Consider the following 115,343-nt stretch of genomic DNA (forward strand, 5'->3'; position numbering starts at 1 on the left):
CATGGACTCGCCGTCGGCACCGATGTGGTGGAACACGACGGCGAGCACGAACTCACCGGGCTCGACCGCCCAGAGGCGCGTCCGGAACGGCCACTCCTCGGTGACGTCGAATCCCCTTGTCACCGCGGCGAAGATGTCGTCCTCGGACCCGACGACCTCCCAGTCGAGCCGGTCGGCGACCGATTCCGGCGGATACACGAGCTGGAAGGGCACGCCTTCGGCACTCGGGAACGTCGTGCGCAGGACCTCATGCCTGCGGACGACGTCGCCCAGCGCGGTGTGCAGTGCCTCGACGTCGAGGTCGCCCGACAGCCGCAGCACGATCGTCATGTTGTGCGTGGGCGCAGCGGGATGCAGGCGGTTGAGGAACCACATCCGGGTCTGCGCGAAGGACAGCGGAATCCGTTCGGGCCGTGGCGACACCGCCACCACGGGCGCGAGCCGGGAGCCGCGACCGGTCAGGGCGGCCACCAGCTCGCGCACCGACGGCGCCTCGAAGACGTCGCGGACCGAGACCTCGACACCCAGGGCGTCACCGACGCGGGCACTGACCCGCATCGCCGACAGCGAGTTGCCGCCCAGCTCGAAGAAGCTGTCGGTGGCACCCACCCGTTCGACCTGGAGGAGCTCCGCGAAGACCTCGGCGACCGCGGTCTCCTCCGGCGTCTCGGGAGCCACGTAGTCACCGGTGGCGAACTCGGGGCGGGGCAGCGCCCGTCGGTCCACCTTGCCCGAGGTGGTCCGTGGCATCTCGGGAAGCGCCATCCAGACCGTGGGTCGCATGAACTCCGGCAGACCGCGCACGGACGCTCCGCGCACGAGGTCGAGATCGACCTCCTCGCCGGGACGTCCGGCGACGTAGGCGACGAGTTGCTCGCCGCCGCTCGGGGCGGTGGCCACGACGACGGCCACATGCACGACACCCGGCGCCGAGGACAGCACGGACTCGATCTCGCCGAGCTCGATGCGCTGCCCGCGCAGCTTCACCTGGAAGTCGGCGCGGCCCAGGTATTCCAGCACGCCGTCGGTGTTCCACCGGGCGCGGTCACCGGTGCGGTACAACCGGCCACCGCGTGGATCGAAGGGATCGGCGACGAAGGTCTCGGCGGTGAGCCCCGACCGCGAGGCGTAACCGCGGGCCAGCTGGGGTCCGCCGAGGTACATCTCACCGGGGACGCCCGGCGGGACCGGTCGCAGCCGATCGTCGAGGACACGGACCGTCGAGTTCCACACCGGTGCCCCGATGGGGATGTTCGGCGTCGGCCGGTCCACGCGTCCATAGGTGATGTCGACGGTCGCCTCGGTCGGACCGTACTGGTTGTAGAGCCCGAGTTCGGGGAGCAGTCGGAGCAGACCACCGGCGAGGGCGGGGCTCAGAGCCTCACCACCGGAGAAGATCCGGCGCATCGACGAGAGGTCGGCGTCCCCGGCGCCGGTGGCGCCGTCGAGGAACGCCGCGAGCATCGAGGGCACGAACTTGGCGGTCGTGACCCGATGGCGTTCGATGAGGCGTGCCAGGTAGACCGGGTCCCGATGTCCGCCGGGTTCGGCGACGACGACCGGCGACGCGGCGAAGATGCCGCCGAAGTAGTCCCACACGGACGCGTCGAACGTGTAGGGCGTCTTCAGGAAGAAGACGTGCTCCCCCGGACCGTTCGACTCGGTGAACCACTCGAGGGTGTTTCGCAGCGCACCGTGGGTGACGGTCACGCCCTTGGGGCGTCCGGTCGATCCGGACGTGAAGATCGTGTAGACGGCGTGGTCCGGCAACACCCGGACGGGTCGATCGGCGTCGGACACCGAGGGGACGGCGGTGTCGACGGGCGCGGACGCGTCGACGACGACCACCGGGAGATCCACACCCGCGAGCGCTTCCGGACGCTCGGTACCGATGAGCACCATCGCGACGTCCGCGGTGTCGATCATGTATTGCGTGCGCTCGACCGGGGATTCGGTGTCGATCGGCACGTACTGGCCGCCGGCCGCCACGATGGCGTGCACGGCGACCATCACCTCGACCGAGCGGTCGATGCAGACGCCGACGGCGACATCGGGTCCCACACCCAGCGAGATCAGCTCTCGCGCAAGGATGCTCACCCGGGCCGCGAACTCGTCGTAGTGCACCACGCGGTCGTCGAAGAGCACGGCGGGCCGATCCGCCGCGCGTGCGCGTGCATCGGCGACGAGGTCGACGACGGTGTGCTCGCCCGGGATCTGGACCTCGTGTCCGCGAGACCACTCGGCGACGTCGAGACCGTCCACCGTGGAGACCAGCGGGATGTCGGACGTCCGCTCGTGGGGAGTGCGGGCCACCGTCTCCAGGATGTGCACCAGGATCTCGCCGAAGACCCGGATCTGGTCGTCGCCGAAAGCGGCGGGCAGGTACTTCAGCTGCAACGACACCCGGCCACCCGCGGCCGCGGTGATCAGGTTGATCGGGTAGTGGGTGGTGCTCCTGGAGTCGACGTCGGCGACGACGAGACCGTCGGCCAGTCCTTCGGTCGCGTCCTGCGACGACAGGGCCTCGGTGTCGATCGGGAACGACTCGTGGACGGTCAGCGTGTCGAACAGCTGGGCCGAGCCGGCCAGGGCCGTCAGGTCGGACAGACCGAGGTGCTGGTGATCCATGACCGCGACCTTGGCGGCCTGCAGCCTGCGGAGCACCTCGACGATGGTCGCGGCCGGATCGACATCGACGACGCTGGGCAGCGTGTTGATGAAGAGCCCGACCATCGTCTCCACGCCCGGCAGGTCCGCGGGCCGGCCCGAGACGGTCTCGCCGAACACCACGACCCGGTTGCCGGTCATCCGCGACAGCAGAACAGACCAGGCGAACTGCATGACCGTGGCGGTGGTGACGCCCTCGGTTCGGGTGAGCTCCTCGAGCCCCGCGGTCGTCTCCTCGTCGAGCATGACCCGGTGCTGCCGAGGCAGTTCGTCGTCGGTGGCCTCGAGTCCGGGCGCCACGAGAGTCGGACCCTCGATCGGCGCGAGCACCTGTCGCCATGCCGCCAGACCGGCGTCGCGGTCGGCGGCGGCGAGCCGCCGGACGTGGTCGGCGAAGTCCGATCGCTGCGATCCCTCACCGCCGGCAACCTGGCCGGTGTAGGTCTCCCCCGTGGCGTACAGGGCGAGCAGGTCGGCCAGGACCAGCGGACCGGACCAGCCGTCCATCAGGATGTGGTGGTTGGTCACCACGAGGTGCGCCTGGTCGTCGTGCCAGACGAGCACGAACCGCACCAGGGGCGGTCGGCCGAGGTCGAACCGGGCCAGCCGCTCGCCCTCGACGATCCGCCGGATCTCGGCATCCGCGTCCTCGGCGGTCACCCCGGAGTCCAGCCGAACCACTCGCCACGGGATCTCGACGCGCTCGGGGATCACCGCGACGACCGCGCCGCTGCCGGTCCGGAGGTAGGCCGACCGCATCACGCGGTGTCGGGCGAACAGCTGCTCGGCCGAACCGCGCAGCCGATCTCCGTCGACACGGCCGCCCAGCGTGAGGACCACCTGGGTGACGTAGACGTCCACGGCGCCGGACTCCTGGCCGGACGCGGCGAGCTGCGCCTGGAAGTACAGACCCTGTTGCAGCGGCGTCAGCGGCCACACCGCCGCGCCCGGATACGTGCGGGCCAGGTCGTCGAGGTCGCGCTGGGTGACGCCGGTGCCCGGGACGTCCGACGGGGACAGACCGACGCGGGTGCCCGAACCGATCGCCTGGGTCAGCGCAGCCAGTTCGGCCGCCCACATGTCGAGGAGATCGGTGACCTCGTCGTCGGCGAACAGTGAGCCGGGGAAGCTGGCACCGGCGACGAGCTTGCGATTGCCCTGCTCGTCGAGTGAGGTGGTCACGCTCACGCCCAAGGTGCTCAGAGCCACCATCCGACCCGACGCGGACGATCCCAGGATCGGCGCGTCCGGAGCGTGGGTGAACGGGAGCACCTCGGCGTCCGGCGCGCCTGCGCCTCCGCCGGCACCGAAGTAGTTGAAGGAGATGCTCGGGAGCGGACGCGTGGCCAGTTCCCGGGTGTCGGAATCGGGGTCGGCGGTCCCGGAGCCGTAGCGCAGCCACCCGAATCCGATGCCGTTGTCCGGCTGGGCCAGACGCGCTTCCTTCGCAGCCTTCACCGCGTGCACCACGTCGGTACCGGGATCGAGGCGCACGGGGACGATGGTGGTGAACCAGCCGACCGACCGGGACAGGTCCGCGCGACGCGGCGACTCGCCGGCGGCGAGGACCTCCTCGTACCGGCCGTGACCCTCGGTGAGGACCGTGACGGGTGCGCTGTCGGTGATCTCGCGACGTGACTGCCAGGATCGGACCGCACGGGCGAAAGCACCGAGCAGGACGTCGCTGACGTTGCCGCCGAAGGCCTCCGGCACCGCGGTCAGCACGGATCGGGTCACCGGGGCGCCGATCTCGAGGGAGACGTGGCGCTCGGTGGACATCAGGTCGCGGGTGCGGTCGAGCGTGACGCCGAGCGGCGTGGGCCGCGGCGGCAACTGCGCGAGCCAGTGGTCGCGCTGCTCGTGCCACGAATCAGTCCGGGCCGCAAGGGCATCCGTCCACGCCCGGGCGCTCGTCTGTTCGGCGCGCAGCTCGATGTCCCGACCGTCGGAGAGCTGCGCCCATCCGGTGATCAGGTCTTCGATGAGGATCGGCCAGGACACGGCGTCCACGCCGAGGTGATGGATGACCAGGAGCACCCGTCCCACGCCGCCGCGGTCGCGGATCAGTGCGGCCCGCACCAGCTGCCCGGCCTCGGGGTCGAGAGTGGCCGACACCGCACCGAACGCGGTACGGACGTCGGAGTCGAACTCGTCGGTACCGACCGCGGCGACACTCGACACCTCGATGACCGCGGACGCGCCGTCGAATGCGTTTCCGACGGTCGACCGCCATCCGTCCTCGGTCTGCGCGAGGGTCGCGGTGAGCATGGGATGCGCGTCGACGACCGCCGCGAGGAGCCCGATCAGCCGCTCGACGTCGAGTCCGTCCGGTGCCCGGAGCACCGCAGCCTGCACGAAGTCGGCGAAATCCGATGGAGCCGAGGCGTGTTCGATCATCCAGTGCACGACCGGGGACACCGTGACCGGTCCGGTGCCCGCAGAGGACTCCTCGAGCATCGGCAGGCGGGCGGCGTCGTCATCGGCCGCGGCGGCCATGCCGCGGATCGTGCGGTGCTCGAAGATCTCGCGCGGGGACAGGTCGACGCCCGCGGCGCGCGCCGCGGACGCGAGCTGGATCGACATGATCGAGTCCCCGCCGAGGGCGAAGAACGACTCGGTCACCGACACCCGCGGGATACCGATGAGGTGCGCGACGATGGAGGCGAGTACTTCCTCGGTCGTCGTGGCCGGCGCCACGAACATCTCGGTGTGTACCCCGAACTCCGGCTCCGGCAGCGCCTTTCGATCGATCTTGCCGGCACTGTTGAGGGTGATGTACGGCAGCGTCATCCACACCGTCGGACGCATGTACTCCGGCAGCTCGGCGGCCACCGTCGACTTGACGAGGTCGAGGTCGACCCCTTCCGGCGCGACGTAACCGACGAGGTGGTCGGCGCCCGTCGGGGCCTTGGCCACCGTGACGGCGGTGTGCACGACACCCTCGACGGTCGCGATCACGGACTCGATCTCACCGAGCTCGATGCGCTGGCCGCGCAGCTTGACCTGGAAGTCGGTGCGGCCCAGGTACTCCAGGGTTCCGTCTGCGCGCCAGCGCACGAGGTCGCCGGTGCGGTAGAGACGCGAACCCGGTTCGCCGAACGGATCGGCGACGAACCGTTCCGCGGACAGGTCGGCGCGCGCGGCATAACCGCGGGCGAGCTGGACGCCGCCGAGGTACAACTCACCCGGCACCCCGGCCGGAACCGGTCGCAGCCGCGCGTCGAGGACCCATGTCGACGTGTTCGCGACGGGCACGCCGATCGGGATGATCGCCGGGGCGGTGGACACGTCGGCGACGGCGACCTCCACGGCCGCCTCCGTGGGCCCGAAGAGATTGACGATGGAGACCTGCGGCAGCAGGGCGTGCAGCTTGGCCACGACGGCCGGCGGCAGCGCCTCACCGGAGGCGAAAACCCATCGCAGCGACGACATCTCGGCGAATCGTCCGGCCGGGACGAGATCGAGGAAGATCGACATCATCGACGGGACGAAGTGCACCGACGTGGCCCGTGTCGAGGAGATCAGGTCCACGAGATAGTCGGGGTCGGTGTGACCGCCGGGCCGGGCGACGATCATCGTCGCGCCGGAGATCAACGGGCCGAACAACTCCGGCACGGAGACGTCGAAGGTGTAGGGAGTCTTCTGCACGATGCGGTCGCCGACGGTCCACGGGAATTCCCCGAGTCCCCACCACAACCGGTTCATGACGGAGGCGTGCGACACCGTGACGCCCTTGGGGCGGCCGGTGGAGCCGGAGGTGAACAGCGTGTAGGCGGCGTGGTCGCCCCGCAGCGGCGCGAGGCGGTCCGCGTCGGTGACGGGCGCGGTGTCGGCGACGGCGCTCGTCGCGTCCACCTGCACCAGCGTGATCCCGTCGTCGAGTCCGTCGATCGCCTCCGGACGAGCGTCACCGGCGGACAGCACGACGGCGACCCGGGCGGTCTCGATCATGTACTGGACCCGATCGGCCGGTGCGGCGGTGTCGATCGGCACGTACTGACCACCCGCGGCGAGCACGGCGTGCACGGCGACGACCATCTCGACCGAACGGTCGATGCAGACGCCGACGGCGACCTCGGGACCGATCCCGAGCCCGATCAGGGTCCGCGCGAGATCGGCCACGCGCGAGCCGAATTCACCGTAGGTGAGTCGACGACCTTCGAAGTCGATGGCCACCTGCGTCGGGTCCTCGGCGATACGTGTGGCCACCGCGTCGGCGATCACCGGACTTCCGAAGACCGTGGTCTCACCGACCGACCAGCCGTCGACGCGGGCACGGTCGTCGGCCGAGACGAGCGCGAGATCGCCCACGGCGACGGTGTCGCGACCGGCGCCGGTCATGTCGCGCAGCAGCGAGACCAGGCGGTCGGCGAATCCGGCCACGGTGCCGGCCTCGAACAGGTCGAGCGCGTAGATCACACTCCCCGACCATGCCTGTCCGGCCTCGCCGACCGAGACGGCCACGGCGAGGTCGAGCTGGGCAGAGACCTCAGGCGGTTCCACGGGGGTGATCGCCAGTCCGGGCAGCTCGGCCGCGCCGGCGGCGGCGTCCTCGCCGAGCACCCCGGGTCCGGCGGGCAGCGCCTCACCCAAGGTCAGCAGGACCTGCGCGAGGGGCGCGAACGCCTCGGAACGGATGGGGTCCAGGTGTTCGACGAGCGTCTCGAAGGGGATGTCGGCGTTGGTGAACGCGTCGAGGTCGGTCCCGCGCACCTGTGCCAGCAGCTCGTCCACGCTCATCTCCGGCGCGATGCGCGACCGCAGGACGAGGGTGTTGACGAACATGCCGACCAGCGGGTCGAGGACGCGTGAACCACGTCCGGCGACAGGGGTCGCGATCGCGATGTCGTCGGTGGCCGACAACCGCGCGAGCAGCACCGCGAGCGCGGCGTGCACGACCATGAAGGGGGTGACGCCGTGCGTGCGCGCGGTGGCGGCCACCGCGTCGGCGACCTCGGCGGGGATCTCGAAGCCGAGTCGTCCGCCCCTGGCCGAGGCGACCGCGGGCCGGGCGTGGTCGGTCGGGAGCTCGAGGACGTCGGGAAGTCCGGTCAGACGTTCGGTCCAGTGCGCGAGCTGACGGCCCAGGACCGACTCGGGATCGTCGGCGGAACCGAGAACCTCGTGCTGCCAGATCGCGAAGTCGGCGAACTGGACGTCGAGCGGCGCGAGAGCCGGGACCTCCCCGGCGCTGCGAGCGACATAGGCCGCCACCAGGTCGGCGACGAGCGGCTTGCGCGACTCACCGTCGAAGGCGATGTGGTGGGCGATCAGACCCAGGATGTGGGTGTCGCCCTCGGCCCGCCACAGGCAGGCTCGCACCGGCCATTCCGCCGACACGTCGAAGCCGCGGGTGATCGTCCGCTCGAATTCCTCGGCCGTCGAGACGATCGAGAAGTCGAGGCGGGAGGCGACCTCCGAAGCATCCGAGATCAGCTGGTACGGACCCTGTTCGTCCTGCGGGAACGTCGTGTGCAGCACGTCGTGGCGAGCCACCACGTCGGCGATCGCCGCCTGCAGCGCCGGTACGTCGAGATCTCCGGCCAGCCGCACGACGGTCGGGATGTTGTAGGTGGGCAGCGTCGGGTCGAACTGGTTGATGAACCACATCCGCTGCTGCGCGAACGACAACGGGATACGTTGCGGGCGTGGCGATACCGCGACGACCGGCGGCAGCGCGCGGTCGCGCTCGGTGGTCCCGGCCACGAGTTCCCGAACCGTCGGGGCGTCGAAGATGTCGCGGACCGACACCTCGACCCCGAGGACGTCGGAGACACGAGCGGCCAGGCGCATCGCCGAGAGAGACGTGCCGCCGATGTCGAAGAAGCTCTCGGTGACACCGATGTCGTCCACCCCGAGCAGGCCCGAGAACGCCTCGGCCACTGCGGCTTCGATGTCGTTCGCGGGCGCAACCACCTCGCGCTGACTGACATCGGGTGTGGGCAGCGCGCGACGATCGACCTTTCCCGACGTCGTCAGCGGCATCTGGTCGAGGACCATCCAGGTCGTGGGCACCATGAACTGCGGCAGGCCGCGACGCGCGAGGTCCTTGACCGTGTCGAGGTCGGGCGTCACGCCCGGGCCGCCGGCGAGGTAGGCGACCAGTTGTTCGCCTCCACCCGCCGGGGCGGAGACGACGACGGCGGTGTGCACGACGCCGGGCGCCGAACCCAGGATCGACTCGATCTCCCCGAGTTCGATGCGCTGGCCACGCAGCTTCACCTGGAAGTCGTTGCGGCCCAGATACTCCAGTTCACCGTTGGCGTTCCACCGCCCCCGGTCGCCGGTGCGGTACAACCGGGCACCGGCCGGTCCGAACGGATCGGCCACGAAGGTCTCGGCGGTCAGTCCCGAGCGCGAGGCATAACCGCGGGCAAGCTGGACGCCGCCCAGATACAGCTCTCCCGCGACACCGACGGGCACGGGCCGCAAGCGGGCGTCGAGGACATGCACGGACGAGTTCCAGACCGGTGTGCCGATCGGGATGTTCTGCGCCGACGGGTCGGTGACCGCACCGTAGGTGATGTCGACGACGGCCTCGGTGGGACCGTACTGGTTCACCAGGAGCGCGTCGGGCAGTTCGGTGGCCAGCCCGGTGGCCAGCCCGGGCAGCAGGGCCTCGCCGCCGGAGAAGATGCGGCGCAGGGTCGCGAGCTTCTCGATGCCCGCCCCGGTCGCGCCGTCCAGGAAGGCGGCCAGCATCGAGGGGACGAACTTGACCGACGTCACGCCGTGACGCTCGATGAGTCCCGCGAGATACCGGGGATCACGGTGCCCGCCGGGCTCGGCCACGACGACCGCACTCCGGTTGAACACCGGTCCGAAGAACTCCCACACCGACGCGTCGAAGGTATAGGGCGTCTTCATCAGGAAGCGATGTGCGCCTTCGCCGTTCGAGTCACTGAACCAGGCCAGGGTGTTCCGCAGGGCGCCGTGGGTGACGGTCACGCCCTTGGGTCGGCCGGTGGAGCCGGACGTGAAGATCGTGTACACGGCATTGTCCGGATGGACGACGCCGAGGCGTTCGGCCCCTGTCACCGGCGGCACCGGTGCGTCGGGCAGTGGCACCGTACTGTCGGCACGCACGATGCGGCCCGCGAATTCGGCGAGCGCCTCCGGCGTGTCGCCGGGTCCGGTCACGACGGTCGCGACCCGAGCCGTCTCCAGGATGTACCGGCTTCGCTCGACGGGGCTCTCCGGGTCGATGGGCACGTACTGCCCGCCGGCCGCGACGATCGCGTGCACCGCGACCATGATCTCGACCGACCGGTCGAGGCAGACCCCGACCGCAGCATCGGGTCCGACGCCCGCATCGATGAGTTCGCGGGCGAGCAGTGACACACGCGCGGCGAACTCCGCCGCGTCGACGACCCGGTCGTCGTAGATGACCGCGGGCACATCGGGGGTGGCTGCCGCCCAGGCCGACACCAGGTCGGCGACGGTGTCCGGCGCACCCACCTCGGCTCGGGGCCCCGCCTCGAAGTCCTGCAGGCGGACCGCCTCGGCGGGCAGAACGAGATCGACATCGCCGACCGGTCGCGACGGTGCCGCCAGGACGGACTGCAGCACGGCGACGAGTCGCTGCGTCAGTGCATCGATGGTCGACTCGTCGAAGAGATCGGTCGCGTAGATGACCGAACCGGCCCAGCGCCGACCGTCGTCTCCCCTGTCGATGGCGAAGTTCAGGTCCACCTTGGCGCCCGGAGCCGCCGGCGGGAGAGGCTCGAAATCCAGGTCACCGATCGACCCGCTCTGTTCGGCGTCGATGGCGAAGTCCGCCGACGCGGACTGGTCGAAGGTCAGATTGACCTGCGCCAGTGGTGCGAACGATTCCGTCCGCACCGGGTTGAGGGCCTCCACGAGGGTCTCGAAGGGGACGTCGGCGTTGGCGAACGCATCCAGATCGATCGTGCGCACCCGGTCCAGCAGTGCCTCGAAGGTCTCCTCGCCTGTCACCGGGACGCGCAGCACGAGGGTGTTCACGAACATGCCGACGAGCGCGTCGAGTGCGGCCTTCCCGCGCCCCGCGATGGGGGTGCCGACGACGATGTCGTCGGTCGCCGAGAGACGTGCGAGCAGCACGGTGAGCGCCGCGTGGACGACCATGAACGGGGTCACCCCGCGTTCGGATGCGACCCGTTCGATCGCATCGCCGACCGGGGCCGGGATGTCGAAGTCGAAGCGGGCGCCGCGCTGCGACGCCACCGGCGGGCGCGGGCGGTCAGTGGGCAGTTCGAGGACGTCCGGCGTGCCGGCGAGCCGGCTCGTCCAGTGGTCGAGCTGGGCCGCGATGAGCGAGTCCGGGTCGCCGGCCGAGCCGAAGACGTCGTGCTGCCACAGTGCGTAGTCGGCGAACTCGACCTCGAGCTCGGCGTACTCGGGCTCCTGACCCGACACGCGCGCACCGTAGGCGGTGATCAGATCCGCGAGCATGGGTTTCATCGATTCGCCGTCGGCGGCGATGTGGTGCACGACCACGACGAAGACGAACTCGTCGGCGGCGACCGGCCACAACCGCGCACGGATCGGCCAGTCGGCGGTGACGTCGAAGCCGGAGGTGATCGCGGTCTCGAGGTGCTCCTCGGAGTCCACGATCGCCCAGTCGAGGCGGTCGACCTCGTCGCGTCCGTGGATCCGCTGATACGGGACCCCCTCGACGTCGGGGAACGTCGTCCGCAGCACGGCCTGGCGGACGACGAGGTCCTCGACCGCGGCGTGCAGGGCCTCGGCATCGACCGGACCACGCAGGCGCAGCCCGATCGGGATGTTGTAGGTCGACGACGCGGGTTCGAACCGGTTGATGAACCAGAGGCGTTGTTGGGCGAAGGACAGCGGGATCCGGTCCGGCCGCGGCGAGACCGCGACCACGGGCGGCAGGCTCGCGCCGCGCCCGGACACCGCCGCGACGAGATCGCGGACGGACGGCGCCTCGAACACGTCCCGCACCGACACCTCGGTACCGAGTGCGTCGGCGACGCGGGAGGCGAGGCGGGTCGCCGACAGCGAGTTGCCGCCGAGGTCGAAGAAGCTTGTCGCGACCCCGATCTCGTCGACACCGAGCACCTCGGCGAAGACCTCCGCGACCGCGGTCTCCTGCGGGCCCGCAGGGGCGACGACATCCTCGACGACGGTGGCCGAGTCCGGTACGGGCAGGGCCCCGCGATCGAGCTTCCCGTTCGCCGTCAGCGGCAGGGTCTCGAGATCGACGATCTGGTCGGGGATCATGTACGACGGCACCGCGCGCCCGGCGATGCGCCGGACCTCGGCGGTGTCGACCGCGTTCTCCGCGGCGCGGACGAGGTAGCCGATGAGTTGCTCACCGCGGCCGGGGATGTCGACGACACGTGCCGCCGCCGCACTCACACCCGGCACCGCCAGGAGCGCCGCCTCGATCTCACCGAACTCGATCCGGTAGCCGCGCAACTGGACCTGTGCGTCCCCGCGGCCGAGGTACTCGATGTCATCGCCCACCCGGCGGGCCAGATCGCCCGTGCGGTACATCCGGGCTCCGGGCCCGCCGTAGGGCGACGCCACGAAACGCGTCGACGACAGCCCGGCACGCTTGAGGTAGCCCTGCGCGAGTTGCCCACCGGTGACGTACATCTCGCCGACGATGCCCTCGGGCACCGGGCGAAGACGGTCGTCGAGCACGTGGATGGCCAACGAGCTCAACGGGCGGCCGATGAAGCTCGCGTCGTCGGCCGTCACCGACTGCGGGTCGAGCGGCCGGAAGCTGACGTGCACGGTCGTCTCGGTGATGCCGTACATGTTGACCAGCGACGTGGACTCGCCCGGGTGGTCGTCGAACCAGCGGCGGACCTGCTCGAAACTGAGCGCCTCGCCGCCGAACACGATGTAGCGCAACGACAGTGCGGCCTCACGGCGCCGGCGGGTCTCGGCGAGCTGATAGAACGCCGACGGTGTCTGGCTCAGCACGGTGACGCGTTCGCGCGCCAGCAGGTCGAGGAATTCCTCCGGTGCACGCGCCAGGTCCCGGTCCACCAGCACGAGACGGCCACCGGTCAGCAGCGGCCCCCACAGCTCCCAGACCGAGAAGTCGAACGCGTACGAGTGGAACATGGTCCAGACGTCGGTCTCGTCGACATCGAAATCATCTGCGGCCGTGTCCATCAGGGTGACCACGTCGCGGTGGGTGACCTCCACGCCCTTGGGTCGGCCGGTGGACCCCGACGTGTAGATCACGTAGGCGCGCGAGTCGGGGTGGATCGCGACCGGTCGTGCATCCGCACCGGCACCGTCGGCCACCAGCTGCGCGACCGGCACCACCGGCGTCGACCCCAGCTCCGACCACAGCTCGACGTCCGCGGTCGTGTCATCGATGATCACCGCGCTCGGCGCGGCATCGGAGACGATGAAACGCAGACGGTCGATCGGATTGGTGGTGTCCAGCGGCAGATAGCCGGCGCCGGAACGCAACACACCCAGGATCGAGGAAACGAGATCGACGCCGCGGGAGGTCGCCACGGCGACGAGATCGCCGGCGGAGACACCGCGCGCCTGCAACGCGGCGGCGACCGCTGCGGAGCGCTCGCCGAGTTCGCGGTAGTCCACCGTCGTCGCGGTGTCGGTGACGGCCGGGCGCCCTGCGTGCGCGAGCACCGAGCGGCCGAACAGCTCCACCAGCGACGAGTCCGTGTTCGCCGTGCGGGCGACCGGCGGCGTGATCGCGCGTCGGTACTCCGCGTCGTCGCGCAGGGAGATCGCCCCGATCTCGACGGTCGGATCCGCGACGACACCGGTCAGGATGCGGATCAGCGCATCCGAATACACCTGCACCTGCCGGTCGTCGAAGGCCGCGGGCAGGTACTTCAGCTTCAGCTCGATCCGGTCGCCGACCACGCCGGTCACCAGGTTCAGCGGGTAATGGGTCGAGTCCGTCGCATCGAGATCCTCGATCCCGATGCCACCGGCATCGGCGCCCTGCTTCAGCGACTGGGCGTCGACCGGATACGACTCGTGCACGGCAAGGGTGTCGAAGAGCTGCCCGCGACCGACGAGAGCGGTCAGTTCGGGCAGTCCGAGGTGCTGGTGGTCGAGGACCGCGACCTTCGAGGCCTGCAGCGCGTCGAGAACGTCGGCGGCGCGGGCGTTCGGATCGACGTCGGCGACGGCGGGCAGCGTGTTGATGAAGAGGCCGACCATCGTCTCGACGCCGTCCAGATCGGCCGGACGACCGGAGACGGTCTCGCCGAAGACGACGGTCCGCTGACCGGTGATGCGCGACAACAGAACCGCCCAGGCGAACTGCATCACCGTCGAGACGGTGACTCCTCGTGCGCGCGTGAGGTCGTCGACGGCGGAGGTGATCTCGGGCGGCAGCAACACGCTGTGGTCGCGCGGCAGCTGATCGGAGGTCGCCTCGCGGCCGGAGCCGACCAGCGTCGGTTCGTCGACGGCGGACAGCACCGAACGCCACGCCGCCAGCCCCGCCTCGGTGTCGGACGCGGCGATGTAGCGCAGGTAGTCGAGATAGTCTCCCCGCGCGCCGGACTCGGCGGCGACGGTGCCGGTGTAGGTCTGACCGGTCGCGTACAGCGCGAACAGATCCGCCATGATGAGCGGGCTCGACCAGCCGTCGATCAGGATGTGGTGGCTGGTGACGACCAGCGTCGAACGCGCGCCACTGCGGACGAGGACGAACCGCATGAGCGGGCCGGACTCCAGATCGAACGGCGTCGCGCGCTCGACCTGCGCGACGTCGGCGACCCCGCGGTCACCGTCCGGTCCGGCAGCCGACACGGCATCGAGATCGACTGTCCGCCAGGGGATGTCGACCGTCTCGGGGACCACCGCGACGACCTCGCCGCTGGGCACCCGGACGAAACTCGAGCGCAGCACGCGATGGCGGGCGAAGACCTCGCGCACGGCGTCGGCGAGTCGGTCGGCGTCGACCTGCCCCTTCAGGGTCACCACCGCCTGCGCGGTGTAGACGTCGACCGCGCCGGCCGCACGGCCCGCGGCGGCGAGTTCGGCCTGGAACTGCAGGCCGCGCTGCAACGGCGACAGCGGCCACACGTCCGCGCCCGGATACCTCCGGGCGAGATGATCGAGATCGTCCTGGGTGACGCGTGCCCCGAGGACGTCCGACGGGGAGAGCCCCGGGTCGCCGATGCGGGCGACCTCCTCGACGATCGTCGCCAGTTCGGCGTCCCATCGCCGCGCGAGGTCGTCGACGTCCGCTGCGGAGAGTGCGCCGCGGGGGAAGGTGAACTCCGCGACGAACTCGCGACCGGCGTCGCCGACGGCGGTTCCGGCGTTGATGCTCAACAGGTTCGGCGCGACCATCGCACCGGTCACGGTGCCGGGCAGGCGCGGCGCCGCGGGGTCGGGCAGGAACGGCATCCCCGCCTCACCGGCGGTGGTGTTCTCGCCGGCCGCCCCGGTTCCGGTGACGTTGCCGAGGTAGTTGAATCCGATGCTCGGCATCGGCCGTCGGGACAACTCGGTACCGCCGTAGCGGAGCAGGCCATAGCCGATCCCGTTGTCGGGCGCACCGGCCCGCTCTTCCTTGGCGACCTTGACCGTGTGGACGGAGTCGCCGCGCACATCGATGGCCATCGGCGCGATCGTGGTGAACCACCCGACGGTCCGGGACAGGTCCACGGCCCGCGGATCGGGCCCGTGCAGGAGGGCTTCCTCATACCGCCCGTGGCCCTCGAGCAGGAGGGTCACCGGCCGGTCGTCGACGATCCCCCGGTCCTGCTGCCAGGTCCGGACGGCGCGCGCGAGCGCCGCGACGAGGGCGTCGTTGACGTTGCCGCGGAACGCCGTCGGCACCGTCGTGAGCAGCGCCTCGGTGACCGGCGAGGCGACCCTGTGCACGACGGTGTCGGTGGTGGACATCCGATCGCGTTCCCGGTCGAGCCGCGCGCCGAGGTCGGTGACGTGTTCGGGTGAGCGTTCGAGCCAGTAGCGCAGTTCGCCGGCCCGCTCGGCGCGCCGTGCGTCGAGGGCCGCGGTGAAGGCGCGGGCCGAGGTCGTCTCCGGTCGCAGCGAATACGCCTGCCCCCCTTGGTGCTGCGCCCAGGCGGTCAGCAGGTCCTCGATGATCACCCGCCACGAGACGGCATCGACGCCGAGGTGGTGGATGACGACCACGAGACGCGCGTCGTCGTCGGGATCGGTGACCAGCACGGCCGCGACGAGCCGCCCGGCGGTCGGGTCGAGACGACGCGAGGCGTCTTCGAAGGCCGCGACGACGGTGTCGGCGAAACCCGGCTCGCCGGTCCGTGCCGGACTCGCGAGGGCGGTGACCGCACCGGAATCCAGCGGGACGACGCCGGTGCGCATGTGCCATTCGCCGTCCGGTCCGGACTCGACGGCTGCGGCGAGCATCGGATGCACGGCGACGACCTGCGCGAGGAGTTCCTGCGCGATCTCCACGGTGAGTCCGGCCGGAGCGCCGAGCACCATCGACTGGGAGAAGTCGCCGAAGTCGGTGACCTCGTCGGTGTGGTCGAGAATCCACGAGACCACCGGCGGCACGGCCATCGGGCCGATCCCACCGCCGGGCAGCTCCGCCAGCGCGGGCACCCGCTCGCCCCGGGCGCCGACCGCTCGGGCGATCGCACGAACGGTCTTGTGCTCGAAGATGTCCCGGGGCGACACGTCGATCCCGGCGGCACGGGCGGCCGACGCCACCTGGATGGACATGATGGAGTCGCCACCGAGCGCGAAGAAGGAGTCGCCGACGCTGACCCGCTCGAGTCCGAGCAGACCGCCGATGATCGAGGCGAGCTGCTGTTCGACCGGCGTCTCCGCCGCGACGTGATCGGATTCGATCTCGATCGTCGGTGCGGGCAGTGCCCGCCGGTCGAGTTTGCCCACCGGGGTGAGCGGCAACGCGTCGAGCGCGACGATGCTCGCGGGCACCATGAACAGCGGCAGCCGATCGGCGAGATGCTCGCGGAGAGCGGCGATGTCGACGTCCGCACGCAGCACCACGTAGGCGGCGAGTGCCGAGACCACCGACTGTCCGCTCGCGGCGAGCGCACCGTCGGAATCGACCCCGGTGACGACCGCGGACGCCACGGCGGGGTGATCGCCGAGCGCGCTCTCGATCTCGCCGAGTTCGATGCGCAGACCGCGGAGCTTGATCTGGTCGTCACTGCGGCCGACGTAGTCCACCGACAGGGACCCGTCGCGGTCTCGCGACCACCGGACGACGTCGCCGGTGCGATAGATCCGGTCTCCCGGCTCACCGAAGGGGTTGGCGACGAACCGTTCGGCGGTCAGCCCACGGCGGTCGAGGTAACCACGCGCCAGGGCGGGACCGCTGACGTACAGCTCGCCCGCCACCCCGACCGGAACCGGACGCAGCCGGCCGTCGAGCACCAGCAGGTCGACGCCGTCGATCGGAGGGCCGATGTGGAGTCGTTCCCCCGGTTCGGTCGGCGGGGCGACGGTGATCACGATGGTGGTCTCGGTCGGACCGTAGACATTGCGGAAGGCGACGAATCGACTCCAGCGGTCGCGCAACGACTCCGGCACGGCCTCGCCACCCGCCCAGACGGACTCCAGGTGCGGGAGCTCGGCGGGATCGAGGGATGCCAGCACCGTCGGGGTCAGGAACGTATGGGTGACCCGGTGTGCGCGCATGAAGTCCGCGAGCGGCGCCCCGGCAACCGCGTCACGATCGCGGTAGACGACCGCTGCGCCCGCGGTGAAGGTCAGCAGATACTCGAGGACGAAGGCGTCGAAGCTCGGCGATGCGAAGCCCAGGACGCGCGAGTCGCGGGTGATCCCGGACCTCCTGACCGCCTCGACACCGAAATTGCGCAGACCACCCGCGGTGACCTCGACCCCCTTCGGCAGACCCGTCGAGCCGGAGGTGTAGATCACGTAGGCGGTGTCGCCGGTTCGGACGGGCGCGGGGCGATCGGAGTCGGTGACGGGCGCATCGCTGAGCCCCGCGACCGCTTCGGCCGATTCCGACGAATCCAGGTGCACCCACTGCCCGCCGAAAGCGGCGACGTCGGCGACGCCGGTCAGTGTGAGCCCGATGGTCGCACCGGAGTCGGACATCATGTGGGCGACGCGGTCGGCCGGGTAGTCGGGGTCGATCGGGACGTATCCGGCGCCGGTCTTGGCGACCGCCCAGATGGCGACCATGAGGTCGACCGAACGCGGGATGACGAGGGCCACCAGCGTTTCGCGGTCGATGCCCTGAGCAAGCAGGTGGCGGGCCAGCCGGTTCGACGCGGAGTCGAGTTCACCATAGGTGAGCGTGCGTTCGGGGTCGACGACCGCGATGCGGTCGGTCCCGGCGTTCTCGACCGCGCCGGCGAACAGCTCTGCCAGCGGCACGGCCGGCGTCGCGGGCCGGCGGCCGACCGGGGTGAGCATGTCACGCTCGGTGGCGTCGAGCAGGTCGGCATCCCCGACCGGCACGGTCGAATCGGTGACCAGCTCGTGCAGCAGCCGGGCGAACCGATCCATCATCTGTGCGACCGTCGCCTCGTCGAACAGGTCGGTGGCGTAGTTGACGCGACCGATCCAGGACCCGCCGCGTCCGCCGCGCAGTCCGACCGTCAGGTCCACCTTGGCCGAGTTCTCCTCGGTCTCCACCACTTCCACCGCCAGGTCGTCGATGTCGGCGACGAGCGTGGACGGATCCGCGGGGGTGGGGTCGACGGTCAGCAGGATCTGGGTGAGCGGCGCGAACGCCTCGGATCGCGACGGCGCCAGTGCATCGACGACTGCCTCGAACGGCGCGTCGGCGTGCGCGAAGGCGTCGAGATCGGTGCCCCGCACCGCGTCGAGCAGGTCGGCGAACCGCTGCGCCGGGTCGACGACGGTCCGCAGGACGAGCGTGTTGACGAACATGCCGACCAGCGGATCCAGGGCGGCATCGCCGCGGCCGGCGATCGGGGTGCCGATCGCGATGTCGTCGGTCGCCGACAGCCGCGACAGCAGCACCGCGAGCGCGGCGTGGATGATCATGAACTCGGTCACGCCACGTTCGGCAGCGAGTCCGCGGACGAGATCTGCTGTTGCCGAGTCGATCTCGAACCCGACCTCGGCACCGGCCATCGACGCGACCGTGGGGCGCGGCCGGTCGGCGGGCAGTTCGAGCACCTCGGGCAGTCCGGCCAGCGCGGAGCGCCAGTAATCGACCTGAGCCGACACCCGCGAGTCCGGATCGTCGATCGACCCGAGTTCACGACGCTGCCAGAGCGCGACGTCGGCGAACTGCACCTCGAGTGCCGCGAACTCCGGCGATCGTCCCTGTGAGCGTGCGACATACGCCGTGACGACGTCGGTGACCAGCGGACGCATCGACTCGCCGTCGCCGGCGATGTGGTGGATCACGATGAGGACGATGTGTTCGAGATCGTCGACGCGATGGACCCGAATCCGGATCGGTCGCTGCACCGTGACGTCGAAACCACCGGCGGCGGCCGCGAAGAGCTCGGACTCGTCGTCGACGACGTCCCAATCGAGTTCGGCCGCAACCCCGGCCGCGTCCCCGATGACCTGTCGCGGTCCACCGTCGATCGACGGGAACACCGTCCGGAGCACTTCCTGACGCTCGACGACGTCGACCATCGCGGCACGCAGCGCCGCGAGATCGAGCTTGCCCCGCAACCGCAGGGCGATCGGGATGTTGTAGGCGGCCGACGTGGTGTCGAACTGGTTGATGAACCAGATCCGTTGCTGCGCATAGGACAGCGGGATCTGATCCGGCCGTGGGAAGACCGCCGTCACCGGGGGGAGGCCGGGCACGCGATCGGCGACACGCCGGGCCAGTTCGCGCACGCTGGGTGCATCGAACAGGTCGCGGACGCTGACCTCGACGCCGAGTGCTGCACCGGCACGAGCCGCCACCCGCATCGCGGCCAGCGAGTTGCCGCCGAGGTCGAAGAAGGAGTCGACCACCGAGACCCGCTCGACGCCGAGTACCTCCGCGACGACTCCCGCGAGGATGCGTTCGGCGGGGGTCGCGGGTTCGACGACCTCGGACTCGGTCACGGCGGGCGCGGGCAGCGCCCGGCGATCGACCTTGCCGGAGGCGTTGCGCGGCATCTCGTCCAGGACGACCCACAGCGTGGGACGCAGGTGCGCGAGCAGTCTCTCGGCGGCGAAGGCACGGACCGCGTCGACGTCCACGGTGTCGCCCGGATGGCCGGTGAGGTAGGCCACGAGCGCGTCGCCCGCGGGGGTCGTGGAAACCGCCGCGGCCGCTGAGACCACGCCCGGCGCCGCGGCCAGCACGGCCTCGGTCTCGCCGAGTTCGATGCGCTGGCCGTGGATCTTGACCTGGAAGTCGGTGCGGCCGAGGTATTCGATGTCGCCGTCGGCGCGCCAGCGGGCGAGGTCGCCGGTCCGGTACAGCCGCGCGCCGGCGGGCCCGGCGGGGTCCGCGACGAACGACTGGGCGGTCAGGGCGGGTGCGGCCGCATAACCCCGGGCCATCTGTGCGCCACCGAGATACAGCTCTCCCGGCACACCCGGTGCGACGGGGCGCAGGCGACGATCGAGGATTCGGGCGGTGAGTCCGGGTGCGGGGCGACCGACGGGCACCACGTCCACGGGCTCGGTCAGGGCGGCGATCGTGGCGTCGACGGTCATCTCGGTGGGGCCGTACTGGTTCACGATCACCGCGTGCGGAGCTGCCGCGAGCGTCTGCTGGGTCACCGCGGGTGTGAGTGCCTCACCGCCGGTGAAGATCTGGCGCACCGAGGACAGACCGGTGGCGGGATCGAAGGCCTCGTCGAGGAACACTGCGAGCAGCGACGGGACGAACTGCACGGAGGTGACCCGCTCGTCGGCGATGACCCGGGCCAGGTGGGCCGGGTCCCGGTGCCCGTCGGGTGCAGCGACCACGGCGGTCGCGCCGGCGACGAAGGGCCAGAACAGCTCCCAGACCGACGCGTCGAAGGTGTACGGCGTCTTCACCAGCACCCGTTCGTCCGCCGCATCGCCGGTGTAGGCCCCGAACCAGGACAGCATGTCGTGCAGACCGCGATGCGTGATCGTCACGCCCTTGGGCTGTCCGGTCGAGCCGGATGTGAAGAGCGTGTACACCGGGTGCCCGCCGCGCAACGACGCCGACCGGTCCGCGTCGGTCACGGGCGCGGGCTCCGCGGTGGCGAGCGCGTCGAGATCGACCGTGATCAGGGTGCCCGACCCGGCTCCGCCGGGGGCAATCGACTCAGCCCAGCCCGGGACCGCGCCGGCGACGACGACCGTCGACGCACCGGACAGCGCGAGTTGTCGGCGGACGACATCCGCCGGCGCCTCCGGATCGAGCGGCACGTACGTTCCACCGGCGAGCACGATCCCGTGGATCGCGACCAGCATCTCGACCGATCGCGGCACGCCGACCGCGACGGGCACGTCCGGCCCGACTCCCCGCCGCAGGAGGGTCTGCGCGAACGCATGGACCAGTGCTCCGTACTCGGCGTAGTCCAGGGTGCGACCGTCGGCGCGAATCGCCGCCCGGGATGCGTTGCGCGCGAACGACTCTGCCAGCGCATCGGCGACCGTCACGGCTGGCTCGGGCAGCGCGGCGGCGCCGCCCCACCGGTCGAGTACCGCGTGTTCGGCCGCGGTCATCAGATCGGCATCGCCGACGGGCGCCGCCGGGTCTGCCGTCAGGGTGTCGAGGAGTCGGACGAACCGGTCGGCAAAAAGACGTACCGTCTCTGCGTCGTACAGGTCGGTGGCGTAGAGCACCGATCCCTGCCAGTTGTCCCCGTTGTCGGCGATCCCGACGGTCAGGTCGACCCGAGCGGACAGGTCATGCGGTTCGACCGGTGTGACGGCCAGACCGCCGCCCTCCCCGATCGTCAGCGTCTGGGATGCCAGATCGGCGATGGCCGACTGGTCGAAGGCGAGCCACACCTGCGCCAGCGGGGCGTAGGCCTCGGTGCGCATCGGGTTCACCCGTTCGACGACCGCCTCGAACGGGATGTCCGCGTTGGCAAAAGCCTCGAGATCGGTGCGACGGACGTCGTCGAGCAACCGGTCGAAACCGGCCGACAGGTCGACGCCGGTGCGGAGGACCAGGGTGTTGACGAACATGCCGACCATCGGGTCGAGGATCGACTGCCCGCGCCCGGCGATCGGCGTGCCGACGGTGATGTCCTCGGTCGCCGACAGGCGCGACAGCAGCACCGCGAGGGCCCCATGCGCCACCATGAACGGGGTGAGTCCGCGATCGCGGGCCAGCCGCGCGACACGCTCGGAGACATGCTGCGGCACAGCGAACTCGACGCGTGCTCCGCGCTGCGAGGCGACCGCGGGCCGCGGTCGATCGGTGGGCAACTCCACGACGTCGGGCGCGCCGTCGAGTTGCCGCGCCCAGTACTGCAGCTGCGCCCCGATGAGCGAGGAGTCGTCGGTCGCGGCACCGAACACGCGCCGCTGCCACAGGGCGACGTCGGCCATCTGGACCGGCAACGGCCGGAACTCGGGTGCGTTCCCGGCTACCCGCGCGGTGTACGCGGTGATCAGATCGGTCACCAGCGGCGCGAGGGACTCGCCATCGCACGAGATGTGGTGCACGACCATCCCGAGGACCGCCTCGGAGTCCGAGAGACGGGAGAAGCCCACGCGCACAGGGAGTTCGGCAACCAGGTCGAATCCGCCGAGCATCACCTCGGGCAGCATCGATTCCGGCACGTCGCGCCAGTCGAGCATCGCGGCTGCCGCGGCCGGCTCGTGGACGAGCTGGTAGGCCTCGCCATCGAACTCGGGGTAGGTGGTGCGCAGGACCTCGTGACGCGTCATGACGTCGAGCAACGCCTCACGCAGAGCAGCGGCGTCGACGCTGCCGGACAGCTTCAGCACCATCGGGATGTTGTAGGCCGGCGAGGACGGATCGAAGCGGTTGATGAACCACATCCGCTGCTGCGCGAGCGACAGCGGGACGCGGTCCGGACGCGCGGCGACGGGTTCGATCGGCGGCAGCCCCGGTCGTTTCGAGGCGGCGGCCAGCGCGAGGTCGCGAACCGTCGGGGCATCGAAGAGGTCCCGGACGGTGAGGTCCACGCCGAGCGTCTCCGCGGCGCGGCCGACGATGCGGGCGGCCAGCAGCGAGTTGCCGCCGACGTCGAAGACCGACTCCACGACGCTGATGTCCTCGAGACCGAGCACCTCCGCGAAGATGTCCCGCAGGGCTGTCTCGGTGTCGTTCTCGGGCGCGACGAACTCGGTCGTCGATGCCAGCACCGGACGCGGCAGTGCGCTGCGATCGAGTTTGCCGTTCTGGGTCAGCGGCAGCCGCTCGACCGCCATCACGACGTCGGGGACCATGTACTCCGGCACCGCGGTCGCGACACGACGGCGGACGAGTTGTTCGTCGACCTCGACGCCCGGCTCCGGAACCACGTAGGCGGCCAGGATCTCGCCACGATCGGGCAGATCCACGACGTTGGCCGCACCGGCCGAGATCCCGTCGAGGCCCACCAGCGCGGCCTCGATCTCCCCGTATTCGATGCGGAAGCCGCGGAGCTGGACCTGGGCGTCGCCACGACCGAGGTACTCGATGTCGTCGCCGACGCGGCGCGCCAGATCGCCGGTCCGGTACATGCGGTCACCGGAATCGTTGGGCGCGAACGGATTCGCGACGAAGCGCGTGGCACTGAGACCGGCCCGCCGGAGGTATCCCTGCGCGAGTTGCGTTCCGGTGACGTACATCTCGCCGATGACACCCTCGGGCACCGGCCGCAGCCGCGAGTCGAGGATGTGGATGTCCAGCGACGACAGCGGTCGTCCGATGAACGACGCGTCCCCCGCCGACACCGCGGCGCGGTCCAGGGCGCGGTAGCTGACATGCACCGTGGTCTCGGTGATGCCGTACATGTTGACCAGCTGCGCCGGGTCGGCCGGGTTGTCGTCGAACCAGCGCCGGACCTGCTCGAAACTCAGCGCCTCGCCACCGAATACGATGTAGCGCAACGCGAGTGCGGCCCGCTTGGCCCGCTGTGCGGCGATGAGCTGGTAGAACGCCGACGGCGTCTGACTCAGCACCGTGACCCGCTCGGTCTCGAGGAGGTCGACGAAGGCTTCCGGGTCCCGCGTCGTGTCCTGATCGACGACGACGACGCGCCCGCCGGTCACGAGGGGTCCCCAGATCTCCCAGACCGAGAAGTCGAAGGCGTACGAATGGAACAGCGTCCACACGTCCTCCGGCCCGAACGCGAATTCCTCGGCCGCGGCCTTCATCAGCGCGACGACCTCGCGGTGCGAGACGACGACACCCTTCGGCTTGCCCGTCGAACCGGATGTGTAGATCAGGTAGGCCGGCAGCCGGTCGTCGAAAGCCTCGGTCGCCGCTGCCCCCGGTGCTCCCTGAGGGGCCCCGGCCGGCAGATCCCCGGGCGCGACAAACCGCACATCGATGACATCCCACGTCGCGGCGAGCTCCGCGTCGGTGAGCACCAGCAGCGGCGCGGCGTCGTCGATGATCGACTGCGCGCGGGCGACCGGTTGGGAGCGGTCGAGCGGCAGATACGCCGCCCCGGTCTTGAGGACGGCCAGCAGGGCCACGATCAGCTCGGTCCGGCGCGGGAGCGCCACGCCGACCAGGCGGCCCGGGCCGGCACCGGCCGCGCGGAGTCCGCCGGCCAGCGCGTCGGACTGCTCGTCGAGTTCGCGATAGGACAGCACTGCCCCGGTCGCGTCGCCGACCGCCGGACGGTCGGCATGGCGAGCGACGGCCGAGCGGAAGAGTCCGGGCAACGAACCGAGGTCGGTGCTGCCGATGAGTTCCAGTGCACGCTCGCGGATGAGCGCGATCGCGCGCCGGGTGGCGTCGGCGATCTCGGCGGGCGCACGACCGGGGGCCGCCTCGGTCTGGGTGACCCCGGCGCCCACCGCGGCCTCGGTGTCGAGGCCCTGGGCGATGAAGACGCCGGCCGTCGCCGACACGCGCGCGTACAGCTCACCGAAGGTGACCGGGCCGGACACCGCCTCGTAGGCGGTCTCGGAAGGTGCAACGCCGGCCGAGAAGGCGATCAGGTGCAGTGTCGAAGGCCGCGAGCCCCAGGTGAGAGAGATGTTGGAGGCCGTTGAATCGACATCGGTCACGTCTGAGTCATTCCTTTGGTCGACTGCACTGCTTCGTTCCCGCGGGACCCGCCTCCGGACACGGCCCCGTCCAGTGTTCGCAGGGCTTTGGTGCGGAGATCGCCCAGCACGTCACCGAGCGCGTCGGGCCCCGACACCGCGAGGCCCGGCAACAGGCTCATCAGCGCGGTGGTGAGGGCCGAGTCCGGATCCGGGAGTGCGGCAGCCATCGCATCACTGATCGACGACAGCACCGCGAACGTTACCTCTGCCCCCTGGTGTGCGGCCGCGACGGCGTCGGGCGCGGCGGCCGTGGCCCGGGCGACCAGATCGGGGAGCGCGACCGCGAGTTCGGCGCCGGCGATCTCATCGGCCGCCACCTGCTCGGCGGCGGTCGCGATGTCGATGTCGCCCACCAGCACCTGCGGGTTCTCCGACACCTCCTCGAGGACGCGCAGATAGCGCTGCGCATAGGTCTCGACCGTGCTCTTGGTGAAGATGTCGGCGGCGTAGATCAACTGGCCCGTCATTGAATCAGCGTCCTTTGCTGCCGGTGCACCGAAATCGTCCGGGAACAACGTGAGCTGGAGATCCACCTTGGCTGGGGTCAACTGCTCGGATACCGGGGAAATCGTCATCGAGTCCATGTCGAGCGAGGGGATGGTGAAGTTCTGGTAGGCGAACATCACCTGATAGATCGGGTTGTAACTGGTGGGCGGAGAGGAAAGAACAGATGACACGATCGTATCGAACGCGATTTCGGCGTTCGCCATGTCGGCCAGATCCTCGTCGCGGACACGCTGCAGGAGCTCGGCGAACTTCTCCTCGTCCTGCAGCCGCGAGCGCAGGGCCAGCGTGTTGACGAACATCCCGACCACGCCGTCGAGTTCGGGCTGACCCCGCCCGGCGAACGGCGTGCCGATCACGATGTCGCGCTGGGTGGTCAGCCGGCTCAGCAACACCACCAGTGCGGTCTGCATCACCATGAACAGCGTCGCGTTGTGCTGGCGCGCGACCGCCTCGAGTTTGCGTACCAGGCCGCCGTCGATGTCGAACCGCACCTCGTCGCCGATGAAGGACGGGGTCCGCGGACGCGGCCGATCGGTTGGCAGCTCGAGCCGGGCCGGTGCGTTGCGGAGCCGGTCGGCCCAATAGGCGAGCTGACGGTCCGCCTCGGTCGTCCCGTCGGGTCCGGTGACCGCGAGGGACTCCTGCTGCCACAGCGTGTAGTCCAGGTACTGCACCGCGAGCGGCGCCCACTCCGGCCGCCGGCCGGACACGCGCGCCGAGTACGCCGTCATCACGTCGGTGGCGAGCGGCAGCATCGAGGCGCCGTCGGCGGTGATGTGATGAACGACGAAGACCAGGATGTGTTCGGTGTCGGTGAGTCGCAGCAACGTCATCCGCAACGGCGGTGCGACGGTGACGTCGAAGCCGCGGCCGGTGAACTCGGCGATCACCGGTACCGGATCGCCGTCGACATCGACGACGCTGCGCTCGAGCAGGTCCAGCGCGGCGTCCCGGTCGAGCACGACCTGCATCGGCTCGCCGTCGACGAGCGGGTAACGCGTCCGCATCGACTCGTGACGCTCGATGAGGTCTTCGATCGCGCCGCCGATCGCGTCGGTGTCCAGCTGCCCCGACAGCCGCAGCGCCATCGCCACGTTGTAGGCGGGCGATGCCGGGTCGGCGCGGTTGATCAGCCACATCCCGCGCTGCACGGCCGACAGCGGTGCGCGGTCGCCGTGCGTGCGCGCCGCCAGACGCGGACGGCGCGACGGGGTTCCGTGGTCGCTGGCGAAGGTCGCCATCGCCCGCACCGACGGGGCGTCGAAGACCGCGGCGACCGGGATGTCGACCTCCAGGTCGGCGGACAACCGGGCGGCGACCTTGGTCGCGCTCAGCGAGTTGCCGCCGAGGTCGAAGAACGATTCGGCAACACTGATCCGGTCCACGCCCAGGACATCGGCGAAGACCCGGGCGATCACCCGCTCGGTCTCGGTGCTCGCCGGCACGAATTCGGCGGTCTCGATCACCGGCGCGGGCAGCGCCTTGCGATCGACCTTGCCCGCCGAGTTCAGCGGCATGGTCGCCAGCGGCATCCAGATCGTCGGCACCATGAATTCCGGGACGGTCCCGTTCAGGTGCGACTGGGCGTCGGCCGGGGTGACGGAGTCCGGCGAGTAGTAGGCCACGAGGCTCTGCCCCGACGCGAGGTCGGCGACCGTCACCGCCGTGTGCACGATCCCCGGCACCGACATCAGCGCCGACTCGATCTCCCCGAGCTCCAGGCGCTGACCGCGCAACTTCACCTGGAAGTCGTTGCGGCCCAAGTACTCGATCTCCCCGACCGGACTCCACTTGCCGAGGTCGCCGGTGCGGTACAGACGCGATCCGGCCGGACCGTACGGGTCGGCGACGAAGCGTTCCGCGCTCAGCCGGCCCTGGGAGACGTACCCGCGGGCCAGCTGGACGCCGCCGAGGTAGATCTCGCCGGGCACACCGACCGGAAGGGGCCGCAACCGGTGATCGAGGATGTGGATGGTCGTGTTCGGCACCGGCCGCCCGATCGGCACGACCGTTTCCGAACCGCGGACGTTGTGTTCGGTGACATCGACGGCAGCCTCGGTCGGCCCGTACAGGTTGTGCAGCCCGACGGCGGGCAACGCGGTGCGCAGGCCGCCCGCGGTCGAGGCGGTCAGGGCCTCGCCCGAGGTGAACACCTGACGCAGCGAACTCAGTTCGGCGAGCCGGTCGGCGCCGACGACGTCGAGGAAGGTGGACAGCATCGACGGCACGAAGTGCAGCGTCGTGACGTCCTCGCCCTGGATGATGTCGACGAGGTAGGACGGGTCGCCGTGCCCGCCGGGCACCGCGACCACCAGCCGGGAGCCGGAGATGAAGGGCCAGAACAGCTCCCACACCGACACGTCGAACGTCACCGGCGTCTTCTGCAGCACCACGTCGCGCTGGGTGAGCGTGTAGTGCTCCTGCATCCAGTCGAGGCGGTTGACGATCGCGCGATGTGCCACGACGACACCCTTGGGCCGCCCGGTGGAGCCGGACGTGAAGATCGTGTACGCGGCGTTCTCCGGGCCGAGGGGCACGCGTCGCTCGCCCGGCGCGAACACCTCGACCTGCGCGTCCGCTTCGGCCGAGGCGTCGACCACGGTGACGGTCACGCGGTCGGCGAGATCGTCCACGACGGCGGGGCGGGTTCCCGGCCCGACCAGGACGCGCCGGGTACCGGCGGTCTCGAGCATGTAGTCGGCACGGTCGACCGGCGCCTCGGTGTCCAGCGGCACGTACTGACCGCCGGCGAGCACGATCGCGTGCACCGCGACCAGCAGCTCCACCGAACGCGGGATGCACACGGCCACCGCGACATCCGGGCCGACGCCGTCGTCGACCAGCCGGCGCGCGAGAGCCGATGCCCGCGAAGCGAATTCGGCATAGGTGAGGTCACGGTCGGCGAAGACCAGTGCGACCGCGTCGGGGTCCTGCCGGTACCCGGCGAGCAGCGCGGACGCCAGATCGGGCGCGGTCAGCTCGCGCGGGGCGCCGCGTGACCACGCCCGGACCGTGTCCACCTCGGTCTCGGGAAACGCGAAGAGGTCGTCGACGCGCAACGAGCGGCCGGCGTCGTCGGCCTCGAGCGACCCGGCGATCGCGGCGAGTACGTCGTGGAGGTATCCGGCGAAGCGTTCCACGGTGGGTTCGTCGAAGAGATCCCGCGCGTATCCGAAGGCCACCGAGATCTGGCCCGCGTGGTCGCCGGTGTCGGAGTACTCGACGACGCTGAGCGACAGGTCGTACTTGGCGAACGGGGCGCGCGCGTCGATGAGGCTGATGCCCGCCTCGTCCTCGAAGAGCCGCTCGACCTGGTCGTGCTGCATCACCAGTTCCACCTGGAACAGCGGGGAATGCGCCGTGGAGCGGCGGGCACCCACCGCGTCGACGACCTGCTCGAACGGCACGTCGGCATTGCTGAGGGCCTGCGCGCGAGTGTGATTGGCCTCGTTGAGCAGCTTCGTCAGGTCGGTGTCGGGGTGCACCCGGGTGCGCAGCACGAGGGTGTTGACGAACATGCCGATCAGCTCGGTCAGCTCGGGCTCGTCCCGGCCGGCGATCGCGGTGCCGATCGCCACGTCGTCGCTGCCGCTGAGGCGCGACAGCACCACGGCGAGTGCGGCGTGGAAGATCGCGAACACGGTCACCCCGTGCTGGGCGGCCACCGCGTGCAGCCGGGCGACCGTCTCGGCGTCGAGAAGCGTGTCGACGTACCCGCCCGCGCCGGACGGGCGGATGGGCCGCGCCCGATCGGTCGGCAACGAGATCAGCTCGGGCATCCCGGAAAGCTCGGTGCGCCAGAAGTCGACCTGCGCCGACATCAGCGAGGTCTCGTCGGTGGCGTCCCCCAGGACCTCGCGCTGCCACAGCGCGTAGTCGGCGTACTGCACCGGCAGCGGGCGCCAGGCCGGCTCCCGGCGGGCGAGGCGCGCACCGTATGCCGTCAGGACGTCGGTGATCAGCGGACCGAGGGAGGCACCGTCGCCGACGATGTGGTGCATGACGACGATCAGGACGTGGTCAAGCGTCCCGTCGGGCGCCACGGCGCGGAAAAGTCGTGCGCGGACCGGATATTCATAGTTCAGGTCGAAGCCGGTCACAGCGAAGTCGGCGAGCCTGCGTTCGGTGTCCACCGGTGCCACGTCGACCACGTCGAACAGCCGGGCCGCGGCGGCGGCCTCGGCCGAGTGGATGAACTGGTAGGTCTCACCGTCCTCGTCCGGGAACGTCGTCCGCAACGGCTCGTGCCGCGCGATGACGTCGTCGATCGCGGCGGCCAGTGCGGCGGCATCGACGTCGGCGCCGAGCCGCACCGCCCCCGGGATGTTGTAGGCCGCCGACGTCGGATCCAGCCGGTTGATGAACCAGAGACGACGCTGACTGAACGCGAGCGGAATCCTATCCGGTCGCGGCTGCGGCACGAGTTCCGGCCGCCGCGTGGCGGCGTCATCGGCCACCGGTGTCGCGACTCCGATGATGTCCCCGAGGCTCTGACTCTCGAAGACATTGGCCAGCTTGATGTCCAGGCCGGCGACGGTGCGCAGGCGCGACGCCAGCCGAGCCGCGGTCAGCGAATCCGCCCCGAGCGCGAAGATGTTGTCCTGCAACCCGATCGGCTCGATATCGAGCAGCTCTTCGACGATGGCGACCACTTCGCGCTCACGCGGGGTCGACGGCGCGACGTAGGCGACCCGCTCGTCGCGTGCGAACACCGGAGCGGGTAGCGCCTGCCGGTTCAGCTTGCCGTTCGCGGTGAGGGGTAGCTCGTCGATGAGCATGACGACGTCGGGCACCATGTAGCCGGGCACATGGGCGCGGACCTGCTCGCGGATCGCGGATTCGTCGAGCCCGCAGTCGGTTTCGACGACCGCATAGCCGATCAGTTTCGCCCCGCCGGCCGATGCCGCATCGGTCACGACCGCGGCCGACGCGGCGACCCCGTCGACCGCGCGCAACGCCGTCTCGACCTCACCGAGCTCGACCCGGAAGCCCCGCAACTGGACCTGGGTGTCGGCGCGGCCCAGGTACTGGACGTCGGTGCCGATACGCCGGCCGAGGTCGCCGGAGCGGTACATCCGCTCGCCGGTGCCGTTCAGATCGGCGACGAAGCGGGTGGCCGTGAGCCCACGGCGGTTGCGGTATCCCCGCGCGAGTTGCTCACCGACGACGTAGATCTCACCGACGGCACCCTCGGGGACCGGCTGCAGGCGGTTGTCGAGGACCCGCAGGCCCAACGAGTTCAGCGGGCGGCCGATGAGGCTGGCGCTCTCGCCGCGGACGAGATCGGGATCGAGCGGACGATAGGTGACGTGGACCGTCGTCTCGGTGATGCCGTACATGTTGACGAGTTCGATCTCGTCGCCGAACGACTCGTACCAGTTGTGCACCTCGTCGAAGCGCAGTTCCTCGCCGCCGAAGACGATGTAGCGCAACGCCAACGACGTCCCGGTGCGGCGTCGGACATCGGCGACGATGCTGAACGCCGACGGCGTGAGGGACGCCACCGTGATCTGCTCGTCGGCGAGCAGTTGCAGGAACTCGGCGGGCGCGCGGGCGACCATGCGGTCCACGATCACCGCACGTCCGCCGGTGAGCAGCGGACCGAAGATCTCCCACACCGAGAAGTCGAAGGCGTAGGAGTGGAAGACCGACCACACGTCCTCGGGCGTGAAGTCGAAGTCGGCCCCGGCCGCCTCGAGCAGCGTGGCCACATTGCGGTGCACGATCTCGACGCCCTTGGGCGTCCCGGTCGAGCCGGACGTGTAGATGACGTAGGCCGTCGCCTCGGGCGTCGCCGGCCCGCGCGGCACCGGGGCCGCCGCGACCTCCGGCGTCTGCGCCTCGGCGAGGAGCTGCCCGGTCTCGACGACCGCACACTCCCCCGCCCACGTGGGCCGATCGCCGTCGGAGACGACCAGGCATGCCGGCGCGGCGTCGTCGACGATGTGACGCAGCCGCTCCTCCGGGTTGCCGGTGTCCAACGGGAGATACCCCGCACCCGCCTTCAGCACGGCCAGCATGACGACCACGAGACTCGTGTCGCGCGCCGTTGCGACGCCCACGAGATCGCCCGCACCGATCCCCCGCGCGCTCAGCGACCGCGCCACCGCGTCCGAACGGCTCGCGAGTTCGGCGTAACTCAGCGTCACGCCGTCGGCATCGGAGACGGCTCCCCGGTGACGATGGGCGGTCGCGACCTCGTCGAACAACTCGACGAGGGTCGACGTGCTCGTCCGCGGACGAGGCTGCGGAAGGGCCTCGAGCAACCGGTGATCGTCGTCCACGAGCAGGCCGACCTCGGCGACGGGGAGGTCGAGAGCGGCGTCGGACAGGAACCGGTCGAGGAATGTCAGGAACCGACCGTGCAGCGCATCGAGTTCGGCCGGTGAGTACAGGTGCGGGTTGCCGTGCAGGTCCACGACGAGCGGGGCGCCGGGACTCGACTGGTACAGGTTGATCAGGAGATCTTCGAGGATGCCCGAGGTCAGGATCCGGTACTCCATGTCGGTGCCGTCGATGGCGACCTGCTCGTCGAAGAACACCATGTTGATGGTGGGTCCGAACGAGACCGAACTCTGGTCGAGACCGGCGTCACGCCGGATGTCATCGGACCGGTACCGCTGGTGACGCAGTGCGCCGGTCAGCTCGAGCTGGGCGGTCTGGATCAGCTCGCGGACCGACTTCGACGCCACCTCGCGCAACCGGATCGGCAGGATGTTGGACACCATGCCACCGGAGATCTTGATCTTGGCGGTGGCCCGACCGGTGACCGGAAGACTCAGGACGATGTCGTCGTGGTTGCTCATCCGCGCGAGAAATGCACCGAATGCGGACGTCATCAGAACGGCCAGGGAACTGTTCAGCCCGCCGGCGAGGGTCTCGTACCGACGCTGCCGTTCCGGATCGAGCGCGGCACTCGAGACGACGTTGTCGAAGGAGAGCGACCCGGTGCTGCCGGCCTTCGACAGCGTCACCCGCTCCGGCAGATCCGCGACGCGCTCGAGCCAGTGCGCACGGTCGGTCTCGCGCCGGGTGCTGCCCTGGTAGGCCTCTTCGTACTCGACGATCCCGGCCATCGTGGCCGGCGCCTTGTCGCGCGGTTCCTCGCCCCGCCGGAGCGCGTTGTAGCGGTCGACGGTCCGACGCATGATCGACAACGCGGCATAGCCGTCGATGATGATGTGGTGGGCACGGTTGTACCAGAACGTGCGCTCGTCGGAGATCAGCAGGATCGAGACGATGATGAACTGGTCGTTGAGGAGATCGACGGGTTGCCGGTACTCGGCCTGCATCCACGCCGTCGCGGCCGCAACCGGGTCCGGCTCGGACCGGAAGTCCAGGATGTCGACGGTCTGATCGAAGTCGACATCGACGTACTGCATCGGGATGCCGTCGATCTCGGTCAGACGGACGAACGGCGACTCGACGAGCTTGCCCACGTCGACACAGCACTGGGCGAACAGTTCGACGTCGAGTCCGCCCGGCGCGTGGCGGATGTCCACGTACTGAGCGATGTTGACCGAGTACTCCGACGACAGCGACTCGGCGAACCACATGCCGCGTTGCGCCGCGGTGAGCGGAAGGACCTGAACGGTCTCGTCCACGTCACCCGGCGTATCAGCACGGTAATCGGCGATTGCCACGTCCTCTGAACACTCCCTCGCTAGTCCTGCAGTCGATTAGACCTCACGACACTGCCGTTGGTAATCGTTCAGACCCTCCACATCGGACGCCGACACAGAATCTCCATGCTATTTCACGCGAGGGGGTCTCATGAAACCGGGATGCAGGGCCAGCCTCTGTGAATGCCATCGCCGTACCCACCTTCCTTGTTACGCCCGCCGGCGTGCCCGCGCGCGGTGACCTGCCCGCGCCCGCGTACCGCCATCCGCCGCCCACAAGCCGTTGACCAGCATCGATGCCCCACCAAGGGGTGACGGCCCGATCGGCATCGGCCGCATCGGGGCCATATCGGGTGTCATTCGTTACCCCGACGGTATGGGATCGGTTCGTGGTCATCGATCCCTCGCGGCTTTCCGATAACCGCGAAGAGCCGGATAAATGGAAATGACCAGAATCAGCACGGTCCAAACAGCGACTTTCGTGAGATTCTCCGCAAGTGGTCCGCCCGCGGCCAACGCTCGCATCGTCTCGATCGCCGGGGTCATCGGCTGATTCGCCACGATCGGTTGCAGCCATCCCGGATAAGCACTGATCGGGGAGAATCCGGAGTTGAAGAACATCAGCAGACTCGAGGCCAGACCGAGGTACGGCACGATCGGCGCACCCGGGCGCGCGCTGACGGCGAGTGCGAGCGTCAGGGTCGCGAAGGCGGTGCCGTACGCGAGAGCGACCAGCACGAGCCCGATCGCCGGACCCAGACCCTGCGTGAACCGGAAACCGATGAGATGACCGGCCGCGAGGAGGATGAGCGTCGTCACCAGGATGCGCACCAGTTCCGACATCACCCGCGAGGTGAGGTCCGCCGCCCGGTGGATCGGCAACACATACAGCCGGGCGAGCAGCCCGGTCGCCCGTTCCCGATTCAGACGGGTCGCCGAGGCGATCGAACCGAACATGGCGCCGACGAGGATCACCAGCGGCACTGTGCCGTAGGCACTGTTCTGACCCGTCGCCGAGCCGATCGCGTCGCCGAGCACGACCTTGAACATCAGCATGCTCAGCGCCGGGAAGAGCAATGCCTGCATCAGCGTCGGGACATCGCGGACGAACACCACGATCTGCCGGCCCGCCAGCGGGAGACTCTGCCGCCACCATGCCCGGAACGACGACTCCGTCGGCACATCGGTGGCCGCGCTCGTCAGGAAATGCCGCTGAGCGGTCTGTTCCCCGGTGGAGACGCCCGCCCCGGCGGCGCTCATCAGCGGGTCCTCCGCGTGCTGACGGCCAGCAACAGCAACGCGGTGGCGGCCAGCCCCGCACACCACCACAGCGACGGCTGCAACTGGTGCCAGGTCGCGGTGCCGGCGTCGAGAGCGCGCATCGAATCGGCGAACTGCGAAATGGGCTGGTTACGCACGAACGGCTGAATCCACTCCGGGAACTGCTCGAGCGGTACGAATCCGGTGGACATCATGCCGAGGATCAGCGTCGGCAGCGCCAGGGCCTGGCTGGTGGCCTCCGGGCTGCCGGCGACGAGCCCGAGACCGTCGGCCGCCCACGAGAACAGGGCTCCGATCAGGAAGGCCAGACCGAACAAGCCGACGGTGCCCCAGAGTCCACCTCCCGGACGCCATTCGATGATCAGACAGGCGACGGCAGCACAGGTGAGCGAGATCACCAGCAGCACACCGTTGGTCGCGGTCCGCGCCAGCATCGGGATCACCGGCGACATCGGCATCACCCGAAACCGGGTGTTGATCCCCTGTACGCCGTCGAAGGCCGCGCGCATCGCCGCCGAGGACGCGGCGAAGTTCACCGACTGCAGCACGATGATCGGCATCAAGAACTGGCCATAGTTGATGCCGGGTGCGACCTCGACGATGCTGCGCAACGGCAGATAGAAGCAGACCGCGAGGAAGGCCGGCGAGATGAAGGCGAAGATGACCTCGCCGCCGCGGAACACCTTCGAGATCCCGCGCCCGGACAGCGCCCACCACTGCTGTAGGGGTCGCACCCGCGGCTCGATCAGCGCGGTCGTCGCCGATCCCGACGTCGCCCCCGATCGCAGTACGTCAGAAGTCGTCATGTCAGGTGGAACTCCGGTCCCGCCGTGGATCGGTCAACGCCAGGAACACCTCGTCCAGCGAAGGCCGACGCATCGCGACGTCGGAGAGCGGGATACCCGCGGATGCCGTGCGGCGGATGACCTCGACGAGCGTCTCCGGACCATCGGGCGCCGGCACCGCGACGAAGTGGTCGTCGGCGTTCTGCACGTGGTCGCCGATGAGGTCGGCCAGGGTCTCGCGAAGTCGGGCGCGGTCGGCGGGATCGGTGGGCGTGACCTCGCAGTAGGCCGCACCGGTCGACGCCTTGAGTTCGTCGGAGGTTCCCTCGGCGATGACCCGGCCCTTGTCGATCACGACGATGTTGTCGGACAGGACGTCGGCCTCTTCGAGGTACTGGGTGGTCAGCAGGATGGTGACACCGGAATCGCGGAGTTTCTCGACCAGCGACCACACCTCCAGCCTGCTGCGCGGATCCAGTCCCGTGGTCGGCTCGTCGAGGAACACGATCCTGGGCGCGGTGACCAGCCCGCAGGCGATGTCGATCCGGCGGCGCATACCGCCCGAGTACTCGCGGACGCGTTTGCCGCCGACATCGGTGAGCGAGAACGCATCGAGCAGTTCGTCGGCGCGCGTCCGAGCGGCCGTCTTGTCGAGGCCGAGGAGCCTGCCGAACAAGACCAGGTTCTCGCGGCCGGTCAGCGCCTCGTCGAGTGCGGCGAACTGGCCGGTGAGCATGATCGACTTCCGGACCGACGCCGCGTCGTGCGCGACGTCGTGGCCGTTGACGGTGGCGCTCCCGCCGTCGGGTTTGAGCAGGGTGCAGAGCATGTTCACCGTCGTGGTCTTGCCGGCGCCGTTGGGGCCGAGCAACGCGACGATGCTCCCCGCGGGGACGGTGAAACTCACATCCTCGACCGCGACCATGTCCTTGAACTTCTTGTGCAGGTTCCTTGCCTCGATGGCGACGGTTGCGGAGTCACCGCGCGCCGGTTCCCGCACGGGTTCCGGAACCGGGATCGCGACCGTCTGCGACTCCGACCCCTCGACCGGGGTGGTCTGCCACTGCGGAACCGCCTGTCCCGGTGCGCCGTTCGGTGAGGGCTGGACGAATTGTCCGTTGCGTTCGACGGGCGGGCGCGGCGCGGACGGGGCCGAGTATGCGCGCGCGGCCGCCGGCGGACCCTGCGGTGAGTCGGCGGCTGTCCCGTCCGCGGGCGCGACCGTCACATGGCCGTTGGGCGAGGACTCGCCCGACTCGACATCGTCGTCGACGGTGGCGGCGGAGGGGTTCGAGCGCTCGGCGCGCCAGCGTCGCAGTTGTTCCTCGACCGGGTCCGGCAGCACGAACGGATCTTCGGGCAGCGGCTCGAGAGGCGCATCCTGCCGTTGATGACGCGGCGCGTAGGAGGCGACGGACGGTCGCTGACCACTGGCCTCGGACATGTCTTCCTCTACGCGTCGACAACAGGGCGGCAGATGGACAGCCGGAGCGTCGCACGTCGTCGGCCATCAATGGGACGGCGACAAGGATCTGACGCTAGGCTTCCACGACAACAAACTTACGCACGAATCAGAGTTCCCGACGAATTTGACTCGGTCTGTCCTCCACGAATATGTCGCGCGCTCGGGGTCGAATGGTTACGCCCGGTCCGGGACAGTCGGATGACGTGGCCTTTCGCGGCCTCCGCCGTGTCCGATGCACACCTGGGGTGTATCGAGCGACCGACGACACGACGCGACCGTGTCCACATCCGGGTCGACATCGACTACGGCACCCACCACCGCACACGCTCTGGAAGAGTGTTCCCATGACCACCACTTCCCCCGAGCGCGAGGTCCTCACCTGGGAGCTCAACGGCGTGGCCTGCCGCGAACTCGCCCAGCAGGTCGCCGACGACGCGTTCGTCCCGGACATCATCCTCGGCATCGCCCGCGGCGGCCTGATCCCGGCCGGCGCTCTCGCCTATGCACTCGACTGCAAGCTCATGATCTCGCTGAACGTCGAGTTCTACACCGGGGTCGGCGAGACGCTGTCCGAACCGGTGATGCTGCCGTCGCTTCTCGAATCGAGCGGCCTCACCGATCAGCGGGTTCTCGTCGTCGACGATGTGGCCGACACCGGCAAGACCCTCAAACTGGTCAACGACTTCTGCCAGGAGCAGGGTAGGGTCGCCGAGGTGCGCAATGCGGTGCTCTACAAGAAGCCCCACACCATCACGGTGCCCGACTACACCTGGCGGACCACCGACAAGTGGATCAACTTCCCCTGGTCCGTGCAGGGCCCGATCGTGGCGGTGCAGCGATGACCGCGGACAAGACCGGCGCCGAGACCACGGTGCGCGACAACCCCGCCGAACGCCGGTACGACATCCACGTCGACGCGCCCGGCGGTGAGGCCTTGGCCGGATTCGCCGAATACCGCGACCGTGTCTCCGGCACCCAGGACGCCCCGACGACCGCGCGGGTGTTCTTCCACACCGAGGTCGACCCCGAGTTCGGCGGACGCGGCCTCGCGACGATCCTGGTACGCGAAGCCCTCGACGACGCCCGCGCACGCGACCTCACGATCGTGGGTGTGTGTCCGCTGGTGGCCGCGTTCCTCGAGAAGCACCCGGAGTACGCCGACGCCACCGCACCGGTGACGCCCGCCGTCCTCGAATGGTTGCGGAGCGGCGCCGCCTGACCTCACCCGCCCGACGCAGGCGTCTCCCGCGCCGAATCGGCCGAGATGATCATGCGGTGGTCGAACTCGATCCGGTCGGTGCGATGGCCGGCGTCCACCCCCACCGACGCGAGCACATCGCGCCCCGGTGGCTGGATGCGGACCGTCACCCGACCGTCGTCCACCTCGTCCAGCAGGGCGGCGACGGCCGGCGCCAGCCGTTCGCGCGCTGTCGCCGCACTCGTCTCGTCCAGTACGGCGAACCCACCGTCGTCGAGCAGGACAACCCGCACCCCGCGCTGCCGGGCGCGCCAGGCCGCATCCCGGACCACCGGGAGGTCGAGCCCGGCGGCACGGATGCCGTCGCGCAGCTGCGCCTCCAGCAAACGGGCCACGACCACCTCGTCCGCGCTGAAGGACTCGCGGCGGGCGATCCTGGTGAGAACGGGGCGGGCCCGTTCGTCGAGCGCGGCCAGCCGTCGATCACGGACCTCGGTCGACGCCGCCGCCGCGGCGTCGAGCGCCGCCTGACGCTCGCTGGCCTCCCGCAGTTGGTAGATCTGCCGGGCCATCGGTCGCAGCATGACCGAGAACAGCGAACCCATGATCATGATCGCGTAACCCGGCAGGGTGATCGACAGTCCCCACAGCGCGCCCGCCGTCGAGACCGCGCCCCACACCGTCGCGATGATCGAGATGCACCCGCTGGCGAGCCAGGCGGCGAGCGGGCGGCCGCGCACCGCGACGAAGGCCAGGATGATCACCGATGCCCCCATCGGGGGCCCGGTCTGCATCACGTGTGTCGGTGGGAACGGCAACGAGAACAGCGTCGACGCCACTGCCGCGACGGCCAGCCCGGCGACGGCGAGGGTCGTCGGCGCCGGCAGCGGATCGCCCGGGGAGTCGAGAATCGTCACCCCCGCCACGACGAACAACACGAACCCGGCGAACAACCCGATCCACTGCCACCAGCCGCTGACCGTCGAGTCGGCGTACAGCGTGACGACGAAGTAGCCGCAGGCGAAGATGCCCATCATCAGCCACAGGGGCCGCGAGCCGATCCCGAACGCGTTGACCACCTCGCCGCGGTCGGCACCGTCGGCTCCCCGCGTGCAGTCGCGTCTCACGGCCGCTCCCACAGGATCTGCACCGTGGTCCCGCGACCGACGCGGCTCTGCACCCGCGCATGGCCGCCCGGTAGCCGGGCGAGACGTCCACGGATGCTGACGGCGATGCCGAGCCGACCCACCGCCACCGCCTCGGGATCGAACCCGACCCCGTTGTCGACGACCGCCATGCTCAGCGAGTCGGGTTCGAACCGGACGATGACAGCGCACTCGGCATCGTCTCCGGCATGGCGGACGACGTTGCGCAACGCCTCCGACATCGCCTCGACGACCGCGTCGAGCACCTCGGCCGGATACGTGGCCGACCCGGACCCCACGTCGTGGCCGTCCGCGTCACCACCCACGACCTCTACGTCGAATCGTTCCGACACGTCCGCGGCGGCCGACCGGATACGCCGGATCATCTCGATGTCCGTCGCGGCGTCCGGACCGTCCGCCCCCGGCACCCGGGCGAGTTCCTCGAGCGCCGAGGTCGCCTGCGCTGCCAGCCGGTCGTCGGGACGCCCGGCCCGGACGGCGAGAAGGGATGCGATCACCCGGTCGTGCACGATGGCGTCGAATCGCTCCTTCTCCACCTCGCGCGCCGAGGCGGCGGCGACATTCGCCGCAGTGCGGTAGGTCTCCTCGCGCGTCTCGTCGAGTTCGCGCCCCGTCCGCGTGGCCACGAGCACGACCGCGAGGAAGACACCGGTGAACATCAGCGACCACAGGATCTCCATCGGTGCGTCCGACGTCACCTCGCCGAACCGGCCGAACTGCTGGGAGAGATGGGCAACAGTCGAGGACACGACGAGGGCGACCACGGCGAGACGAGGACGCACGAGCATCAGCACCATGCTCGGCATGCCGCAGAAGGCGACCATCCACTGGGCCGACTCGTCCGGGTCGGCCAGCGTCGTACCGTTCCAGGCCACGAACCAGAGCGCCAGTCCCAGGACATAGCCGACCCACGAGGTCAGGGCCAGTGGGGTGAGCCATGCCGTGCCCGGCCGAAAGGTGGCGGCGATCAACAGGATTCCGGGGCCGACCGACAGCAGGATGCTCAGCGGAGCCCACCAGGCGTCTGTGAGTGGCGCGGAGGCGAATATCGACGCGGCGGAGACCACCGGATAGCCGATCAACCCCAGACCCAGGAACCGGGCGCCCACCCGCCGGACACGGTCCAGATCCGGCTCCGCGGAGTCGGATTCGAAAGCGCGCCGCACCCAGGCGGGTCGGGGGCGGGAGTGGCCGCTCGTGAGATCGGTGGTGGGCATCGCATCTCACCCTCACACCCCTCGGCTCCGCCGGTCAATCCTCTGGTGAGTCCACACCCTTCGTGACGCTCCTCCGCAGGCTCCGGAGCTCCTCAGGGAGCAGAACACGAAACCGGCCCGCTCCCTACAGGGAACGGGCCGGTGGCGGTAGATCTCGTTGGGCGAGGGCCTACTTGGCCTTCTCCAGCACCTCGACGAGGCGCCAGTGCTTGGTCGCCGACAGCGGGCGGGTCTCCATGATCCGCACACGGTCGCCGACGCCGGCATCGCCGTTCTCGTCGTGGGCCTTGACCTTGCTCGTGGTCCGGATGATCTTGCCGTAGAGCTTGTGGCTCTTACGATCTTCCAGCTCGACCACGATGGTCTTCTGCATCTTGTCGCTGACCACGTAGCCGATGCGCTCCTTGCGGCGTGCGCGCTCCTCGGTCTGGGTTTCGGTCACCTTCTGGTCCTCACTCATGCGTCATCACCATCCGGTCCGGACGCCAGGCCCAGCTCCCGCTCGCGCATCACGGTGTAGATACGCGCGATCTCGCGACGCACGGTCCGCAGGCGACGGTTGTTGTCGAGCTGGCCGGTGGCCATCTGGAACCGAAGGTTGAACAGTTCTTCCTTCGACTCTTTCAGGCGATCGACCAGATCAGCGTCGTTGAGCTCACGAAGCTCGTTCGCAGCAACTCCGAGTGCCATCAGAACTGCTCCTCTCTGGTCACGATCCTGGTCTTGATGGGGAGCTTGTGCTGCGCGCGACGCAGGGCCTCGCGAGCGATCTCCTCGTTCGGGTAGGTCATCTCGAACAGCACGCGACCCGGCTTGACCGGGGCGACCCACCACTCGGGCGAACCCTTACCCGAACCCATGCGGGTTTCGGCCGGCTTCTTGGTGAGCGGGCGGTCCGGGAAGATGTTGATCCAGACCTTGCCGCCACGCTTGATGTGCCGGTTGATCGCGATACGAGCGGACTCGATCTGACGGTTGGTGATGTACGCGCCTTCCAGAGCCTGGATGCCGTAATCGCCGAACGTCACCTTGGTGCCGCCCTTGGCCTGCCCCTTGAGGCTGGGGTGGTGCTGCTTGCGGTGCTTGACCCGACGTGGGATCAACATGGCCTAGCCCTCCTGCTTCTCAGCCGCACCAGCAGTGGCCTCGGCGGGAGCGGCCTCGGCCGCGCGAGCGGCGTCGGTGCTCGTCGCAGTGGTGCCGGAGGCACCGCTACGCCGGGGCCGGCTGGGCCGGCGCGGACGGCGATCCTCGGCTGCCGGAGCGGCCGCGGCCAGCTCACGACGTCCACCGACGATGTCGCCCTTGTAGATCCACACCTTCACGCCGATCCGGCCGAAGGTGGTCTTGGCTTCGTAGAGTCCGTAGTCGATGTCGGCACGCAGCGTGTGCAGCGGCACGCGACCTTCGCGGTAGAACTCACTGCGGCTCATCTCTGCGCCGCCCAGACGACCCGAGCACTGGACCCGGATGCCCTTCACGTTCGGCTGACGCATCGCCGACTGGATCGCCTTGCGCATCGCGCGGCGGAACGCCACGCGGTTGCTCAGCTGCTCGGCGACGCCCTGGGCCACCAGCTGGGCCTCGGACTCGGCGTTCTTGACCTCGAGGATGTTCAGCTGGACCTGCTTGCCGGTCAGCTTCTCCAGGTCGCCGCGGATGCGATCGGCCTCGGCGCCGCGGCGACCGATGACGATGCCCGGACGCGCGGTGTGGATGTCGACACGGACCCGGTCACGGGTGCGCTCGATCTCCACCTTCGCGATGCCGGCCCGCTCGAGCCCCGTGGAGAGGAGCTTGCGGATGGCGACATCCTCTTTGACGTAGTCCGCGTACTGCTTGTCGGCGTACCACCGCGACTTCCAGTCGGTGGTGATGCCCAGACGGAAGCCGTGCGGGTTGATTTTCTGGCCCACTACTAGGCTCCCTTCTTCTTCGGCTGACGCGAACGGCCACGGCCGCCGGCTGCCTTCTCCGGCAAGCTCTCCACGACCACGGTGATGTGGCTGGTGCGCTTGCGGATACGGAACGCACGACCCTGTGCGCGCGGCTGGAAGCGCTTGAGGGTCGGCCCCTCGTCGGCGAATGCGGTGGCGACGACCAGGGTCCGGCGATCCAGATCCAGGTTGTTCTCCGCGTTGGCGACGGCGCTTGCCAGGACCTTGTACACGGGCTCGGACGCCGACTGCGGCGCGAACCGCAGGATGTCGAGGGCCTCGTCCACGTTCTTGCCGCGGACCAGGTCCAGGACACGACGAGCCTTCATCGGCGTGACGCGCACGAACTTGGCGGTCGCCTTTGCTGTCGGATTATCGGTCTGCGTAGTCATTACCGGCGCTTCGCTTTCCGGTCATCCTTGATGTGACCCTTGAAGGTACGGGTGGGGGCGAACTCGCCCAGCTTGTGCCCGACCATCGAATCCGAGATGAACACCGGCACGTGCTTGCGTCCGTCGTGGACGGCAAAGGTGTGACCGATGAAGTCGGGAATGATGGTCGAACGACGGGACCAGGTCTTGATGACCTGCTTGGTGCCCTTCTCGTTCTGGACATCCACCTTCTTCAGGAGGTGGTCGTCGACGAACGGGCCCTTCTTGAGGCTGCGTGGCATTCTCTTACCTCCTCCTGTTATCGCTTGTTCTTGCCGGTACGACGGCGACGGACGATCAGCTTGTCGCTGGCCTTGTTCTTGCGGGTGCGGCCCTCGGGCTTGCCCCACGGGCTGACCGGGTGGCGACCACCGGAGGTCTTGCCCTCACCACCGCCGTGCGGGTGGTCGACGGGGTTCATCACGACACCGCGGACGGTCGGGCGCTTGCCCTTCCAGCGCATACGGCCGGCCTTGCCCCAGTTGATGTTGCTCTGCTCGGCGTTGCCCACCTCGCCGACGGTGGCGCGGCAGCGCACGTCGACGCGACGGATCTCGCCGGAGGGCATACGCAGGGTGGCGTAGGTGCCTTCCTTGCCCAGCAGCTGGATCGACGATCCCGCGCTGCGGGCCATCTTCGCGCCGCCGCCCGGACGCAGCTCCACCGCGTGCACCTGGGTACCGGTCGGGATGTTGCGCAGCGGCAGGTTGTTGCCGGGCTTGATGTCGGCGGTCGAACCGCTCTCGACGACGTCGCCCTGCTTCAGGCCCTTGGGCGCGATGATGTAGCGCTTCTCGCCATCGACGTAGTGCAGCAACGCGATCCGCGCGGTGCGGTTCGGGTCGTACTCGATGTGAGCGACCTTGGCGTTGATGCCGTCCTTGTCGTTACGACGGAAGTCGATCAGACGGTAGGCACGCTTGTGGCCGCCACCCTTGTGACGAGTGGTGATGCGGCCGTGAGCGTTTCGGCCACCACGCCCGTGCAGCGGACGCACCAGCGACTTCTCCGGGTGGTCACGGGTGACCTCGGCGAAGTCGGAGCCGCTGGCCCCACGACGACCCGGGGTCGTCGGCTTGTACTTACGAATAGCCATGAGTCTCTAGTCCTTCTCTGGGCGCCCCGGTCAGCTGACCGAGCCCCCGAAGATCTCGATGGGCTTGCTGTCTGCGGTCAGCGACACGATGGCGCGCTTGGTGGACTTGCGCTGGCCGTAGCCGGAGCGGGTCCGCTTGCGCTTGCCCTGTCGGTTCGCGGTGTTGACGCTGGCAACGTTGACACCGAAGATCTTCTCGATCGCGATCTTGATCTCGGTCTTGTTGGACTCCGGGTGCACCAGGAAGGTGTACACGTTGTCCTCCATGAGCCCGTAGGACTTCTCCGAGATCACGGGCGCCAGGATGATGTCGCGCGGGTCGGCAACGGTCGCCATGTCAGGCCTCCTCTGCTGTCTTCTCGACGGCAGCCTTGGCATCCGCCGTGTTCTGCTCGATGAAGGCATTGAGCGTCTCGACGCTGAACACCACCTCGTCCGAGTCCAGGACGTCGTAGGTGTTGAGCTGATCCGGCGCGATCGGCAGCACGTTCTGCAGGTTCGCCACGCTCAGCCACGCCGTGAGGTCTTCGCGGCCGAGGACGACCAGGAACTTGCGGCGATCGGAGAGGCTCTCCAGGAACTGACGTGCCGACTTGGTCGAGGGCTTCTGCCCGGAGACCAGTTCGGTGATCACGTGGATGCGCTCGTTGCGAGCGCGGTCGCTCAGCGCGCCGCGCAGTGCGGCCGCCTTCATCTTCTTGGGGGTGCGCTGGCTGTAGTCACGCGGCTGCGGGCCGTGGACGGTGCCACCGCCGGCGAACTGCGGCGCACGGGTCGAACCCTGACGCGCACGGCCGGTGCCCTTCTGGCGGTACGGCTTGGCGCCACCGCCGCGGACCTCGCCGCGGGTCTTGGTGGAGTGCGTGCCCTGGCGAGCCGCGGCCTGCTGGGCCACGACGACCTGGTGCATCAGCGCGATGTTGGCCGGTGCGTCGAAGAGCGCGGCGGGCAGGTCAACGGTTCCGTTGGTCTTGCCCTCGGCGGTCTTGACGTCCAGCGTCAGCTTGGTAGCCGTCTCGGTGCTCACTTGGCACCACCCTTCACTGCGTCGCGAACCATCACGATGCCGCCCTTGCGACCCGGGATCGCTCCCTTGATCAGCAGCAGACCGGCCTCGGCATCCACCTTGTGGACGGTGAGGTTCTGCGTGGTCACCTTGTCGTTACCCATGCGGCCTGCCATGCGCATGCCCTTGAACACGCGACCCGGGGTGGCGCAGCCACCGATCGAGCCCGGTGCGCGGTGCACGCGGTGGGCACCGTGGCTGGCGCCCAGACCGGCGAAGCCGTGGCGCTTCATGACGCCGGCGAAGCCCTTGCCCTTGGAGGTACCCGTGACGTCGACCAGCGCGCCGTCGGCGAAGATCTCGGCGGTCAGTTCCTGACCGACCTCGAACTCGCTGATGTCGTTGACGCGGATCTCGGCCAGGTGCCGGCGCGGGGTGACCCCGGCCTTGCTGTACTGGCCGGCGACCGGCTTGGTCACCTTGCGGGGATCGATCGCGCCGTAGGCGAGCTGGACGGCGGTGTAGCCGTCCCGGTCCGCGCTGCGGAGCTGGGTGATCACGTTCGGGCCGGCCTGGATGACAGTGACCGGGACGACGCGGTTGTTCTCGTCGAAGACCTGGGTCATGCCGAGCTTGGTGCCCAGGATGCCCTTGGTCGAACTCTGATTGCTCATGATGTATCTCGCCCCCGTCCTACTGGATGTTGACGTCGACGCTGGCCGGGAGGTCGATGCGCATGAGCGCGTCGACCGTCTTCGGTGTCGGGTCGAGGATGTCGATGAGTCGCTTGTGGGTACGCATCTCGAAGTGTTCGCGGCTGTCCTTGTACTTGTGCGGCGAACGGATGACGCAGTACACGTTCTTCTCGGTGGGCAATGGCACCGGGCCGACGACGCGTGCCCCGGTACGGGTCACGGTCTCCACGATCTTGCGCGCCGAAGCGTCGATCGCCTCGTGGTCGTAGGCCTTGAGCCTGATGCGGATCTTTTGTCCCGCCACGCTGTGTCCTCTTCCGTCAGTTGTTCTCGACAGACAAACACCGCGTGATCGGAACCGACCTCTCGCCGGCTGAGCACATGACCACCGTGTGAGATACGGCAATCGACGCTGTTCATCTGTCGTTGTACGTTGGCTCGTACCTGATACGAGCCGGTTTGCTCCGGCACCCGCGGTCGGGCGTGTCGGGACCGTGAACCGATATCGGGGCACGCGTTACACGCCCAGTCCCCGTAGACCGGGCCTGGGAGTCATTCACCTGTCCGCGACCGCAGATCTGGCACATGGCACAACCTGCGTCCGCCGGTCAAGGCAACCCGAACAGTATGCATCAGGTCGGGAGCACGATCAAATCCACGTCGGACGCCGGCCGGGCACGCCGAACTGACTCATGAGTAAGATACCGCCATGAGTTCCACGAATCCCACCTTCGCCCTGCGTAAGAAGCTGCCCGCGAACCCGCTCGGCAACGTCCTGTTCTCCCTCGGAATGGTCGCGAAGGTGCCCTACTTCGGCACCGTCCTGCCGCTCGTGCAAGAGATGGAGCCCGGATACTGCAAGGTCACCGCACCCAACTGGTTCGGCGTCCACAACCACATCGGCACCTTCCACGCGATCGCGGCGTGCAACCTGGCCGAGGCCGCGATGGGGATGCTGATGGAGGCCACCACGCCCACGTCCCACCGCTGGATCCCCAAGGCGATGCAGACGAGCTACCTGACCAAGGCGACGACGCGATTGACCGCGGAGGCCCGTCTGGCCGAACCCGTGGACTTCGGCGCCATCACCGCCGGGACCGACGTCACCGTGTCGGTGAGCATCGTCGACACCAAGGGGGTCGAGGTCGTGCACTGCGACATCACCACCTGGGTGACCCCGACGTAGTCGTCCCCACCCGGGGTGCCGGCCCGACCGGCTGCTCCTAGGGTGGGAGGATGCCTCCGCCCGGTGCGCCAGCGCACCGGCGGCACCGGAGTGCGGCAGCGACGAGGAGGACCAGCGACCCATGTGTGGAATCTGCGGCGAGATCCGGTTCGACGGCACGGCGCCGGATGTCTCGGCCGTCGACGCCATGACCTGCGAGATGACCCGGCGAGGTCCCGACGGTTCCGGCGTCTTCGCGAAAGGTTCTGTCGCACTGGGCCACCGCCGCCTGAAGATCATCGACCTGTCCGAGCGCGGGAGCCAGCCGATGGTCGACCCGGCGCTGGGTCTCGCGCTGGTGTTCAACGGGTGCATCTACAACCACCACGAGCTGCGCGCCGAGCTGGAGGGCAAGGGATACACCTTCTTCTCCCACGCCGACAGCGAGGTCATCCTCAAGGCGTTCCACGCCTGGGGTCCCGACTGCGTCGACCACTTCATGGGCATGTTCGCGTTCGCGATCGTCGACACCGACACCGGCGTGGTCACCCTGGGCCGCGACCGGCTCGGCATCAAGCCGCTCTATCTCGCCGACACCCCCGGCCGGCTCCGGTTCGCCTCGTCGGTGCAGGCACTGCTCCGCGCCGGTGACGTCGACACCTCGATCGACCGGGTGGCCCTGCACCACTACTTCAGCTTCCACGCCGTCGTCCCGGCGCCGCACACGATCTACAACGGCATCCGCAAGGTCCCGCCGGCCACCGTCATCACGATCCAGCCCGATGGCCGTCGCACCGAACGCAGGTATTGGGAGCCGGCCTTCGAGCCACACCCCGACCGCCGGGACTGGGACGAGAAGCGCTGGCAGCACGAACTACTCGATTCGCTACGGACGTCGGTGCGCCGGCGCATGGTCGCCGACGTCCCGGTCGGCGTGTTGCTGTCCGGCGGCGTCGACTCCTCCCTGGTCGTCGCGCTGCTCGCCGAGCAGGGCCAGACCGACCTCGCGACCTTCAGCATCGGATTCGATTCCGCGGCAGGAGAATCCGGTGACGAATACGCCTACTCGGATCTGATCGCAGACACCTTCGGCACCGATCACCACAAGATCCACATCGGCACCGACCGCCTGCTGCCCGCCATCCCCGACACCGTCGCGGCGATGGGCGAACCCATGGTCAGCCACGACTGCGTCGCCTTCTACCTCCTGTCGCAGGAGGTGAGCAAGTCCATCAAGGTGGTCCAGTCCGGTCAGGGCGCCGACGAGATCCTCGGTGGATACAGCTGGTATCCCCCGCTGCTCGACGTGACCCGCGACAAGACGACGCGGGCCTATGCCGACGTGTTCTTCGACCGCGACGACGTCGACATCCGCGGCATCCTCGCCGACGATTACCTCACCGAGGCGGGATACGACCCCAGCTTCGAGTTCGTCTCGGCCCACCACTCCGCACCCGGCGCCCACACCTCCGTCGACGCCGCGTTGCGCCTCGACACCACGGTCATGCTCGTCGACGACCCGGTCAAGCGCGTCGACACGATGACGATGGCCTGGGGCCTGGAGGCCCGGGTCCCGTTCCTCGACCACGAGTTCGTCGAACTGGCCGCCACGTGTCCCCCCGATCTCAAGCTCGCGCACGGGGGCAAGGGTGTGCTCAAGGAGGCGAGCCGGGCGCTTCTGCCCTCGGCCGTCATCGACCGCACGAAGGGCTACTTCCCGGTCCCCGGCATCCGCCACCTCACCGGCGGCGTGCTCGACCTCGTCTCGGACACGTTGCGGTCCAAGGCCGCCCGCGACCGCGGGCTGTACCGACCCGAGGCCCTCGATCGGCTCTTCGCCGATCCCAACGGAATCCGCACCAGGCTCGACGGCAACGAGCTGTGGCAGGTCGCGCTCCTCGAGATGTGGCTGCAGACCATGGAAGCGAACGCACGACGGTGACCGCTCTGCGCTTCGACGATCGCGGCTGGAAGACCTACGGCGCCTCCCTCTCCCCGGACGGGAGCGCGTTCGCCTACATCGTCGACGACGGCACCGGGTACCCGCGGGCCGCCCAGCGTTCGCTGTCGCGCGACGGCGTCGGCGAGCTGAGGTGGGTCGAGTTGCTGTCCACCGGTCCGGTGCGCAAAGTGGTCCATTCCTCCGACGGCCGGTGGTTGGCCGTGGAGATCGCGCCGAGCGGCGGTGAACACCACCAGGTCTGGGTGGTGACCACCGAACCCGACGACGACACCGCCCACCGGATCGCGGCCACCCGCCCGGACGGCCGGTCGTTCGGCACCGTCGGACTCGTCGGCTGGGACACCGACTGGGTCCTGATCACGGCCATCGACCACGACGGCACCTCATACGCCCTGCGGGTCCACCCCGGCACGGGGACGACCCAGACCCTCGACCAGCGTGTCGGCGGTGTCCTGATCGATTCCTGGAAGGGCGCGACGCTCGTCCGCGTCGGACCTCGCGGTTACCACGACATGCTCCTTCTCCGACGCCATCCCGAAGCGGCCGACGACGACATCACGATGACTCCGCTCCTGCCGCAGGACCCCGGTGCGGTCACCGATCAGGGGTACGTGCTCGACCAGGGATTCGATCACTCCTCGACGGTGTTCGTGCCCGCCCCGCACGAACCCGTCCGGGATCTCGACAGCGTCCAGGCGCTGGTACGCAGTGACTTCGACGCCAAGTTCCCGCGCCTCCTCGGCGTCGAGGTGAGCAGGTTCGGCGTCCGGTTCCGGGTGATGGCCCAGCGGGTCGACATCGGACTCGACGAGTTCGCCGTCAGCCATGATCAGTCGACCGTCGCCCTGCTGTGGAACGTCAAGGGCCGCAGCGAATTGCAGATCATGACCCTGCCCGACCAGACGCTGCACCCACCGATCGAACTCCCGGGTGAGGTCGCCTCCGACCTGTCGATCAGCGCCGCGGGTTCGGTGGTCGCGGTCACGGTCTCGAGCCCGCAGCACTCTCCCCTCGTACATCTCGTCGACGTCGCGAACCGCGCGGTGTACCCGGTGCGGGACGACGTGGTGACCGGCGAGGGGCCGTCGGATCAGCTGCGTCCGGAGCTGCTGGAGTTCTCGGCACGCGACGGAATGCCCCTGTCGGGCTTCCTGTTCCGCGCCTCGAAGAAGCCCGGACCCACACTGCTGTACTTCCACGGCGGCCCGGAGGGGCAGACGCGACCGGACTACCAGTTCCTGTTCGGCCCGCTCGTCGACGCCGGGATCACGGTGTTCGCTCCCAACGTGCGCGGATCCTCGGGCTATGGACGCCTGTTCGCCCACGCCGACGATCGGTACGGGCGGTATGCCGGCATCGACGACGCCGCCGACTGCGCCGAGTTCCTCTGCCGACAGGGCATCGCCGACCCCGACGCGGTGTACTGCTCGGGACGTTCCTACGGTGGCTATCTCACATTGGCCTGCCTGACCTTTCATCCCGAGGTGTTCGCGGCGGGCATCGCGATCTGCGGCATGAGTGATCTCGAGTCGTTCTTCCGCAACACCGAACCGTGGATCGCGGTGGCCGCCTACACGAAGTACGGCCACCCGGAGTCCGACCGAGAGCTGCTCGCCGACCTCTCCCCCATCCACCGCATCGACGACGTCCGGGCACCGTTGCTCGTCGTCCACGGGGCGCACGACACCAATGTGCCGGTGAGCGAATCCCAGCAGATGGTCGCCGAACTACAGGCCCGGGGGGCGGTCGCCGAGATGTTGATGTTCGACGACGAGGGACACGAGATCGTCAAGCGCGCCAACCAGCATCGGCTCACCGGGGCCGTCGCCGACTGGCTCGCGCGTTTCCCGTCCCGGAACGTGCGGCCCTGAGGCAGGGATATTTCCGCGCGTTCATCGTGGGGTAACAAACCGTTCTTACATTTCTCCCATCAACGCCGTTCGCCGACAGACGAGCGCTGTCGCCGAGACCGACAACGGGAGCACAATGTCCACACCAACATCCGGGAACCCCCACCCCGACCCGACGGGTCCTGCGGCACAGTCGCATTCCGGGGCGGCGGGCGAGAGCGTCATCAAGGCGACCTACGACGACCGACTCACCAATACCGACCTCGCGCCGCTGAAGGAACAGAAGTGGACGTGGTACAACATCTTCGCCTTCTGGATGTCCGATGTGCACAGCGTCGGCGGGTACGTGTTCGCGGGCAGCCTGTTCGCGCTCGGGATCGCGGCCTGGCAGGTGCTCGTCGCGCTCGTGGTGGGTATCGTCGCGGTCAACATCCTGTGCAACCTCGTGGCCAAACCGTCCCAGCTCGCCGGCGTCCCCTACCCGGTCACCACGCGTGTCTCGTTCGGCGTCAAGGGCGCCAACATCCCGGCGATCATCCGCGGTGTCATCGCGGTGGTCTGGTACGGAATCCAGACCTACCTGGCGTCGGTCGCCTTCGGTCTTCTCGCGTTGAAGTTCTGGCCCGGACTGGAACCGTGGGGTGACGTCGAGCAACACGGTTTCCTCGGGTTGTCCGCACTCGGCTGGGCGGGCTTCATCCTCATGTGGGTCCTACAGGCGCTCGTGTTCTGGAACGGGATGGAGACGATTCGAAAGTTCATCGACTTCTGCGGTCCCGCAGTGTATGTCGTGATGATCGCGCTGGCGGCCTACCTCGTCGTCGAGGCCGGGTGGGACAACGTGAGCCTCGACCTGTCCGTCGGCGACGGGCTCTCCGGATGGTCGTCGATCACGATGATGATCAGCGCATTCGCGCTGGTGGTCTCCTACTTCTCCGGGCCGATGCTCAACTTCGGCGACTTCTCGCGCTACGGCCGCTCCTTCGGTGAGGTCAAGAAGGGCAATTTCTGGGGACTCCCGGTCAACTTCCTCTTCTTCTCGCTTCTGGTGGTGTGCACGGTCTCCGCGGCGGTCACGGTCATCGGCACCGACGAGGACGGCAACATCATCACCGATCCGGTGCACATCGTCGACCGCATCGACAACACCACCGCGGCCGTGTTGGGCGTGTTGACGTTCGCGATCGCCACGATCGGCATCAACATCGTCGCGAACTTCGTCTCGCCAGCCTTCGACTTCTCGAATGTGGCGCCCACCAAGATCAGTTGGCGCACCGGGGGCATGATCGCAGCGGTGGGCTCGGTGCTCATCACGCCGTGGAATCTCTTCAACAACCCGACGGCGATCCACTACACGATGGACACCCTCGGTGCGGTGATCGGTCCGCTGTTCGGCATCCTGATCGCCGACTTCTACCTCGTCAAGAAGCAGAAGATCGTCGTCGACGACCTGTTCACGATGAAGCCGGCGGGCACCTACTGGTACCGCAACGGGTGGAACCCGATTGCCGTGGGCGCCACCGTCATCGCATCGACCCTGCCGATCTGCGTCGTCATCTTCGGCACCGTCTATCAGGCGAGCTTCACCTGGTTCATGGGGGCCGGAGCCGGAATGATCCTGTACTGGCTCGGCATGCGCTTCGTGCCGGCCCACCTCATCTACGGGACCTCGACCGGCGCGCGGACGACCGGGGACATCGAGATCACCGCGAATTCCGAGGCACCACTGCCCGCTCCCTAGCGGCGACATGACCATCGACAGGGCCGCGCGACGGATCGCGCGGCCCTGTCGCTGTTCCGCCACTCCCCGCAACCATGCCATTGACAAATGGCACAGTTGCTGATGGTGTGAGGTGATGCACACAGACCCACTCCGGTCGCCGACACCGCTGCCGACCCGCGCGACCGCCCGTTCGACGGTCACCGCCCACCTCACCCGCTGGGGTTTCGGTGCCTTCACGGGACTGATCCCGCTGAATCCCACCGGAATCCGGCTCTCACGCGGCCTCATCGCCACGGTGATGCGACTGCTCGGTCCCGCACCCGCCGGCACCACGGTGCGGGCCGTGCAGGAGGACGACGTGCGCGGCGAATGGGTGCTCGGACCCGGGGTCGAACCCTCCGACGCGGCGATCTACTACATCCACGGCAGCGCGTACGCGATCTGTTCGGCGCGCACCCACCGCGGGCTGGCAGCGCGGTTGTCCGCGGCGAGTGGCCTGCCCGTCTTCGTCGTGGACTACCGGCTGGCCCCCGAGAACCGCTTCCCATGCGCGGCCGACGACGTCGCCGCCGGGTTCGAGTGGCTTGTGCGTCAGGGCTATCCGGCATCGCACATCGTGCTGGGCGGGGATTCGGCCGGCGGACACCTCGCCTGTGACCTCGTCCTGCAACGGGCGCGGGCCGGCAGCGCCCAGCCCTCGTCGATCGTCCTGTTCTCACCGCTGATCGACCTCACCTTCGGGCTGGCCCGTCAGCAGGAACGCATCCGGCGCGACCCGGCGATCACCGCCGCCGCGGCGGCGCGACTCGTCGCCCTCTACACGCGTGACGTCCCGGCGGACCATCCCCGCCTCGAGCTCGAGTTCACCCCCGCCGGGCAGTTGCCACCGTTCCTCATCCAGACCGGCGGGGCGGAGATGCTCAGCGCGGACGCCCGTCACCTCCACGAGCGACTCCGGACGCACGGCGGCGACAGCCGGCTGGAGGTGTGGCCGGGCATGATGCACGTCTTCCAGGCCCTTCCCCGATTGGGCCCCGAAGCCGACGCCGCGCTCCACCGGGTCGCCGACTTCCTCGCCGATGTCGACCGACTGCACACCGTGTCGGAGGTGTCATGATCCCGGTCGTGGACAGCCTCCGACGGCGACTCCTGCGTGACCCCGTGTCGATCGGCTCACGCGCGATCGTCACCGGCGCGGGCAGCGGAATCGGTCGGGCCTTCGCCCTGGAACTCGCACGACGCGGCGGCGAGGTGATCTGCGCCGACATCGATCCCGAGCGAGCCGTGGCGACCGTGTCACTGATCGAAGGCCGGACCGGCCGCCCCGCACATCCCTTCACCTGCGACGTGGCCGACCGAACGGCAGTCGAGTCCCTCGCCGCGTTCGCCGTCGAGACCTTCGATGGTCCTCCCGATCTCGTCATCAACAACGCCGGGGTCGGGATCGGCGGCCGCCCGGTCGGCGACATCGGGTTCGACGACTGGTCGTGGGCCCTGGGGATCAACCTCTGGGGCGTCGTCCACGGTTGCGAACTCTTCGCGCCGATGCTCCGGGAAGCCGGCCGGGGAGGCATCATCAACGTCGCCTCGGCGGCCGGATTCGCCGCGGCCCCGGTCATGGCGCCGTACAACGTGTCGAAGGCGGCCGTCGTCTCGCTGAGCGAGACACTCGCAGCCGAAATGGCGCACTCGGGGGTCGGCGTGACGGTCCTGTGCCCGACGTTCGTGAAGACCAACGTCGCCCAGGACGGTCGGATCACCTCCGAGGCACGCACTCTCGCCGCGAACCTGATGCGCTGGACGGGTATCTCACCAGACGGCGTCGCCTCGGCGACGCTCGACGCGCACGATCTCGGTCGCCTCTACGTCGTGCCCCAGGTCGACGCCCGGGTGATCTGGCACCTCAAGCGACACTTCCCGGCCTCCTACGTCCGGGGCCTGGGACTGCTCAACCGGCTCCTCCCATCGTCCTGACCCCGGCGCCATCCACCCGACCTGACCCGAAAGGACCGTCATGGCCATCGACCTCGACAACATGCTCCAGAAGATCAAGGACCGCCAGTGGGCACTGGCCGACATCGACTGGGACGCCCCCGGTGCCGAGCTGATCGACGCCGACCTGCACGCCAAGCTCAAACCGTTTCTCAGCGACCTGATGTGGATCGAGAACGTGGGGGCACGGGGCTTCGCCGCGATGGCGAAGAAGGCCCCGACCCCCACGCTCAAGAGCATCTACGAGCACTTTCACGCCGAGGAACAGAAGCATGCCAATGCCGAACTGGCCTTGATGCGACGCTGGGGAATGCTCGACGGTGACGAGATCCCGTCTCCGAACGTCAACGTGCAGTTGGTGATCAACTGGCTGGACAAGCACTCCGACGACATGTCCCTGTCGTTCCTGGGCACCGTGATCCCGATGCTGGAGGTCGCACTCGACGGGGCCCTCATCAAGTTCATCACCGACGAGGTCGAGGACCCGGTGGCCCAGGAGGTCTTCAAGCGGATCAACGCCGACGAATCCCGGCATCTGGCCGTCGATTTCGAGGTCATGGAACTCCTCGGCCACGCGGGGCTGCGCAAGCGGACGATCGATTTCGTCGGCGGCTGGGTGAAACCCACCTTCCTCATCGGTGCGCTGAGCTATGTCCCCCTGCTCAACAAGATGCGCGACAACATCGTCGCGATGGGCGTCGACGAGGAACGTCTCTACAGTGCGATGAAACGGTATCGCGCCGTCGGCGACCGCAGCGAGTACGTCCGGCGGCTGCCGATGTTCCGCGTCGTCTCGTATCACGGTGCGGCGGTGGTCAACCGGGGCAACGTGCCTTACCACCTGTTCGCCGACTCGATGGTGAAACTCACCGGGCGGATCCCGTTCGGGCTCGTCCACCGGACACCGACGTGGTCGCAAGAACTCACCTACGAACCGACGGCCTGAGGACGTGACGATGCACATCTCGGTGGCGATCATCGGTGCCGGTTTTGCCGGCATCGGCACGGCGATCCGGCTCAAGGAGCGCGGGATCGAGGACTTCACGATCTTCGAGCGGGACGCGCGGGTCGGTGGAACGTGGCGGGACAACACCTATCCGGGCGCGGCCTGCGACATCCCATCGCGTCTGTACTCCTACAGCTTCGCTCCCAACCCGGACTGGTCGCACACGTACTCGCGCAGCGAGGAGATCCTCTCCTACATCGACACGATGGTGGAGAACCACGGGATCGAGCCCCACGTCCGGTTCGGTCACACGGTGTCGGGGCTGGAGTACAGCGCCCACGACGGCCTGTGGACCATCACCTTCGACGAGGGTCACGAACCGGTACGGGCGCGCGCGGTCGTCCTCGCCTCCGGTCCGCTCGCGAACGCCTCATTCCCCGACATACCCGGGATCGAGGACTATGCGGGACACAAGATCCACAGCGCGCGTTGGGATCACGACTATGATTTCGTGGGCAAGAAGGTCGCCGTCGTGGGCACCGGGGCCAGCGCGGTGCAGATCGTGCCGGAACTGGTGGAGCAGGCCGCGTCGGTGAAGGTCTTCCAGCGCACTCCCGGCTGGGTGCTGCCCCGCGCCGATGTCCGGACCCGAGAGGCCACCAAACGGCTGTATCGATCGGTGCCGGGAGCGCAGCGCCTCGCACGATCGCTCTGGTTCTGGGGTCACGAGACGGTGGCTCTGGGCGTCGTCTGGAACACTCCCCTGACCCGCGTCGTCGAGGCGGTGAGCAAGTTGCACCTGCGGTCTCAAGTCGACGACCCGTGGCTCCGCAGGCAACTCACCCCCGACTTCGCCGCGGGCTGCAAGCGCCTGCTCATGACCAGCGACTACTACCCCGCCCTGCAACGACCGAACTGCACACTGGTCACCTGGCCGATCGCCCGTATCGCCGAACGCGGCATCCGCACCGTCGAAGGTGTTGAGCACCAGTTCGATTGCATCGTCTTCGCGACCGGATTCGACGTGTCCAAGAACGGGACGCCGATCCCGATCACCGGCCTAGACGGTCGGGACCTGGCGTCGGAGTGGGGGCGGGGCGCGTTCGCCTACCGCAGCGTCGCGGTGTCCGGCTATCCCAACCTGTTCTTCACCTTCGGACCCAACTCCGGTCCCGGCCACAGCTCCGCCCTGGTCTACATGGAGGCACAGATCGACTACATCACCGACGCCGTCGGCCGGCTTCTGGACAACGGGTGGAAGGCGCTCGACGTACGCGCCGAGGCGCAGGAGCGGTACAACCGGGACATCCAGCGCCGGCTGACCTCGACCACGTGGAACTCGGGCTGTCAGAGCTGGTACCTGACCGAGGACGGGTTCAACGCGACGATGTACCCCGGATTCGCGACCCAGTACGTCGGCCAGCTCCGCCGCGTCGAGCTGCGCGATTACCGGATTCTCGTCCACCAGGGGACTCGGACTCCGACCGCCGCAGCGTTACAGTGAGGGGATGACCGAGTACCGGATCGACGACCTGGCGCGCGTGTCCGGAACGACGACCCGGAACATCCGCGGCTACCAGGAACGGGGGCTGCTCCCCCAGCCGCTCCGCCGTGGGCGCGTCGCGATCTACACCGAGAAGCACCTCCGCAATCTCCGGGCGATCAACAAACTGCTCGGCAGCGGCTTCACGCTCAAGCACATCGCCACGTTCATGACGAATCCGGGCGCTCGGATCGGGGATGCGTTGGAGCTCAACGAAATCCTCGACGAGCACTGGTCGAGTACATCGCGTCCGGAGATCACTCGCTCCGAACTCGACGACCGGTTCGGTCTGCTGGACGAGGCCCAGGTAGCGGCACTCGTGCAGGCCGGGGTGATCGCCGAGACCGGGCGCGACGGGGTGTACGAGGCCGTCGATCAGCGCATCATCGGGAACCTGGCCAAGCTCGTACGACGGGGCGTGCAGATCTCCGCGCTGGCCGACGTCCACGAGCGGTTCACCGCGAAGATCAACGAAGCCGCCGAGATCCTGCTCGCTGCCGCACACGACGAGGTGGACCGGCGCAAGGGCCCGGGCTGGCTGCCGGAGAACGACGACGACGTCGCCTGGGCGGTGAACCTGTTGGGGATGATGCGCCGGGTCGGGACCGAGAACGCGCACGCCGCACTCGACCGCGCCCTCGACACGGCGCTGGACCGGGAACTCTCGGCCCACCAGAGCGCCGTCGACGAACGCACGGACGCCGACACACCGCAGCCGGACTGAGTTCCGGCCCCGCACCTCAGCGGGACACGGTGTGCCGCCCCGGAAGTACGACGAGCGACGCGAGGAAGAAGCAGATCGCACCGACGAAGGTGCCGGACGTGGCGGCCACGGCGTCGGCGGTGACGCCGCCCTTGGTCACGAACGCCCCGACCGCGGACACCCCGAATGCGACACATCCGATCCAGTTGACCAGCACCGACCACCAGTCACGATCACGGAGATCCCACCGGCGGCCGGTGGCGCGGGCGTACCCGGCGAAGGCAACCGCACCGCTGATCAGGAAGGCGATCGAACCGCCGGCGTCAGGGGTCCAGACGAGGTGACGGTCGCCCCAGATCGTGTGTGCCACAAGCGCCCCCGTGGTCGACACGTTGAAGAGGATCGTACCCACCGATTGCGTTGCGGCGCTCAACCATTCGGCTCGGATCACCGAACCGGGCGCCGAGGACCGCAGCTCGGTCACGGTTCCGCTGCGAACCAGCTGGATGACACCGGCACCGGTGAAGAACCATGCGCCGACGAAATAGCAGCCGTTGGCGAACCCGGCACCCACCAGATGCGCCAGCCCGGGGGCCGAACCCAGCGCGAACAGCGCCGACCCGATCATGAACCCCCAGCACTGCTTGCGCAGCGTCGGCGTCAGGAGCGCATTCCGCCGCTCATGCGGTGACATCGAGGCTCGCGATGACCTTGATCGGCTCGATCCAGATCGCCAGCTCGCCGGGCACCCCGTTGCGGGCCCCGAATTCCTCGGCGCGGTCGGCGCCCATGTACCGGGCCCCGCACAGCGAGGCGATGCGACGTACCTCGTCGAGGTCCTCGGTGATGCGGGCGCTGCCCTGCACCTGCACGAACCCGAAGGGCGGTTCGGGCAGGTCAACCGACATCACGACCCGTGGATCGCGAAGCAGCGCACGACCTTTGGCGGTGGTGGCGCCGGTGTTGAAGGCAATCCGATCACCGTCGAGCACAAACCACACCGGAACGACGAGGGGCCGTCCGTCGGCGGCGAGATATCCGAGATGACCGGTTTTCGTGCCGCCGGTGAGGAAATCGCGGACGGCCGGATCGGACAGCGAGGACGCAGACATGCTCACAGAGTAGAGAGACCCGGACCGGACCGCGAGCGTTCGGGGGTGGTCCGACTCACCGTTGTGCGAGTACCGTGCCGATGCGGCTCGCTATCATCATGATGGTCGCGTGCGGACCGCTGCGGCCGCTACCGGGCAGAATGGACCCGTCGACGATCCGCAGGCCGCGGGTCCCGGATACGCCGCCGAGCCAATCGGTCCGGATTCCCATCGGCACGGTCCCCCACGCATGCTGGGAGAACCCGGCGCGATCGGCGATCCGGACGCTACCCGGCACGACGACGTCGGCGAACTCCGGCGACCGCAGCATCTCCACGACCCCCGCGGCGGCCGTGCGCAGCGAGGTTGCGGTGTCCGGGTCGGGCTCGACGAACTCCATCCGTACACGGGAGTGGTCCGCGACGAGCCGCACCGGCGAGTGCCGCATCGCGGTCACCTCGACAATCGGCCCGCTGGCGGGCAGACCGTGAATATGGGAAGCGAAATCGTCTCGATAACAACGAATCTCGAGTCCGTTCTCGGTGTGCAGCACAGTCGGCAGCACCATGCCGGCATCGGCCGGTGACCGCCTCGAGTACGACACCGCGAGGCCTCGATGCTCACCGGCGATCAGCGACCGCGCAGGCGTCCGGCCGGTCACGCCCGGGAGTTCCGACCGGAGCAGGATTCCCGCGGTCCCGAGCGTGCCCGCGGCAAGGATCACCTCCCCGGCCCTCACCCTCAGCGACCTCGCACGCACGCCCGTGACCGTCGGACCCCGAACCGTGTCGAGGCGGTCGACCACCCGCCCGGTCAGCACCCTGAGGTTGGGACGCGAGAGCGCGGGGACGAGGTAGGCGTCGGCTGCGGATCGGCGCGCGACTCCGCTCCGGTTGGTCAACACCCGGTTGAGCCCGACCACCGGCCACCGCTGCGCGATCGGGCGCACCGGCGCACGTTCCGACCAGTAGCGTTCGAAAGCGCGTCCGGCGTCGCCGAGTTCGTCGTCGGTCACGGGTTCGACACCCATGGTGCCCGCGGGCGCGTCCAGTTCGTCATAGGCGTCGGCGATGGCGTCGGGCTCCCATCCGGCCGGCCACGACGCGAAGTCGTCTCGATGCCACCTCAGGAAGTACCCGCCGTTCACCGCCGACGAGCCGCCGAGTGCCGAACCGCGGGCCGCGTACACCCCCAGATCGGTGGCGTGCCGGACGGCGTGCGGCGCAGCGTCGTCGATCGGCAGTCGTCGAAGGTCCAGGTCGGCCGGCGTGGGCAACCCCGCGGGCCCCCGCTCGAGCAGTACGACCGTGCGCTCCGGCTCCCGCGAGAGCCTCTCCGCGAGCACACACCCGGCACTGCCGGCACCGACGATGACAACGTCTGCGGTGAGCGACCGATCGGCCGCCGTCATCGAGAGATGACCGGGCGCAATGCTTCCGGGTCTCGATGGGCGATGACTCCCTGCCACAGCCCGGCACCGTAGGCCAGATCGTCGAGGCGGTGCATGAGGATGTAGCGCAACGGTCCGAGCGTGGGTGGGCTGGTCGGATCGGCGAGCAGGTCCCGAACCCAGGACACCACCCCCTCGACGATCGCCACCTGCACGGCGAGGGTGCGGAACCGCTTCGACACCAGCGCGAGCAGCAACGCCACCGGCCAATAGTGGCGGCAGATCGCATCGGCGGCCTGCAGCAAGCCGAACCCGGCGGCCCGCCCGGTCATCTGCGCGGACACCAGGGGCGCCGAGGGCAGGTCACCGAGCCGGCGGCGCATCCGCACCGCGAGGTGGGTGAGGATGATCATCGCCAGCGCAGCACCGAAACGGGTCCGCGACAGCAGCGCGACCACCGCGGCCGCCATCGGCACCGACATCTTCATCGGTGCCGCACGGTCGCCGTGGCGGGAGGCCAGGTGTGCCGCGCCGGTGCCGTAGAAACAGCGGCGCGAGAGCACCGACCGCAGGTCCGTGCGGTGTTCGTGGGCGACGCGTGCGACCGGGTCGTAGCGGATCCGCCATCCCTCCGCGTGCATCCGCCAGCATGCGTCGACGTCCTCGGCCACCCGCAGCGACTCATCGAATCCGCAGAATGCACTGCGCCGCACGACCATCGCGGCACTGGGCACGTACGGCGTCCGGGTGGACGGCGCCACCGCGGACTCCTCGGGACCCATGTCCAGTGACGACCAGCCGTTCTCGTAGCGCTCGGCCAGCGATGTCGTCATGGCGTCGTCGTCGGATCGCAGCCCGACGATCCGCGGCGCGACGAGTCCCACGGTCGGATCGGAGAAGTGCGTGAGCAAGATCGTGAGCCAGTCCGGGTCGGGCACGACGTCGGAGTCGAGGAAGGCGACGAAATCGGTCGTCGCCGCCGCGGCTCCCGCGTTGCGCGCCGCCGACGGGCCGCGATTGTCGTCGAAGCGCAGGACCCGGGCGGTCGGGCGATCCGCCTCGATCGGTGTCGCGGAGCCGTCGTCGACGACGATGACGGCCAACCCGGCGAGGGCCTCGAGGAGGCGGTCGACACCGTCCTGGTTGTCGCGCACCGGGACGACCACCGTGACATCTTCCGGTTGCGGGCCGAACATCGGCCGCGGATTGGCGATCCCCGCGTCCAGCAGTGCGCGCGCAAGACGACGGGTCACGTTGTCGCACACCTCGATTCGTCCGTCCTCGGACGTCATCCCGAGCGCGGTGTCGGACATGCGCAGCAGGCGCGTCGGCGATCCGCCGACGAGGTAGCGGAAGTCGCCGGCCTTCGCGCATCGCAGGTCGATCTGCACCTGGAACCCGTCCGGCAGACCGGTGTGCGTTCCCGTCGATGCGTCCGCCGCCGGCTCGCCCTCACGATCCGCGGAGTCGGAGTCGGAGTCGCCACGAGCTGCGGCGCCCTCCGCGCTCCCATCCTGGTTCTCGGCACAGCGACGTGGAGCCGAGTCGTCGAGGGCGGTCATCCCAGACGCCCCAGATCGTCGACCTGCCACGAGTCGAGCGCGGCGCACAGCCGATCGGTGACGTCGCCGACCATGCTCGCACCGTCGTCGGGGTTCGCGCCGTCCGGATCGCCGAGGACGCCGTTGGGACTCACCGCGGCGACGCCGCCCGATCGCATCGCACCGAGCAGCGCGCCCACCGGCTCCCGATTGCCCGCGACTGCGCGCGAGGGATCGACGACCGACGGCGAAACGTGCAGCAGCACAGATGTTTCGGTGAACCCGGCGTGCGCATCGGCCCCGTCGAACGCGCACGGGAACCAGGCGACGTCCCGGCCCTCGTAGCGCAGTCGGGTCACCGCCTCGATCAGCGTCCTGGTGTTTCCGCCGTGCCCGTTGACGAACACCACGCGTGCCGCCCACCGGCATGCACTGCGGCCGTATTCGACGAGCAGGCCGCGCAGCGCCTCGTGCCCGATCGAGATGGTGCCGGCGAAGCCCTCGTGTTCACCGCTGGCGCCGTAGTTGAGGTCTGGGGCCCGCAGGAGTCCGGAAGCCTCCGACCGTCCGCACACGCGCTCGGCGATCGCCGCCGCGATGCGCGTATCGGTGTCGAGCGGGAGGTGCGGACCGTGTTGTTCGACCGAGCCGAGGGGCACCAGCAGGGTGATCACCTGCCCGTCGAGGTCTGGCCAGTTGCACTGCCCCAACATCGATGGCCCTGTCATTCGACCAATGCTAGCGATGGTGCTTGCGAGTGTGTCGGTCTCGCCCGAAAAACGAAGCGAAAAACGCGCCCAGATCGCGCTGCGGACCACCCTGACGAGCGTTCGATCGGTTGTGGAATGCTTGGTGCATCCAGTGACACCTGACACAGTGCGCAGTACAACGATCGGGAGGACGACACCCATGAGCAGTGCCACACCACGCGACAGCGGCAAGCCCGGCCCACTGAGTTCGATCCGGGTCATCGAATTCGCCGGCATCGGACCCGGTCCGCATGCCGCCATGCTCCTGGCCGATCTCGGCGCCGATGTCGTGCGGGTCCAGCGGCCCGGCTCACTGCCCACGCCGGGCCGCAACGCCGACGCCCTCCTCCGCGGCCGGCGCGTCGTCGAGGCGAACCTCAAGGACGCGAACGACCGCGAGACCATCCTCGGCCTCGTCGCCAAGGCCGACGTGATCCTCGAGGGTTTCCGCCCCGGCGTGATGGAGCGGCTCGGACTCGGACCCGATGATCTGGAGAAGGTGAACCCGGGACTGGTCTACGGACGCATGACCGGCTGGGGCCAGGACGGGCCGCGCGCCAACCTGGCCGGGCACGACATCAACTACATCTCGCTCACCGGCATGCTGCACGCCATCGGACGCAAGGATGATCGCCCGGTGCCGCCGCTCAACCTGGCCGGCGACTTCGGCGGCGGGTCGATGTTCCTCGTCGTCGGCGTGCTCGCGGCGCTGCTCGAGCGCGGGATCTCCGGGCGGGGACAGGTGGTCGATGCCGCCATGGTCGACGGCGCTTCCGTTCTCGGACAGATGATGTGGGCCTTCCGCGGCACCGGCCTGTGGAGCGACACCCGCGGTGTCAACATGCTCGACACCGGCGCCCCGTACTACGAGGTCTACGAGACCTCCGACGGCAAGTACATGGCGGTCGGCGCGATCGAGCCCCAGTTCTACGCCGAACTGCTCAAGGGCCTCGAACTTGCCGATGCCGATCTGCCGGACCAGAACGACATCTCCCAGTGGGGCAAGCTGAAAGAGGTCTTCACCGAGACCTTCAAGACTCGCACCCGGGACGAATGGGCCGCGGTCTTCGAGGGCACCGACGCCTGCACCTCGCCGGTCCTGACCTTCGCCGAGGCACCCGCCGACGCCCACATGGCCGCGCGCGCCAACCTCGTCGACATCGACGGCGTGACCCAGGCCCAGGTCGCTCCGCGCTTCTCCCGCACCAAGCCGGAGACCCCGGCCGGCCCGACCACCGAGGCAACCGATCCGTCGACCCTCTGGGCCGACTGACGAACGACCCGCTCCCCGAGGAGCGAGGACCGAACGCGGGGAGCGAAAGCGACCAAACCCGCCCCCTGAGGTGCGAGGAGCGAAAGCGACCCACCCCCGCCCCCTGAGGTGCGAGGAGCGAAAGCGACGAGCCACGAAGGGCGACAACTCACGTCGCCCTTCGTGGCTCGCTTCGCTCACGCCTCAGGGAGCAGAATGTGGCTCGCTTCGCTCACGCCTCAGGGAGCAGAATGTGGCCGCTTCGTTCGCGCCTCAGACCTTCGAATGCCCCATGTCGATCTGGAACTCGGCCGCGGTGATGCCCTTGGCGCTGTCGGAGGCCAGGTAGAGCACCGCGTCGGAGATCTCGTCGAGCGCAGCGACGGGGTGGTAGTCGAGGATCGACGTGAAATGTGGATTGACCCACGGGATTCCGAAGATCCGGTGGGCTTCGGTGTCGGCCACGCCCATCGGGGTGTCGACCGCGTAGGGGTGCACGCTGTTCACCCGGATTCGGTGATGCCCGAGCTCCTTGGCGGTCGTCTGCGTCAGTCCGACCAGCCCGTACTTCGACGCCGAGTACGACGCCTGCAGCGGCATCGCCTTCAGCCCCGCGACCGAACTGATCACGGTGATCGATCCCCCGTTGCCCGCCTCGAGCATCGCCGGGATGGTGGCCTTCAACGTCTTCCACGCACCGACGAGGTTGATGTCGATGACGTCGGTGAACTGATCCTCGCTGAGCTCCCAGACCTTGCCCCAGGTCAGCACGCCGGCATTGGCGACCACGTGGTCGAGCCGGCCGAACTGCTCGACGGCGTCGGCCACGAGTTGCTGCTGGAGAGCCAGATCACGCGTGTCACCCTGCCGCGCAAGGATCTTCCCGCCGACGCCCTCGACGAGACGGATCGTCTCGGCGAGGTCGTCGGCGGTCGCCGCGGGGTAGGTCGCGTGGTCGATGATCGGACCCGCGATGTCCAAGCCGACGATCGCGGCCCCCTCGCGGGCGAACCGGATCGCATGATTGCGACCTTGACCACGGGCGATGCCGGTGATGTAGACGACCTTGCCGTCGAACTGTCCCATGGCAGAACTGTAACACGTTCTAGTTCTGCTTCCCCAGGGTTCTCACCGGCAGATTCTCACCGCCACGGGGACGGATCAGGCGTCGCCGAACGACCGGGTGAAGCCGTCGGGGATGACGAGGTCGGCGGCCGAGAGTTCGTGGACGCTCTTGTGTCCGAGGCCCATGAGCACGCCGTCGAGTCCCATGCGCATGAGGTCGAGGACGTTCTCCACGCCGGCCTGGCCGTTGGCGGCCAGACCCCAGAGGTACGCGCGGCCGATCATGACCGCGCGGGCACCGAGCGCGAGTGCTTTGGCGACATCGCTGCCGCGACGGATACCGCCGTCGAGGAGGACCTCGATGTCGTCGCCGACCGCGGCCGCGATGTCCGGGAGGAGACGGATCGTCGCGGGAGTGCCGTCGAGGTTGTTACCGCCGTGGTTGGACACCGACAGCGCCGTTGCGCCGATGTCCACGGCCCGCTTGGCGTCGTCGAGGCGGGTGATGCCCTTGACCATGAACGGCCCGCCCCACTGCTCCCGAAGCCACTGCAGGTCTTCCCATGTGGGCGGGGGCGTGTTCATCCACGACCCGTAGGCCCCGAAGAACGTGGGACCGGTGACACCCTGCGGGGTGAGGTTGGGCGCGGTCAGGTCGGGGATGTTGATCTTGCCGCCCTTGACCCAGTCGAGTGCATAGCGCGGCTTGACCGCGATCTCCGGCCCCAGACGCAGGAGGGCCTTGAAATCGACCTTCTCCGGGATCTCGGGGCTGCCCCAGTCGCGGCCCACGTTGAACACCCAGTCGGTGGTGACGATCAGGCCCTTGGCGCCGGCCGCCTTCGCGCGCTCCGCGCGGGCCAGGATGTCATCCCGGCTGCCGAGCCAATAGATCTGGAAGAACACCTTGTCGTTGACCTCGGTGACCTCTTCCACCGCGTGCGAGGCGAAGCTCGACAGGCCCATGGCGGTACCGCGCGCCGCGGCGGCTCGCGCCACCGCGACCTCGCCGTCGGGGTCGACGGCCTGCACCCCGGTGGGCGAGATCATCACCGGGAACGAGATCTCCTGGCCCATCACCGTTGTCGTCATCTCGCGGTCGGACTGTGCACCGACGACATGCGGCGCCCAGCCGAGTTCGGAGAACGCGCGCACGTTGTCGTCGACGGTCACACCGGCCTGGGTGCCGGCGACCAGCGAGGAGTACACCGACTTCGGCAGACGTTTCTTGGCCCGGCGCTGTGCTTCGGTGACGGTCTCGAACCAGGGGTTTCTCGCCCAGGGGTTGGCAGCCATGTTCTTCCTACTCATTCATCGTCCATGAGCGCCGGCCGGGCACTCATGAGGCCGGGCGCTCCGGGTCCCGCCGGGACCCGGTGCACCCGGAACGTACCGCGGGTGGATCTACCGCGCGGCGGGGGTGAACCCGGCGAGCGGGTTCTCATCACAGGATTTGGTGGGGCGCGACGCGACCGGGGTCAGGTCGCCGTCGGGACGCCGGGTCATCAGGGTCAGCGGGGTGCCCCGCGAATGATCCTTGTTCGCAGTCGGTTTCATCCGCTCGCCGGCGAGGAGTTCTTCGCCGTACCCCTGCACACACTCCGGATCAGGTCCGGCCAGCGGCAGTCCGGTGAAGAACTTCGCCGCCATGCAGCCGCCGCGGCACGCATCGAAGTGCGCACACTTGGTGCACGCTCCCGCGTTCTGCGGCTCGCGCAACTCGGTGAACAGATCCGACCGCTGCCAGATCTCCTGGAAACCGCCGTCGGAGAGGATGTTGCCGGCGAGGAAGTTCTCGTGGATGGCGAACGGGCAGGCGTAGACATCGCCGACGGGATCGATCAGGCAGACCACGCGCCCCGCACCACAGAGATTGAGACCGGGCAGGCCGCCACCGGAATCCGAACCGAATGCCGACAGGTGGAAGAACGAATCGCCAGTGAGCACCCGATCACCGTGCGCGACAAGCCAATCGTAGAGTTCACGCTGCTGCTGAGGCAACGGATGCAGGTCGTCCCACACATCGGCGCCACGGCCCGAGGGACGCAGCCGTGTGATGCGCAGGGTGGCGTTGTAGCGGTCGGCGAGCACCTTGAACTCATCGAGCTGGCTGACGTTCTGCCGGGTCATGACGACACTGATCTTCGCGTCGGCGAAACCCGCCTCAGCCAGATTCTCCAGCGCCCGGACCGCCATGTCGAAGGAGCCGGGACCGCGGACCGCGTCGTTGACCTCCGCAGTCGCACCGTCGAGCGAGATCTGGACGTCGACATAGTCCGACGCCGCCAGGCGGGCCGCGACCTTCTTGTCGATGCGAAGACCGTTGGTGGAGAACTTGACCCCCACCTGGTGGCTGGTCGCGTAGTCGACGAGCTCCCAGAAATCCGGACGCACCGTCGGCTCGCCACCACCGATGTTGACGTAGAAGACCTGCATGCGCTGCAGCTCGTCGATGATGGCCTTGCACTGTTCGGTGGACAGCTCGCGGGGATCCCGCTTGCCCGACGACGACAAGCAGTGCACACACGCGAGGTTGCACGCGTAGGTCAGCTCCCACGTCAGACAGATGGGGGCGTCGAGACCCTTCTCGAACTGGTCGACGAGTCGGCCGACCTTGGGCACGTCGCCGGCGGGCGGCATCGGCGCACGGAGGGAATCCGCGAGTTCGGCTGCGGTGGGTGGCATCTCGATGGTCGTCATCGTTGAGGTCCTTGCATTCGGGGCTGGCAGTTTCGGGCTGGGGCGCCGGGCCCGGGCGATCAGAGGCGGGCGACGACGGCGACGATGTGGATCGAACCGGGGGCTGTACCGGCCGGCATCGCCGTGCGGGGTCGGCGGGTCAGGCGGCGCGCGGCACGATCATGCCGCTGTCGGCGAGCGCGGTCAGCGCCTGCAGGTACAGCGGACGCTGGGCCGGCGTCACCCCGGCGGCGAGGAGCGCGGCCTCCGCGGAGTCGTGATCGGCCAACGACTTCACGATGCCGACAACGGTGAGGTTCTTGAGGAACGACAGCTTGCGCGTACCGAAGTGGTACAACAGCGCGCCGAACGGCTCCGGGCGCAACGCGACCTTCGGGTTGAGCTGCCACGGCTCGAGGGTGTCGAAACCGGGCGCCTCGGCTGGGGAGTCGAACCGGACCCCGGCGACCGCGGAACGGTCGCCGGAGATCGGATTCGATGTCGGGGCTGACATCAGTAGACCCCGCACATCCCGTCGATCGAGACCTCTTCGACGAGCGACTCGGCGAGAAGCTCCGTGTCGTTCGTGCTGTGAGCTGCTGCAGCGGACTGATCTGCCATGATCCATACCTCCTGGTTGATCGGGTAGTGATGCGGATCACGACAAACTATAGTGGCACTGAGTGCATAAATCCAGAGGGCAGGCGACAACTGTCCGAACGGCCAGGTCGACCGGTTCCGTGATCCCGTATCCCCCGGGTCCCATAAGGTGAGGTCGGAGATGACGACGACGCCGCACAACGATCAGCCCGCACGCACGCCCCCGGGCCGACGCCCCATCACGTCACGTGCGCAGATCAGCGCACTCGCGATCCACCTCTTCACCAACCGGGGCTTCGAGGACACCAGCGTCGACGACATCGCCGAGGCGGCGGGCATCGCCCGTCGCACGTTGTTCCGCTATTACTCGTCGAAGAACGAGATCCCCTGGGGCGAGTTCGACGACCATCTCGACGAATTGCGGACACTACTGGCCGGCATCCCGGATGAGACACCGATGGCCGAAGCCCTCGTCGACGCCCTCGTGTCGTTCAACCGCGTACCGGCCGAGGAACTCGACAATCACCGGCGGCGCATGTCACTACTCCTCGGCGTACCTGCACTGCAGGCACATTCGATGATCGTCTACGCCGACTGGCGGCAGGTGATCGCCGAGTTCTGCGCCGCCCGGCTGGGCGTCGGAGTCGGCGATCACCTGCCGCAGACCATCGGCTGGCTGTGCCTCGGCGCCGCGCTCGCGGCCTACGAGAAATGGCTCGACGACCCCGAGGCCGACCTGGAGGGTCTCATCGAGTCCGGCGCGCGGACGGTGGCCGACGGTGTGGCAGCCCTGGCGTGACTACGCTGGCAACGGCTGCGCGGGATCGACGGGAAGCCCCTCGTGGGAACCCCGGTCGTTACGCTAGGCTGAAGTAGAACGTGTTCTAATTTGGGCCGGTTGCCGGTCCTCGACGGCGGAGACTGCTCACATGTCTGACCTGACCCCTCACGGTTCACGCAGCGTGATCCTCACGGTGTCCGAGGTGATCGACGAGACGGCCGAGGCCAAGTCCATCGCCTTCGAGGTACCCGAGGCCTCGCCGAAGCCGTTCACCGATTACAAACCGGGACAGTTCCTCACGCTACGGATTCCGAGCGAGCAGACCGGCTCGGTCGCGCGCTGCTACTCGCTCGCGTCGTCGCCGTTCACCGACCCGCAGCCGAAGGTGACCGTGAAACGCACCGCCGACGGCTACGGATCCAACTGGGTGTGCGACAACCTCTCTCCCGGCACCCAGGTCGAGGTGCTGCCGCCATCGGGCGTGTTCACCCCGAAGTCCTATGACATCCCGCTGCTGCTCATCGCGGCGGGCAGCGGTGTCACACCGGTGATGTCGATCCTCAAGGCGGCCCTCGAGAAGGGCGACGCACCGATCGTCTTCTTCTACGCCAACCGCGATGTCGCCGACGTGATCTTCGCCGCCGAGCTCCGCGACCTGTTGGCCGCCCACCCCGACCGGCTCACCCTCGTCCATTGGCTCGAGTCTCTCCATGGACTGCCGAGTGCGACCGCTCTGGCAACGGCCTTCGCGCCCTACGCGACGTCGCACGTCGCCTACATGTGCGGGCCCGGCCCGTTCATGGATGCCGTTCACAAAGGCCTCGCGGACGCGAACTTCCCGCACCACAACGTCCACACCGAGGTCTACAACTCCCTGTCCGGGGACCCGTTCGCCGACGTCGAACTCGACGAGGTGAGTGAGGAGGAACAGGCCGGCGCGGCCACCGTCGAGGTCGAACTCGACGGTGAGACCCATACCCTGACCTGGCCGCGCTCACGGACTCTCGTCGACATCATGCTCGCCGCCGGACTCGATGCGCCGTATTCCTGCCAGGAAGGTGAATGCGGTTCGTGTGCGTGCACTCTCACCGAGGGCAGCGTCGACATGGACAATGCCGGCGCGCTCGATCCCGAGGACATCGAGGACGGCTACATCCTCGGCTGTCAGGCGCACCCCACATCGGACACCCTGAAGATCGAATTCTGACAGAGTGGGTCGAGTCCGTGCAGTCGCAGTTCTACCGAAGGAGTACGACGACGTGAGCACCATCCGCGGTTCCCGGCTCGATCCCACCCAGCTCGCACGTGGTCTCGCAGCCATGCTCATCAGCATCGGCGTGCTGCACTTCGTGGCGCCGAAACCGTTCGACGAGATCATCCCCGAAGAGATCCCCGGCGATCCCCGGACCCTGACCTACGCGTCCGGCGTCGCCGAGATCGGCTTGGGCGCAGCGCTTCTCGCTCCGAAGACCCGACGAGCCGCGGGCGCGCTGTCCGTCCTGCTGTTCCTCGCCGTGTACCCGGCCAACATCAACATGGTCCGGCTCTGGTGGAACAAGCCGCTGCCCTACAAGATCGTCGCTCTCGCCCGGTTGCCTTTCCAGTTCCCGATGATCTGGGCCGCGGCGAAGGTCGCGCGCGAGGGCTAAGGCCGGAGCGCACGGTAGTGTGCGCGTTCGTCCGGAGTCCGGTGCTCGAGCGCATACGACAGTGCGGTACGGCCCATCCGGGCGGCATTGTCGTCGAGGTAGCCGAGCAGCACGGTCGGGTCGACACGTTTGCCGACCTCGCGCAGCATCCAGCCGAACGCCTTCTGGATCAGATCACGGCGGTCGTCGCGGACAAGCGGTGCCACCGCCAGCAGTGCCGTCGCGTCACCGCGCTTGATGGGCGCGAAGGTCGCGATGATCCCCACCCGGCGCCGCCACAGGTCATCATCCCGCGCGTGTCGCAGAATGAGGTCGAGTTCGCCGGTGCGGCGGCAGTATTCGCCGAGCACCGGATCGACGGAGGAGTCGACGAGATCCCAGTTGTTCACCCGGCCCCGGCGCACGGCGTCGAGATAGAGGTCAACCCAGCCACGCCCGTCGCCACCGCCGCGCAGTTCGGTGTCGAACTCCTGGCGGAGGATGAACAGGGCGATCAGCCGGTGCTCGTGCACCGGCGAATCGAGTAATTCGACGACCTGGTCCGGGCCGATGCCACGGAACCCCTTCGCCAGCTTCCGTTGCACGGGGACACGGATTCCGAGAAATTTGTCGCCCTCTCCGTATCCCCCGGGCCGCGCCTGGAAGAACGCGGCCTGCCCGAGCGCGAGCTCCGGATCGGCCACCTCGGCTGCCGCATCACGCACCTGCGCTGCGGTCGGCGCGTCCGACATGTGTCGCTACAGCAGATCGGCCACGGGGGTGGGGGTCTGGAGCTTGGGCCGGGTCTTCATCACCGCACCCACCTTGCCTGCGCCCACCACACCGGTGAGCACACCGCCCCGGCTGTAATACGCGACGAACTTCTTTCCGTCATCGTCGACGAGATGGACCTCGTCATCGGCGCGCGGAGCACCGAGCACCTGGATCTTGACGTCGAACTGGTCGCTCCAGAAGTAGGCCACCGACGCCGTCACCGCGTCGCCACCGGTGATCTGGTGGGCCACCACCGACGCCTGCTCCACGGTGTGGTTCCAATGCTCGACGCGTGTGGGCCGCCCCTCCCCGTCGAGCCAGTTCGCCACATCACCGAGCGCATACACATTCGCGACACTGGTATGCCCGGTGGCATCGCAGGCGATCCCACCCCCGACCTCACGCGGGGCGAGATCGATTCCCGAACCGTCCAGAAATCCGGTCACCGGAGTCGAACCGATACCGACCACGACGATCTCGGCGGGCAACGTCGTGCCGTCGGTGAGTTCGACCGCCTCGACCCGACCGTCCGACACCACGATGCTCGCGACACCGACACCGGTCCGCAGATCGATGCCGTTGGCCACATGCAGCCGTGAGACCAGCGCGCCGATCTGCTCCCCCAGCGCCACCGCCAGGGGCGTCGCAGCCGGCTCGACGAGACTGACGGACAGCCCGCGCGTCACAAGACCCGCCGCCACCTCGCATCCGATGAAACCGGCGCCGATGACGACCGCGGTGCTCGCGGAATCGATCTCACCGCGCAGCGCCACCGCGTCGTCGTAGGTGCGCAGCACGTGCACACCACCGACCTTCTCGGGCAGACCCGGGAACGGCCGCGGATCGAGGCCCGTCGCCAGGACCAGGGTGTCGTAGGCGACGGTGGCGCCCGAGGCCAGCGTGATCGTCTGCTCCGCCGGCGACACCGCGCTCACCGCGTCACCGAGCCGCAACGTGATGCCGGCCTCGTCGTAAAACTCCGCGGGCTTGAGATCGACGCGGTCGTCCTTGCCCAGCAACACCGACTTCGACAGGGGCGGACGATCGTACGGCGGGTGATCCTCCGCCCCGACGAGCGTGATCGGATCCGCGAACCCGTTGTTCCGCAGGTTCTCCGCGACCCGGACACCCCCAAGCCCGGCACCGACGACGACCACGCCCGCGCTCGATCCACTCATCTCTCGTCCCCTCTTGTCGTCCCTCCCGCGGACACCGGTCAGAGCCCGGCGGTCGCGCGGACCGCCCCGGGGCACGGGTGCCTCAACGGGTCACATCGCCGACCGGTTGCAGGTCGGACAGCAGCCAATTCCCGTCGACCTTACGCATAAGTGCCCACCGCGCGGTAGGGGTCGCCGCAGGTTTTCCGTCGGCGGGCTGCCTAACGTCTGTAGATTCTTCGCCCGCGCTCCGTCCGACCACCTCGTTGACGAACACCAGCACCCGCGCCCGGTCCGAATCGGCCTCGTGCAGACCGGCACCGACGACCTCGCCCCGGACCGACAGCGCGGACGCACGGACACCCGGCACCACGACATCGGCCCCGCGGTTGCGGTAGTCCAGGCGGAGCGGGTCGGTGAGCAACGCGTCGGTCGCGCGACGCCGGTCGGCAGGGTCATCGGGCGAATAGGTCAGCACCGCACCCACGGCCGCCGCCGCAGCCGTGAGGATCTCGGCGCGCTGATCGTCGGTCGGGTCGGAGTCCGGACGCATCGTGGCCGCGCCGGCGATCACCGCGATCACGAGCAGCAGCACCGTCGCGGCGACGACGAGTCGCAGACGAGCGCGCTGGCGGCGGGTCGGCCGTGCCGGTAGTGCTTCCCGGCCTTCGGTGGTGGTCACGGACGCCTCGCCTGGGCGATCTTCCAGCCGTCTTCGGTGCTGGTCATCGTGACCAGGGCCGTGATCCGCTCACCGGTGGTGTCGATCTCCGAACCGTCGCCCGGCTCCCCGAGGAGCGCCGGGTTCGTCGCGTCGGCGACGACCAGGACGTCGACACTGCTGCCGATCTCGTCGGACGTCGGGTCGGTGACGAGTCCCGCCGAAACAATCTGCCCGACACTCGGAACCGCCTGCCCACCCACCTCCGCCGCCAGGGCGTCGCGGGCGGCGTCGATCCGCTCCCGCTGCGAGCCGGTGCTCACCGCGGCGACGGCGGCCACATATCCCTCGGGGTCGGTCGGGTCGGCGGTGAGCATGGCGGTGACGGCTCCGCGTGCGGATGCGAGCACGTCATCCGCCAGGGCCGCCGCCGCATGCTGTTCGCGGATCTGCCAGCTCAACACTCCGGCCACCGCGACGAGCAGCAGCACGGCGACCGCCACTGCGATGAGGGCCCGGCGCAGCAGACGCGTCCGTCGTGAGGCACGCGACCGTAGCGCCGGGGCCGCGGCGATCCGGGCGGTGCGCGCGCGGCGCACCGCCGTGTCGACCCGCTCGCGAGCGAGTTCGACTCTTGCCGAACCGGTCTCGTTCATCGCCGCCACCGCCTCCGGCCCGCGGGCGCAGTCATCCGATCACATCCGCCGCCGCGAGAAGCCAGGCGTCGTCCATGCGGACGAACCGGGCGAGGACCGAGCGGCGCACCGTCGTCGCCGGCCCGGCGTCGGGGCGTACGGTCACCGACACCCGCACCAACGCCTCCCCCTCCTCGCCGTCGGCTGCGACGACGCTGACGATCTCAGGGCGCCACGTGACCGACGACGTCCCCTCGGGCGGCGGCCGATCGAGCTGAGCGCCGTAGCTGTCGGTGAAGTCGTCCGCGACCAGAGCCCGCGCGCGGGCCCGGTCCTGCTGCCATCTGCCCGCGTCGACGGAGAAGACGTCCGAGACGATCGCGCCGGCCTGTGTTCGCAGCTGATCCCGGCTGTGCGCGACCTCGGCGCCGGCCCGCTGCGATTCCCACAGCGCGAGCACGACGACGAGGGCGGTCACCAGTACGACCGATGCGATCGCGATGCGGACCGCGGCGGCTCGTGCGGTGACCGGCTGTGTCGTCTGCCCCCGGCCCGATCCGGCGGCTCCGTACTTCGTCAGCGAACTCATGGAAGATACTGCACCGCCCCGAGTTTCAGACTTCCGTCGGCCGGCGTGACGAGGACACGCAACCGGAATCGGCGCGCCTGGTCGTCGGCCGCGCCCGGAGCGTTCTGGCCGGCGAAGACCACGGTGGCGGCCACGAGGACCGTGGCGGAATCGCCGTCGCGGACGGAGATCCCGGTGCCGTCGACCGAAGACTTCGCGACAGTGCCGTTGGCGCGGACGAATTCGGTGTAGCTGTCCGCCGATTGAGCGAATTCGTCGTAGAAGGCCCCGGTGGCACCGGCGAGGATCCGCTGGGCGCGCCGGTCGTCGCGGCTGTCCGGCGCGATCAGCACCTCGACGCGTTCGGCTGCGGCCGACTGGAGTTCGGCATCGGAGTAGTGCGCGCGGTCCCGCGTCCACGCGGTGACCGCGACACCGGCCAGCCCGAGCGCAACGACGAGCACGAGGCCGGCGACCACCCACCGACGCCGGGGAAGTCGGCGCCGTAGACCGGCGTCGACCTCGATCCGGTGCAGCTCGTCCAGCGCGTCGCGCAGCTCGCGTCTGGCCGCTCGATCGGCATCCAGCTCATGCGACCCGGACGGGGCGGCCGCCCGCCCGCTCGTACCCCCCGCCTTCACGACGACAGGGGCGTGCTCTCCTGGGGCGATGTCAGGCGCTCGCCCGCCGCCCTCGTCTCGACCTTTTCGCCGCGGATTCGGCTGGAGTATGCGGCGCGGGCCTGCTGGTCGGGACTGAGGAAGATCGAGTCCAGCTTGGTCAGCTTGCGCGACAGCCGCTTCATCGCCTGCGGGAAGAGCGGACTCGACTCGGCCCACCGCATCGACCGCGGCGCGTAGACGCGGGTGACCGGCCGCGCGATCGTCTGCACGACGATCGAGGCGACCTCACCGGGCTCGACGGTCTGGATGAATTTGTTGGTCTGCAGACCCGAGATCAGTGCGGTCCGCGTGAATGTCGGCAGCACTGCGCTGATCGTGACGCCCTGCGGCTCGAGTTCGGCGCCGAGCGCCTCGGAGAATTCGATGACGGCTGCCTTGGCACCGTTGTAGATCGTGAGGCCGGGAGTCGGTATGCGTCCGGCGGTCGAGGCGATGTTCACGATGTGACCGGTCCGGCGCGGCGCCATCCGGCGGGCCGCCTCCTGGCATCCGATGATCACACCCAGGACGTCGATCTCGTAGGTCTGGCGGATGATCGTGTCGTCGTAGGACAGGAACGGACCGACCGGCATGATCCCGGCGTTGTTCACGAGTACGTCGATCGGCCCCAGTCGAGCCTCGACCTCGGTCAGGAACGCGTCGAAGGACTCGCGCTTGGTGACGTCCACCTCGATGCCCTCGATGCCGAGGTCGGCGGCGGCCTTCCCCACGGCTTCGGAGTCCACGTCGCCGATGGCGACCTTCGCCCCCGCGTCGAACAGCTGGGTGGCGGTCTCGAATCCGATGCCCCGCGCGCCACCGGTGATGACCACGACCTTGTCCCGCAACGCGGCGCGGATGGCCGCGTGGTCGGGTGTGCGGGACAGCCTGTCGCGCAGACTCATTGGATCTCCTTAGGTGGAAGTGAACGGAATCGGTCAGCGCGGAGCGGAGCGGAGCGAGCCGTTCATCTCCGGCAGGGTGTCACCAGATCATCGGTGCGAGGAACTTCGCGGCGAAGTCCCGGACGCGTTGCGGTTCGTTGCGCGCGGGGTCCGACGGCGGCGTCTCGAGCAGCGAGATCACCAGGCGCACATGGATCTCCACGGCCTCCAACAGGTCCTCGACGGGCATCTGTGCACCTTCGTCGCGGAGCGTCGCGGCCACCCGGTCGGTGACCATGTCGATGAACAACGACGTCATCTTGGCGGTGACGCTCTTGATCTCGGAGTCGGTGAGGACGATCCGGCTCAGCAACGGGTCGGAATTGACCCATTCGGCGCCGACCGCGAACGCCTCGACCAGTGCGGCCTTGGGACCGAGCCCCTTCACCGAGGCCTCGAGCTTCTGCATGCCGGTCTCGTAGGCGTCGTTCGCCACCGCGTAGAGCAGCGCGTCCTTGTTGGGGAAGCGCCGGTACAAGGTGCTGCGGCTCACCCCCGCACGCGCGGCGACCTCGTCGATGTTGGCGCGTCGGACGCCGACCTCGGCGAACTCGGCCCCGGCGGCGGCGAGGATCGCCGCCTCCTGGTCGGCCGGGCTCGCGGTGTTCCGGACCTTACGCGTCGACGTCCGGGTCCTGCTGTCGGTCTTCGTCCCGGTATCTGCCACGGTCATCGCCGCCGCGAGGTGACAGGGAGCTCGGTCTCCGCGGGTTCCGACAGCCGGCCACCGCCCGGCGTGGGATGCATGATCGTCGTGATCTCCATCAGGTCAAAATACAACCCTCCGCTGCGGCAGATGCGGCCGACGAGAGCACCGTCCTCGGTCTCCGGCATCGCGACGCCGTACGAGAAGGGAGCCTCGGACAGCCCGATGCCTGCGGGCGCAGCCGCCAGAACCGAACTCATGCCCATCCCCTCCCGCTCAGACCGTGAGTGAGTCACCCCGATGATGTGACCCACATCGCATACTAGACCATGTTGAGACAGATCGAAAAAACCGTTTCTACCGCGAGGTGCGCCCGGGCACCGTCACCGACCGGCGAGGAGGCGATGACATCGCCGCAGACGTTCCCGCCACCGGTGCTGACCGTCGGGTCCCAGCGAGAGTCCGCCGGTGTCGATCGGGGCGTCGGCGTCGAACCATCGGACGTCGACGCCGCCGTCGACCATCTGGAACGACGTCGCGACGTCCGCGGCGAGCAGCGTCCCCGTACCCAGTCCGCACGCGAGTTCCAGGCGGGGCAGCGCGGCGGCGGCGGCGATCCCCGCAGCCATCCCGATCGCGCTGTCGAGCGCGCTCGAGACCACGATCTCGAGCCCGATGTTCTCGGCGAGCGCGAGCGTTGCCCGCATGCCGCCGAGCGGCGCCACCTTGACCACGGCGACATCCGCGGCGTCGGCGGCCACCACCCGATACGGATCGTCCGCCTTACGGATGGACTCGTCGGCCGCGATCGGCACCCCGACCGCCCGACGGACCGCGGCGAGTTCCTCGACTGTGCGACATGGCTGTTCGGCGTACTCGACGTCACCAATGGCCCGCAGGGCGGCGATGGCCTCGTCCACTGTCCACCCCCCGTTCGCGTCGACGCGCACCCGGCCGATCACCGCACGCGTGGCCGCCACCCGCGCGACGTCGTCGTCGAGCGTCTGCCCGGCTTCGGCGACCTTGACCTTCGCGGTGCCCGCACCGGGGTAGCGCTCGAGCAGCGCCGCGACCTCCTCGGCCGGGATCGCGGGCACCGTCGCGTTCACCGGAACCCTGTCGCGAACGGCCACGGGAGGCCCGACCCACGCCGCCTCGAGACCGGCCCGGAGCCATGACGCCGCCTCCGGATCGTCGTATTCGAGGAACGGCCCGAATTCACCCCACCCCGCCGGACCGGCGAAGACCATCGTCTCGCGTGAGGTGAGCCCGCGGAACCTGGTGCGCATCGGGAGTCGGACCGCCACAGCGGATGCGAGGACGTCCTCGACATCCGGAAGATCCCAGTCCTGCTCGTCGCGCATCATCCGACCTCTCTCTCCGAACGCGGATCACCTGCTTCGTTGAAACAACCTTCCAAGTTTGTTCCAAGTGCGATAGTCTCGCCGCCATGTCAGTCAACCAGGGATTCGATGCCGGTATCCGCGAGGCGGAACCGATGATCGTCGATGACACTCCGGACACCGCGGGCGAGATCGCCTCTCCGCGCCTCGGTGCCGACTCGCTCGTGTGGAAGTTCTACGGCGACAACCGCGGCCTGCTCGGTTTCCAGCGTCTGGCCGGCACCGAGAACTGCATCGAACAACTCGGCCAGGCCGTCCTGGACCATTCGGTCATCTTCAGCGACTTCCTCGGCCGGGCCAAGCGCACCGGCCCGCCCGTCATGCGCACCGTCTACAGCACCGAGCCGGAGAAGTGGGGTCGCACGGTGCGCGACTTCCACAAGGACATCAAGGGCACGATCAGCGACGGGTCGCGCTACCACGCGCTCAACCCGGAACTCTTCTACTGGGCCCACGCGACCTTCGTCGACCAGGTCCTCTTCATCACCGACACCTTCATCCGACGCCTGAGCTACGCCGAGAAGGTCCAGATCTTCGAAGAGAGCAAGGTCTGGTACCAGCTCTACGGCGTGAGCGACCGCGGCCAGCCGCAGACCTACGACGAATTCGTCGAGTACTGGGACGACATGCTCGATCGGTTCGTCCCGCACAAGACCATCGTCTATGCGACGGGATACATCCGGCAGGGACTCCCCCGGCCCAAGAAGATCCCCGCGCCGGTCTGGAAGGTCGTCTCGGCTCCGCTGAACGCATTCATCCGCACGGTGGTCGTCGGCACTCTCCCCCAGCAGATGCGCGACGTCTGCGACCTCGAGTGGAATGATCGGCGCGAGAAGAACTTCCAGCGTTTCGCCGCCCTCATGCGGGCCGCCAATCCGCTGATCAACCGGCTGCCGCTCAAGTATCTCTATGTCCCATGGGCCTACGACGCCTGGCGCAAGGTCGGGATCGACCCGAGGCCGCTGCACAACAAGCCCGCACGATAGCCGGGGCGCGACGAAATGACTACCACAGCCGCGGCCAGACCACCCGCCGCCACGGCGATTGTGCGATGGCAGATCTGGGGTGTCCCCAACAGGAAATGGCCTGCCAGATGCTCGGTCTTGCGCTCAGGGCCTAGACCGCCCCGGCACGTCGTTGCAGCGCGCCCATCAGGCGTACCACGGCCCGCCGTGGCATGAACTTGGTGACGATCGACAGAGGCCGGCCGTTGCTGATCACCGAGGGAGGCGGCGAAGACCGATCAAGTGTTCCCAGTGCTACGTCGACCACTCTTCGAGGCGTCGCACGCTTTGTTCCGAAATCCGCTGAGCGACTACCTGCGACATCGTAGAACTCGGTGGCAACCGCGCCCGGGCAGATTGCCAGAACACGCAAGCCGGACGTGCGGGTCTCCTCCCAGAGCGATTCGGTGAAGCTGAGCACGAATGACTTGGTCGCTCCGTAGACCGCCAGGTACGGGGTCGGTTGATACCCGAGAATGCTGGCGACGTTGATGATCGTGCCGTTGTTTCTCGTGAGCGGCTCCACGAACGCATGGGTCAGGTCCACCAACGCACTGACATTCAGAGCGATCATCGACTGGAGTCGCGCAGGATCTTCACGTGCGAAGACACTCCGCGACCCGAAGCCTGCGTTGTTCACGAGACCGGTCACGCTGATGCCCCGGTTTTGGAGTTCTTCCCGCAAAGTCCGTCCAGCTTCCGGACTACCAAGGTCTCGGACGAGGGTGGTCACTCGGACCCCGTGTTGGCGCGTGAGTTCGTCGGCCAGTGCGGCCAACCGGTCACCACGCCTCGCGACGAGGACAAGATCGGAGCCTCGCTCGGCGAGTCTGCGAGCGAATTCCTCCCCAAGCCCCGAGCTCGCACCGGTCACAATGAAGTTCTGCCCACGGTAGTCCGTACTAGTCATGATTTGATCGCCCTTTCTCTCGTCGTGCTAGTCGTCGGTCTCCGAGCCCTCAACGTCGTGAGCGCCGCCGCGACGACGATCCAGGCGATAAGCACTAGCCATCCGGACCATTGGTGGGCTCCGTCGAAGTAGCTGACGTCGGTGATCGAACGGATAGCCGCGCCGGGCGGTAGGAGTTCTGACAACACCCGGGCGTACCCCGGCAGGAGGTCAACACCAACTGTGGCACCACTGGTGGAGTTGCCGATGGTGATCAACAGGATTGTCGCGATCGGTATGCCTACCGCACCAAGCCAGGCGCCGAGCGCTTTCGTAGCCAGTGCGGTCGCAGCCGAAAGCAACGCCAAAGTGACTGCCATCCCGGTGAAATCACCTGGCAATGCACCCATAACCGGACCCGCCAAGACCGACGCGAGCACGCCGACCAAGGCGGCGAACCCGATGACGGCGATCAACCGGTGCCGTAGGTGAAGTTGCGCGGTCATCGCCATCAGCATCTGGGCCAACACGAACGAAGCCAACGTCACGCCGAAGGCCACGTAGAAACCGACGGTGCCCCGACTGTCATACCGCACCAAAGGGACTCGGTCTTCGACCGCCACCTGAGTACCGGTGGAACGCGCATAGCCCCTGATCATCCGTTCCAGCGCACCGACCGTCGACGGCCCGTTGGCGCCGGCGACTTCTAAAGTCAGCGGCACGCGCGGCGACGCCCGGTGGTCGGGAACCTGGGACACGACGGCGACAACGTCTCGACCGTCGACGAGCTCTCGGCCTTCCGCGACATCGGAGACCTCTCGGACGCCGACAACATCTCCCAGCGCCCGCTGCAACGAGGTCCCCAGCTCGCTTCCGACAACCGCGATCGGAATGCCATGGGGGGCCGGATCACGTTGGAGTCCGACATACATTCCGATGAACGCGATCGCGATCAAGGAGGACACGAGTAACGGTTGCAGCCATGCACGGAGCGGAGGACGTGGTCCAGAACGGTCACACTCATCGGATTGCGTCGATGGAGCTGCGTGACGCGGGGTGTGACCGAAGGCCGGAACTGCGACCTGTTCGTCCACGCCACCTCCCGGGGGTAGATTTAGTAGGAAATTCCTACTCAAGGTACAGAGGTTTAGTTTGAAAGTCCAACCTTATGATTCGTTGTCGGTCGCACTCGACGCGATCTCCGACCGGTGGTCGCTGCACGTCGTGCGAACCTTGGCGTTTGGGGCAATACGCTTCACCGACATAGTCACTCACACCGGCGCCCCGCGCGACGTGTTGACCACTCGGCTCCGCAAACTGACCGAAGACGGAATCGTGGTGCGCCGCCCCTACCGAGAGGACTCCGTACGCGAAGGCTACTTCCTGACTGACAAGGGACGGGACCTCGCACGTATCCTGCTCGTCCTCAAACGTTGGGGAGACACCTACAGCCTCCCGGACACAGCCCGTCGATCGTTCGTTCACACACCATGCGGGGCCAGTTTCGAGGCCCTCATAGTGTGCGAACACTGTCGCGAACCAGTCGGATCCGATGAACTCGTCGAGCTTTCTGTCGCGTCCCATGTGGGCGAGGACGGTTAGACCCCCTGGACCAGCTGCGCTCTTCATGGTCGATGTCGAGGACAAGACATTCTGGCGCCCATGGTGGCGACTTCGCATAGCTTGATCGGCCCGGGCTGATGACCCATCCAGATGTCGTGGCGCTCGAGGAGCTCGCAGACGTCGAACCCGGTGGTCAGCAGCAACTGAACCGGCCGATTCTCAACTCCCGTATTCAGCAGCGCGTTCACTCGGCCGATTGTCCAGCAGCCTCTTGGCTTTGCCCGTTGAGCGGGACAGCACGCCCGGCTCGACCACGTCGACGGTGGCGGTGACCCCAACGCGGTTCTTGATCAGTGTCTGCAATTCGACGGCCGCCACTCCCCGCTGCTCAGACGGCACGTCGTGACGGGGCTCGACACGAACTACGAGTTGATCCAGGCGCGCGGGTCGTTCAAGTACACACTGGAATTGCGGCGCCAGAGCCGGCACTGTCAAGATGAGCTCCTCGATCTGTGTCGGAAATAGATTGACTCCGCGCAGAATAAACATGTCGTCGGTTCGCCCCGTGACCTTCTGCATGCGACGCATCGAGGGTCGTGCCGTCCCCGGCAACAACCGACTGAGATCGTGTGTCCGATAGCGAATGATGGGCATCGCCGCTTTAGACAGGGACGTGAAGACCAGCTCGCCCTCCTCTCCATCGGGTAGCACCTCGCCGGTTACCGGATCGATGATCTCCGGGTAGAAGTGGTCCTCCCAAATGTGCAGGCCGTCTTTGGTCTCTACGCACTCCATCGCGACGCCGGGTCCCATCACTTCCGACAGCCCGTAGATGTCAACCGCATCAATGTCGAGCTGCGCCTCGAGTTCGCCGCGCATCTGCTCGGTCCACGGTTCGGCACCGAAAATACCAGCCCTCAGCGAAGTCGATGAGGGGTCGATACCTTTGGCCAGCATGGCGTCGACAATCGTCAGCATGTAGGACGGGGTGACCATGATCGCATCTGGCTGGAAGTCCTCGATGAGTTGGATCTGCCGATCAGTCATCCCACCCGACATCGGGATCACGGTGCAACCAAGGCGTTCAGCGCCGTAGTGTGCTCCCAACCCGCCGGTGAACAAGCCATACCCATACGCCACATGTACTTTGTCCGACGGGCCGACACCTGCCGCCCGAAGGCTTCGGGCAACCAACTCAGCCCAGTTGTTCAAGTCGCTCGTCGTGTACCCGACGACAGTCGGTCGACCGGTCGTCCCTGACGAGGCGTGGATACGGGACACCTCGTCCGGCGGTACAGCCAGCATCCCGAACGGATAGTTCTCGCGCAGATCAGCTTTCACGGTGAACGGGAAGAGCCCGAGGTCCCCGATAGAATGCAAATCCCCGGGATGCACGCCCCGGTCGTCGAATGCCCGCCGGTAGTGGGGCACATTGTCATAGGCATGGTTCAAGGACCATCTGAGTCGTTGAAGCTGCAGGGCTTCGAGCTCGTCGCGAGACGCGTACTCGGTACCCTCGTCTCGGCCGTCCGCCGCAGGGTGAGATGCGAAGCTAGTCATCGTGACTCCGGCCTTCTGTTACGCGTCGAAGTCGACAGTCACACTGTCGTCGACAGGGAAGGTCTGACAGGTCAGGACAAAACCATCCTCGACCTCCGAACTCTCGAGAGCGTAATTACGACGCATATCGACTTCGCCGCGGGTCACTTTGGCGCGACAAGTACCGCACACGCCGCCCTTGCAGGCAAACGGCAGGTCAGATCGCAATTGTTCGCCCGCATCGAGAATCGACTGGTCACGGGACAGTCGACCAGACACGGTGCGGCCGTCAAGGACGATGGTCACGTCACTGCTCGGGCCCGTCACACCAGGCTCACGGTGACGCTCCTGCGGCGGCGGGACCTCTTCGACGTAGAACAGTTCGTGGTGGATGCGCTCCGCAGAAACCCCTCTATCGGCGAGCACCTTCTGCGCGTCGGTGACCATGCCGAATGGGCCGCAAAGCCAGAAGTGGTCGACGTCGGCAGTGGACACCACATCTGCGAAGAGGGCGTGCAGCCGCTCGCTGTCGAGACGACCGGTGAACAGTTCGACGTCGCGCGGTTCCCGGGACAGGACATGGATCACTTCGAAACGGGCACCGTACTCATCCTTCAGATCGGCGATCTCGTCGGCGAACATCACCGAACGAGACCGTCGATTACCGTAGAGCAGAACGACGTCGGCGTCCGGGTTCTGCAGCACCGAGGCCGCGATCGAGAGCATCGGCGTGATGCCTGAGCCGGCGGCGATCAACACGTGCCGGCCCCCCATCGCCGGATCGGCGACGAAGGTGCCCGTGGGGCCCTGCACGTCGATGCGATCACCGGCCCGGACGTCGTGGACCAGCCACGAGGAGAACAGTCCGTCGGTCACCTCGCGCACCCCGACGCGTGGAGCCGAACCGACCGGTGCGCAGATCGAGTATGACCGACGATGCTCGACGCCGTCCACGACGCGACTCAGCGTCAACGACTGGCCGGGACGGAAGTCGTACTCGGACAGCAAATCTGCGGGTACATCGAAACGGACGGCGACGGCGTCGTCGCACAAACGCTCGACATCGGCGACGGTGAGGGTGTGGAACGGCCGGTTGCGCGCGGCGCGCGCGACGTCGGCCGGGGGGTCGACTGCTGTGGTCACGGGGTCAGATCTCCTTCACGTGATCGAAGGGTTCCACACAGCTCAGGCACCGGTAGTGAGCCTTGCAGAGAGTGGCGCCGAACTCCGAGACCAGCTGTGTCTCCTCGGAACCGCACTGCGGGCAGGCGATCACACGTGGCCTGGGGGTCAGGGTGAGCGGGATCGGCCCGCTCGTCGCCGTCGGTACACGCCGCGGTGTCGAGTACCCGCTCTCGGCGAGCTTGCGCAGTCCCACCGCGGAGATCCAGTCGGTCGACCATGCCGGGTCCAGGCTAGTCCGCACGGTCACCGAACGAAACCCGCGGCGCGCCAGCACATATTCGATGTCATTGCGCATCGTCGCGATGGCGGGGCACCCGGAGTAGGTGGGGGTGATGGTCACCGTCACCGCACCGGAAGCGGTCACCTCGACGTCGCGCAGTACACCGAGGTCGTCGAGCGTGAGCATCGGCATCTCCGGGTCGGTGACCCCGGCAACGAGCGCCCGAACCTCGTCCGGCGTGCCCGATACGGCCATGTCGTGGATCAGGGTCTCCGTCGACATCACCACACCCCCTCGGGATGGGCACGAGCAACGCTCTGCATTTCCGCGAGCAGCAGCCCCATGGTCTCGGTGTGTATCCCGCGGCGCCCACCGCGCCCGCCGACAGTGCCCACCGAACCGACCTCCGGGAGCTCCACCTCGGCAGCGTGCAGAACCTGGGCGACAACGTCGTCGAACTCGTCGCGCACGGACCGAGGGTCGACCGCAACCGAGACCGCGGCGAGCGCTATCTCCTCGTCGGTCGGCACGAAAAGCTCGTCGACGTAGGGCCAGACCCGCGTCAGGGCATCGTGCAGCCGGCGACGGGACTCGTCGGTGCCGCATCCGAACGTAACGACCCAGCGCGCCGCGTAGTCGCGGTGGTAGGTCAGTTCTTTGACACCCTTTCCGGCCACTGCCGCCAGGACCGGGTCGCGCGAGGTCCGCAGGCGATCGAAGACCGCAAGTCGGAAGGTGGCGAAAACCAGGAGTCGCACGATCGACACGGCGAAGTCGCCGTTGTCGAGTTCGACGAGCCGGATGTTGCGGAACTGCTGTTCGTCGCGGAAGAAGGCCAGGGCATCCTCAGCCGGTACCGGTGAGGTGTCCGAGATCCGGGGGACCACCTCGGCGTCAGCCGCCGCGGCGCGAGCCAGCAACAGTCGAGCCTGACCGAGGAGGTCGAGGCCCACATTCGCGAGAGCGACTTCCTCTTCCAGCTCTGGGGCACGAGTACTCCACTCGGCCAGTCGTTGTCCGCTGAGCAATGCATCGTCACCCAGCATCAGACAGTAGCCCGCGAGTACACGAAGGTCGACGTCATCGGGAACGGTGGTGTCGACGCCGGCCAGCGGATCGTCGAAGCTGGTGCCGAAGGCCCACTGCCCGTGAGAATCCTCGTCGACCAGCCCTTCGTAGGCGTTATCGTGATCGGTCATCGGTGCCTCACATATGGGGAACGTTGTCGGGGATCTCGTAGAACGTCGGGTGGCGGTAGACCTTGTCGCCACTCGGCGCGAAGTACGGGTCCCTCTCGGCCGGGCTCGATGCGATGATGTCGATGGAAGCCACCACCCAGATGCTGACGCCCTCATTGCGTCGCGTGTACACGTCGCGGGCATGCCGCAGCGCCATCTCGTCATCGGCGGCGTGTAGCGATCCGACATGGACGTGGTTGAGCCCGCGCTTCCCGCGCAGGAACACCTCGTACAACGGCCAGTCAGCTTTCACCTGCTCCGCTTTCGGCTCCACGGGCACGTTCTCGGTTGGCACCGCACCATGACCGCCCTCGGCAGTGAACTCGCTCATCGTGACCCCTTCTGGCCTTGCGCTTCGCGCTCGGCTCCGCGTGCCGCGAAAACCATCGCCGCCTCGCGTACCCACGCGCCGTTCTCATGTGCGGCGCGCCGGTTGGCGATCCGCTCCGCATTCGAGGCGCCGTTGCCCTTGACCACCTCCATGAACTCGCTCCAGTCCGGCTCGCCGAAGTCGTACGAGCCGCGCTCGTCATTCCATGCCAGGTCGGGATCCGGGAAGGTCACGCCCAGCGCTTCCGCCTGCGGCATGCTCATGTCCACGAAACGCTGACGGAGTTCGTCGTTGGTGTGCCGCTTGATCTTCCAGTCCATCGACTGGGCGGTGTTGGGTGATTGGTCATCCGGTGGCCCGAACATCATCAACGCCGGCCACCACCAACGGTTCACCGACTCCTGCACCATGTCGCGCTGCTCGTCGGTGCCCCGCATCATCGTCGTCAGCAGCTCGTAGCCCTGCCGCTGATGGAACGACTCCTCCTTGCAGACCCGGATCATCGCCCGGGCGTAGGGACCGAACGAGCTGCGGCACAACGGCACCTGGTTGCAGATAGCCGCCCCGTCGACGAGCCAGCCGATCGTGCCGACGTCTGCGTACGTGAGCGTCGGGTAGTTGAAGATCGACGAGTACTTCTGTTTTCCCTCGATCAGTTTGGTCGTGAGATCGGCGCGATCGGCACCCAGGGTCTCCGCCGCCGAGTACAGGTACAGGCCGTGGCCCGCCTCGTCCTGGACCTTGGCCATGAGAATGGCCTTGCGCCGAAGGGACGGGGCCCGGGTCAACCAGTTTCCTTCCGGCTGCATCCCGATGATCTCAGAATGGGCATGTTGAGCGACCTGACGGATCAGCGTCTTGCGGTAGCCGTCCGGCATCCAGTCGCGGGGCTCAATCCTCGTGTCGTCCGCGATCGTCTTCTCGAAGTAGTCCTCGAGCTGCGCCGCGTCGACGTCAATGGGCTGTGACGTGGTCATTCATCCTACTCTCATTACCGAATGATCGGTTGGTAATAGTATGCGTGATAATGCTCATGGACACAAGGGCGGCGGCTCACAGGCCGGTGAACACCGGCTTCTGCTTGGCGAGGAATGCGTCCACGGCAGCTTTGTGATCGGCAGTTTCGCCCAACGCGACCTGCGCGTGGAATTCGCGGTCGAGGGCGGCGTCGAGACCCGCCGCCGAGGCCGAGACGAGGTCTTTGATCTGCCGGTACGCGAGCGTCGGGCCCGCAGCGAGCTTCCAGGCAATACCCGAGGCGACGTCGCGAACCTCGTCGTCGGCCACCACGCGATGCACCAGACCCCAGTCAAGGGCCTGGGCAGCGGAGACCTTGTCGCCGAGCAGAAGCAGAGCGCCGGCCCGCCCCGGGCCGAGATTGGCGACAAGGGACTGACTGAGTCCAGAGTCGGCGGCCAGGCCGATGCCACTGAAAGCAGTCGCGAACGAGGTCCTCTCTCCCGCGATCCGGATGTCGGCGGTGAGTGCGATCCCCCAGCCCGCGCCCACGCACGCGCCGGAAATCGCAGCGACGATAGGCACCTCGATCGCGGCCAGAGCGCGGATCAGTGGGTTGTAGTGCTCCCCGACGGTGTTCATCGCCGTTGCGGCGTCGGCGTTCAGAGCCTCAACGTGGTCGCCGAGATCCTGCCCTACGCAGAAGTTCTTTCCCTCAGCCGTGAGCAGCACCGCGCGGACCTCGGGCACGGTGGCGCCGCGGACCGCGTCGACGAAGGCGACCTTCGTCGCCTCGTCGAGGGCGTTGTGCGCAGACGGCCTCGCCAACGTGATCGTGGCCAGGCCTTCGGAGATGTCGAGAGTGACGGTCATGACGTAGATCCTTCCCATTCGTGGAACCCGCGGCCGGTCTTACGACCCAGGTGGCCACGGGCAACTTTGTCTCGCAGCAACGGTGGCGGATCGAAACGCGGCCCCAGGGTCCGGGCGAGGTGTTCGGCGATCGCCAGGCGCACGTCGAGTCCAACAAGATCGGTAGAACGTAGCGGTCCCATCGGATGGCGGTAGCCGAGTTCCATGGCGCGGTCGATCGATTCGGCGTCGGCGACCCCTTCCTCCAGCATTCGGATCGCTTCCAGCCCGAGGCACACGCCGAGGCGGCTGGTTGCGAAACCCGGCGAGTCGTTGACCAGGACCTCGGACTTGCCGAGGAGTTTCACCCAGGCGCGGACGGTTTCTACGACCGTCGTCGATGTCGTGGAGGTGCGGATGATCTCGACCAGGACCGATGCCGGCACCGGGTTGAAAAAGTGCATGCCGATGAAGCGGCTCGAATCATGCAGAGCAGCACCGAGTTCAGCGATGGAGATCGAACTCGTATTGCTGGCAATAACCGTTGACGGACCGACGGCCTTCTCGACCGCCGCCAGCACGTCGACCTTCAGCGACGGGATCTCCGGGACGGCCTCCACCACGAGATCCAGCGCCGACGGTAATTCGAGAGGGTCGCCGACGGTGGTCACCTTCTCGGCCACCGCGCCCACTTCCTGGCCGTCGAGCTTGCCGCGCTCGTGCGCACGCCGCAGACCCGTGGTGACCCGATCGAGGGCGGCGATCTGGTCGGAGGCCTCGGCGATGGCCACCTCTGATCCGAGTGTCGCGAACACCTGGGCGATGCCAGCGCCCATTCGCCCGCCACCGATCACTCCAACGCGAGCTGGTACTCCGGTCATCGCTTCGCCCTTTCCAGGAACGCGGTCATCCGGTCCTGTTTGTCCTCGGTCTCGAACAGCACCGCCTGGGCGATGTCGTCGGCCCACGGGTGCGCGCCCGGCGCATCGACGATGGTCTTGGTCAGACGCAGGGCCAGCGGGGACTGCCGCACGATTCGATCAACAAGCCGATGCGCCGCATCGAGGTGATCGTCGACGATCTCCATCAGGAGCCCTGCCTGCAAGGCAGCAGAAGCGTCGAGTGTACGGCCTCCGAGCAATACCTGCTTGGCGATCGAAACACCTATCAGCTCCGGCAACCGGTAGCTCGCGCCGGCGGCGGCGAGGATTCCCAGACCCGGCTCGGGGTTGCCGAAAACCGCTGTCGGGGTGGCGATCCGGATGTCACACGCGTAGGTGAGTTCCGCTCCACCGCCGAGCGCGTAACCGCTGACCGCGGCCACGGTCGGCTGGGGCAGTCGCGCGAATCGATCGAAAAGATTCCGGTTGATCCCGGCCAGCGCCTCGGCGCGCCTCCGGTCTCGGAGCTCCGCGATGTCGGCTCCGCCGGCGAAGTGGTCCCCCTTGCCGACCAGGATGACCGGCTTCGGACTCCGCTCGGCGAGCCCGCAGACGTCGTGCAGATCGGCGATCATCGCAGCGTTGATGGCGTTTCGCTGCGCGGGGCGGTTCAGCGTTATGACTAAACGGTCATCACGCTCGTCAACGTCGATGGTGGTCACGGCGCCTCGATCAACATCGAGACACCCTGTCCTACACCGACGCACAGAGTCGCCAGGCCTCGCCGGGCGCCTTCGCGTTCCATCCGACCCAGCAACGTAAGCACAATCCGCGCGCCGGATGCCCCCAGCGGGTGCCCCAAGGCGATCGCACCGCCATCGACGTTGACGATGTTCTCGTCGAGCTCCAGCCGCCGAATGACACCGAGCGATTGCGCGGCAAAGGCCTCGTTGAGTTCGATCGCACCAAGGTCTTCGACCGACCACCCGGCACGGGCGAGCACCTTTAGAGTCGCGGGCACAGGACCGAGACCCATTACGTTCGGGGCCACGCCCGCGCTCGCAGATCCGACGATCCGCGCCCGAACTCGGAGGCCGTGCTCACGGACGGCCGCTTCGCTCGCGACCACCAGCGCCGCGGCGCCGTCGGTCAGCGGCGACGATGATCCGGCCGTGACGATGCCTCCGGCGCGGAAGATCGTCGGTAGCGTGCCCAACTTCTCGAGTGTCGTGTCCCGCCGCGGGGTCTCATCGATGTCGAACTTCTGCGTACGTCCACGTCCTGTGGGTATCTGTACCGGCACGATTTCCCGGGCGAACCGTCCTGCGTCGATGGCTGCTGCAGCGCGCTGTTGACTCCGAAGCGAGAAGGCATCACTTTCCGCACGGGAGATCCCCTCGACAGCCGCGACCTCTTCGGCCGTTTCCCCCATCGCGAGTGTGATCCGACCATGACCTGGTGTCGGCCCTTCGGGTGAGCGCTCGTCACGATCGACGAACGCAGCGTTGGTGAAACGCCAGCCGAGCGCCGTGTCGTATGATTCGCCCGGTTTGGCCCATGCCTTCGTCGGCTTGGCGGTGACCCAGGGCGCCCGAGTCATCGACTCGACACCGCCGGCGACGATGATGTCGGCCTCACCCGCACGGATGGTGCTCGCAGCCGTCGCCAACGCAGTAAGTCCACTGGCACACAGGCGATTCACGGTATAACCAGGGACGGAATCGGGCAGCCCCGCAAGCAGCACTGCCATCCGGGCAACATTGCGATTATCCTCGCCCGCCTGGTTGGCCGCGCCGAGGATCACCTCGTCCACCTGGTCATCGGGAACGTCAGCTCGCCGGATTGCCTCCCGCACCACAAGTGCAGCCAGGTCATCCGGTCGCACCCCGGAAAGTGCACCACCGTAGCGGGCCTGGGCGGTTCGCGCCCCGTCCACCAAAAAGACGTCAGTCACCTTCACTCCTTGTCTCGATACGCCAACAGTAACCAACTCTTCGGTCGGTAATCAAGAACCGATGGAGACCTGCACCTAGTGGCATGGGGTCGGATAGATGTCAAGATGATTGGCATGACCAGCGCACGCTCCCCTCGACGGTCCGGCCGCCCCGGCCGGCCCGGGTACGACCTCGATTCGCTCCTTGCCGTAGCCGTCAAAGTGTTCAACGACAAGGGTTACGACGGAACCAGCATGGATGCACTCGCCGAACGCCTCGGAATCAGCAAATCCTCGATCTATCACCACGTCGCGGGAAAAGAGGAGCTGCTCGAACTCGCCCTCAACCGCGCACTCAACGCGCTCTTCGCAGTGACCACCGAGTCCGGAGCAACCGAAGGGGCTTCGATCGAGCGTCTGGAGTACCTGGTCCGCCGCAGTGTCGAAATCCTCGTCGCCGAACTGCCTTATGTCACGCTTCTGCTCCGCCTTCGAGGCAACAGCGCCGTCGAACGGCGTGCGCTTGCCCGCCGGCGTGAATTCGACGATTTCGTCTCCGGACTCGCTGTCGCCGCCGCCGACGAGGGGGACCTTCGCATCGGGATAGACCCACACGTACTGGCGCGATTGTTATTCGGGACGGTGAACTCCCTGATCGAGTGGTACCGACCCCGAAGCAGTGGGTCCTCGACCGACATTGCCGACGCCGTTGTGGCGCTAACCTTCGACGGGCTACGCCGCACCTGACGCGTACCTCTGGGAGAGGGCCCCGCCTTGACAACATCCACTGTGCGCAGCGATGGTAATTACCGACCGAACGTACGGTGAGATGGAGTTGAAGTGAGCAGACTACTCGAGAGCTATGCGCAGGGCGCGTGGTTCGCCGCGCACGACGCGGGCACCCCTTTGCTGAGTGCCGTTGACGGAAGCGAGGTGGCCCGTATTTCGTCGGCGGGCCTCAACGTTGCCGGCATGGTCGACCACGCTCGCCGAGTCGGCGGTCCGGCACTACGCGAGCTAACGTTCCATGAGCGCGCAGCGCTGCTCAAGCAGCTGGGCCTAACGTTGATGGAAGGTAAGCGCGAATTCTACGAATTGTCGGCGTCTACCGGCGCGACAGCCAGGGATTCCGCAGTAGACATCGACGGCGGTATCGGGACCGTCTTGAGCTACGCAAGCAAGGCGCGGCGTGAACTCCCCAACGACACCGTGTATCTCGATGGGGCTTCGGAAAAGCTGGGCAAGGCGGGCACCTTCCTCGGCCAGCACATCTATACGCCTCGGCACGGTGTCGCGGTGCAGATCAACGCTTTCAATTTTCCGGTATGGGGCTTCCTAGAGAAGCTTGCACCCGCGTTTATCGCAGGTGTCCCGTCGATCATCAAACCCGCCAGTCAAACCGCCTACCTCACGGAGTTGGTGTTCCGCCGCATCATCGAGACCGGGCTGCTACCTCAGGGGTCAGTCCAACTGATCTCCGGCAGCGCGCTAGACCTACTCGACCACCTCGGTGGTCAGGATTCGGTGGCCTTCACCGGGTCCGCAGACACCGCCGCTCTGCTACGCGCACACCCACGCGTGGTCAAAAGCGGCGTGCATTTCACGGCAGAGGCCGATTCGCTCAACGCCTCCATCCTTGGCCCCGATGTCGCACCTCACGATCTCGAGTTCGATCTGTTCATCAAACAGCTGGTCACCGAGATGACTGTGAAAGCGGGACAAAAATGCACCGCGATTCGCCGGGCCATCGTGCCCAACAGCCGCATCGACGCGGTCATCGAAGCCACGAGCGCACGACTGACTAAGATCACCATCGGAAACCCGACGTCCGAAAACGTACAGATGGGGGCACTCGCGAGCGTCGAGCAACGCAACGAAGTACTCAAATCGGTGCGCGCACTGATGAAGTCGACGAACGTAGTCTTCGGGGACCCTCATCACGTCGACCTTGTCGACGCCGACCCAGCCAAGGGCGCATTCCTCTCCCCGATCCTGCTGCGAGCAGACGACAGGAACGCCATCGAGCCGCACGAGATCGAAGCCTTTGGCCCCGTCTGCACGGTCATCGGCTACGACGACACCGCTGACGCCATCGACCTCGCTGCACGCGGCCAGGGCAGCCTAGTCGCTTCCGTCATCACCAAAGACACAGCGACCGCCCGCGAGATCGTCCTCGGACTGGCCCCCTACCACGGTCGCGTTCTGATACTGAACAGTGACGACGCCAAGGAATCCACCGGCCACGGTTCTCCGCTCCCGGTGCTGGTCCACGGGGGTCCGGGACGAGCAGGTGGCGGCGAAGAACTGGGCGGAATACGCGGTGTCCTCCATCACATGCAGCGTACCGCCGTACAAGGCACGCCCGAGATCCTGACCGCAGTCGGGAACAAATGGGTCACCGGAACGTCCCGAAACGAAGGGACACATCCATTCCGGAAGAATTTGAACGAATTGCGTCTGGGCGACACCGTCATCGCAGGGCCTCGGACGGTGACCCGCGCCGACATCGATCACTTCGCCGACTTCACCGGCGACACCTTCTACGCCCACACCGACGTGCAGGCTGCATCAGCCAATCCGATCTTCGGAGGCATCGTCGCCCACGGCTACCTTGTGGTCTCACTAGCCGCCGGCCTATTCGTCGACCCACCCCCCGGCCCCGTGCTGGCGAACTTCGGCGTCGACAATCTGCGCTTCCTCACGCCGGTCAAGCCCGAGGACAGTCTGACCGTGACTTTGACAGCTAAACAGATCACACCCCGCCACAGCACCGACTACGGCGAGGTCCGATGGGACGCCGTCGTCACCAACCAGAATCGCGACCCGGTGGCCACCTATGACGTGCTCACGCTCGTTGCCAAAGGAGAGCAGGAATGACCATCAGAGTCTCGGTCTGTTACGGAACACCCTCTGACCCAGCGGCTTTTGATGACCACTACACCAACGCGCACATCCCGATGGCTAGAAAAGTGCCTGGGCTGCAGGCCTACGTCTACGGCAAAGTCAGCTCGCTCGATGACTCAGAGCCGCCGTACTACTCGGTCGCCGGGTTGTACTTCCCTGACCGAGACGCGCTGAGGACGGCATTGGTCTCACCCGAGATGAGAGCCACCGGCCGCGATGTGAAGAACTTCGCCTCCGGTGGCGCAACGATGTTCATCACCGATGAAGAGGTCGTCGGCCCATGAATCCTGAGCAGTCGGTCACACAGCGCAGTCATATGGTCGCGAGGAGAATGTTCGATTCCGACGCCGCGTCGAAGGCCCTCCGTATCGAGATGGTCGAACTCGGAGACGGTTTCGCACGCACCACGATGACCGTCACCGAACTGATGGTCAACGGTCATGGGATCACCCACGGCGGTTACGTCTTCCTGATCGCCGACACAACCTTCGCCTTGGCGTGCAACAGCTACGAGGACTCCGCGGTCGCGGCCCGCGCTGACATCCGGTACTTGCGTCCTACCCGGCTCGGCGACGTACTGGTTGCTACCGCGACGGAACGATCGCGCTACGGCCGCAACGGCCTCTACGATGTGGCGGTCAGCGTCGGCGATCATGTGATCGCGGAGTTCCGTGGAGACAGTCGGACCGTACGTATTCCAAGCCTGTGAACATCAGCCGACGTTCGCGACAGGCATAGGGCAGGTTCGCGGTCACCGCAGCAGCTTGACTGTTGAGACTGTGTGCCGCGGCCAGGGCGGCGGGCGTGTCGAGGTGGGCTGGTCAGGAGTGGTTCAAGCAGGCTGGTGGGGTGCGTCCTGTCACGAGCAACCCGCAGTTAGAGGCAGTCGTCGACCACGGTGTAGACCGATTGTCCTGGAAGGGTCGGTGCCGCATCGAGGATCTCGTCACCGCCCACTACCATCCGGCGCAGATCGCTCGGTTGATGGGCCGGGCACGCTCGACGATCAGCCGGGAGTTGGCCCGGGGAGTACCGATCGATCGGGCCAGCCGGTACCGGGCGTTGGTGGCGCAGAACCGGGCCGAGGCAGCTCGTCGCCGTCCTAAGTAACGCAAATTGGTGCCCGGGACCCGTCTTCACACTGAAGTCGCCGATCGACTCATAGTCCGGCACAGATCTCGGGATCGTTGTCGGTGGATTTCCCGACGACGCGGAGATGCAGGTGTCCCACGAAACGATCCATCAGGCGCTCCACGTCCAGGCCCGCCGCGGACTGAAGAAGGAAGTCCAGACCGCTTTGCGTACCGGACGTGTCCGTCGTAAACCGCAGGGACGCAGTACCTCTGACCGCGAGCGTTTCAAGAACATGGTGTCTATCAGTGAGCGGCGGGCCGAGGCTGATGATCGGGCGGTGCCCGGCCATTGGGAAGGTGACCTGATCATGGGGACCGGTAACGCACCGCAGCGACCGAGTTGCCCATCTATTTCGCCGATCCGCACAATCCCCTGGCAGCGAGGCAACCAGAACACCAACGGACTGCTGCCCCAATACTCCCCAAAGGCCCGACCTGTCGTTCCACGGGCCGGGCATTCTGGCCGACGTCGCCGCTGAACTCAACGCCCGGCCCCGTAAACGACACGGCGGGCGCAGCCCCGCCTACAAACTCGACGAACTACACCTGGATTGCAGATTGGTCGGTGCTGATCGGACCTCAACGAGCTGCCTTGGTTTCGGACCGCGGCTCGTTTGCATTTCATCAGCAGCCGGGCGCAGCCAGGTGCGATAATGCCGATGACGCCGAAATTTCCATCTGAATAGCAGTCAGCGCGGTGATCACCGCTCAACGGTGACCACCGCGCTGACGTAGTGCCAACACCTCAGTGTTCTGCGCGGGATGCGGCTTCTAGAAGAGGCTGGCGTGGAGGCCACCGTCGAGGACAAGGCCGGAACCGTTGCAGAACGATGCCTTGTCCGAGACGAAGAACATCACTGCCTCGGCGACCTCGTCGGCCGTACCGTAGCGGCCCTGCTTTTGACTTACAGCCCCGTCGAAGCTCCCCTCAGGGAGCCCTAGGGCACTCTCGAAGCGTTCGGCGTTGGTGCTGACCAGAGCGGTCTCGACGAACCCGGGGAGAACGACATTGACCCGAACGTTCTGGTCGCGGAGTTCCATCGCCGCGGTCTTCGTGAGGCTCACCACGGCGGCTTTGGCCGCCGAGTAAGCCCCTCCTAGGGGTGGGCTGGCAAGAGCCGTCACCGATCCGATGTTGACGATACTGCCGCCACCACTGGCAGTGATGGCCGGTGCCGCATAACGGATCGAGAGAAAGACCCCATCAAGATTGATCGACATCGCTGCGCGCCAGGTCGCCAGATCTTGCCCGGTCAACGGGGCAACGGTCATGATTCCCGCATTGGGAATCATGATATGTAGACCGCCATAGGTCGCCACCGCTGTTTCGATGAGCGACTTGACCTGGTCTTCGTCGCGAACGTCACAGGCCACGGCGGTGGCGTTGTTCAGTTGTTCGGCAGCGGCCTTGGCGGCTGCCTCATCAATGTCGGACAGGACGACGTTGGCGCCGGCCTCGCTGAGCTTGCGGGCGATCGCGAAGCCGATCCCTTTCGCGCCTCCAGTGACGATCGCGGTCTTGCCTGCGAGATGACTCATGAAACTTCCTTTTTCAGATGGTGAGTAGCGGCATTGCTGAAGCTGCTGTTCCCGACTGGCACGTTGGGTGGCGCCCACCGAGGCTGAGGAGATCGCCTCAAATTCGCTGCTGGAGTGACGCCCGACTGCGTTCTGTCGCAAGAGCGTTCTGTCGTAGCCAATTTCGCGATTCGGGAACCGCAGTCCGGTGTCCGCAGGCGTTACTGGCTCACCTTTCGGTCGTCCGGGGACGAACGGCGGACGCGGGTGCCTCCGCGAGGTTCCGCACAACCTTTCCCAGGTCTGGGCGAGACTGGGGAAGGTTGTGCGGAACGTCGTGGTAGGTCGATCGAGCCGGATGACGATGTGGTGATCAGAGGGGAGCTAGGGTCTCGAGATCGTATGGGATGGGCCGGTTTTCCTTGGCCCACAGCCTTTCGATGTCGGAGTCCGCGGGCGGAGGGATCAGACCCTGGGTATGCCACTGAGTCACCGGGGTGTCGTCGAAGTGAATTTCCCAGTCGAAGCCTCTGTCTTTCACGAATGGCGCTAGTGCATCCTCGAAGGCCTGCATGGCCGCGGGACGAACATCATCGTCCATGTTGCGAGCGATGTGATCGACCACGAACCGCACGAAATTGGTTGTGGCCTTTCCGCCTACGTACATCTCGTTGTCGGCCAGTTCCTGGAACCGGATGACGACATAAAACCTTGGCAAGCTCACGAATTGCACGTAGACGTCGGTGATCGCGGATGAGAACTGCTCTTTGTCTTGGTCCGTGTAGGCACCCTTGGGGGTGAAGATCTCCCAGTACGGCATGACTATCCTCCTGTTGTTCTGTGCGGGTATTTATTGTTCTGGTAATGCTGATACGTGCGAATAAATCTCTACTGGATCTGGCCAGGTCTCGAAGCTGCCCGGCTGAAAGCCGCGATGGCTTCGTAGTCTGTGACCGCTCCCGGAGAAACAACATCGGCCGGCTCGGCGCCGGCGAGGATTCTCTTGATCGGTGTCTCGAGCTTCTTGCCGGTCAATGTTCGAGGTACAGCGGGGACCGCTGCGACGAGGTCCGGCACATGCCTGGGCGACAATTCTTTGCGGATCAGCTTCTTGAGCGCATCTGCGGTCTCGACGCCCATCTCGTCACCGGATACGAGCTTCACGAAGAGCATCAGCTTCCCCGGACCGCCCGTATTGTCCTCGAGGTGCACGACGAGGCTGTCCTCAATGTCGGGCAGGTTCTCGATGAGGTTGTAGAATTCCGCCGTTCCGAGCCGGACGCCGCCCCGGTTCAACGTGGCGTCAGATCGCCCTTGGATGACAACGCTGCGTCGATCACTCATGGTGATCCAGTCTCCGTGCCGCCAGATTCCGGGATAGATGTCGAAGTATGCCGCGCGGTAGCGGGTCATACCCTTGTCGTTCCAGAACGCCACTGGCATCGATGGCATAGGTGAACGGATCACCAGCTCACCGACCTGGTCGAAGATTTCTTTTCCGTCGTCATCGAAAGCGGCGACATCGGCGCCCAGCGTCGGACCTGATATCTCACCTCGGTACACGGGGAGCCATGGATTCCCTGCGACGAAGTTCGAGCAGATATCTGTACCCCCGCTTTGAGAATTCACGTAGATCTGCGCAGGCAGCACTTCATAGAGCCAGTCGTAAAGCTCTGCAGGCAAGACAGCGCCGGTCACAGAGAGTGTCCGAAGCGCAGCGAGATCGAACTCGTCCCCTGGGCGCATGCCCTTCTCACGACACGCCCCAAGGAAGCCCGGGCTCGTACCGAAGAGGGTGACGCCGTCCTCGGCCACGGTTCGCCACGGTTCGTCGACCCCGGGATAGAGCGGGTTGCCGTCTGTCAGTACGATCCCGGCGCCCATCATCAGTGCACTGACCAGTGCGTTCCAGACAGTCCAACCGGTCGTGGTCATCGACATGGCCCGGTCGCCTGCGCGGGTGTCGAAATGAAAAGCGTGCAGTTTCAGGTGCTCAAGGGTGATTCCGCCGTGACTGTGCACCACTGCCTTCGGCAACCCGGTAGTACCCGAGGAAAACAAAGTCCACAACGGATGCCCGAAGGGGACGTGCTCGAACGACAGTAGTTCCTCCGGAGGCTGCGTGGATAAGAGGTCAGTCCAATCCTCGCTCGCAGCCACCTCGTGAATGCCGTAGGTCACCCCGATCACATTCCGAAGGGTTGGCAGAGACTCTCGGATCGTCCGCAGTTCGGCCGTCCTGTCGACTTCCTTCGCGCCATAGGTGTATCCAGCGACCGCGATGAGAAGCTTGGGCTGCAGTTGCGCAAGACGATCGATGACGCTGCGCGATCCAAACTCCGGAGGACAGCAGGCCCAGGCAGCGCCCAGCGATGCGGCGGCAAGCATGGAAATCACGGCTTCTGGGATATTCGGGAGATACCCGACCACGAAGTCGCCGCGGCCCACCCCACGAGCCTTGAAGGCCGATCGAGCTCGCCGCACCTGTTCACGGAGCTCACCGAAGGTCAGCTGCACCGGCTCGCGAGTTTGTGAACGCCCAATTATCGCTATGCGGTCCGGGTCCTCGATGGTTCCGAGTACACACTCGGCGTAGTTCAACCGAGCGGTGGGAAACCAGTTGGCACCCGGCATCTTCCGGCTGGAAAGCACAAGGTTTCCCGAGGCGCCGGGCACCTCGAAGTAGTCCCACAGCGACGCCCAGAAACCCTCGAGGTCATCGACCGACCACTTCCAGAGATCGTCATAGGACTCGAAGTGTTGACCTCTGTCGGCCAGCCAGCTGACGTATTTGCCGAGTCCGGTCGCCGCAAACTCGGCTCCACCGAGCGCGGCCCGCATCACGGGGCCGCGGACGCGTGTGCTGATGGCCGGTTCCGGACGGTCAGCGAACTCGTTCATCGCTGATCAGTTGGGCCGAGGAATTTCAGAAAGTGATCTCGGGCTGCTCCAGCGCATTTATCGAACTCCGGTCCGGTGTACGCGTCGAAATGGCCGCCTGGGCTGAAGACCAGCTCTTTTGGCTCTCGTGCGCGTTCGTAGGCCTCAAGTGCGAACTGGTGGGGAGCGACGCCGTCCTCGGTAGCAACGATCATCAACAGCGGAGTAGGCGAGATCTGGCTGATGTAGTGGCCGGGCTCGTATTCGGTTGCGAGTTCCAGGCTCCGCGCCGTGACTTCGTTCTTCCAATTCGGGGCGCGATCGGCTGCGGTGGTGGTGAACCACTCGTAAGCATCAGACGAGGCCATGAGGGCCTGGGCCGTGGGGTCCGGAGTTACGACCGCGAGCATATTGGGTTCTCCGCCGTTGAACCGGTGCAGCCGGTCGCCGGCGAACATCTCTCGTGTCGGCGGGACGAAGTCCGGTCGGATAAACCGGTTCAACGTACCCGATCCCGAGATGAAGGGGACCTGCGCGACGACCGCCTTCACCCTTTTGTCGATCGCGGCGACCATCAGTGCGTGGCCACCGGCGAAGCTACTCCCCCACAGCCCAATCCGTGTTTCGTCGACCTCAGCCCTGTTCGCGAGATACGTTATGGCATTGCGGATGTCGCGATATTGCAACACTGGGTCAGCTTCTTGTCGCGGCTGGCCATCACTGTCGCCGAAATTACGGTGGTCGTACGCCAGGACATTCAAACCGGCGTCAGAGAAAAGTTGGGCGTAATCGTCGAGGTGCATTTCCTTGACGGCTGTGACACCGTGGGTCAGGACGACCGCGGGTGCGGGCGACTCTGTTCCCTCTGCGTGGTAGAACCAGCCCCGGAGGGTAACGTCACCCTCGCCCTGGAATTCGATGTCTTCGCGAGTCATCTCCACTTCACTTCCTGTTGTGTTGTGCGACTTACACAAACCTAGAAGTTGTGAGGCAGCTCTCGTAGAACTGGAACGCCTGGCGGTGGAACCGGCGCGCCACGGTCTCAGACGATGCCGTGCGCCGCTCGATAGTCGCCCGGCGACATGGAGAATTCACGTCGGAACTCCCGGCCAAGATGGCTGGCATCACAGAAGCCCCAGCGGTGCGCGATGGTGGCGATCGAGGAGTCGGTGTGCACCAGATCATTGCGCGCCGCTGCCAGGCGGTGAGCACGGACGACCGAACCCATAGTGTCACCCGTTGTGGCGAAGGCCCGGTGGACCGTTCGAGGCGCAACACTGTGCGCGAGCGCAACGTCGCCCACCCGGATGGGGCCGTCACCGAGATGGGCCACTATCCAGTCTTCGAGCGACCCGCGTAAGAACGGGAGGAAGTCCGTCTCGCCGGCATCTGGTGCATGTCCGGAGCGGATCATTCCTGCCAGCAACACCAGGAGAGCGTTGCGGGAACTCTCGACGTCGGCGGGGGTCATCTGGCGCAGTCGAGAACCGATCCCATCGAGAAACTCGGCTGTCAGCTGCGCCAGAGGGTTGGCGGCGATGTCAATAGACAGGAAGTTCGGAATCCCGCGTCCTGTGTCATACCCCGCAAACGCAGCCGACGGCACACGGACGGTGCGCTTGCGGGTCTTCTCGGGAACAACGATCCTGACGGGGGTTCGAGAACTCATCAGAAGTAGCGAGCCTGGTCGCAACAGCGCAGTGTCATCAGGTGTCTCGACGAACTGCGTGCCGGCGGTCGCAGTAAGGACAAGGAGGGACTCCGCCTCCCTACCGACAACCGCGCTTCGGCGGGTGCCCTCCAGCGAGGTGCCCGACGTCCAGTCCGTGATCAGTACGTCGCCGACGTCGCGGCCCACGAACGATCCGTGGCCGCGATGGTCGTGACAGCCACTCAGATCTAGATCGGCCAGTCGTTCCTGCAATGCGCGTCGCCACAGAAAATCACCCTCTTCCGGCGAGAACCCGGGAAGTGAGTTGGAGATCGTTTGGGTGTGTGTCACGAGGCCGCTCCGCTGCTGTCTTGTTTGAGACTACATAGTGGTGTCGTCGGACGACACCGCCATAGAAATAGGTACGGTCGAGTTCGGCGCTTCCGAACGCAGTGCCTGGGGCGGCGATCTGTCGCTCGGTGTCCACCGAGTCGAGAACGGCAGACGGGTCGGGGGTACAGCCGGAACGCCAGCAGTGGGCCTAGTCGCACCGCATCGCGGTGTCAGAACCTCCTCCCCGGAAGACGCGTCCTCTGCTGGCCGACGATGTCTCCAGTACGTCGGTCCCAGGACCGGGGTTTGAACCATCCGATATGCGAATGTTCGCCAGGAGTGCTTCGACGCTGAGGGCGCCACGCCCTCAAGGCGGACACTGTCGTGACGCCCAACGTCCGTGGAGACGCGAGGACACCAGACGCACCCTGGGCGCGGGCTCATCGGACGATCACTTGCCCGCTCATTGATCCCCGCAAGGCCCATGAACTCGTCGCGATGCGTCGGTAGTGGTTCCGGCCGGGTACCGCAGTTGCACCACCGGCCACCACGCCGACCAGAAGACGCCCCCGGCCTTCGGCTCCGCATCGTCGGCCTAGGACGTAGATCCCCACCATAGGATCATGGTACCCCAACGCGCCGTACATTTGGTCGGTAATTAACGGCGCGTGATGGAGTCTGCCTGACCACGGTTTTTTCGGCAGCATCAACTCCGACGAGCGTTGTTATCCCCCTAACGAACCGCCAGAACTGCACCGATAGGCCTTCTGGGGCACAGCCCTCTTGTTTCATCGAGAACCCTATTGATCTACCTTGCGCCCCGGTATGTGCTCGACGCACGAGTAGCCAAAGATTTGAAACAGTCCGATTGGTCGGTTATCAGATGGACATCACGAGGCCGAGATGAACGACTTGCAACAACATCCATCCACCTAGGACAGCCGCTCCCGATCCCCGAAGGATCAGTTGCACCCGATCTCGTTCGACCTTGCAAGGGATACCTACGAGGACGTGCGGCAACGTCGTTGAGACGCCTCCCCGCGCACCGCAAACCCTCGCAACCCACGACACGGCTCCGTGCGTCTCGCGCGGGGGCACAGGGTTCCTCAGTGACCTGCTCGTTCCATCGCCAGGCACGCTGGTTCTAGAGCTGGAGTTTTACGAGGTCCAGAGTCGTGTGTAGTGACGGCCGTTACAGCAAGCCGTGACTGACCACTCACAGCACCTGGAGGTTCACATGACAACCGACGCTCGCTCGACCACCGTTCCGATCCGGGCCACTGTCTTCACCGGACGGTGGCCGGATATCCCGGTCGAGGACTATCCAGGCGTCCCCTCCGGCAAGTTTTCGCCGACCACAGCGACGCTGATCAGTGGAGCCACCGAAGTGGTTCTGATCGACGCGCTGTACCTCAAGGAGGATGTTCGGGACCTCGGCGACCTGATCGAGCGGACGGGTAAGAAGCTAACGACGATCTACATCACTCATGACCATGCTGATCACTATCTGGGTTTCGGGCCGCTCCTGGAACGGTTCCCAGGCGCGAAATGCGTGGCTTTGCCGCACGTGGTGGAGTCCATGAAGCGGACCATGGAGTTTCAAACCGACCAGTGGCGCATGCTCTTCGGCGACACCTGCGTAGCCTCGGGCCCGATTCCGGATGTACTGGAAGGCGACACTATCTATGTGGACGGCTCGCCCGTACACATCATCGAGGTGAAGCAGGCTGACATCCACCCTACGAGCATCGTTCACGTACCCGACATCGATCTGGTCGTTGCCGGCGATTCTATCTACAACGAGATCCACCAGATGCTCGGCCTGTCGACGCCTGAGGAATGGCAAGACTGGCTGAAGACCGTCGATGTCGTCGAGAACCTCCGCCCGCGCATGATTGTCGCCGGGCACAGGCGGCCCGACGGTGACGACTACGCGGTAGACACCATGATCGCTCAGACCCGCGCTTACATCCGGGACTTCACATCCGCCTACGAGTCGGCCAAGGATGTAGATGACCTTGTGTCGATCATGTCGGCGAAGTACCCGAACTACGGGAACATGTGGACTCTGCAGTTCTCTGCCATGAACGCCATAGCGCACCGGGACGGTAACTCGACGATCCGCACGGCGCCGCAGTCATAGCCAACTCATCGCTGCCGAGACCACCAAGGACCTGAGGGACGACGCATTCAGAGCGTGTTCTGGTCTATGGCGAGGGCCGACTGTCGGTCTCGAGAGACCTCTGCCCGCCGTCAGACGAGCTCAGGGCGGTGGGCAGAGGGCCTCACCTCCGTAAGCGATCGACCCGGCCTCGAGACGCAACGGTGACACGTTCGATTCGGGGCAGTTCCGGTTGCCGGTGGTCGACCGCCCTACGAGACGGGTCTCGATCCTCGGCGAGGAGGTATCCGCTGTTCTGACTGGTGAGGGTACTGCCGAGTATGTTCCGCCAAGTCAAGGGTCGATGTGGACTTCGACCTCACGTTGCTGGCGTCACCGATGTGAGCGGCGGGCTCCGAACCGACAACGCCGACCCTGCACACAGCTCCGGCTCGGTGAGCGGAACCACACCCTCTAAAACGTTTCAAGTCGCCGAAGCACAGTCCAGATCATTGATCGCGTTCGAAGAGGAGTATTGTGGATCTCCACGAAACTGGTTGTACCAAAGACGTCGGGTACCCCATTGAGCTATACGACGGGAACGACACCCGCATCACCGCGAACAAGGTCGCTGCCCTCCTTGCACACAACTGCTCAGACGCTGGCCGTGGCCGCCTAGGCCACGGTTTCACCCGACCTGTTGCGCTGTTCGATCCAAAGCACAACGACAGCGCTACGATCGCTTTTCGCGACGCCGGCGCCACCGTGTACAACGGAATTGCCGGGCGCCCGGTCGTAGTGCTGGAATGTGCACTCGGCGAGCTGGCCCCAATCAAAGTCCGGCGATTCAGCGTGCCCGCGACACTGCTACTCGGACGCGCCGGAACGGCCATGCTGCGATCCTTGGCCGGTCGACGTGTGCGTCTTCGCGACGCGGCGCTTCATCCCCTGGTCGTCGTCCGGTTCCTCACGATCCTGTCACCTCCGGCAGACGAGGCCGTACCGCACGTCACCAGGCCGAATTCCGCGGTCAGCGCATGATGAGCGTTCCCACATCGTCAGCTTCGCGACAAAAGATTCTTCAAGTCGTCCTGATCGTGACAGTGGCGATCTTCGCGGCTGTGTACCTGGCCCCTCGGATCTACGACCTGGTGGCCACACCATACCGACTGGATCAAACCATCGTGTCCGCCGACAACTACAACCCAGCCCTCGACACGATCATCGCCCACGAGAGGGTCACGATCCGGGCATTCGACTCCCTCTCCCAGATGAAACGAGCCATCGCGAACGTCATAGACACAGACGCTCGCGTACACGACGAGCTGACCTTGCTCTCGGATCAGATTAGCGACGACATCAGAGTCACCCTCTCACGCGCTAACGTCAGCTTGAGCATGCTCATCGGTGAACTCGACAGTCTTACCGGACGTATCGACTCACTATCGGTGACCCTCGACGGCACCTCAGACAGCCTGGGCCACAACCGGTCTCGACTCGCTGCGATCCTCGATGACACCCGAGAAACAGCAGCGAAGATCCACGACACCCGTATGTCGGCCGATGCTGCAGCCGTCGACTTGTCCGGTCGAGGAGGAGCCCCATGACGTTCTTCGGTAGGCGGGGCGGACCCATGCGGATGGTCCTGGCATTTATAGCAGTAATCATGCTGGCAGTACTGTGCTTCGTCATCGTCAATCTCAATACGCGTCTGGACAAGCAGCACCAGGCCAACCTGGAGAGCATTCACCGCTCCGAACAGATAGTCACAGTGAATGACGAACTCACCCAGCAGTTGCAGAGCCTCACGTCTCTCACCGCTGACGCCCAGAGTGCGCTCGACGCCACCGCAGGGCTGGGCCCGGTGCTGGCGCGCCTGGGCGAAGCCATCAAACCCGTGGCCCGCCTCCTGACGTCGAACACGGCCGGCGCCCAACTGACCAACGATCAGCTCAACGCAATCAGGATCATCCTCATCGAGGTGCAGACCAAAGTCGAGGCGCTCAAGATTTCAGCCAAGGCGTTCGGCAATCAGAGCACCCAGCTGCTTGATCTCGTGTCAGGTCTGGTCACAGATCTTGAGAGTTCGGTGTCCTCAGCTCAGACCATCAACCAGATGCTGCCGCTCCCTGGATGATCTCGCATCCCATCCGTCCCACCTCATCGCACTTCGAAAGGTCTCCGTTGTCCACAATCAGAGTCGGTCACGGCCGCCCGTGGGGCGAGCAAGTCCGCACCGACCTCCCAGACGACGAGTTTCCGACTTCAACTCGCTTCGCCGTCGCGACCGAGTGGGCGGGCAAAGTGGCGGCTGTCTTGGCTGCACTGTTGTTGCTACTCGTGCTCATGGCGATCCACAAAGGGTTATTGGTCCAATACACCGCCAAGTCCATCGTCACTGACTTTCGCACCACCAATCAGCATTTCGAGGACCGTGCAGACTTCTCTGCCACCGCCGGCGCCCGGCAGCGGCTTGAGGATCTTCGTGCCGTTCTCGATGACCTGAACGCGGCCGCCGCCCGCGACGTGCAGCAACTCACTGACCTCCTACCCGACGCGCAGGCCCTGCTCGCCGCCGGACAGACAGATTCCCAGATCGCCCAGCAGCTACGTGCAGTTACCGGCTCCTTGCAAACCGCAGCCGGTGCGATCAACCAGATCGCGGTGACCGCGGACACCACCGTCGACCAAATTTCAACGAAGCTCAACGAAGCTCTACGCCTGGTCCGCCAGCTCAACGCCGAACTCACACGCACCACCGTCAAACTGGCACCCATCCCAGCCCAAGACGACTTAATCCCCGCGCCAGGAGAAAAGTGATGACGAGCACCCGGAACTGGATCGGCATCGTCGCCATCCTCGGACTGATACCAGCACTCGTGCTGTGTCTGATCAACGGATTCATCCCGCGATGGCCTGATCTCAGCGATCCCCTCGGACGCCCTTCATCACTGAGCAATGAGCTGATCGTCTCTGCCGACGAGCTCGATCAGCTCACGGCCGAAATGGCACCCAAGCACGGCACTCTCGCCATCACAATCCAAGACATCGGGCCGCTGGCCGACAGCCTCACTGAACTCACCGATCTCGCCGCCAAACTGCCCGACAGCGCGAAATCGGTCAACATTTACACCACCGATGTAGCAGGCACCGCCCGACCACTACCCGACATAATCACCTCCGTCGTCGGAAACTCCACACAAGCCTCCACCACGGTGGGGAACATGACCACAGCACTTGAACGAGTCGGAACCCAACTCGACAACGTCGATACCGGAATGGCACGCGTACAAACGACTTTGAAGACGTTAGGACCACGCGCCTCCACCATCTCGGCAACACTGAAGTCGATTGAAGAAGAAGCCGCTCGGGTCGCTGCACTCGGACCACTACTTGCTGTGCTTGGGCCGGCGGTCAACGGCCCCAAACGACCCGCGCACAACCCCAGCGGAGCATACTGACATGTACAGAGTTTCATGGGCCATCACAGCGGCGATAACTGTCGCCGCGATGGTCGGACTGCTCATCCTCAGCAGAGACCTCTCCATCACCAGCGAAACATTCAAAGACGGTGTTGCCCAAGCGGAGACAGTCAACGGGACCACCGATGAGGCACTAGCCGGGGCCGACCAACTCGATCCGGCAAACACCGCGACCCGAGCGGGCATGCCAGAGATCACCGGCATCGTGGCTTCACTCTCCCAGGCCAACACATCGCTGTCTGAACTGGGTACCAAACTGCAGCAATTAGGCGACGCCCTCACCGGTGCCAACACGTCCTTGGAAGGCGTGATCTCCAGTGGAAACTCAGCTGTCGACAACGCTTTCCGCGCCAGCACCTCCGTAGCGTCCATCTCCGACCGGCTCGAAGGCATCAATACACGAGCAACCGAGATCGCAGCCGAGCTGGACAACACCCGCGCGCTGTCTCACACCATTGACACCAAACTGCGGATTGCACTTCTGCTCCCAACAATAGGACCTCCGGTTACGCCCAGAATCCCCGGACCGCGCTAGGACCGTCGTCGGTAGGCGCTCACCGGCTGCCATGCGGATCTCTCCCACATGCCGCCTGACCGATCAACACGACGTCCTGCCACGGCTCGAAGTTCAACCGTCCGACCGTCTGCAGGTGGTACGTCGACTACACCCGCCGGTCCGAAACGGAAAGCTGACCGTCATGTGATTGCCACAGTGTGCCGGAGCTGCCTTTGGTCCCGAGGTCGCCCGGCGGCCTCCCATAGTCGCGTCAGTGCCCCAGAAATCCGTCGACCTGGCTGACGAACTCCGCCGCCCGGTCACGGTGGACACTGTGCCCCGCCTCGATGGTCACGAACCGTGAGTCGGGCAGGGTGTCACTGAGGGTCCGCAGATGGTGCGGGGGCAAGAAGCTCTTCTCGCCACCGGAGATGACCAGTGACGCGGCCTGCACGTCCGGCAGCTCCGACCACCAGTGCGGTGCACAGACGTCGAACTCGGCGACGATCTGGTCGCCCATCCGGCCGTCGAACCGGATGACCGGAAAGGGGTTGCGCACCAGCGCGATCAGCCCACGGATCTGTTCACCCAGGGTGGCGCGCATGGCGATGCCCTCGGAGAGGTCGGCCTCGTCGCGGGGCATCGGCGGGACCTCCTCGAGGACCAGACGCCGAATCCGGGACGGCTCGAGCATCGCGAACCGCAATGCGGTGTGGGCGCCGAGCGAGTGGCCGACCACGTCGGCGACCGCGACGCCGAGGGTGTCGAGGACGTAGGCCAGATCGTCGCGGAAGTCGTCGAGCCGGTGTACATCTCGAGCTCGGCCGCTGCGTCCGTGCCCACGGAGGTCCACACTGATCACCGCCCGCCCCCGGGCGCGGAGTGCGGCCGCGAGTGGACGCCAGGTCGAATGATCCGACGCCATTCCGTGCACGAGGACGACGGGCACCCCACGATCGGTCTCGCCCGCCACCCGGACCGCGAGATCGGGGTCGCCGGCTCGGCGCAGAACACGCATGACAGTCAGCTTACGAGCGCCGGGAATGCGGTGGCCGGCACAGTCCACACGACGGTTCGCGCTCCTGTCCGTTCGCTTCTCACCGGTCGCGGAACCAGCCGCTCTTCTTGGCGCGCCACACCATGTCCTCCCAGTACCCCCAGGTGTGGGTGCCCACCGACGGGAAGTCCGTCGTGATCGGGATCCCCTGCAGCGCGGCCGCGACCTCGAACGACCGGGTCTGTGCCAGCGACACGACCTCCAGCGGCGTGCCCTTCACCGAGGCGACGGCGTCGGCATTGTGCGGACCCCACGTCGCCGATCCCGAACCGATGCGGATCTTCATCCCGCGCATGCGGGGCAGCTGGACGAGTGCATCGTTACGCGTCCAGCGGTCGCTCCACGGCGGACCCCACATCGCGTCGGCGCTGAACGGGCCCACGCCCGCGCCGATTCCGGCGTCGATCAGTGCGAGCCGGACGGCCTCGCGCATGGTCGGTGCGGACAGGTTCAGGTAGCCGGACATCGAGAAGACATGCGAGACACGCTGACGGTGGTACGCGCCGTAGACCATCGCGGCGTTGCCGCCCATGGAGATACCCATGAGTGCGTACTTGCCCAGCGGGCCGACGGCGAGACCGCGTGCGTCGAGTTCGCGCACGATCGTGTCCAGCCGACACGTCCACCGGTAGCGGTAGCCGATCTTGTTGGCCGGGCTCGCCGCTTCCCAATCGGTGTAGAAACTCGCGAGACCCCCGACGGGCTGGACCACGTTGACACCGGAGTCGGCGATGCGCTGGACACGCGTGTCCCGACGCCACCCGCTGATGTCACTCGTCGCGCGGAGGCCGTCGAGCGCGATGACGGTCTTGTAGTTGCCCCAGCGGGTCCACGTGTCCACCGGGGTGCTCGGCATACCGCAACCGGACACGGAGAACCTGCCGTATGTCGCAGCGGCGGACGCATTGCCCGAACCGATGGTGACGACGCCGACCACGGCGAGGAGCGTGAGAGCGAGAGCAAGCACTCGTCGTCTGCGCGCGAGACGACGAGGCCGGAGTGAGAACTGCACCGACGAACAGTAATTCGACGGCGGACAGCGATGCCACACCTGTGACCACAGGGCATCGACATCGATACCGACCGGTGATCACAGTGACTATAGTGACCGAAGTTGCTGATGTGACAGCTGATGCAGCATCACCACATCGATTCGCGACTTCACAGGTCGTCGACGATGCGCTGACGCGCCCGCGCGTATTCCCCCTCCGAGATCGTCCTGGTCCGACGCAGATCATCGAGGGCGGCGAGACGCTCGGCCGGCGATCGGCCGGTGTCCGCCGTCCGACCCGAGCCATCGCCGGACTTCTCGAACGACGGTGAGTCGCCCCGGGACGGCCCGGTCGCGTCGGCCCGGACGCCGGCCCAGCCGCGGACGACATCCATCACCTCCGCGCGCGCCTCGGGATTCGAACGCAGATCGATCACTCCGCTGCCGGCCACCCCGTGCCGTCCGAGGATCTGCAGGATCTCCCCCAGCGGTTCCGCCTGGCCGGTGAGATCGTAAGTCCGCCCGTCTTCCTCGGAGGTAAACCGCGCGGGCACCGAACCGGCGAGCAATGCCGTTGCCTGCCAGTCGATCTCGAAGTCCTGGGTCTCGGGGTCGACCATCACCGCCAGGCGTCGGGCCGAGAGCAGCGGTTGCTGGTAGTACGGCACGACCTTACGGGTCGAGACCTCGAAGGTCGCCAGCCCGGCGGCTCGTATCCGGAGACCCAGCTTCATCATCGGCTGGTCGTTGATCTCCACGCCCGTCTGACCGATCGAGGTGATCTCGGCGACGCCCATCACCCCGGCCGCGCGCAGGCGTTCCAGCTTGGCGCCGCCCCGGTAGTTGAACCACGCAATTCCCACGCCGAGAAGGACATCGAGAACCGTGACGCCGATCCCGGTCCACAGCATCCACTCGGTGTCGGGCGCGTCGATCACGAAGTAGGCGACGAGGAAGATCGGCCCGACGATCCCGCACAGCATCACGAACGCGAAAGTGCCCACCGCACTCCACACATGGGCAGGAACACGAGGCCCGGTCCCCGACTCTCCGAACATGGTCATGCGCGAACTCTAATCGCGGACACCACGAGGGGGAAGCCGGACGGCCGCCGGGTATCGCCTTGGAACGACACGCACCCGCGCGCGATGTGACGGGTGCCGGAATCGCAGCCCCTTAGCCGAGCAAACCATGCCTGATCTGCGAGTTCGCGCCACGGACCAGAGGTTCGGTGGCACACTCGGCGACTAGATGAGCACGCTGTGGGCTCACCACCGAGAGGTTCCCCATGGACGACACCCGTTCGCATCGGTTCACCCGGCTCCTCCCGACGATGGCCGTCACCGCCGCCATCGTCGCGAGCACCGCCTTGAGTGGAGGCGGGGTCGCCTCGGCCGCACCACCGACGCCGACCCAGAAGCTCTGCGGCCAGAGCACCGACAACCCGAAGACCGACGACCGGCTGTGGCTCTGGGGGAAGGTGAAGGGCACGACGCCGAAGAAGCCCGGCGACAACCGCGAAGTCGTCCAACCCGCGGCACAGGTCCAACCGAACAAGAAGAAGCCGAAGTTCTACGCGGTTCGTCGCGGCGGGGACAGCCAGGGAGTCAACGACGACTTCTTGGTCGTGCCCACCAACCGCATACGGGGCATCGAATGTCCCTACCTGTGGGACGGCTCGCAGTTGAATCTGTGGAGCGCCGCGTGGTGGCAGGGCGGCATGCTCGTCGCCAAAGATCCTGCCAAACCCCTTGCCATCGGGGTGAACTCGGTCCAAAAACGGGGCCAAGACCAACTGCACATCCATATGGCCCAGGTGCACCCCGACACCCTGCGCGACCTCAAGGCCATGTCGCACCCCGAGACCAGCCTGTACGGCTGGACGAAGACCGACGTCAAGCTGCACATCGACCCGAAAAAGACGGCAGGGGACGTCGAGCGGCACTTTCATGTCGTGAAGTACACCGGTGCGCTCCCCGATCTGTTCAAGGTCCTGCGCAGTCAGCTGACGGCCGGGCAGGACATCGGGACGTACTCGATCGGCGTCGTCGATGCCGGCCAGCCCAACACCTACTTCGTGCTGGCCAGCGCTCCGACTCTCGGCGGAGGCAAAGACACGGGTACCGGGTCGATGGACCAGATCTACGCCTGGGTCCACAAGTAGGAGCCGACCCGCGTCGGAAGGAATCAACGACAAAGGCGCCCGGTCACTTTCGTGACCGGGCGCCTTCGACTCAGAGAGTCAGTGAGTCAGAACGAGATCACTTGGTGATCTTGGTGACTCGACCCGCACCGACGGTGCGGCCACCCTCGCGGATGGCGAAACGCAGGCCCTCGTCCATGGCGACCGGCTGGATGAGCTTGACGCTCATCTCGGTGTTGTCGCCCGGCATGACCATCTCGGTGCCCTCGGGGAGGGTCACGACGCCGGTCACGTCCGTGGTACGGAAGTAGAACTGCGGACGGTAGTTGTTGAAGAACGGGGTGTGACGGCCGCCCTCGTCCTTGGACAGGATGTATGCCTGGCCCTCGAACTCGGTGTGCGGGGTCGTGGTGCCCGGCTTCACGATGACCTGACCGCGCTCGACGTCCTCACGCTTGAGACCGCGGAGCAGCAGACCGGCGTTGTCGCCTGCCTGTGCGGAATCGAGGAGCTTGTGGAACATCTCGATACCGGTGACGGTGGTCTTGGTGCTCTTCTCGCGGATGCCGACGATCTCGACTTCCTCGTTCACGTTGACCTCGCCGCGCTCCACACGACCGGTGACCACGGTGCCGCGGCCGGTGATCGTGAAGACGTCCTCGACGGGCATGAGGAACGGCTTCTCGGTCTCACGGACCGGGTCCGGGATCGACTCGTCGACGGCAGCCATGAGCTCTTCGACCGACTTGGTCCACTCGGGGTCACCCTCGAGGGCCTTGAGAGCCGAGACCTTGACGACGGGAGCTTCCTCGTCGAACTCCTGGGCGGCCAGCAGTTCGCGGACCTCCATCTCGACGAGCTCGATGATCTCGTCGTCGTCGACCATGTCGGCCTTGTTCAGGGCGACCAGGATGTAGGGCACACCGACCTGGCGGGCCAGCAGCACGTGCTCGCGGGTCTGCGGCATCGGGCCGTCGGTGGCGGCGACCACGAGGATCGCGCCGTCCATCTGAGCCGCACCGGTGATCATGTTCTTGATGTAGTCGGCGTGACCGGGGGCGTCCACGTGGGCGTAGTGACGCTTCTCGGTCTCGTACTCGACGTGCGAGATGTTGATCGTGATACCACGGGCTTTTTCTTCAGGAGCCTTGTCGATCTGATCGAACGCGAAGCTCTTGTTGAGGTCCGGGTACTTGTCGTGCAGCACCTTGGTGATGGCAGCCGTCAGGGTGGTCTTGCCGTGGTCGACGTGACCGATGGTGCCGATGTTCACGTGCGGCTTGGTCCGCTCGAACTTCGCCTTCGCCACTTGATTGTCCTCCTGGACTGTTGTTGCTCTACTGGGCGGATCCCAGCAGGGGTTTTCTTCTTACGTTGGTGCGCAGAACGGGTCGGCGCATGTCGCTAGGACCGGATTTACTCGCCGGTGGCCTTCGCGATGATTTCCTTCGACACGTTCGCGGGAACCTCCGCGTACGAGTCGAACACCATGGAGTAGTTTGCCCGGCCCTGGGTCTTCGACCGGAGGTCTCCGATGTAGCCGAACATCTCCGACAGCGGCACCTGTGCCTTGACGACACGCGCACCACTGCGCTCCTCCATGGCCTGGATCTGGCCACGGCGGGAGTTCAGGTCGCCGATCACGTCACCCATGTAGTCCTCGGGAGTCGTGACCTCGACGGCCATGATGGGCTCGAGGATGACCGGACTGGCCATCCGCGCAGCTTCCTTCAGGGCCTGCGAGCCGGCGATCTTGAACGCCATCTCCGAGGAGTCGACGTCGTGGTACTGACCGTCGAGCAGGGTGACCTTCAGGTTCACCAGCGGGTATCCGGCGAGGACACCGTACTGCATGGCGTCCTGGGCACCGGCGTCCACCGACGGGATGTACTCACGCGGGACGCGACCACCGGTGACGGCGTTGGCGAACTCGTAGGTCGCACCGTCCTCGGCGTCCACCAGGGGCTCGAGCTTGATGATGACCTTCGCGAACTGGCCCGATCCACCGGTCTGCTTCTTGTGGGTGAACTCGTGCTTCTCGACCGTCTTGCGGATGGTCTCGCGGTAGGCGACCTGCGGCTTGCCGACGTTGGCCTCGACCTTGAACTCGCGCTTCATGCGGTCGACCAGGATGTCGAGGTGGAGCTCGCCCATGCCGCCGATGACGGTCTGGCCGGTCTCCTCGTCGAGCTTCACCGAGAAGGTCGGGTCCTCTTCGGCGAGCTTCTGGATCGCGGTGCCCAGCTTCTCCTGGTCGGACTTGGTCTTCGGCTCGATCGAGACGTTGATGACCGGGTCCGGGAAGCTCATGGACTCGAGCACGATCGGCGCGGCCGAATCGCACAGGGTGTCACCGGTGGTGGTGTCCTTGAGACCGATCATCGCGTAGATGTGACCCGCGGTGGCGTCCTCGACCGGCATTTCCTTGTTGGCGTGCATCTGGAAGAGCTTGCCGATGCGTTCTTTCTTGCCCTTGGTCGCGTTGAGCACCTGGGTGCCCGCCGTGATGTGGCCCGAGTAGACACGCACGAAGGTCAGCTTGCCGAAGAACGGGTGAGCCGCGATCTTGAACGCCAGAGCCGAGAACGGCTCGTCGGCGGACGGCTTGCGCGAGAGGATCTCCTCCTCGTCGCCCACGGCGTGACCCTCGACCGAGGGGACGTCCAGCGGGGACGGCAGGTAGGCGATGATGGCGTCGAGCATGGGCTGGACGCCCTTGTTCTTGAACGCCGAGCCACAGATCACCGGGTAGAACTCGCGCGCGATCGTGAGCTTGCGGATCGCGCCCTTGATCTCCTCGATGGTCAGCTCTTCGCCGCCGAAGTACTTCTCGAGCAGCGCCTCGTCGGTCTCGGCGACCGTCTCGAGCAGCTTCTCGCGGTACTCCGCTGCCTGGTCGGCCAGGTCGGCGGGGATCTCCTCGATGGTCGGCTCGGCACCGATCTCGACGGTTCCGCGCCAGGTGATGGCCTTCTGCTCGATGAGGTCGACGACGCCGTCGAAGTTGTCCTCGGCACCGATCGGCAGCTGCAGGACCAGCGGCTTGGCGCCGAGGCGCTCCTCGATGGTGCGCACGGTGAAGAAGAAGTCCGCACCGAGCTTGTCCATCTTGTTGACGAAGCAGATACGCGGGACGTCGTACTTCTCCGCCTGACGCCAGACCTGCTCGGACTGCGGCTCGACGCCTTCCTTGCCGTCGAACACGGCGACCGCGCCGTCGAGGACGCGGAGGCTGCGCTCCACCTCGACGGTGAAGTCCACGTGACCGGGGGTGTCGATGATGTTGATCTGGTTCTTGTTCCAGAAGCACGTCACCGCCGCGGAGGTGATGGTGATCCCCCGCTCCTTCTCCTGCTCCATCCAGTCGGTGGTCGAGGCACCGTCATGGGTTTCACCGATCTTGTAGTTCACACCGGTGTAGAAGAGGATTCGCTCGGTGGCGGTGGTCTTGCCGGCATCGATGTGGGCCATGATGCCGATGTTGCGCACCTTGTTCAGGTCGCTGAGCACTTCCTGTGCCACTTAATCGCCTCGCATTTTCGCTAGAGCTGTTGGGTCTGGGGTGGGACCGTCCGCGGCGTCGTGGTCTCGACGCCGCGGACGGTTGGTATCACCAGCGGTAGTGCGCGAACGCCCGGTTGGCCTCGGCCATCTTGTGGGTGTCCTCGCGGCGCTTCACCGAAGCACCGAGACCGTTGGACGCGTCCAGCAGCTCGTTGGCGAGACGCTCGACCATGGTCTTCTCGCGACGCTGCCGGCTGAAGCTGACGAGCCAGCGGAGTGCGAGGGTGTTGGCGCGGTTCGGCTTGACCTCGATCGGCACCTGGTAGGTGGCACCACCGACGCGGCGGCTCTTCACCTCGAGGGTGGGCTTGACGTTGTCGAGGGCGCGCTTGAGGGTGACGACCGGATCGGTGCCGGTCTTGTCGCGAGCCTGCTCGAGGGCGCCGTAGACGATGCGCTCGGCAGTCGACTTCTTGCCGTCCAGCAGGATCTTGTTGACCAGCTGGGTCACCAGGGGCGAACCGTAGACCGGGTCGTTGATGAGGGGGCGCTTGGGCGCGGGTCCTTTACGTGGCATGACTTATCAGTTCCCCTTCTTGGCGCCGTAGCGGCTGCGAGCCTGCTTGCGGTCCTTGACACCCTGGGTGTCGAGCGAGCCGCGGATGATCTTGTAGCGCACACCCGGGAGGTCCTTCACACGACCGCCGCGGACGAGCACCATCGAGTGCTCCTGCAGGTTGTGGCCTTCGCCGGGGATGTAGGCGGTGACCTCGACCGAGCTGGTCAGACGCACACGAGCGACCTTGCGCAGCGCCGAGTTCGGCTTCTTGGGGGTGGTGGTGTAGACGCGGGTGCACACGCCACGACGCTGCGGGCTTCCCTTGAGGGCCGCGGTCTTGGTCTTGGCAGCCTTGTCGTGACGGCCCTTGCGGACCAGCTGATTGATGGTTGGCACTAGGTGTTCGTTCCTCTTTGTCATCGGTTGTGGTTGGTGCTCCGGGCAAGCTCGAAAACTGGCTCGCAGACCTGCTTTCGCGGCTTCCACAACTCGCCCCACCAGCACGTGTGCGCTGGTCAGTACATTTTCGCTACCCCGAGGTCGGGCGTGTCATACACTCGACAGCGGATTCGCCTGTCAGTCCCTCTGCCGGCCTACCCGGATCACCGGGCGACTCGAGAGCCGTTGGGCAGGCATGCGGACTGGCCCAGCATGGGCCGGGCACCGACGATCCACTCTACCGATCGGGTTTACACAGGTCAAAAAACGGATCCTCCG

Annotated in this window: 92 protein-coding genes (1 of these 92 running past the window's edge); 30 read left to right on the forward strand and 62 right to left on the reverse strand. The window is 67.1% G+C overall.

Annotated features, from left to right (window positions below; all coding sequences use genetic code 11):
* The 5 genes from MHN80_RS03535 to MHN80_RS03555 form a co-directional block, all read right to left on the reverse strand.
* Window positions 1–24,723, reverse strand: the 5' portion of a protein-coding gene (locus MHN80_RS03535; protein WP_239399579.1) for a non-ribosomal peptide synthase/polyketide synthase. The gene continues 15,522 nt to the left of window position 1, outside the view; 24,723 of the gene's 40,245 nt are visible here — the first part of the coding sequence; the start codon lies at window positions 24,721–24,723; its stop codon lies off the left edge, out of view.
* A complete protein-coding gene (locus MHN80_RS03540) occupies window positions 24,720–32,915 on the reverse strand; it encodes an amino acid adenylation domain-containing protein (protein ID WP_239399581.1) in 8,196 nt (2,731 codons plus the stop codon). The genes MHN80_RS03535 and MHN80_RS03540 overlap by 4 nt, the downstream gene beginning before the upstream one ends.
* Before the next feature lie 372 nt (window positions 32,916–33,287).
* A complete protein-coding gene (locus MHN80_RS03545) occupies window positions 33,288–34,154 on the reverse strand; it encodes an ABC transporter permease (RefSeq protein WP_004020539.1) in 867 nt (288 codons plus the stop codon).
* A complete protein-coding gene (locus tag MHN80_RS03550; protein ID WP_101821610.1) occupies window positions 34,154–34,981 on the reverse strand; it encodes an ABC transporter permease in 828 nt (275 codons plus the stop codon). The genes MHN80_RS03545 and MHN80_RS03550 overlap by 1 nt, the downstream gene beginning before the upstream one ends.
* Before the next feature lies 1 nt (window position 34,982).
* Complete coding sequence (locus tag MHN80_RS03555; protein ID WP_239399583.1) at window positions 34,983–36,404, reverse strand: ATP-binding cassette domain-containing protein; 1,422 nt, start codon at window positions 36,402–36,404, stop codon at window positions 34,983–34,985.
* A gap of 365 nt (window positions 36,405–36,769) precedes the next feature.
* Between MHN80_RS03555 and MHN80_RS03560 the strand changes: the two genes are divergently transcribed.
* On the forward strand, window positions 36,770–37,267 hold the full coding sequence (locus MHN80_RS03560) for a phosphoribosyltransferase (protein WP_004020542.1): 498 nt from the start codon (window positions 36,770–36,772) through the stop codon (window positions 37,265–37,267).
* Window positions 37,264–37,644 carry a GNAT family N-acetyltransferase gene (locus MHN80_RS03565; RefSeq protein ID WP_004020543.1) on the forward strand — a complete coding sequence of 127 codons (381 nt, stop codon included), beginning with the start codon at window positions 37,264–37,266 and terminating at the stop codon, window positions 37,642–37,644. The genes MHN80_RS03560 and MHN80_RS03565 overlap by 4 nt, the downstream gene beginning before the upstream one ends.
* Window positions 37,645–37,646: 2 nt before the next feature.
* On the opposite strand, the gene MHN80_RS03570 is transcribed toward MHN80_RS03565, so the two are convergent.
* The 13 genes from MHN80_RS03570 to rpsJ form a co-directional block, all read right to left on the reverse strand.
* The gene (locus MHN80_RS03570; protein WP_101821619.1) at window positions 37,647–38,750 is read right to left on the reverse strand and encodes a hypothetical protein; all 1,104 of its coding nucleotides are present in this window, start codon (window positions 38,748–38,750) and stop codon (window positions 37,647–37,649) included.
* Window positions 38,747–40,006 (reverse strand): sensor histidine kinase, encoded by a 1,260-nt coding sequence (locus MHN80_RS03575; protein WP_239399585.1) that lies wholly within the window; start codon window positions 40,004–40,006, stop codon window positions 38,747–38,749. The genes MHN80_RS03570 and MHN80_RS03575 overlap by 4 nt, the downstream gene beginning before the upstream one ends.
* A 169-nt stretch (window positions 40,007–40,175) precedes the next feature.
* A complete protein-coding gene (rpsQ, locus tag MHN80_RS03580) occupies window positions 40,176–40,466 on the reverse strand; it encodes a 30S ribosomal protein S17 (protein WP_004020546.1) in 291 nt (96 codons plus the stop codon).
* Window positions 40,463–40,696 carry a 50S ribosomal protein L29 gene (gene rpmC, locus MHN80_RS03585; protein WP_004020547.1) on the reverse strand — a complete coding sequence of 78 codons (234 nt, stop codon included), beginning with the start codon at window positions 40,694–40,696 and terminating at the stop codon, window positions 40,463–40,465. The genes rpsQ and rpmC overlap by 4 nt, the downstream gene beginning before the upstream one ends.
* Window positions 40,696–41,112, reverse strand: coding sequence for a 50S ribosomal protein L16 (rplP, locus tag MHN80_RS03590; RefSeq protein ID WP_004020548.1), 417 nt, complete (start codon window positions 41,110–41,112; stop codon window positions 40,696–40,698). The genes rpmC and rplP overlap by 1 nt, the downstream gene beginning before the upstream one ends.
* Window positions 41,113–41,115: 3 nt before the next feature.
* The gene (gene rpsC, locus MHN80_RS03595) at window positions 41,116–41,922 is read right to left on the reverse strand and encodes a 30S ribosomal protein S3 (RefSeq protein WP_004020549.1); all 807 of its coding nucleotides are present in this window, start codon (window positions 41,920–41,922) and stop codon (window positions 41,116–41,118) included.
* Window positions 41,923–41,924: 2 nt separating this feature from the next.
* Window positions 41,925–42,335 (reverse strand): 50S ribosomal protein L22, encoded by a 411-nt coding sequence (gene rplV, locus MHN80_RS03600; protein WP_004020550.1) that lies wholly within the window; start codon window positions 42,333–42,335, stop codon window positions 41,925–41,927.
* Window positions 42,335–42,616 carry a 30S ribosomal protein S19 gene (gene rpsS / locus MHN80_RS03605; RefSeq protein ID WP_004020551.1) on the reverse strand — a complete coding sequence of 94 codons (282 nt, stop codon included), beginning with the start codon at window positions 42,614–42,616 and terminating at the stop codon, window positions 42,335–42,337. Before rpsS ends, rplV begins: the two co-directional genes overlap by 1 nt.
* 17 nt (window positions 42,617–42,633) lie before the next feature.
* The gene (rplB, locus tag MHN80_RS03610; RefSeq protein ID WP_004020552.1) at window positions 42,634–43,470 is read right to left on the reverse strand and encodes a 50S ribosomal protein L2; all 837 of its coding nucleotides are present in this window, start codon (window positions 43,468–43,470) and stop codon (window positions 42,634–42,636) included.
* Window positions 43,471–43,500: 30 nt separating this feature from the next.
* Window positions 43,501–43,806 carry a 50S ribosomal protein L23 gene (gene rplW / locus MHN80_RS03615; protein WP_004020553.1) on the reverse strand — a complete coding sequence of 102 codons (306 nt, stop codon included), beginning with the start codon at window positions 43,804–43,806 and terminating at the stop codon, window positions 43,501–43,503.
* 1 nt (window position 43,807) lies between these two features.
* Entirely contained in the window at window positions 43,808–44,497 is a 690-nt protein-coding gene (gene rplD / locus MHN80_RS03620) for a 50S ribosomal protein L4 (protein ID WP_064569442.1), read from the reverse strand.
* A complete protein-coding gene (rplC, locus tag MHN80_RS03625; protein ID WP_014927856.1) occupies window positions 44,494–45,150 on the reverse strand; it encodes a 50S ribosomal protein L3 in 657 nt (218 codons plus the stop codon). The genes rplD and rplC overlap by 4 nt, the downstream gene beginning before the upstream one ends.
* A 19-nt stretch (window positions 45,151–45,169) precedes the next feature.
* Window positions 45,170–45,475: a 30S ribosomal protein S10 gene (rpsJ, locus tag MHN80_RS03630; protein ID WP_003938093.1), complete on the reverse strand. Its 306-nt coding sequence runs from the start codon at window positions 45,473–45,475 to the stop codon at window positions 45,170–45,172.
* 405 nt (window positions 45,476–45,880) lie between these two features.
* Between rpsJ and MHN80_RS03635 the strand changes: the two genes are divergently transcribed.
* The 9 genes from MHN80_RS03635 (at window position 45,881) to MHN80_RS03675 (ending at window position 57,077) form a co-directional block, all read left to right on the forward strand.
* Window positions 45,881–46,357, forward strand: coding sequence for a hotdog fold domain-containing protein (locus MHN80_RS03635; RefSeq protein WP_239399587.1), 477 nt, complete (start codon window positions 45,881–45,883; stop codon window positions 46,355–46,357).
* Window positions 46,358–46,478: 121 nt separating this feature from the next.
* Complete coding sequence (locus MHN80_RS03640; protein ID WP_239399589.1) at window positions 46,479–48,278, forward strand: N-acetylglutaminylglutamine amidotransferase; 1,800 nt, start codon at window positions 46,479–46,481, stop codon at window positions 48,276–48,278.
* Window positions 48,275–50,170: a prolyl oligopeptidase family serine peptidase gene (locus MHN80_RS03645; RefSeq protein ID WP_004020558.1), complete on the forward strand. Its 1,896-nt coding sequence runs from the start codon at window positions 48,275–48,277 to the stop codon at window positions 50,168–50,170. Before MHN80_RS03640 ends, MHN80_RS03645 begins: the two co-directional genes overlap by 4 nt.
* Before the next feature lie 115 nt (window positions 50,171–50,285).
* On the forward strand, window positions 50,286–51,890 hold the full coding sequence (locus MHN80_RS03650; protein WP_004020559.1) for an NCS1 family nucleobase:cation symporter-1: 1,605 nt from the start codon (window positions 50,286–50,288) through the stop codon (window positions 51,888–51,890).
* Between the two features lie 115 nt (window positions 51,891–52,005).
* Complete coding sequence (locus MHN80_RS03655; protein WP_004020560.1) at window positions 52,006–52,989, forward strand: alpha/beta hydrolase; 984 nt, start codon at window positions 52,006–52,008, stop codon at window positions 52,987–52,989.
* Window positions 52,986–53,846: an SDR family NAD(P)-dependent oxidoreductase gene (locus MHN80_RS03660; protein ID WP_004020561.1), complete on the forward strand. Its 861-nt coding sequence runs from the start codon at window positions 52,986–52,988 to the stop codon at window positions 53,844–53,846. The genes MHN80_RS03655 and MHN80_RS03660 overlap by 4 nt, the downstream gene beginning before the upstream one ends.
* Before the next feature lie 40 nt (window positions 53,847–53,886).
* Window positions 53,887–54,810 carry a reductase gene (locus tag MHN80_RS03665; RefSeq protein ID WP_101822396.1) on the forward strand — a complete coding sequence of 308 codons (924 nt, stop codon included), beginning with the start codon at window positions 53,887–53,889 and terminating at the stop codon, window positions 54,808–54,810.
* 10 nt (window positions 54,811–54,820) lie between these two features.
* Window positions 54,821–56,314: an NAD(P)/FAD-dependent oxidoreductase gene (locus MHN80_RS03670; protein ID WP_239399591.1), complete on the forward strand. Its 1,494-nt coding sequence runs from the start codon at window positions 54,821–54,823 to the stop codon at window positions 56,312–56,314.
* 4 nt (window positions 56,315–56,318) lie between these two features.
* Window positions 56,319–57,077, forward strand: a complete 759-nt coding sequence (locus tag MHN80_RS03675) for a MerR family transcriptional regulator (protein ID WP_239399593.1) — start codon at window positions 56,319–56,321, stop codon at window positions 57,075–57,077.
* A gap of 16 nt (window positions 57,078–57,093) precedes the next feature.
* On the opposite strand, the gene MHN80_RS03680 is transcribed toward MHN80_RS03675, so the two are convergent.
* From MHN80_RS03680 to mftE, 5 genes are read right to left on the reverse strand one after another with little or no spacing between them, the layout of a single operon-like run.
* Window positions 57,094–57,750 carry a hypothetical protein gene (locus MHN80_RS03680; RefSeq protein WP_004020565.1) on the reverse strand — a complete coding sequence of 219 codons (657 nt, stop codon included), beginning with the start codon at window positions 57,748–57,750 and terminating at the stop codon, window positions 57,094–57,096.
* Window positions 57,737–58,168, reverse strand: a complete 432-nt coding sequence (locus MHN80_RS03685; RefSeq protein ID WP_239399595.1) for a PPOX class F420-dependent oxidoreductase — start codon at window positions 58,166–58,168, stop codon at window positions 57,737–57,739. The genes MHN80_RS03680 and MHN80_RS03685 overlap by 14 nt, the downstream gene beginning before the upstream one ends.
* Window positions 58,169–58,223: 55 nt before the next feature.
* Window positions 58,224–59,558 (reverse strand): mycofactocin system GMC family oxidoreductase MftG, encoded by a 1,335-nt coding sequence (gene mftG / locus MHN80_RS03690; RefSeq protein WP_239399597.1) that lies wholly within the window; start codon window positions 59,556–59,558, stop codon window positions 58,224–58,226.
* A complete protein-coding gene (gene mftF / locus MHN80_RS03695; RefSeq protein ID WP_064569446.1) occupies window positions 59,555–61,099 on the reverse strand; it encodes a mycofactocin biosynthesis glycosyltransferase MftF in 1,545 nt (514 codons plus the stop codon). Before mftF ends, mftG begins: the two co-directional genes overlap by 4 nt.
* Complete coding sequence (gene mftE / locus MHN80_RS03700; protein WP_239399778.1) at window positions 61,096–61,791, reverse strand: mycofactocin biosynthesis peptidyl-dipeptidase MftE; 696 nt, start codon at window positions 61,789–61,791, stop codon at window positions 61,096–61,098. Before mftE ends, mftF begins: the two co-directional genes overlap by 4 nt.
* A 196-nt stretch (window positions 61,792–61,987) precedes the next feature.
* Here mftE and MHN80_RS03705 point away from each other — a divergent pair, with 196 nt between their 5' ends.
* Window positions 61,988–63,100 (forward strand): CaiB/BaiF CoA-transferase family protein, encoded by a 1,113-nt coding sequence (locus MHN80_RS03705; RefSeq protein ID WP_101822388.1) that lies wholly within the window; start codon window positions 61,988–61,990, stop codon window positions 63,098–63,100.
* A gap of 252 nt (window positions 63,101–63,352) precedes the next feature.
* On the opposite strand, the gene MHN80_RS03710 is transcribed toward MHN80_RS03705, so the two are convergent.
* From MHN80_RS03710 to mftA, 5 genes are all read right to left on the reverse strand, one after another.
* Window positions 63,353–64,165 carry a mycofactocin-coupled SDR family oxidoreductase gene (locus MHN80_RS03710; protein ID WP_004020571.1) on the reverse strand — a complete coding sequence of 271 codons (813 nt, stop codon included), beginning with the start codon at window positions 64,163–64,165 and terminating at the stop codon, window positions 63,353–63,355.
* A 75-nt stretch (window positions 64,166–64,240) separates the two neighbouring features.
* Entirely contained in the window at window positions 64,241–65,440 is a 1,200-nt protein-coding gene (gene mftD, locus MHN80_RS03715) for a pre-mycofactocin synthase MftD (RefSeq protein ID WP_064569449.1), read from the reverse strand.
* A 108-nt stretch (window positions 65,441–65,548) separates the two neighbouring features.
* Window positions 65,549–66,844 carry a mycofactocin radical SAM maturase gene (mftC, locus tag MHN80_RS03720; RefSeq protein WP_239399599.1) on the reverse strand — a complete coding sequence of 432 codons (1,296 nt, stop codon included), beginning with the start codon at window positions 66,842–66,844 and terminating at the stop codon, window positions 65,549–65,551.
* 139 nt (window positions 66,845–66,983) lie between these two features.
* Window positions 66,984–67,337 carry a mycofactocin biosynthesis chaperone MftB gene (mftB, locus tag MHN80_RS03725; RefSeq protein WP_064569451.1) on the reverse strand — a complete coding sequence of 118 codons (354 nt, stop codon included), beginning with the start codon at window positions 67,335–67,337 and terminating at the stop codon, window positions 66,984–66,986.
* Window positions 67,337–67,444: a mycofactocin precursor MftA gene (mftA, locus tag MHN80_RS03730; RefSeq protein WP_033204074.1), complete on the reverse strand. Its 108-nt coding sequence runs from the start codon at window positions 67,442–67,444 to the stop codon at window positions 67,337–67,339. Before mftA ends, mftB begins: the two co-directional genes overlap by 1 nt.
* Window positions 67,445–67,604: 160 nt before the next feature.
* On the opposite strand from mftA, the gene mftR reads away from it, so the two are divergent.
* The 3 genes from mftR to MHN80_RS03745 all read left to right on the forward strand — a co-directional run bounded on the left by mftR (window position 67,605) and on the right by MHN80_RS03745 (window position 69,853).
* Window positions 67,605–68,222, forward strand: a complete 618-nt coding sequence (gene mftR / locus MHN80_RS03735) for a mycofactocin system transcriptional regulator (RefSeq protein ID WP_004020575.1) — start codon at window positions 67,605–67,607, stop codon at window positions 68,220–68,222.
* Between the two features lie 130 nt (window positions 68,223–68,352).
* Window positions 68,353–69,411 carry a ferredoxin--NADP reductase gene (locus MHN80_RS03740; protein ID WP_004020576.1) on the forward strand — a complete coding sequence of 353 codons (1,059 nt, stop codon included), beginning with the start codon at window positions 68,353–68,355 and terminating at the stop codon, window positions 69,409–69,411.
* Between the two features lie 52 nt (window positions 69,412–69,463).
* Window positions 69,464–69,853 (forward strand): hypothetical protein, encoded by a 390-nt coding sequence (locus MHN80_RS03745; protein WP_064569479.1) that lies wholly within the window; start codon window positions 69,464–69,466, stop codon window positions 69,851–69,853.
* Here MHN80_RS03745 and MHN80_RS03750 read toward each other — a convergent pair.
* From MHN80_RS03750 to MHN80_RS03795, 10 genes are all read right to left on the reverse strand, one after another.
* Entirely contained in the window at window positions 69,850–70,584 is a 735-nt protein-coding gene (locus MHN80_RS03750; RefSeq protein WP_239399601.1) for a DNA alkylation repair protein, read from the reverse strand. The two genes, MHN80_RS03745 and MHN80_RS03750, sit on opposite strands and share 4 nt — an antisense overlap.
* A gap of 6 nt (window positions 70,585–70,590) precedes the next feature.
* Complete coding sequence (locus MHN80_RS03755) at window positions 70,591–71,784, reverse strand: NAD(P)/FAD-dependent oxidoreductase (protein WP_239399603.1); 1,194 nt, start codon at window positions 71,782–71,784, stop codon at window positions 70,591–70,593.
* 82 nt (window positions 71,785–71,866) lie between these two features.
* Complete coding sequence (locus tag MHN80_RS03760; protein ID WP_239399605.1) at window positions 71,867–72,445, reverse strand: hypothetical protein; 579 nt, start codon at window positions 72,443–72,445, stop codon at window positions 71,867–71,869.
* Window positions 72,442–73,080, reverse strand: a complete 639-nt coding sequence (locus MHN80_RS03765; protein ID WP_101822407.1) for a hypothetical protein — start codon at window positions 73,078–73,080, stop codon at window positions 72,442–72,444. The genes MHN80_RS03760 and MHN80_RS03765 overlap by 4 nt, the downstream gene beginning before the upstream one ends.
* 31 nt (window positions 73,081–73,111) lie before the next feature.
* Window positions 73,112–73,648, reverse strand: a complete 537-nt coding sequence (locus tag MHN80_RS03770; RefSeq protein ID WP_239399607.1) for a hypothetical protein — start codon at window positions 73,646–73,648, stop codon at window positions 73,112–73,114.
* On the reverse strand, window positions 73,645–74,268 hold the full coding sequence (locus MHN80_RS03775) for a hypothetical protein (RefSeq protein ID WP_239399609.1): 624 nt from the start codon (window positions 74,266–74,268) through the stop codon (window positions 73,645–73,647). Before MHN80_RS03775 ends, MHN80_RS03770 begins: the two co-directional genes overlap by 4 nt.
* A complete protein-coding gene (locus MHN80_RS03780; protein WP_239399611.1) occupies window positions 74,265–75,194 on the reverse strand; it encodes an SDR family oxidoreductase in 930 nt (309 codons plus the stop codon). Before MHN80_RS03780 ends, MHN80_RS03775 begins: the two co-directional genes overlap by 4 nt.
* Before the next feature lie 79 nt (window positions 75,195–75,273).
* Window positions 75,274–75,906 carry a TetR/AcrR family transcriptional regulator gene (locus tag MHN80_RS03785; protein WP_004020585.1) on the reverse strand — a complete coding sequence of 211 codons (633 nt, stop codon included), beginning with the start codon at window positions 75,904–75,906 and terminating at the stop codon, window positions 75,274–75,276.
* Window positions 75,903–76,139, reverse strand: a complete 237-nt coding sequence (locus MHN80_RS03790; protein WP_239399613.1) for a hypothetical protein — start codon at window positions 76,137–76,139, stop codon at window positions 75,903–75,905. Before MHN80_RS03790 ends, MHN80_RS03785 begins: the two co-directional genes overlap by 4 nt.
* Window positions 76,140–76,262: 123 nt before the next feature.
* Entirely contained in the window at window positions 76,263–77,246 is a 984-nt protein-coding gene (locus MHN80_RS03795; protein ID WP_239399615.1) for an o-succinylbenzoate synthase, read from the reverse strand.
* 83 nt (window positions 77,247–77,329) lie between these two features.
* Here MHN80_RS03795 and MHN80_RS03800 point away from each other — a divergent pair, with 83 nt between their 5' ends.
* Window positions 77,330–78,268 carry an oxygenase MpaB family protein gene (locus MHN80_RS03800; RefSeq protein ID WP_239399617.1) on the forward strand — a complete coding sequence of 313 codons (939 nt, stop codon included), beginning with the start codon at window positions 77,330–77,332 and terminating at the stop codon, window positions 78,266–78,268.
* 130 nt (window positions 78,269–78,398) lie between these two features.
* On the opposite strand, the gene MHN80_RS03805 is transcribed toward MHN80_RS03800, so the two are convergent.
* On the reverse strand, window positions 78,399–79,196 hold the full coding sequence (locus MHN80_RS03805) for an SDR family oxidoreductase (protein ID WP_239399619.1): 798 nt from the start codon (window positions 79,194–79,196) through the stop codon (window positions 78,399–78,401).
* Window positions 79,193–80,140: an ABC transporter permease gene (locus MHN80_RS03810; RefSeq protein WP_239399621.1), complete on the reverse strand. Its 948-nt coding sequence runs from the start codon at window positions 80,138–80,140 to the stop codon at window positions 79,193–79,195. The genes MHN80_RS03805 and MHN80_RS03810 overlap by 4 nt, the downstream gene beginning before the upstream one ends.
* Before the next feature lie 211 nt (window positions 80,141–80,351).
* On the opposite strand from MHN80_RS03810, the gene MHN80_RS25855 reads away from it, so the two are divergent.
* Window positions 80,352–80,777: a helix-turn-helix domain-containing protein gene (locus MHN80_RS25855; protein ID WP_354595835.1), complete on the forward strand. Its 426-nt coding sequence runs from the start codon at window positions 80,352–80,354 to the stop codon at window positions 80,775–80,777.
* 180 nt (window positions 80,778–80,957) lie between these two features.
* Here the strand turns inward: MHN80_RS25855 and paaK are convergent, their stop codons facing one another.
* The 10 genes from paaK to MHN80_RS03860 all read right to left on the reverse strand — a co-directional run bounded on the left by paaK (window position 80,958) and on the right by MHN80_RS03860 (window position 89,895).
* Window positions 80,958–82,298 carry a phenylacetate--CoA ligase PaaK gene (paaK, locus tag MHN80_RS03815; protein WP_239399623.1) on the reverse strand — a complete coding sequence of 447 codons (1,341 nt, stop codon included), beginning with the start codon at window positions 82,296–82,298 and terminating at the stop codon, window positions 80,958–80,960.
* A gap of 18 nt (window positions 82,299–82,316) precedes the next feature.
* The gene (paaE, locus tag MHN80_RS03820) at window positions 82,317–83,420 is read right to left on the reverse strand and encodes a 1,2-phenylacetyl-CoA epoxidase subunit PaaE (protein WP_239399625.1); all 1,104 of its coding nucleotides are present in this window, start codon (window positions 83,418–83,420) and stop codon (window positions 82,317–82,319) included.
* Between the two features lie 4 nt (window positions 83,421–83,424).
* Window positions 83,425–83,937 (reverse strand): 1,2-phenylacetyl-CoA epoxidase subunit PaaD, encoded by a 513-nt coding sequence (gene paaD, locus MHN80_RS03825; protein ID WP_239399780.1) that lies wholly within the window; start codon window positions 83,935–83,937, stop codon window positions 83,425–83,427.
* A 26-nt stretch (window positions 83,938–83,963) separates the two neighbouring features.
* Window positions 83,964–84,881, reverse strand: a complete 918-nt coding sequence (gene paaC, locus MHN80_RS03830) for a 1,2-phenylacetyl-CoA epoxidase subunit PaaC (protein WP_239399627.1) — start codon at window positions 84,879–84,881, stop codon at window positions 83,964–83,966.
* A gap of 7 nt (window positions 84,882–84,888) precedes the next feature.
* Complete coding sequence (paaB, locus tag MHN80_RS03835; protein ID WP_239399629.1) at window positions 84,889–85,251, reverse strand: 1,2-phenylacetyl-CoA epoxidase subunit PaaB; 363 nt, start codon at window positions 85,249–85,251, stop codon at window positions 84,889–84,891.
* Window positions 85,248–86,228: a 1,2-phenylacetyl-CoA epoxidase subunit PaaA gene (paaA, locus tag MHN80_RS03840; protein WP_239399631.1), complete on the reverse strand. Its 981-nt coding sequence runs from the start codon at window positions 86,226–86,228 to the stop codon at window positions 85,248–85,250. Before paaA ends, paaB begins: the two co-directional genes overlap by 4 nt.
* 76 nt (window positions 86,229–86,304) lie before the next feature.
* Window positions 86,305–87,081 carry an enoyl-CoA hydratase/isomerase family protein gene (locus tag MHN80_RS03845; RefSeq protein ID WP_239399633.1) on the reverse strand — a complete coding sequence of 259 codons (777 nt, stop codon included), beginning with the start codon at window positions 87,079–87,081 and terminating at the stop codon, window positions 86,305–86,307.
* Complete coding sequence (locus tag MHN80_RS03850) at window positions 87,078–87,941, reverse strand: 3-hydroxyacyl-CoA dehydrogenase family protein (RefSeq protein WP_239399635.1); 864 nt, start codon at window positions 87,939–87,941, stop codon at window positions 87,078–87,080. The genes MHN80_RS03845 and MHN80_RS03850 overlap by 4 nt, the downstream gene beginning before the upstream one ends.
* Window positions 87,938–88,663, reverse strand: coding sequence for an enoyl-CoA hydratase/isomerase family protein (locus MHN80_RS03855; RefSeq protein ID WP_239399637.1), 726 nt, complete (start codon window positions 88,661–88,663; stop codon window positions 87,938–87,940). The genes MHN80_RS03850 and MHN80_RS03855 overlap by 4 nt, the downstream gene beginning before the upstream one ends.
* The gene (locus MHN80_RS03860) at window positions 88,660–89,895 is read right to left on the reverse strand and encodes a thiolase family protein (RefSeq protein WP_239399639.1); all 1,236 of its coding nucleotides are present in this window, start codon (window positions 89,893–89,895) and stop codon (window positions 88,660–88,662) included. The genes MHN80_RS03855 and MHN80_RS03860 overlap by 4 nt, the downstream gene beginning before the upstream one ends.
* Before the next feature lie 114 nt (window positions 89,896–90,009).
* Between MHN80_RS03860 and MHN80_RS03865 the strand changes: the two genes are divergently transcribed.
* The 5 genes from MHN80_RS03865 (at window position 90,010) to MHN80_RS03885 (ending at window position 93,888) form a co-directional block, all read left to right on the forward strand.
* The gene (locus MHN80_RS03865; protein ID WP_239399782.1) at window positions 90,010–90,621 is read left to right on the forward strand and encodes a TetR/AcrR family transcriptional regulator; all 612 of its coding nucleotides are present in this window, start codon (window positions 90,010–90,012) and stop codon (window positions 90,619–90,621) included.
* Window positions 90,622–90,714: 93 nt separating this feature from the next.
* Window positions 90,715–92,751 (forward strand): phenylacetic acid degradation bifunctional protein PaaZ, encoded by a 2,037-nt coding sequence (gene paaZ / locus MHN80_RS03870; RefSeq protein ID WP_239399641.1) that lies wholly within the window; start codon window positions 90,715–90,717, stop codon window positions 92,749–92,751.
* Window positions 92,748–93,062, forward strand: a complete 315-nt coding sequence (locus MHN80_RS03875; protein ID WP_239399643.1) for an EthD family reductase — start codon at window positions 92,748–92,750, stop codon at window positions 93,060–93,062. Before paaZ ends, MHN80_RS03875 begins: the two co-directional genes overlap by 4 nt.
* A 47-nt stretch (window positions 93,063–93,109) precedes the next feature.
* Entirely contained in the window at window positions 93,110–93,487 is a 378-nt protein-coding gene (paaI, locus tag MHN80_RS03880; RefSeq protein WP_239399645.1) for a hydroxyphenylacetyl-CoA thioesterase PaaI, read from the forward strand.
* A 140-nt stretch (window positions 93,488–93,627) separates the two neighbouring features.
* The gene (locus MHN80_RS03885) at window positions 93,628–93,888 is read left to right on the forward strand and encodes a helix-turn-helix domain-containing protein (RefSeq protein ID WP_239399647.1); all 261 of its coding nucleotides are present in this window, start codon (window positions 93,628–93,630) and stop codon (window positions 93,886–93,888) included.
* 794 nt (window positions 93,889–94,682) lie between these two features.
* Here the strand turns inward: MHN80_RS03885 and MHN80_RS03890 are convergent.
* The 5 genes from MHN80_RS03890 to MHN80_RS03910 all read right to left on the reverse strand — a co-directional run bounded on the left by MHN80_RS03890 (window position 94,683) and on the right by MHN80_RS03910 (window position 100,311).
* Window positions 94,683–95,450, reverse strand: a complete 768-nt coding sequence (locus tag MHN80_RS03890; RefSeq protein WP_239399648.1) for an SDR family NAD(P)-dependent oxidoreductase — start codon at window positions 95,448–95,450, stop codon at window positions 94,683–94,685.
* A gap of 352 nt (window positions 95,451–95,802) precedes the next feature.
* Window positions 95,803–96,249 (reverse strand): tautomerase family protein, encoded by a 447-nt coding sequence (locus MHN80_RS03895; RefSeq protein WP_239399649.1) that lies wholly within the window; start codon window positions 96,247–96,249, stop codon window positions 95,803–95,805.
* 68 nt (window positions 96,250–96,317) lie between these two features.
* A complete protein-coding gene (locus MHN80_RS03900; RefSeq protein WP_239399651.1) occupies window positions 96,318–98,330 on the reverse strand; it encodes an acetoacetate--CoA ligase in 2,013 nt (670 codons plus the stop codon).
* Window positions 98,327–99,283, reverse strand: a complete 957-nt coding sequence (locus MHN80_RS03905) for an alpha/beta hydrolase (RefSeq protein ID WP_275447357.1) — start codon at window positions 99,281–99,283, stop codon at window positions 98,327–98,329. Before MHN80_RS03905 ends, MHN80_RS03900 begins: the two co-directional genes overlap by 4 nt.
* A 68-nt stretch (window positions 99,284–99,351) precedes the next feature.
* Entirely contained in the window at window positions 99,352–100,311 is a 960-nt protein-coding gene (locus tag MHN80_RS03910) for an AraC family transcriptional regulator (protein ID WP_239399655.1), read from the reverse strand.
* 1,219 nt (window positions 100,312–101,530) lie between these two features.
* Here MHN80_RS03910 and MHN80_RS03915 point away from each other — a divergent pair.
* The 7 genes from MHN80_RS03915 (at window position 101,531) to MHN80_RS03945 (ending at window position 106,411) form a co-directional block, all read left to right on the forward strand.
* On the forward strand, window positions 101,531–102,436 hold the full coding sequence (locus MHN80_RS03915) for an MBL fold metallo-hydrolase (protein WP_239399657.1): 906 nt from the start codon (window positions 101,531–101,533) through the stop codon (window positions 102,434–102,436).
* 495 nt (window positions 102,437–102,931) lie between these two features.
* Window positions 102,932–103,435, forward strand: a complete 504-nt coding sequence (locus MHN80_RS03920; protein ID WP_239399659.1) for a hypothetical protein — start codon at window positions 102,932–102,934, stop codon at window positions 103,433–103,435.
* 56 nt (window positions 103,436–103,491) lie between these two features.
* The gene (locus MHN80_RS03925) at window positions 103,492–104,001 is read left to right on the forward strand and encodes a hypothetical protein (RefSeq protein WP_239399661.1); all 510 of its coding nucleotides are present in this window, start codon (window positions 103,492–103,494) and stop codon (window positions 103,999–104,001) included.
* Window positions 103,998–104,531 carry a hypothetical protein gene (locus tag MHN80_RS03930; RefSeq protein ID WP_239399663.1) on the forward strand — a complete coding sequence of 178 codons (534 nt, stop codon included), beginning with the start codon at window positions 103,998–104,000 and terminating at the stop codon, window positions 104,529–104,531. The genes MHN80_RS03925 and MHN80_RS03930 overlap by 4 nt, the downstream gene beginning before the upstream one ends.
* A 47-nt stretch (window positions 104,532–104,578) precedes the next feature.
* On the forward strand, window positions 104,579–105,214 hold the full coding sequence (locus MHN80_RS03935) for a hypothetical protein (protein WP_239399665.1): 636 nt from the start codon (window positions 104,579–104,581) through the stop codon (window positions 105,212–105,214).
* Window positions 105,214–105,855 carry a hypothetical protein gene (locus MHN80_RS03940; protein WP_239399667.1) on the forward strand — a complete coding sequence of 214 codons (642 nt, stop codon included), beginning with the start codon at window positions 105,214–105,216 and terminating at the stop codon, window positions 105,853–105,855. The genes MHN80_RS03935 and MHN80_RS03940 overlap by 1 nt, the downstream gene beginning before the upstream one ends.
* Before the next feature lie 49 nt (window positions 105,856–105,904).
* A complete protein-coding gene (locus MHN80_RS03945; RefSeq protein WP_239399669.1) occupies window positions 105,905–106,411 on the forward strand; it encodes a hypothetical protein in 507 nt (168 codons plus the stop codon).
* Window positions 106,412–106,643: 232 nt separating this feature from the next.
* Here the strand turns inward: MHN80_RS03945 and MHN80_RS03950 are convergent, their stop codons facing one another.
* The 3 genes from MHN80_RS03950 to MHN80_RS03960 all read right to left on the reverse strand — a co-directional run bounded on the left by MHN80_RS03950 (window position 106,644) and on the right by MHN80_RS03960 (window position 109,484).
* Window positions 106,644–107,390 carry an alpha/beta fold hydrolase gene (locus MHN80_RS03950; RefSeq protein WP_239399671.1) on the reverse strand — a complete coding sequence of 249 codons (747 nt, stop codon included), beginning with the start codon at window positions 107,388–107,390 and terminating at the stop codon, window positions 106,644–106,646.
* Window positions 107,391–107,469: 79 nt separating this feature from the next.
* The gene (locus MHN80_RS03955; protein WP_033204095.1) at window positions 107,470–108,441 is read right to left on the reverse strand and encodes an alpha/beta hydrolase family protein; all 972 of its coding nucleotides are present in this window, start codon (window positions 108,439–108,441) and stop codon (window positions 107,470–107,472) included.
* A 149-nt stretch (window positions 108,442–108,590) separates the two neighbouring features.
* A complete protein-coding gene (locus MHN80_RS03960; RefSeq protein WP_239399673.1) occupies window positions 108,591–109,484 on the reverse strand; it encodes an SHOCT domain-containing protein in 894 nt (297 codons plus the stop codon).
* Between the two features lie 224 nt (window positions 109,485–109,708).
* Between MHN80_RS03960 and MHN80_RS03965 the strand changes: the two genes are divergently transcribed.
* Complete coding sequence (locus tag MHN80_RS03965) at window positions 109,709–110,584, forward strand: CDP-diacylglycerol diphosphatase (protein ID WP_239399675.1); 876 nt, start codon at window positions 109,709–109,711, stop codon at window positions 110,582–110,584.
* A gap of 97 nt (window positions 110,585–110,681) precedes the next feature.
* Here MHN80_RS03965 and tuf read toward each other — a convergent pair whose 3' ends face one another.
* From tuf to rpsL, 4 genes are all read right to left on the reverse strand, one after another.
* Window positions 110,682–111,872, reverse strand: coding sequence for an elongation factor Tu (tuf, locus tag MHN80_RS03970; protein ID WP_004020593.1), 1,191 nt, complete (start codon window positions 111,870–111,872; stop codon window positions 110,682–110,684).
* 107 nt (window positions 111,873–111,979) lie between these two features.
* A complete protein-coding gene (gene fusA, locus MHN80_RS03975; RefSeq protein WP_004020594.1) occupies window positions 111,980–114,085 on the reverse strand; it encodes an elongation factor G in 2,106 nt (701 codons plus the stop codon).
* Window positions 114,086–114,173: 88 nt separating this feature from the next.
* The gene (gene rpsG / locus MHN80_RS03980; protein ID WP_004020595.1) at window positions 114,174–114,644 is read right to left on the reverse strand and encodes a 30S ribosomal protein S7; all 471 of its coding nucleotides are present in this window, start codon (window positions 114,642–114,644) and stop codon (window positions 114,174–114,176) included.
* A gap of 6 nt (window positions 114,645–114,650) precedes the next feature.
* Complete coding sequence (gene rpsL / locus MHN80_RS03985; RefSeq protein ID WP_004020596.1) at window positions 114,651–115,022, reverse strand: 30S ribosomal protein S12; 372 nt, start codon at window positions 115,020–115,022, stop codon at window positions 114,651–114,653.
* Between the last annotated feature and the right edge of the window lie 321 nt (window positions 115,023–115,343).

It is taken from the genome of Gordonia sp. McavH-238-E, assembly GCF_022348225.1.
GTDB classification, from domain to species: Bacteria; Actinomycetota; Actinomycetes; order Mycobacteriales; family Mycobacteriaceae; genus Gordonia; species Gordonia terrae.

Excerpts from the sequence above, each read along its gene's own strand:
- MHN80_RS03555 (WP_239399583.1), bottom strand. The coding sequence starts at position 36,404 with ATGTCCGAGGCCAGTGGTCAGCGACCGTCCGTCGCCTCCTACGCGCCG.
- MHN80_RS03635 (WP_239399587.1), top strand. The coding sequence starts at position 45,881 with ATGAGTTCCACGAATCCCACCTTCGCCCTGCGTAAGAAGCTGCCCGCG.
- MHN80_RS03915 (WP_239399657.1), top strand. The coding sequence starts at position 101,531 with ATGACAACCGACGCTCGCTCGACCACCGTTCCGATCCGGGCCACTGTC.
- MHN80_RS03665 (WP_101822396.1), top strand. The coding sequence starts at position 53,887 with ATGGCCATCGACCTCGACAACATGCTCCAGAAGATCAAGGACCGCCAG.
- MHN80_RS03755 (WP_239399603.1), bottom strand. The coding sequence starts at position 71,784 with ATGAGTGGATCGAGCGCGGGCGTGGTCGTCGTCGGTGCCGGGCTTGGG.
- MHN80_RS03790 (WP_239399613.1), bottom strand. The coding sequence starts at position 76,139 with ATGAGTTCGGTTCTGGCGGCTGCGCCCGCAGGCATCGGGCTGTCCGAG.
- MHN80_RS03800 (WP_239399617.1), top strand. The coding sequence starts at position 77,330 with ATGTCAGTCAACCAGGGATTCGATGCCGGTATCCGCGAGGCGGAACCG.
- MHN80_RS03675 (WP_239399593.1), top strand. The coding sequence starts at position 56,319 with ATGACCGAGTACCGGATCGACGACCTGGCGCGCGTGTCCGGAACGACG.
- MHN80_RS03740 (WP_004020576.1), top strand. The coding sequence starts at position 68,353 with ATGTCTGACCTGACCCCTCACGGTTCACGCAGCGTGATCCTCACGGTG.
- paaC (WP_239399627.1), bottom strand. The coding sequence starts at position 84,881 with ATGACCGATCACGATAACGCCTACGAAGGGCTGGTCGACGAGGATTCT.
- MHN80_RS03770 (WP_239399607.1), bottom strand. The coding sequence starts at position 73,648 with ATGAGTTCGCTGACGAAGTACGGAGCCGCCGGATCGGGCCGGGGGCAG.
- MHN80_RS03850 (WP_239399635.1), bottom strand. The coding sequence starts at position 87,941 with ATGACCGGAGTACCAGCTCGCGTTGGAGTGATCGGTGGCGGGCGAATG.
- mftA (WP_033204074.1), bottom strand. The coding sequence starts at position 67,444 with ATGGCAGATCAGTCCGCTGCAGCAGCTCACAGCACGAACGACACGGAG.
- MHN80_RS03750 (WP_239399601.1), bottom strand. The coding sequence starts at position 70,584 with ATGTCGGACGCGCCGACCGCAGCGCAGGTGCGTGATGCGGCAGCCGAG.
- mftD (WP_064569449.1), bottom strand. The coding sequence starts at position 65,440 with ATGGCTGCCAACCCCTGGGCGAGAAACCCCTGGTTCGAGACCGTCACC.
- mftC (WP_239399599.1), bottom strand. The coding sequence starts at position 66,844 with ATGACGACCATCGAGATGCCACCCACCGCAGCCGAACTCGCGGATTCC.
- rplC (WP_014927856.1), bottom strand. The coding sequence starts at position 45,150 with ATGAGCAATCAGAGTTCGACCAAGGGCATCCTGGGCACCAAGCTCGGC.
- MHN80_RS03805 (WP_239399619.1), bottom strand. The coding sequence starts at position 79,196 with ATGACTAGTACGGACTACCGTGGGCAGAACTTCATTGTGACCGGTGCG.
- MHN80_RS03710 (WP_004020571.1), bottom strand. The coding sequence starts at position 64,165 with ATGGGACAGTTCGACGGCAAGGTCGTCTACATCACCGGCATCGCCCGT.
- MHN80_RS03950 (WP_239399671.1), bottom strand. The coding sequence starts at position 107,390 with ATGCGTGTTCTGCGCCGAGCCGGCGACCCCGATCTCGCGGTCCGGGTG.
- MHN80_RS03640 (WP_239399589.1), top strand. The coding sequence starts at position 46,479 with ATGTGTGGAATCTGCGGCGAGATCCGGTTCGACGGCACGGCGCCGGAT.
- MHN80_RS03900 (WP_239399651.1), bottom strand. The coding sequence starts at position 98,330 with ATGAACGAGTTCGCTGACCGTCCGGAACCGGCCATCAGCACACGCGTC.
- rpsS (WP_004020551.1), bottom strand. The coding sequence starts at position 42,616 with ATGCCACGCAGCCTCAAGAAGGGCCCGTTCGTCGACGACCACCTCCTG.
- mftB (WP_064569451.1), bottom strand. The coding sequence starts at position 67,337 with ATGTCAGCCCCGACATCGAATCCGATCTCCGGCGACCGTTCCGCGGTC.
- MHN80_RS03705 (WP_101822388.1), top strand. The coding sequence starts at position 61,988 with ATGAGCAGTGCCACACCACGCGACAGCGGCAAGCCCGGCCCACTGAGT.
- MHN80_RS03865 (WP_239399782.1), top strand. The coding sequence starts at position 90,010 with ATGACCAGCGCACGCTCCCCTCGACGGTCCGGCCGCCCCGGCCGGCCC.
- rplP (WP_004020548.1), bottom strand. The coding sequence starts at position 41,112 with ATGTTGATCCCACGTCGGGTCAAGCACCGCAAGCAGCACCACCCCAGC.
- MHN80_RS03785 (WP_004020585.1), bottom strand. The coding sequence starts at position 75,906 with ATGACCGTGGCAGATACCGGGACGAAGACCGACAGCAGGACCCGGACG.
- mftG (WP_239399597.1), bottom strand. The coding sequence starts at position 59,558 with ATGACGGCGGCCGATCGGTCGCTCACCGCAGACGTTGTCATCGTCGGT.
- MHN80_RS03845 (WP_239399633.1), bottom strand. The coding sequence starts at position 87,081 with ATGACCGTCACTCTCGACATCTCCGAAGGCCTGGCCACGATCACGTTG.
- MHN80_RS03940 (WP_239399667.1), top strand. The coding sequence starts at position 105,214 with ATGACGAGCACCCGGAACTGGATCGGCATCGTCGCCATCCTCGGACTG.
- MHN80_RS03670 (WP_239399591.1), top strand. The coding sequence starts at position 54,821 with ATGCACATCTCGGTGGCGATCATCGGTGCCGGTTTTGCCGGCATCGGC.
- MHN80_RS03895 (WP_239399649.1), bottom strand. The coding sequence starts at position 96,249 with ATGCCGTACTGGGAGATCTTCACCCCCAAGGGTGCCTACACGGACCAA.
- rplW (WP_004020553.1), bottom strand. The coding sequence starts at position 43,806 with ATGGCGACCGTTGCCGACCCGCGCGACATCATCCTGGCGCCCGTGATC.
- paaB (WP_239399629.1), bottom strand. The coding sequence starts at position 85,251 with ATGAGCGAGTTCACTGCCGAGGGCGGTCATGGTGCGGTGCCAACCGAG.
- rpsG (WP_004020595.1), bottom strand. The coding sequence starts at position 114,644 with ATGCCACGTAAAGGACCCGCGCCCAAGCGCCCCCTCATCAACGACCCG.
- MHN80_RS03945 (WP_239399669.1), top strand. The coding sequence starts at position 105,905 with ATGGTCGGACTGCTCATCCTCAGCAGAGACCTCTCCATCACCAGCGAA.
- paaK (WP_239399623.1), bottom strand. The coding sequence starts at position 82,298 with ATGACTAGCTTCGCATCTCACCCTGCGGCGGACGGCCGAGACGAGGGT.
- MHN80_RS03650 (WP_004020559.1), top strand. The coding sequence starts at position 50,286 with ATGTCCACACCAACATCCGGGAACCCCCACCCCGACCCGACGGGTCCT.
- MHN80_RS03890 (WP_239399648.1), bottom strand. The coding sequence starts at position 95,450 with ATGAGTCATCTCGCAGGCAAGACCGCGATCGTCACTGGAGGCGCGAAA.
- MHN80_RS03550 (WP_101821610.1), bottom strand. The coding sequence starts at position 34,981 with ATGACGACTTCTGACGTACTGCGATCGGGGGCGACGTCGGGATCGGCG.
- MHN80_RS03660 (WP_004020561.1), top strand. The coding sequence starts at position 52,986 with ATGATCCCGGTCGTGGACAGCCTCCGACGGCGACTCCTGCGTGACCCC.
- MHN80_RS03545 (WP_004020539.1), bottom strand. The coding sequence starts at position 34,154 with ATGAGCGCCGCCGGGGCGGGCGTCTCCACCGGGGAACAGACCGCTCAG.
- MHN80_RS03655 (WP_004020560.1), top strand. The coding sequence starts at position 52,006 with ATGCACACAGACCCACTCCGGTCGCCGACACCGCTGCCGACCCGCGCG.
- MHN80_RS03680 (WP_004020565.1), bottom strand. The coding sequence starts at position 57,750 with ATGTCACCGCATGAGCGGCGGAATGCGCTCCTGACGCCGACGCTGCGC.
- rpmC (WP_004020547.1), bottom strand. The coding sequence starts at position 40,696 with ATGGCACTCGGAGTTGCTGCGAACGAGCTTCGTGAGCTCAACGACGCT.
- MHN80_RS03560 (WP_004020542.1), top strand. The coding sequence starts at position 36,770 with ATGACCACCACTTCCCCCGAGCGCGAGGTCCTCACCTGGGAGCTCAAC.
- MHN80_RS03960 (WP_239399673.1), bottom strand. The coding sequence starts at position 109,484 with ATGACCATGTTCGGAGAGTCGGGGACCGGGCCTCGTGTTCCTGCCCAT.
- mftR (WP_004020575.1), top strand. The coding sequence starts at position 67,605 with ATGACGACGACGCCGCACAACGATCAGCCCGCACGCACGCCCCCGGGC.
- MHN80_RS03795 (WP_239399615.1), bottom strand. The coding sequence starts at position 77,246 with ATGATGCGCGACGAGCAGGACTGGGATCTTCCGGATGTCGAGGACGTC.
- MHN80_RS03565 (WP_004020543.1), top strand. The coding sequence starts at position 37,264 with ATGACCGCGGACAAGACCGGCGCCGAGACCACGGTGCGCGACAACCCC.
- MHN80_RS03575 (WP_239399585.1), bottom strand. The coding sequence starts at position 40,006 with ATGCCCACCACCGATCTCACGAGCGGCCACTCCCGCCCCCGACCCGCC.
- MHN80_RS03765 (WP_101822407.1), bottom strand. The coding sequence starts at position 73,080 with ATGAACGAGACCGGTTCGGCAAGAGTCGAACTCGCTCGCGAGCGGGTC.
- MHN80_RS03780 (WP_239399611.1), bottom strand. The coding sequence starts at position 75,194 with ATGAGTCTGCGCGACAGGCTGTCCCGCACACCCGACCACGCGGCCATC.
- rplB (WP_004020552.1), bottom strand. The coding sequence starts at position 43,470 with ATGGCTATTCGTAAGTACAAGCCGACGACCCCGGGTCGTCGTGGGGCC.
- paaA (WP_239399631.1), bottom strand. The coding sequence starts at position 86,228 with ATGACCACGTCACAGCCCATTGACGTCGACGCGGCGCAGCTCGAGGAC.
- rpsQ (WP_004020546.1), bottom strand. The coding sequence starts at position 40,466 with ATGAGTGAGGACCAGAAGGTGACCGAAACCCAGACCGAGGAGCGCGCA.
- MHN80_RS03930 (WP_239399663.1), top strand. The coding sequence starts at position 103,998 with ATGACGTTCTTCGGTAGGCGGGGCGGACCCATGCGGATGGTCCTGGCA.
- MHN80_RS03965 (WP_239399675.1), top strand. The coding sequence starts at position 109,709 with ATGGACGACACCCGTTCGCATCGGTTCACCCGGCTCCTCCCGACGATG.
- paaI (WP_239399645.1), top strand. The coding sequence starts at position 93,110 with ATGTTCGATTCCGACGCCGCGTCGAAGGCCCTCCGTATCGAGATGGTC.
- paaD (WP_239399780.1), bottom strand. The coding sequence starts at position 83,937 with ATGGCCGTATCGGGCACGCCGGACGAGGTTCGGGCGCTCGTTGCCGGG.
- mftF (WP_064569446.1), bottom strand. The coding sequence starts at position 61,099 with ATGACCGCCCTCGACGACTCGGCTCCACGTCGCTGTGCCGAGAACCAG.
- mftE (WP_239399778.1), bottom strand. The coding sequence starts at position 61,791 with ATGTTGGGGCAGTGCAACTGGCCAGACCTCGACGGGCAGGTGATCACC.
- MHN80_RS03875 (WP_239399643.1), top strand. The coding sequence starts at position 92,748 with ATGACCATCAGAGTCTCGGTCTGTTACGGAACACCCTCTGACCCAGCG.
- rplV (WP_004020550.1), bottom strand. The coding sequence starts at position 42,335 with ATGACTACGCAGACCGATAATCCGACAGCAAAGGCGACCGCCAAGTTC.
- MHN80_RS03685 (WP_239399595.1), bottom strand. The coding sequence starts at position 58,168 with ATGTCTGCGTCCTCGCTGTCCGATCCGGCCGTCCGCGATTTCCTCACC.